Origin of the sequence: Pseudomonas sp. (genome assembly GCF_030698175.1) — a bacterium.
Taxonomy (GTDB): Bacteria; Pseudomonadota; Gammaproteobacteria; order Pseudomonadales; family Pseudomonadaceae; genus Aquipseudomonas.
Genome location: NZ_JAUYNT010000016.1, coordinates 1 through 101,708, shown reverse-complemented (window position 1 = coordinate 101,708; position 101,708 = coordinate 1). Strand labels below are relative to the sequence as shown.

At 59.3% G+C, this 101,708-nt stretch carries 87 protein-coding genes, 4 tRNA genes and 3 pseudogenes; 48 read left to right on the top strand and 46 right to left on the bottom strand.

Annotation, left to right across the window (positions count from 1 at the left end):
* Nucleotides 1-244 precede the first annotated feature (244 nt).
* A complete protein-coding gene (locus Q8R10_RS07830; RefSeq protein ID WP_305652614.1) occupies nucleotides 245-1,828 on the top strand; it encodes a peptide chain release factor 3 in 1,584 nt (527 codons plus the stop codon).
* A 73-nt stretch (nucleotides 1,829-1,901) separates the two neighbouring features.
* Here the strand turns inward: Q8R10_RS07830 and Q8R10_RS07825 are convergent, their stop codons facing one another.
* Entirely contained in the window at nucleotides 1,902-3,875 is a 1,974-nt protein-coding gene (locus Q8R10_RS07825; protein ID WP_305652612.1) for an ExeM/NucH family extracellular endonuclease, read from the bottom strand.
* 298 nt (nucleotides 3,876-4,173) lie between these two features.
* Between Q8R10_RS07825 and Q8R10_RS07820 the strand changes: the two are divergent.
* Nucleotides 4,174-4,311, top strand: a pseudogene (locus Q8R10_RS07820) (hypothetical protein); the annotation flags it as partial.
* A 111-nt stretch (nucleotides 4,312-4,422) separates the two neighbouring features.
* The gene (locus Q8R10_RS07815) at nucleotides 4,423-5,208 is read left to right on the top strand and encodes a TatD family hydrolase (protein ID WP_305652608.1); all 786 of its coding nucleotides are present in this window, start codon (nucleotides 4,423-4,425) and stop codon (nucleotides 5,206-5,208) included.
* Nucleotides 5,209-5,364: 156 nt separating this feature from the next.
* On the opposite strand, the gene Q8R10_RS20830 is transcribed toward Q8R10_RS07815, so the two are convergent.
* Nucleotides 5,365-6,081, bottom strand: coding sequence for a methyl-accepting chemotaxis protein (locus Q8R10_RS20830; RefSeq protein WP_371133302.1), 717 nt, complete (start codon nucleotides 6,079-6,081; stop codon nucleotides 5,365-5,367).
* Between the two features lie 153 nt (nucleotides 6,082-6,234).
* Nucleotides 6,235-6,525: pseudogene (locus Q8R10_RS20825) on the bottom strand (HAMP domain-containing protein); the annotation flags it as partial.
* 1,014 nt (nucleotides 6,526-7,539) lie between these two features.
* Between Q8R10_RS20825 and Q8R10_RS07805 the strand changes: the two are divergent.
* Entirely contained in the window at nucleotides 7,540-8,430 is an 891-nt protein-coding gene (locus tag Q8R10_RS07805) for an ROK family protein (protein ID WP_305652604.1), read from the top strand.
* Nucleotides 8,431-8,437: 7 nt separating this feature from the next.
* On the opposite strand, the gene ampE is transcribed toward Q8R10_RS07805, so the two are convergent.
* From ampE to Q8R10_RS07790, 3 genes are all read right to left on the bottom strand, one after another.
* Nucleotides 8,438-9,274 carry a regulatory signaling modulator protein AmpE gene (gene ampE / locus Q8R10_RS07800; RefSeq protein ID WP_305652602.1) on the bottom strand — a complete coding sequence of 279 codons (837 nt, stop codon included), beginning with the start codon at nucleotides 9,272-9,274 and terminating at the stop codon, nucleotides 8,438-8,440.
* Nucleotides 9,271-9,834, bottom strand: a complete 564-nt coding sequence (gene ampD, locus Q8R10_RS07795; RefSeq protein ID WP_305652600.1) for a 1,6-anhydro-N-acetylmuramyl-L-alanine amidase AmpD — start codon at nucleotides 9,832-9,834, stop codon at nucleotides 9,271-9,273. The genes ampE and ampD overlap by 4 nt, the downstream gene beginning before the upstream one ends.
* A gap of 381 nt (nucleotides 9,835-10,215) precedes the next feature.
* Nucleotides 10,216-12,576, bottom strand: coding sequence for a DUF1631 domain-containing protein (locus Q8R10_RS07790; protein ID WP_305652598.1), 2,361 nt, complete (start codon nucleotides 12,574-12,576; stop codon nucleotides 10,216-10,218).
* 338 nt (nucleotides 12,577-12,914) lie between these two features.
* On the opposite strand from Q8R10_RS07790, the gene nadC (Q8R10_RS07785) reads away from it, so the two are divergent.
* The 4 genes and pseudogenes from nadC (Q8R10_RS07785) to nadC (Q8R10_RS07770) form a co-directional block, all read left to right on the top strand.
* Nucleotides 12,915-13,763, top strand: a complete 849-nt coding sequence (gene nadC, locus Q8R10_RS07785) for a carboxylating nicotinate-nucleotide diphosphorylase (RefSeq protein ID WP_305652596.1) — start codon at nucleotides 12,915-12,917, stop codon at nucleotides 13,761-13,763.
* Between the two features lie 146 nt (nucleotides 13,764-13,909).
* A complete protein-coding gene (locus tag Q8R10_RS07780) occupies nucleotides 13,910-14,185 on the top strand; it encodes a BrnT family toxin (RefSeq protein WP_305652594.1) in 276 nt (91 codons plus the stop codon).
* Entirely contained in the window at nucleotides 14,163-14,450 is a 288-nt protein-coding gene (locus Q8R10_RS07775) for a BrnA antitoxin family protein (protein WP_305652592.1), read from the top strand. The genes Q8R10_RS07780 and Q8R10_RS07775 overlap by 23 nt, the downstream gene beginning before the upstream one ends.
* A 240-nt stretch (nucleotides 14,451-14,690) precedes the next feature.
* Nucleotides 14,691-15,332, top strand: a pseudogene (gene nadC / locus Q8R10_RS07770) (carboxylating nicotinate-nucleotide diphosphorylase); the annotation flags it as partial.
* Between the two features lie 95 nt (nucleotides 15,333-15,427).
* On the opposite strand, the gene Q8R10_RS07765 reads toward nadC (Q8R10_RS07770), so the two are convergent.
* Both Q8R10_RS07765 and Q8R10_RS07760 read right to left on the bottom strand, forming a co-directional pair.
* Nucleotides 15,428-16,129: a hypothetical protein gene (locus Q8R10_RS07765; protein WP_305652590.1), complete on the bottom strand. Its 702-nt coding sequence runs from the start codon at nucleotides 16,127-16,129 to the stop codon at nucleotides 15,428-15,430.
* Between the two features lie 138 nt (nucleotides 16,130-16,267).
* Nucleotides 16,268-16,795 (bottom strand): pilin, encoded by a 528-nt coding sequence (locus tag Q8R10_RS07760; RefSeq protein WP_371133300.1) that lies wholly within the window; start codon nucleotides 16,793-16,795, stop codon nucleotides 16,268-16,270.
* A gap of 289 nt (nucleotides 16,796-17,084) precedes the next feature.
* On the opposite strand from Q8R10_RS07760, the gene pilB reads away from it, so the two are divergent.
* From pilB to Q8R10_RS07715, 8 genes are all read left to right on the top strand, one after another.
* On the top strand, nucleotides 17,085-18,788 hold the full coding sequence (gene pilB, locus Q8R10_RS07750) for a type IV-A pilus assembly ATPase PilB (protein ID WP_305652588.1): 1,704 nt from the start codon (nucleotides 17,085-17,087) through the stop codon (nucleotides 18,786-18,788).
* A 3-nt stretch (nucleotides 18,789-18,791) separates the two neighbouring features.
* Entirely contained in the window at nucleotides 18,792-18,914 is a 123-nt protein-coding gene (locus Q8R10_RS07745) for a hypothetical protein (protein ID WP_305652586.1), read from the top strand.
* 3 nt (nucleotides 18,915-18,917) lie between these two features.
* A complete protein-coding gene (locus Q8R10_RS07740; protein WP_305652584.1) occupies nucleotides 18,918-20,135 on the top strand; it encodes a type II secretion system F family protein in 1,218 nt (405 codons plus the stop codon).
* A gap of 3 nt (nucleotides 20,136-20,138) precedes the next feature.
* Nucleotides 20,139-21,011, top strand: a complete 873-nt coding sequence (locus Q8R10_RS07735) for an A24 family peptidase (RefSeq protein ID WP_305652582.1) — start codon at nucleotides 20,139-20,141, stop codon at nucleotides 21,009-21,011.
* Nucleotides 21,008-21,619, top strand: a complete 612-nt coding sequence (gene coaE, locus Q8R10_RS07730; RefSeq protein WP_305652580.1) for a dephospho-CoA kinase — start codon at nucleotides 21,008-21,010, stop codon at nucleotides 21,617-21,619. The genes Q8R10_RS07735 and coaE overlap by 4 nt, the downstream gene beginning before the upstream one ends.
* A complete protein-coding gene (gene yacG / locus Q8R10_RS07725; RefSeq protein ID WP_305652578.1) occupies nucleotides 21,616-21,816 on the top strand; it encodes a DNA gyrase inhibitor YacG in 201 nt (66 codons plus the stop codon). The genes coaE and yacG overlap by 4 nt, the downstream gene beginning before the upstream one ends.
* Nucleotides 21,817-21,982: 166 nt before the next feature.
* Nucleotides 21,983-22,420, top strand: a complete 438-nt coding sequence (locus Q8R10_RS07720; protein WP_305652576.1) for a thermonuclease family protein — start codon at nucleotides 21,983-21,985, stop codon at nucleotides 22,418-22,420.
* 114 nt (nucleotides 22,421-22,534) lie between these two features.
* Nucleotides 22,535-22,708: a DUF3094 family protein gene (locus Q8R10_RS07715; protein WP_305652573.1), complete on the top strand. Its 174-nt coding sequence runs from the start codon at nucleotides 22,535-22,537 to the stop codon at nucleotides 22,706-22,708.
* Between the two features lie 73 nt (nucleotides 22,709-22,781).
* On the opposite strand, the gene Q8R10_RS07710 is transcribed toward Q8R10_RS07715, so the two are convergent.
* The 3 genes from Q8R10_RS07710 to Q8R10_RS07700 all read right to left on the bottom strand — a co-directional run bounded on the left by Q8R10_RS07710 (nucleotide 22,782) and on the right by Q8R10_RS07700 (nucleotide 23,024).
* Nucleotides 22,782-22,857 (bottom strand) — tRNA-Lys (locus Q8R10_RS07710).
* A 5-nt stretch (nucleotides 22,858-22,862) separates the two neighbouring features.
* Nucleotides 22,863-22,939 (bottom strand) — tRNA-Pro (locus tag Q8R10_RS07705).
* 9 nt (nucleotides 22,940-22,948) lie between these two features.
* Nucleotides 22,949-23,024, bottom strand: a tRNA-Asn gene (locus Q8R10_RS07700).
* A 203-nt stretch (nucleotides 23,025-23,227) separates the two neighbouring features.
* Between Q8R10_RS07700 and Q8R10_RS07695 the strand changes: the two genes are divergently transcribed.
* Together Q8R10_RS07695 and Q8R10_RS07690 are read left to right on the top strand one after the other, a co-directional pair.
* Nucleotides 23,228-25,642, top strand: coding sequence for a DUF1631 domain-containing protein (locus tag Q8R10_RS07695; RefSeq protein WP_305652571.1), 2,415 nt, complete (start codon nucleotides 23,228-23,230; stop codon nucleotides 25,640-25,642).
* Nucleotides 25,643-25,651: 9 nt separating this feature from the next.
* Nucleotides 25,652-25,984 (top strand): PilZ domain-containing protein, encoded by a 333-nt coding sequence (locus Q8R10_RS07690; RefSeq protein ID WP_305652569.1) that lies wholly within the window; start codon nucleotides 25,652-25,654, stop codon nucleotides 25,982-25,984.
* Between the two features lie 348 nt (nucleotides 25,985-26,332).
* Here Q8R10_RS07690 and clpB read toward each other — a convergent pair whose 3' ends face one another.
* The 3 genes from clpB to rluD all read right to left on the bottom strand — a co-directional run bounded on the left by clpB (nucleotide 26,333) and on the right by rluD (nucleotide 30,769).
* Entirely contained in the window at nucleotides 26,333-28,897 is a 2,565-nt protein-coding gene (clpB, locus tag Q8R10_RS07685) for an ATP-dependent chaperone ClpB (RefSeq protein WP_305652567.1), read from the bottom strand.
* 161 nt (nucleotides 28,898-29,058) lie between these two features.
* The gene (gene pgeF, locus Q8R10_RS07680) at nucleotides 29,059-29,793 is read right to left on the bottom strand and encodes a peptidoglycan editing factor PgeF (protein ID WP_305652565.1); all 735 of its coding nucleotides are present in this window, start codon (nucleotides 29,791-29,793) and stop codon (nucleotides 29,059-29,061) included.
* 13 nt (nucleotides 29,794-29,806) lie between these two features.
* Nucleotides 29,807-30,769, bottom strand: coding sequence for a 23S rRNA pseudouridine(1911/1915/1917) synthase RluD (rluD, locus tag Q8R10_RS07675; protein WP_305652563.1), 963 nt, complete (start codon nucleotides 30,767-30,769; stop codon nucleotides 29,807-29,809).
* A gap of 144 nt (nucleotides 30,770-30,913) precedes the next feature.
* Between rluD and Q8R10_RS07670 the strand changes: the two genes are divergently transcribed.
* The 4 genes from Q8R10_RS07670 (at nucleotide 30,914) to Q8R10_RS07655 (ending at nucleotide 35,272) form a co-directional block, all read left to right on the top strand.
* Nucleotides 30,914-31,939 carry an outer membrane protein assembly factor BamD gene (locus tag Q8R10_RS07670; RefSeq protein ID WP_305652561.1) on the top strand — a complete coding sequence of 342 codons (1,026 nt, stop codon included), beginning with the start codon at nucleotides 30,914-30,916 and terminating at the stop codon, nucleotides 31,937-31,939.
* Nucleotides 31,940-32,107: 168 nt separating this feature from the next.
* Complete coding sequence (locus Q8R10_RS07665; RefSeq protein ID WP_305652559.1) at nucleotides 32,108-32,350, top strand: PP0621 family protein; 243 nt, start codon at nucleotides 32,108-32,110, stop codon at nucleotides 32,348-32,350.
* Complete coding sequence (locus Q8R10_RS07660; protein ID WP_305652557.1) at nucleotides 32,340-33,932, top strand: PAS domain-containing sensor histidine kinase; 1,593 nt, start codon at nucleotides 32,340-32,342, stop codon at nucleotides 33,930-33,932. The genes Q8R10_RS07665 and Q8R10_RS07660 overlap by 11 nt, the downstream gene beginning before the upstream one ends.
* A 2-nt stretch (nucleotides 33,933-33,934) precedes the next feature.
* The gene (locus Q8R10_RS07655) at nucleotides 33,935-35,272 is read left to right on the top strand and encodes a sigma-54 dependent transcriptional regulator (RefSeq protein ID WP_305652555.1); all 1,338 of its coding nucleotides are present in this window, start codon (nucleotides 33,935-33,937) and stop codon (nucleotides 35,270-35,272) included.
* Nucleotides 35,273-35,475: 203 nt separating this feature from the next.
* Here the strand turns inward: Q8R10_RS07655 and thiO are convergent, their stop codons facing one another.
* The gene (gene thiO / locus Q8R10_RS07650) at nucleotides 35,476-36,564 is read right to left on the bottom strand and encodes a glycine oxidase ThiO (RefSeq protein ID WP_305652553.1); all 1,089 of its coding nucleotides are present in this window, start codon (nucleotides 36,562-36,564) and stop codon (nucleotides 35,476-35,478) included.
* 395 nt (nucleotides 36,565-36,959) lie between these two features.
* Between thiO and Q8R10_RS20820 the strand changes: the two genes are divergently transcribed.
* The 7 genes from Q8R10_RS20820 (at nucleotide 36,960) to Q8R10_RS07615 (ending at nucleotide 44,473) form a co-directional block, all read left to right on the top strand.
* Entirely contained in the window at nucleotides 36,960-37,469 is a 510-nt protein-coding gene (locus Q8R10_RS20820; RefSeq protein ID WP_371133299.1) for a GspH/FimT family pseudopilin, read from the top strand.
* A gap of 219 nt (nucleotides 37,470-37,688) precedes the next feature.
* Entirely contained in the window at nucleotides 37,689-38,201 is a 513-nt protein-coding gene (locus tag Q8R10_RS07640) for a GspH/FimT family pseudopilin (RefSeq protein ID WP_305652549.1), read from the top strand.
* A 12-nt stretch (nucleotides 38,202-38,213) separates the two neighbouring features.
* Nucleotides 38,214-38,789 (top strand): type IV pilus modification protein PilV, encoded by a 576-nt coding sequence (gene pilV / locus Q8R10_RS07635; RefSeq protein ID WP_305652547.1) that lies wholly within the window; start codon nucleotides 38,214-38,216, stop codon nucleotides 38,787-38,789.
* Nucleotides 38,786-39,622, top strand: a complete 837-nt coding sequence (locus Q8R10_RS07630) for a PilW family protein (protein ID WP_305652545.1) — start codon at nucleotides 38,786-38,788, stop codon at nucleotides 39,620-39,622. The genes pilV and Q8R10_RS07630 overlap by 4 nt, the downstream gene beginning before the upstream one ends.
* The gene (locus Q8R10_RS07625; RefSeq protein WP_305652543.1) at nucleotides 39,619-40,269 is read left to right on the top strand and encodes a PilX N-terminal domain-containing pilus assembly protein; all 651 of its coding nucleotides are present in this window, start codon (nucleotides 39,619-39,621) and stop codon (nucleotides 40,267-40,269) included. The genes Q8R10_RS07630 and Q8R10_RS07625 overlap by 4 nt, the downstream gene beginning before the upstream one ends.
* A gap of 2 nt (nucleotides 40,270-40,271) precedes the next feature.
* Nucleotides 40,272-44,033 carry a pilus assembly protein gene (locus Q8R10_RS07620; protein WP_305652541.1) on the top strand — a complete coding sequence of 1,254 codons (3,762 nt, stop codon included), beginning with the start codon at nucleotides 40,272-40,274 and terminating at the stop codon, nucleotides 44,031-44,033.
* A complete protein-coding gene (locus Q8R10_RS07615) occupies nucleotides 44,033-44,473 on the top strand; it encodes a type IV pilin protein (RefSeq protein ID WP_305652539.1) in 441 nt (146 codons plus the stop codon). The genes Q8R10_RS07620 and Q8R10_RS07615 overlap by 1 nt, the downstream gene beginning before the upstream one ends.
* 49 nt (nucleotides 44,474-44,522) lie before the next feature.
* Here the strand turns inward: Q8R10_RS07615 and ispH are convergent, their stop codons facing one another.
* From ispH to murJ, 6 genes are all read right to left on the bottom strand, one after another.
* The gene (ispH, locus tag Q8R10_RS07610) at nucleotides 44,523-45,467 is read right to left on the bottom strand and encodes a 4-hydroxy-3-methylbut-2-enyl diphosphate reductase (RefSeq protein WP_305652537.1); all 945 of its coding nucleotides are present in this window, start codon (nucleotides 45,465-45,467) and stop codon (nucleotides 44,523-44,525) included.
* Nucleotides 45,468-45,682: 215 nt separating this feature from the next.
* Complete coding sequence (locus Q8R10_RS07605) at nucleotides 45,683-46,135, bottom strand: peptidylprolyl isomerase (protein ID WP_305652535.1); 453 nt, start codon at nucleotides 46,133-46,135, stop codon at nucleotides 45,683-45,685.
* Nucleotides 46,128-46,652, bottom strand: coding sequence for a signal peptidase II (gene lspA / locus Q8R10_RS07600; RefSeq protein ID WP_305652533.1), 525 nt, complete (start codon nucleotides 46,650-46,652; stop codon nucleotides 46,128-46,130). The genes Q8R10_RS07605 and lspA overlap by 8 nt, the downstream gene beginning before the upstream one ends.
* Nucleotides 46,645-49,476 carry an isoleucine--tRNA ligase gene (gene ileS / locus Q8R10_RS07595; protein WP_305652531.1) on the bottom strand — a complete coding sequence of 944 codons (2,832 nt, stop codon included), beginning with the start codon at nucleotides 49,474-49,476 and terminating at the stop codon, nucleotides 46,645-46,647. The genes lspA and ileS overlap by 8 nt, the downstream gene beginning before the upstream one ends.
* Nucleotides 49,477-49,503: 27 nt before the next feature.
* A complete protein-coding gene (gene ribF, locus Q8R10_RS07590; RefSeq protein ID WP_305652530.1) occupies nucleotides 49,504-50,442 on the bottom strand; it encodes a bifunctional riboflavin kinase/FAD synthetase in 939 nt (312 codons plus the stop codon).
* A gap of 117 nt (nucleotides 50,443-50,559) precedes the next feature.
* Nucleotides 50,560-52,110, bottom strand: a complete 1,551-nt coding sequence (murJ, locus tag Q8R10_RS07585) for a murein biosynthesis integral membrane protein MurJ (protein WP_305652529.1) — start codon at nucleotides 52,108-52,110, stop codon at nucleotides 50,560-50,562.
* Between the two features lie 250 nt (nucleotides 52,111-52,360).
* On the opposite strand from murJ, the gene rpsT reads away from it, so the two are divergent.
* Nucleotides 52,361-52,633 carry a 30S ribosomal protein S20 gene (rpsT, locus tag Q8R10_RS07580; RefSeq protein WP_305652527.1) on the top strand — a complete coding sequence of 91 codons (273 nt, stop codon included), beginning with the start codon at nucleotides 52,361-52,363 and terminating at the stop codon, nucleotides 52,631-52,633.
* Between the two features lie 153 nt (nucleotides 52,634-52,786).
* On the opposite strand, the gene Q8R10_RS07575 is transcribed toward rpsT, so the two are convergent.
* From Q8R10_RS07575 to rplU, 5 genes are all read right to left on the bottom strand, one after another.
* Nucleotides 52,787-53,257, bottom strand: a complete 471-nt coding sequence (locus Q8R10_RS07575) for a CreA family protein (protein WP_305652525.1) — start codon at nucleotides 53,255-53,257, stop codon at nucleotides 52,787-52,789.
* Nucleotides 53,258-53,273: 16 nt separating this feature from the next.
* Nucleotides 53,274-54,392 (bottom strand): glutamate 5-kinase, encoded by a 1,119-nt coding sequence (gene proB / locus Q8R10_RS07570; protein ID WP_305652523.1) that lies wholly within the window; start codon nucleotides 54,390-54,392, stop codon nucleotides 53,274-53,276.
* A gap of 95 nt (nucleotides 54,393-54,487) precedes the next feature.
* Nucleotides 54,488-55,708, bottom strand: coding sequence for an Obg family GTPase CgtA (cgtA, locus tag Q8R10_RS07565; protein ID WP_305652521.1), 1,221 nt, complete (start codon nucleotides 55,706-55,708; stop codon nucleotides 54,488-54,490).
* Between the two features lie 107 nt (nucleotides 55,709-55,815).
* Entirely contained in the window at nucleotides 55,816-56,091 is a 276-nt protein-coding gene (gene rpmA / locus Q8R10_RS07560; protein ID WP_305652519.1) for a 50S ribosomal protein L27, read from the bottom strand.
* 38 nt (nucleotides 56,092-56,129) lie between these two features.
* The gene (gene rplU, locus Q8R10_RS07555) at nucleotides 56,130-56,441 is read right to left on the bottom strand and encodes a 50S ribosomal protein L21 (RefSeq protein WP_305652517.1); all 312 of its coding nucleotides are present in this window, start codon (nucleotides 56,439-56,441) and stop codon (nucleotides 56,130-56,132) included.
* Between the two features lie 242 nt (nucleotides 56,442-56,683).
* Here rplU and Q8R10_RS07550 point away from each other — a divergent pair, with 242 nt between their 5' ends.
* The gene (locus Q8R10_RS07550) at nucleotides 56,684-57,652 is read left to right on the top strand and encodes a polyprenyl synthetase family protein (protein WP_305652515.1); all 969 of its coding nucleotides are present in this window, start codon (nucleotides 56,684-56,686) and stop codon (nucleotides 57,650-57,652) included.
* A gap of 125 nt (nucleotides 57,653-57,777) precedes the next feature.
* On the top strand, nucleotides 57,778-58,038 hold the full coding sequence (locus Q8R10_RS07545) for a hypothetical protein (protein WP_305652513.1): 261 nt from the start codon (nucleotides 57,778-57,780) through the stop codon (nucleotides 58,036-58,038).
* Between the two features lie 42 nt (nucleotides 58,039-58,080).
* Here the strand turns inward: Q8R10_RS07545 and Q8R10_RS07540 are convergent, their stop codons facing one another.
* Nucleotides 58,081-58,710: an FKBP-type peptidyl-prolyl cis-trans isomerase gene (locus tag Q8R10_RS07540; RefSeq protein ID WP_305652511.1), complete on the bottom strand. Its 630-nt coding sequence runs from the start codon at nucleotides 58,708-58,710 to the stop codon at nucleotides 58,081-58,083.
* Between the two features lie 205 nt (nucleotides 58,711-58,915).
* Between Q8R10_RS07540 and Q8R10_RS07535 the strand changes: the two genes are divergently transcribed.
* The 3 genes from Q8R10_RS07535 to Q8R10_RS07525 are packed head-to-tail and all read left to right on the top strand — an operon-like array spanning nucleotide 58,916 to nucleotide 62,339.
* Nucleotides 58,916-59,548 carry a cytochrome c gene (locus Q8R10_RS07535; protein ID WP_305652509.1) on the top strand — a complete coding sequence of 211 codons (633 nt, stop codon included), beginning with the start codon at nucleotides 58,916-58,918 and terminating at the stop codon, nucleotides 59,546-59,548.
* Nucleotides 59,545-60,789 (top strand): cytochrome-c peroxidase, encoded by a 1,245-nt coding sequence (locus Q8R10_RS07530; protein WP_305652507.1) that lies wholly within the window; start codon nucleotides 59,545-59,547, stop codon nucleotides 60,787-60,789. Before Q8R10_RS07535 ends, Q8R10_RS07530 begins: the two co-directional genes overlap by 4 nt.
* A 2-nt stretch (nucleotides 60,790-60,791) precedes the next feature.
* The gene (locus tag Q8R10_RS07525) at nucleotides 60,792-62,339 is read left to right on the top strand and encodes a parallel beta-helix domain-containing protein (RefSeq protein ID WP_305652505.1); all 1,548 of its coding nucleotides are present in this window, start codon (nucleotides 60,792-60,794) and stop codon (nucleotides 62,337-62,339) included.
* 189 nt (nucleotides 62,340-62,528) lie between these two features.
* Here Q8R10_RS07525 and Q8R10_RS07520 read toward each other — a convergent pair whose 3' ends face one another.
* The 4 genes from Q8R10_RS07520 to Q8R10_RS07505 all read right to left on the bottom strand — a co-directional run bounded on the left by Q8R10_RS07520 (nucleotide 62,529) and on the right by Q8R10_RS07505 (nucleotide 66,643).
* Entirely contained in the window at nucleotides 62,529-63,017 is a 489-nt protein-coding gene (locus tag Q8R10_RS07520) for a TIGR00645 family protein (RefSeq protein ID WP_305652503.1), read from the bottom strand.
* A gap of 202 nt (nucleotides 63,018-63,219) precedes the next feature.
* On the bottom strand, nucleotides 63,220-63,561 hold the full coding sequence (locus Q8R10_RS07515) for a hypothetical protein (protein WP_305652500.1): 342 nt from the start codon (nucleotides 63,559-63,561) through the stop codon (nucleotides 63,220-63,222).
* 195 nt (nucleotides 63,562-63,756) lie between these two features.
* Nucleotides 63,757-66,234: a Lon protease family protein gene (locus tag Q8R10_RS07510; protein ID WP_305652498.1), complete on the bottom strand. Its 2,478-nt coding sequence runs from the start codon at nucleotides 66,232-66,234 to the stop codon at nucleotides 63,757-63,759.
* 82 nt (nucleotides 66,235-66,316) lie between these two features.
* Complete coding sequence (locus Q8R10_RS07505) at nucleotides 66,317-66,643, bottom strand: TraR/DksA family transcriptional regulator (protein ID WP_305652497.1); 327 nt, start codon at nucleotides 66,641-66,643, stop codon at nucleotides 66,317-66,319.
* Nucleotides 66,644-66,843: 200 nt separating this feature from the next.
* Between Q8R10_RS07505 and Q8R10_RS07500 the strand changes: the two genes are divergently transcribed.
* On the top strand, nucleotides 66,844-67,332 hold the full coding sequence (locus tag Q8R10_RS07500) for a DUF3015 domain-containing protein (protein ID WP_305652495.1): 489 nt from the start codon (nucleotides 66,844-66,846) through the stop codon (nucleotides 67,330-67,332).
* Nucleotides 67,333-67,561: 229 nt separating this feature from the next.
* Nucleotides 67,562-69,508: a DUF4105 domain-containing protein gene (locus Q8R10_RS07495; protein ID WP_305652493.1), complete on the top strand. Its 1,947-nt coding sequence runs from the start codon at nucleotides 67,562-67,564 to the stop codon at nucleotides 69,506-69,508.
* Nucleotides 69,509-69,591: 83 nt separating this feature from the next.
* Here the strand turns inward: Q8R10_RS07495 and Q8R10_RS07490 are convergent.
* From Q8R10_RS07490 to ettA, 5 genes are all read right to left on the bottom strand, one after another.
* Nucleotides 69,592-69,667, bottom strand: a tRNA-Thr gene (locus Q8R10_RS07490).
* A gap of 101 nt (nucleotides 69,668-69,768) precedes the next feature.
* The gene (locus Q8R10_RS07485; RefSeq protein WP_305652491.1) at nucleotides 69,769-70,218 is read right to left on the bottom strand and encodes a DMT family transporter; all 450 of its coding nucleotides are present in this window, start codon (nucleotides 70,216-70,218) and stop codon (nucleotides 69,769-69,771) included.
* Nucleotides 70,219-70,364: 146 nt separating this feature from the next.
* Nucleotides 70,365-70,691, bottom strand: a complete 327-nt coding sequence (locus Q8R10_RS07480) for a nucleotidyltransferase family protein (RefSeq protein WP_305652489.1) — start codon at nucleotides 70,689-70,691, stop codon at nucleotides 70,365-70,367.
* Nucleotides 70,688-71,119 carry a nucleotidyltransferase substrate binding protein gene (locus Q8R10_RS07475; RefSeq protein WP_305652487.1) on the bottom strand — a complete coding sequence of 144 codons (432 nt, stop codon included), beginning with the start codon at nucleotides 71,117-71,119 and terminating at the stop codon, nucleotides 70,688-70,690. Before Q8R10_RS07475 ends, Q8R10_RS07480 begins: the two co-directional genes overlap by 4 nt.
* 144 nt (nucleotides 71,120-71,263) lie before the next feature.
* The gene (ettA, locus tag Q8R10_RS07470; protein ID WP_305652485.1) at nucleotides 71,264-72,928 is read right to left on the bottom strand and encodes an energy-dependent translational throttle protein EttA; all 1,665 of its coding nucleotides are present in this window, start codon (nucleotides 72,926-72,928) and stop codon (nucleotides 71,264-71,266) included.
* Nucleotides 72,929-73,574: 646 nt separating this feature from the next.
* Here ettA and Q8R10_RS07465 point away from each other — a divergent pair.
* Complete coding sequence (locus Q8R10_RS07465; RefSeq protein ID WP_305652616.1) at nucleotides 73,575-77,693, top strand: EAL domain-containing protein; 4,119 nt, start codon at nucleotides 73,575-73,577, stop codon at nucleotides 77,691-77,693.
* 317 nt (nucleotides 77,694-78,010) lie between these two features.
* Complete coding sequence (gene glyA, locus Q8R10_RS07460; protein WP_305652484.1) at nucleotides 78,011-79,267, top strand: serine hydroxymethyltransferase; 1,257 nt, start codon at nucleotides 78,011-78,013, stop codon at nucleotides 79,265-79,267.
* A gap of 393 nt (nucleotides 79,268-79,660) precedes the next feature.
* Here the strand turns inward: glyA and Q8R10_RS07455 are convergent, their stop codons facing one another.
* Both Q8R10_RS07455 and Q8R10_RS07450 read right to left on the bottom strand, forming a co-directional pair.
* The gene (locus Q8R10_RS07455; RefSeq protein ID WP_305652482.1) at nucleotides 79,661-79,876 is read right to left on the bottom strand and encodes a YbdD/YjiX family protein; all 216 of its coding nucleotides are present in this window, start codon (nucleotides 79,874-79,876) and stop codon (nucleotides 79,661-79,663) included.
* The gene (locus Q8R10_RS07450; protein ID WP_305652480.1) at nucleotides 79,873-81,945 is read right to left on the bottom strand and encodes a carbon starvation CstA family protein; all 2,073 of its coding nucleotides are present in this window, start codon (nucleotides 81,943-81,945) and stop codon (nucleotides 79,873-79,875) included. Before Q8R10_RS07450 ends, Q8R10_RS07455 begins: the two co-directional genes overlap by 4 nt.
* Before the next feature lie 167 nt (nucleotides 81,946-82,112).
* On the opposite strand from Q8R10_RS07450, the gene Q8R10_RS07445 reads away from it, so the two are divergent.
* From Q8R10_RS07445 to Q8R10_RS07435, 3 genes are all read left to right on the top strand, one after another.
* On the top strand, nucleotides 82,113-83,303 hold the full coding sequence (locus Q8R10_RS07445) for a DUF3142 domain-containing protein (protein WP_305652478.1): 1,191 nt from the start codon (nucleotides 82,113-82,115) through the stop codon (nucleotides 83,301-83,303).
* Entirely contained in the window at nucleotides 83,290-85,488 is a 2,199-nt protein-coding gene (locus Q8R10_RS07440; protein ID WP_305652476.1) for a hypothetical protein, read from the top strand. The genes Q8R10_RS07445 and Q8R10_RS07440 overlap by 14 nt, the downstream gene beginning before the upstream one ends.
* A 202-nt stretch (nucleotides 85,489-85,690) precedes the next feature.
* Nucleotides 85,691-86,062: a PilZ domain-containing protein gene (locus Q8R10_RS07435; protein WP_305652475.1), complete on the top strand. Its 372-nt coding sequence runs from the start codon at nucleotides 85,691-85,693 to the stop codon at nucleotides 86,060-86,062.
* A 68-nt stretch (nucleotides 86,063-86,130) separates the two neighbouring features.
* Here Q8R10_RS07435 and radA read toward each other — a convergent pair whose 3' ends face one another.
* Entirely contained in the window at nucleotides 86,131-87,495 is a 1,365-nt protein-coding gene (radA, locus tag Q8R10_RS07430) for a DNA repair protein RadA (RefSeq protein WP_305652474.1), read from the bottom strand.
* A 108-nt stretch (nucleotides 87,496-87,603) separates the two neighbouring features.
* Here radA and Q8R10_RS07425 point away from each other — a divergent pair, with 108 nt between their 5' ends.
* Entirely contained in the window at nucleotides 87,604-88,038 is a 435-nt protein-coding gene (locus Q8R10_RS07425; protein ID WP_305652473.1) for a CopD family protein, read from the top strand.
* Nucleotides 88,039-88,305: 267 nt separating this feature from the next.
* On the opposite strand, the gene Q8R10_RS07420 is transcribed toward Q8R10_RS07425, so the two are convergent.
* Nucleotides 88,306-88,581 (bottom strand): YdcH family protein, encoded by a 276-nt coding sequence (locus Q8R10_RS07420; protein ID WP_305652471.1) that lies wholly within the window; start codon nucleotides 88,579-88,581, stop codon nucleotides 88,306-88,308.
* Between the two features lie 191 nt (nucleotides 88,582-88,772).
* Here Q8R10_RS07420 and mscL point away from each other — a divergent pair, with 191 nt between their 5' ends.
* From mscL to Q8R10_RS07400, 4 genes are all read left to right on the top strand, one after another.
* Nucleotides 88,773-89,177: a large-conductance mechanosensitive channel protein MscL gene (gene mscL, locus Q8R10_RS07415; RefSeq protein WP_305652469.1), complete on the top strand. Its 405-nt coding sequence runs from the start codon at nucleotides 88,773-88,775 to the stop codon at nucleotides 89,175-89,177.
* 378 nt (nucleotides 89,178-89,555) lie between these two features.
* A complete protein-coding gene (locus Q8R10_RS07410; RefSeq protein ID WP_305652467.1) occupies nucleotides 89,556-91,778 on the top strand; it encodes an EAL domain-containing protein in 2,223 nt (740 codons plus the stop codon).
* Between the two features lie 247 nt (nucleotides 91,779-92,025).
* Complete coding sequence (locus Q8R10_RS07405) at nucleotides 92,026-93,171, top strand: ABC transporter substrate-binding protein (RefSeq protein WP_305652465.1); 1,146 nt, start codon at nucleotides 92,026-92,028, stop codon at nucleotides 93,169-93,171.
* Nucleotides 93,161-95,629 carry an ATP-binding protein gene (locus tag Q8R10_RS07400; RefSeq protein ID WP_305652464.1) on the top strand — a complete coding sequence of 823 codons (2,469 nt, stop codon included), beginning with the start codon at nucleotides 93,161-93,163 and terminating at the stop codon, nucleotides 95,627-95,629. The genes Q8R10_RS07405 and Q8R10_RS07400 overlap by 11 nt, the downstream gene beginning before the upstream one ends.
* Here the strand turns inward: Q8R10_RS07400 and Q8R10_RS07395 are convergent.
* Complete coding sequence (locus Q8R10_RS07395; RefSeq protein ID WP_305652462.1) at nucleotides 95,559-96,335, bottom strand: ferredoxin--NADP reductase; 777 nt, start codon at nucleotides 96,333-96,335, stop codon at nucleotides 95,559-95,561. The genes Q8R10_RS07400 and Q8R10_RS07395 overlap by 71 nt on opposite strands.
* 82 nt (nucleotides 96,336-96,417) lie before the next feature.
* Between Q8R10_RS07395 and Q8R10_RS07390 the strand changes: the two genes are divergently transcribed.
* Nucleotides 96,418-97,542: a class I SAM-dependent methyltransferase gene (locus tag Q8R10_RS07390; RefSeq protein WP_305652460.1), complete on the top strand. Its 1,125-nt coding sequence runs from the start codon at nucleotides 96,418-96,420 to the stop codon at nucleotides 97,540-97,542.
* A gap of 218 nt (nucleotides 97,543-97,760) precedes the next feature.
* Here the strand turns inward: Q8R10_RS07390 and Q8R10_RS07385 are convergent, their stop codons facing one another.
* From Q8R10_RS07385 to Q8R10_RS07365, 5 genes are all read right to left on the bottom strand, one after another.
* Complete coding sequence (locus Q8R10_RS07385) at nucleotides 97,761-98,555, bottom strand: DNA adenine methylase (RefSeq protein ID WP_305652459.1); 795 nt, start codon at nucleotides 98,553-98,555, stop codon at nucleotides 97,761-97,763.
* Entirely contained in the window at nucleotides 98,525-98,716 is a 192-nt protein-coding gene (locus tag Q8R10_RS07380) for a Com family DNA-binding transcriptional regulator (protein WP_371133301.1), read from the bottom strand. Before Q8R10_RS07380 ends, Q8R10_RS07385 begins: the two co-directional genes overlap by 31 nt.
* Nucleotides 98,717-98,853: 137 nt before the next feature.
* The gene (locus Q8R10_RS07375; RefSeq protein WP_305652456.1) at nucleotides 98,854-99,312 is read right to left on the bottom strand and encodes a YiiX/YebB-like N1pC/P60 family cysteine hydrolase; all 459 of its coding nucleotides are present in this window, start codon (nucleotides 99,310-99,312) and stop codon (nucleotides 98,854-98,856) included.
* A 2-nt stretch (nucleotides 99,313-99,314) separates the two neighbouring features.
* Nucleotides 99,315-100,070, bottom strand: a complete 756-nt coding sequence (locus Q8R10_RS07370) for a hypothetical protein (protein ID WP_305652454.1) — start codon at nucleotides 100,068-100,070, stop codon at nucleotides 99,315-99,317.
* Between the two features lie 8 nt (nucleotides 100,071-100,078).
* Entirely contained in the window at nucleotides 100,079-101,599 is a 1,521-nt protein-coding gene (locus tag Q8R10_RS07365) for a tail fiber protein (RefSeq protein WP_305652452.1), read from the bottom strand.
* Nucleotides 101,600-101,708 lie beyond the last annotated feature (109 nt).

Here is a 101,708-nt window from a genome sequence, read left to right as displayed (position 1 = left end):
GAGCGACGAGAAACGCCGCCTCGCGCAAAAACAGGCCCGGCCCTTCGGGTTGCGCGAGAAATGGCCCCCGCTGTTGTTGCAGGACTTGGCAAGGGAATAACCATTACCTGCGTCCTGCGCCTAACCGGGGGCCATTTCTCGCGGCAACGCGGCTCGCGATGAAACGGGAACAGACCCTAAGGATTACCGCTATAATCGCCGCCATTTTTGACAAAGCGACTATCAGTCGACAGGTTTCCCCAGCATGAGCAACCAGGCCGCAGAAGTCGCCAAGCGCCGTACCTTCGCGATTATTTCCCACCCCGATGCGGGCAAGACCACCATCACCGAAAAGCTCTTGCTGATGGGCAAGGCGATTGCCATCGCCGGTACGGTCAAGTCGCGTAAATCCGACCGGCATGCCACCTCCGACTGGATGGAGATGGAGAAGCAGCGTGGTATTTCGATCACCACCTCGGTGATGCAGTTCCCTTACCGCGAGCAGATGATCAACCTGCTCGACACCCCGGGCCACGAAGACTTCTCGGAAGACACCTACCGCACCCTGACCGCAGTGGACTCGGCGCTGATGGTGCTCGATGGCGGTAAAGGCGTTGAGCCGCGCACCATCGCCCTGATGGAAGTCTGCCGGCTGCGCGACACGCCAATCGTCAGCTTTATCAACAAGCTCGACCGCGACATTCGCGACCCGATCGAGTTGCTGGATGAGATCGAAGCGGTCCTGAAAATCAAAGCGGCACCTATCACCTGGCCGATTGGCTGCTACCGCGACTTCAAGGGCGTGTACCACCTCAAAGACGACTACATCATCGTCTACACCGCCGGCCACGGTCACGAACGCACCGAAACCAAGATCATCCAGCACTTGGATTCGGACGAGGCCCGCGCGCATCTGGGCGATGAGTACGAGCGCTTTATCGAGCAGCTGGAACTGGTGCAAGGCGCCTGCCACGAGTTCGATCAAGAGGCCTTCTATAACGGCCAGATGACCCCGGTATTCTTCGGCACCGCCCTGGGCAACTTCGGTGTCGACCATGTGCTCGACGCCATCGTCGACTGGGCACCACGGCCGCTGGCGCGGGTCGCCAACGAGCGCACCGTAGAGCCCACCGAGGAGAAATTCAGCGGCTTCGTGTTTAAGATCCAGGCCAACATGGACCCGAAACACCGCGACCGCATTGCCTTTATGCGCATCTGTTCGGGCAAGTACGACCAGGGCATGAAGATGCGCCATGTGCGCCTGGGCAAGGACATCCGCATCGGCGATGCCCTGACCTTTTTCTCCAGCGAGCGCGAAATGCTGGTCGAGGCCTACGCCGGCGACATCATCGGCCTGCACAACCACGGCACCATCCAGATCGGCGATACCTTCACCGAAGGTGAATCCCTGGGCTTCACCGGCATTCCGCACTTCGCCCCGGAACTGTTCCGCCGCGTGCGCCTGCGCGACCCGCTGAAATCCAAGCAACTGCGCCAAGGTTTGCAGCAGTTGGCCGAAGAAGGCGCAACCCAGGTGTTCTTCCCCGAGCACAGCAACGACATCATCCTCGGCGCGGTCGGCGTGCTGCAGTTTGACGTGGTCGCCAGCCGCTTGAAGGGCGAATACAAGGTCGAGTGCGCCTACGAGCCGATCACCGTTTGGTCAGCGCGCTGGATCGACTGCGCCGACAAGAAAATGCTCGAGAACTTCAAAACCAAGGCGGTAGAAAACCTCGCCATCGACGGCGGCGGCCACCTCACCTATCTCGCGCCAACCCGCGTCAACCTCAGCCTGATGATCGAGCGCTGGCCAGAAGTGAACTTCCGCGCTACTCGCGAACACCACTAAGACATCGCCGCCAGGCGATGACCTCCGCTCGAAAGCGCTGCGTTGGCTGCAACGGAGCCAACGCAGTCGAGCATCAGCGCAAGTCGATACCGATCACCAGCGGATCATGATCCGACGCTCGATAAGGATCGGCGCGGTACAACAGCGAGCGCTGCCGCTCGGTCTTGAACTCCAGGTTGTAATCCAGCACCCGCGGCTCGTCGGCATTGATATGCCATTCGCCAGCGCTGCGTACCTGGCGCAACAGGCTGGCGCTGGCCAAGGCGTGATCGAGATAACCGGACTGGCCCGAAAAAACGTATGAATAGGCGCTATCGCTAACGAATTTCGCCAGCAGATCGGTGTAGCCGGCCGCGCGAATTAGGCTGATCGGGTCTTCCTTGGCGTAGGCGTTGAGGTCGCCGATGATCAGCACATCGGGGTCGCGCCCGCGGGTCGGGTCGCTTGCCAGCCAGTCCACCAGCGCCTGCGCCGCCAGCGCACGGGTCAGGTTGCAGTTGCCCTGACCGTCACCCGTGTCGCCATCACCTACGTCATCACAACTCGAACCTTTGGATTTCAGGTGGTTAACCGCCACCGTCAAACGCTTGCCGCTGAAGCGCTCGCGGAACGTCTGCGCCAGTGCTGGCCGATTCCGGCTGTCGTCGAAACGCGCATCGACCGAGCGGCCCAGTACGGCGGCCGCCTTGTGCGCGCGGATGCGATCCTGGCGATAGATGATGCCGACGGCAATTTCGTCGCTACCGAGCCGCTCTTGCTCGGGCTCGACGAAGGCATAGCGCTTCCAAGGTGGAGAGGCGGCATTCAGCCCAGCGACCAGATCGGCGATGGCGCTGTCTTCGCCATAGCCATCGTTTTCGATCTCCATCAGACCGATAACATGGGCATCGGTCGCCACTATGGCCGCAATAATCTTGGCCCGCTGACGCTGGAACTCTTCGAGGCTATTGGCACCGCGGGACGTGGGAAAGCCGCCGCCGCTGCCGTCACCATTGAAATAGTTCAGCACGTTGAAGCTGGCGACCCGCAAACGCCCTTCAATACCCCGCACGCTGTCCTCGCGCGGGTTGCTCGCGGCGAACTCCGGCTGAACCAGCGGATGCACCCGGTAGCGGCCGACCGCGTAATGCATCACAGCCTGGACCCGCTCAACCTGATCGCCGACCCGCACGCTGTTGTAGGCGCTCAGCTCCGGCGCCGGATAGCGCACCGGGTCCGGGTTCTGCCCGCTGCGGCCATCGTCGAGGATGATCTGGTTGAGCTCGTTCTGCGCCTGCAGTGCCTGCGCCTGCTCGCCCGGCTGCACCCGATTGGTGGGTATCCACAAACGCCCGCCCGACGACAGCAGCAACTCACCGTAGCGACCCAGGTTGTAGACCTCGCTCACGGTCAACGTCTGCGCCAGCTCTACGCGCATGCCTTCATAGCGTTCGAGCGCGTCCCTGGCGGCCAACGGCAGCCGCACCTGCTGCGCCGCAGGCAACGGCTGGCCCTGCGCGAGCACCACAACCTGCAAGTCACCGGTCAGTTCGGTCAAGCCGTGGAATTCGGTTACCAGGCCGCGTACCCGCACACGGTCGCCAGCGCGCACCTCAACGCCTACGCCGCCGCCATACACAAACAGCCCCTCGGACGTCAGCTCATCACCATCGACTTGGTTATCGGCCGACTGCACAAAGAAGCCTTTCAACTCGTCTGCGCCCTGCATGTTCGCGGTGACGATACCTTCGACCGTCACCATCTGCCCGACCAAACCGCTGCTCGCGCCAGCGCCCTGTACTTCGTGGATGCGGCGCACCCCGGCATCGCCACCGCCGGGCTCGCCTTCGCCATAACGGCCAAGTTCACTGAAGGTATTGTGCGGATAGCCCGCGAGGGATAGCGGCGTGCTGCCGGTGTTGTAAAACTCCGGCGCCCTGTTGTTGGCGCTGGCCTCGACATATTTCGAGATCAGCAACTCGGCATTAGCAGCAGGCAGCACAACAGTGCCTGCGCCGCCGAGCAGAATAGCCAGTAGCGAATGGGTGAAGCAGTGCTTAGGGGGCATGACGCACTCCAGGGAAAGCCGAGCTGCGATTCAGCTGAGACGGCTACGAATGGGTGGAACCACGAGGGCGCTCGGCCTTAAGCACTGCAGGCAAGCACAGGATCAGCGCGCAACCGCGCCGCAGACTGAGCTTAGGAGAGAAATGAACCCTGGCTGCCTTCGCGACTGTTGCGAAGCTCAGGTATAACCGCGGTATTTGACAAAAAAATGACACCCAGATCAGCGGCTAGCAGGTTGTGCGAAGCAAGTACCAGATATGCCAGGGTTTAGGGCGCAATCGGGCGCTGATGGAAACGTCAAGACCAAGGCCGTGGAAAACCTCGCCATCGACGGCGGCGGCCACCTCACCTACCTGGCGCCAACCCGCGTCAACCTCAGCCTGATGATCGAGCGCTGGCCAGAAGTAAACTTCCGCGCCACCCGCGAGCATCATTAAGGTGCTGCTGGCGGGACCTGGATGGGCAACGCCTTAGTGGTTGCCCACCATTGCATCTCGACGGTCGTTTAACGCCTTGCAGCCGAACACCTTGCGGTCAACACTGACCCCATGCACCTGATCGACACCCATACCCACCTGGATTTTCCCGACTTCGCCAACGACCGCGACGCAGTGCTGGCCAATGCTCGCGCATTGGGGGTCGAGCGCATGGTGCTGCTCGGCGTCGAGCAGGCCAACTGGCAACGACTGTGGGACTTGGTGGCAAACGAGGATGGGCTCTATGCCGCCTTCGGCCTGCACCCGGTTTTTTTAGCCCAACACCAGCCTGAACACCTGCAGGCGTTGCGGGACTGGCTTGAGCGCTTGGCGGGCCACCCCAAACTTTGCGCGGTGGGCGAAATAGGCCTCGACTACTTTCTGCCAGAACTGGATCGAACGCAGCAACAGGCATTGTTCTGCGCGCAATTAGCCCTGGCGGCAGAGTTCGAGTTGCCGGCACTGCTGCATGTGCGCCGCAGCCACGCCGATGTGATCGCCACCCTCAAGCGCTACCGACTCCAGCGCGGCGGTATCATCCACGCCTTTGCCGGCAGCCTGGAGGAAGCCCGCGAATACTTGAAATTGGGTTTTAAACTCGGCCTCGGCGGTGCCGCCACCTGGCCGCAAGCGCTGCGTTTGCGCAAAGTCATAGCCGCGCTGCCGCTGGACGCCCTGGTGCTGGAAACCGACAGCCCAGACATGGCCCCCGCCATGCACCCGCAGCAACGCAACAGCCCGGAGTTTTTGCCCGAGATTTGCGCCAACCTCGCCGAACTTAAAGGCCTTAGCCCGAGCGAGCTGGCCAGTGCCAGCAGCCAGAATGCCTGCGAATTATTCGGTTGGGCCAAGACCTAAACAACCAGGCCCAACACGCCGAAGGTCAGCCTGGAGTGACGTAGGGCGGCCGGTCGGACGTAGGTCGGACTCAGGAGCGCAGCGAACAGTCCGACACTAGTGCAGACAGACCAATGCCGTACTGCCTGCGGCGAGTACGACCTACGCTCCATCCCATCAAGCCTGCCCCCGCACCCGAAAGGCGCCGATCAGCTGCTGCAAGCGTGCGACATGGTTAGACAACTCGCGGCTGGCCTGCTCGGTTTGGCCGGCGCCCTCGGCGGTGCGCTCACCGGCTTGGTTGATGGCGACAATATTCTGATCGATGTCATGCGCCACGGCGGTTTGCTGCTCGGCAGCGGTGGCAATCTGCTGGTTTTGATCGACGATCATGCCGACCGCGCCGAGGATATTTTCCAGCGCCTGCTGCACCTTGGCCGACTGATTAACGCTGTCATCGGCCATCTGATGGCTGCCGCTCATGGCCTTCACCGTCGCCGCCACACCGCCCTGCAACTGGGAAATCATCTGCTCAATTTCACCGGCGGACTGTTGGGTACGCTTGGCCAGGTTGCGCACCTCATCGGCCACCACGGCAAAACCACGACCCTGCTCGCCGGCTCGCGCCGCTTCAATGGCGGCGTTCAGCGCCAGCAGGTTGGTCTGTTCGGCAATGCCTTTGATCACCTCCAGCACTTGACTGATAGCCGCGCTGTCGGCGGCCAGCTGATTGATGATCCCTACCGACTGATCAATGCCGCTGGCCAAGCGCTGAATGCTGCCAACTTGGGAGTCGACCAGCTCACGACCCGTCATCGTCTCATCGTTAACACTCTGGGCACTGCCAACCGCTGCGGCCGCACTGCGGGCGACCTCCTGAGCGGTGGCGGACATTTGATTCATGGCCGTGGCCACCAGCTCAATTTGGCTACGCTGGCCGGAAACCGCCTGATTGCTCTCGCCGGACACCAGCTCAACTCGATCGGCCTGCCGACCCACTTCGGTCACCGTATGGCCAACCCGCTCAATCAGATCGTGGATTTTCAGCACAGTGTCATTAAAGGCGTCGCCCAACTCACCCAGCTCATCGCGGCTCTGCACCCGGTAACTGACGGTCATATCGCCGGCGGCAACCTTGCCCATCACCTGCCCAAGGCTTTTCAGCGTGGTGCGGGTCGAGACATAAAAACCGCCGTACAGATAACCGATAAACAGCAGCACCAGCGCCAAGGCCACCACCAGCAATACGGTTTCGGCGCCTTTGCGCTGCAGCCGGGTGGCCAGTTCGGTATTCAGGAAGACCAGGGTATCGTCGTTAACCTGATAGGTTTTATCCATCTCGGCGCTGATTAGCGCAAAGAAATCCTGCCATGAGCCGCTCATCGACTCGGCCATGATCACTTTGTCCTCCAGCACCTTGCCCAGATCCTGCAAGGTCTGCTGACTGGCGCCGGTGCTGCGCCCCAAGGCTTGCTGCGCCGCCGGGCTGGCACCGAGGGTTTCCTTGATTTTCAAACCGTACTCAGCATGCAGCTTTTCCATCACCAGCAGGGTGTCTTCCATCTTCGCGCTGGCGCCCGAGTCGAGAAAACCCACGCCCATGGAGTAGGAACCAATCGCCCGGCCGGTGGCCAGCACAGCCGTGACTTGCGGCGTGGCGGTCATGATCAAGTCGGCCATCTGCCGTACATCGGCTTGATCGTCCTGGCTCAAACCCGACTGCGAGGCGATGCTTTTGATAAACAGCTGCACCTTGGCCAGCAACTCCTCGCCCTGGGCTTGCTTGCTCAGCGGCACGGCTTGGGCACTGATCTCGCGCATGGCGACCAGCAGCTCATCACGCCGCGCCGCGAACTCCTTGACCAACTGCGGATCGCTGCTAACGGCTTGCAAGGCGCCCAGCTGGCTGATTAGCGACCGCTCAAGCACAGCACTTCGATTATTGGCTTCGGCCGATTTGGCCTCGCCAAGCATCCGGCTGATTAACGCCAAGTCATTCACCGTTTCTAAATCACGACGAATCTTCAGGCTCTGGCCGAGCAGCTCAAGGCTGCCCAGTTCGCTGCTGGTGCGCAGGTATTGACCATAGGAATCGCTGACCAAAAAGTAATTGGTCACGCCCATCGGCAGGAAAAACAGCACACTAATCAGGCTGAATTTCATACCAAAATTCAGTCGATTCATCAGCGCGATGGCCGGATACAACAGGGTCTTCACTAGACGTCTCCTGCTACCATTATTGTTGTGAAGCTGCGGCTAAGCGGGTGCCCTATCGGCACGGCCAAGCAGCGCTCAAGCGGGGCGACTTATATACCCGATATCGGCCAGCAACTCTGTAACTTAAGGTTAAGCATGCATTCAAGGCTGCGTTTTGGCATAGATTTGGGCGGCAGCAAGATCGAGATTATCGCCTTGCGCGACGGTCAACAAATCCTCCGGCAGCGCTGCGCGACACCGCAAGGTGACTACGCCGCAACCCTGAACGCTATTGCCAGCCTAGTTCACCAGTGCGAGCGCGAACTGGCGGCCAACGCCAGCATTGGCATCGGCATTCCCGGCGCCCGCTCGCCCGCCACCGGCCTGATCAAAAACGCCAACTCCACCTGCCTGATTGGCCAGGACTTGGCCGGCGACCTTGAACACTTACTCGAGCGGCCCATTCGCCTGGCCAATGACGCCGACTGCTTCGCCCTTTCCGAGGCCTGTGACGGCGCAGGGGCAGGCGCCAGCACGGTGTTCGGGGTGATTCTCGGCACTGGCGTGGGCGGCGGCATAGTCATCAATGGCCAATTATTGCGCGGGCCGAACGCGATTGCCGGCGAATGGGGGCACAACCCGCTGCCCTGGCGACAACCTGCCGACGGCGCCGTGCGACGCTGCTATTGCGGCCTGGATGATTGCATCGAAACGTTTTTATCCGGCCCTGGCTGGGCGGCACGCAGTGGCCTGGGTCTTAACGCCGATGCCTTGGCACAAGCGGCGGCCAGCGGCGAAGCGCGCGCCGTGCAGGCGCTCAAATGCTACGCCGACCAGTTGGCGCGCAGCTTGGCCAGTGTGATCAACATCCTCGACCCCGAGGTGATAGTGCTCGGCGGCGGCCTGTCGAATATTGCCGCACTCTATGACTGGGTGCCGCCACTGCTAAGCCGTTACGCCTTTACCGACCAACTCAGCACGCGCCTGCTACCGGCCCAGCACGGCGACTCCAGCGGTGTACGCGGCGCCGCCTGGCTCTGGCCCTAAGCCCGAATTAAAGCAGCAAAGTCCAGAACGCAAAGCCGGCATACCACAGCAGCGCCGCGCGTACCTGCAACTGCCAAAGCCCATCGAGGCTTTGCACACCGGCCTCACCCAAGGCTTGCTCGGGGGTGTCGGCCGCCGCCCGCCCGGCACTGGCAACCACCTGCGCGGCACTAATCTGCCAGCTGAGTAACTCATGCAGCAGCACCCGGCTGACGGCGAGAAAATTGCCGACCAAGGCAAAGCTGGTGGCCAACACCCGCACCGGCAACCAATCCAGAGCATGACGCCACAGCTGCGCACGCTCGCGCACAATCGGCTGCTGGCTATGCTCGGTCATCAACGCCAGTAACCGATAAGCCAGGGCCGCCAACGGCCCAAGCAGGGCGTACCAAAAAATCACCGCAAAAAAACTCTGATAGGCCTGCCAGAGCAAATAGCTCTGCACCTGTGGCAGCAAGCTGCCCTCCTCCTCGGCCTGCACGCCCAGATCACGACAAGCGACTAAATAGGCCGCCTCCGCATCGCCACGCCGCCAGCTGTCGCGAAAAGGCCCAAGCGCCACCTGCAGATCGCCGCGGCCCAAGCTGTACACCAACACCAGTAAATGCACCGGCAGCGCCAGCCAGCCATATGCCCAGGGCTCAAGCAGCGCCAGCAACAAAGCCAGCGCAGCCAAGGGCAGCGCCACCAACAACAGAATCGCCAGCCAAGGCCCCTCGATAAAATCGGGCTGCCGCTCGGCCCACACCAGCAAGCGCAACCAAGGTCCATCCTGTTGGATTTTGCCGCGCCCGGCCGAGAACTTCTCCACCCACAACACCAGCAGCAACACCAGAAAGCTCATTGTCCGCACTCCATATTCGTTAATCCCTGCTGTAGCCGCGGCCAATCAAAAGCCGGCCCCGGATCGGTCTTACGCCCCGGTGCTATATCACTATGACCGCAAATACGTTGCAGCGTCAGCGCCGGATAAGCGGCTAGCAACTGCTGACTCAGCGCAATCAAGGCCTGATATTGCGCCTCGCTGAAAGGCAACTCATCGGTGCCCTCCAACTCGATACCGAGGGAAAAATCATTACAGTTCTCCCGCCCGGCAAAAGATGAGACTCCCGCGTGCCAGGCGCGCTGCAAACAAGAGACAAACTGAGTAATACCGCCGTCACGTTCAATCAAAAAATGCGCCGACACTCGCATAGCGGCGATCTCGGCAAAATATGGATGCTCATCGACGCACAATCCAGAGGTGAAAAACTCCTGCACCTTACCAGTGCCAAACTGCCCCGGCGGCAGGCTGATGTTGTGAATCACCAACAGCGATATTTCCCCAGTGGGGCGCTCATTGCAGTTGGCCGATGGGCAATGACGAACCCCGCCGACCCAACCACTGACTAAATCCAGTCGCATAAAAACCCTCGAGTAAGGCCTTACTCTAGAGCGGCCAAGCCACAGAAACAACAACGCCCGGCTTTGGGCCGGGCGTTGGGTGAGAGCGCAATAAAGTAGAGCCTATTCTTAGGCTATGTCCTAGTTACGTGTTGCACACAGCTTTTGTAGGGTGGGTTAGTGGCGCAGGGCAGGGTTTTGAAATCAACTGCGGAGCGTGTGCGCCACGTAACCCACCAAGCGGTGATCGGCCGGCCCCATCTGGTGGGTTACGGCGCAACTGACTAAGCATCAGCCGATAGTCCGTGGTCATGCGCCTAACCCACCCTACGAATTACCGCGCACCAGGCATCGCCTAACCGACCCGCACGCTTCAACACATAACTGGGACATAGCCTATTCTTAAGCGCCTTTCAGCCGGCGCAGATTGCCAATCACCGACTCCAAGGCCCGATCAAACAGCAGCGCATCATCGAGCAAGCGAATGGCGCTACGGCGAAACTCAACCGCAAGGCCGGTACGGGTTTTTTCCAACACCTTCATGCCGGTGCGATTGACGAAGATGAACTTGCCGGTCGGTTTGATCACCGCCGCCAGCTTGCAGCGCAGCTTGTGTTCTTCGTCTTCCTGAAACTCGACCCAGCTACCAACGCGCAAACTGTCGACTTGGTCGAAGGCTTCATCGTCATCGACCAGCTGAACTTCTGGTTGCTCGCGCACCTCGCCGGGCGCCAGCAACACAATCTCCTCCATCACCTCGACCATTGCCGCCGGCTCTGCGAGCGCCTCACCCTCAACCAACTCTGGCAAGTCCAGCGCCGACAAGGCCTGCTCAACTGCCAACTCGGTTTCGTCGCGCTCAACTGCTGGCACAGCCTGTAGTTCAGCTTCGGACTCAGCAGCAAACTCAGCGATTGGTTGCACCGGCGCCGGTATCGACCATTTGAAGCGCTGGAACGCCTGCACGTGCAAAGCTTCCAACTGGGCAAAGTATTCGCCGGTCACAAAGGGGTCGACTGCGGCGCTAGCCATGCCTTCACGCAAGGCCTTGAGCAGGCCCGGTACCAACTCGAGCAAGCGCATACGCGCCTGCGCGTCTTCGTGCGGTTCGACGCTCCAGACCAAATCATCCATGGTCGCCAACGCAGCCTGCCACTCGGCGGACTCGGCGCCATGCTTTAGGCAAGCCAGCATCAACACCTTGCTCCACGCCTCTTGCAGCAAGCGCACCACCACCTCTGGCAAGGTCTTGCCGAGCAGGCGCTGATTCAAAGCTTGCTCGACTTGCTGACGGGCCATTTCCGACTTGGCCCGGCCCTCTTCGGCATCGCGGGTGCGCTGTTCAAGCAGGTCGCTGCGGCGGCGCTCATCACCGGTAAAGGCGGTAAATTCGGTCAGCAGTTCGGAGAAAATCGCCGGATCATCGACAAAATCATTCAGCAGCCGTTGCACCACTTGCTCGATGCGCTGATAGAGACTGCCGCGCTGCTCGTCATCCTGGCCACTCCAGCCCATGGCAGCCGAAGCGATTTCATTCAACAAGCGCCGCGCCGGGTGAGTGCCGCGACTGAAGAAGGCCTTATCCAGCACCGCCACCTTCAGCATCGGGATCTGCAAACGGGCAATCAACGCTTTCAGCGAGTCCGGCAAGGTACGGTCGTCGAGAATGAACTCAAACAGCATCGAGACCAGATTAATGACATCTTCATCAACTTCGCCGACTACCCGCGCCTTACCGCTTTTCGCACTGGCACGACCGAGCAACTGCTCCAACTGGTCACGCAGACCGTTCTCATCAGCCACCGCGCCAGCCTGTTCGGGCAAGCGCTGTTGCATATGCGACAGCAAGCGTAATAGGTCATTGCTGGAGATAGGCACGGCGCCAGCAGGTAGCTCACGGGCCGGCATCCCGGAGCCGCGCACCTGGGCCAGCAACTCTTGCAAGACGCCAAAGACCTCCTGCATGCCCTCTTCGCTGTAGCTGCCAGCATCACCGCTCATGACGGCCTCAGCGCCAGCTTCACGACTGCCGCGAGTTGCCGCAGTGCGGCCCGGCGTGCGCCGAGGCGGGGCCGATTGCAGCTCAGGCAGCACACCGGCAGTAATCAGCAGCTGGTTGACCTCGGCATACAGCTGGTCGAGATCGGCCAACACATACTTCTCAAACAACTTGAAGATAATCAGCTTGACCTTGATCTCCACGCCCAAGCTGCGGCAGGCATCCAGGAACCCGGCGCACAACTCACGGGGCCCCAGTGGGTTGGTCTTGTCCTCGATCTTCTTGCTGACCAGCGCATTCAAGCGCGCGGTTAGGTGGCCCAAGGCAACGCTATCGCGGCCAAGTACCTTGGAGATCATGCCGTCCAGGGCCACGGCTTCTTCTAAATCATCTTCCTGAACCAGCGACAGGCCTTCGAAAGAAACCGCATCAAGCTGCGGCGGCTTACCGATCTCGTACTGATTCAGAACGGCAAAAGATTCAAAAATCTTCTGCAGAAAGCCGCGCTCGATATTTTTGCGTTTTAGACGCAAATCACGCATGGCTTCAAAAAAGGCATTTTGCTCAGCATTGCTCACCGCCCGATCGGCCATTTCAAATAGCGAATCGTCGGCGTTATCGAACAAGCCCTGCAGGGCTTGTTTTAGCTGTGCTGCAGCTTTGTCACGCACTTGCGTCAGTGCCACGGGCAGTCTTCCTACCGGCGAAATGGGCGGGTGCACAGGGGCAACCTTATTCAGGCGCACCACGTTAGCATCGGTCATTACGAGTCTCCCGCAGGCGGCCCCTCTCGGGCTACACGGCCTGCACTGCATTCACTGAGCGCTATCCATAACGTCAAAAGGCCCGGCATAACGTCAAAGGCCTGGCGTCAGATCTAACTAATAACACCATTATAGGGATAGGCCTGTGACTACCAAGGCGCTTTAACCCCTAGACATGACCCATGTCACAGATGCGCCCTTGCAGCCTCCCAGCGGTAACTCACGCGCGACCAACGCACCTTATCTGTCTAGCAGAAAGCCATGCAATGCACACGGCATTCGCTGCATCCAACCAGCGCAGCCCCTATAATCGGCCGATCTTGAATGCGGAGCCCGTCATGCCCAACCTGATTCTTGCTGATCTCGGCCGTGAAATCAGCGCCAACGTCGAAATTGCCCTGCGCGAAGACCTCGGCAGCGGCGACATCACCGCTCAACTGATCGCCGCCGACCGCAGCGCGGCAGCCCGCATCATCACCCGCGACGCGGCTGTCATCTGCGGCACCGCCTGGGTAGATGAAGTATTCCGCCAGCTCGACCCGCGTGTAGCTGTGCAGTGGCTGGTACGTGACGGTGAGCGCGTCAGCCCCAACCAAGTCTTGTTCACCCTCGACGGCCCGGCCCGCACCTTGCTGAGCGGCGAACGTAGCGCGCTGAATTTTCTACAAACCCTGTCCGCCGTCGCCACCCGCAGCCAGCATTACGCCGACTTAGTACAAGGCACCGCCGTCAAACTGCTCGACACCCGCAAAACCTTGCCAGGCCTGCGTCTGGCGCAAAAATACGCAGTCACTTGCGGCGGCTGCCACAACCACCGCATCGGCTTGTATGACGCCTTTTTAATCAAAGAAAACCACATCGCCGCCTGCGGCGGCATCGCCCAAGCCATAGCCGCAGCCCAGCAAATCGCCCCCGGCAAGCCGGTGGAAGTAGAAGTGGAAAGTTTGGCCGAGCTCGAACAAGCCCTGGCTGCTGGTGCCGATATCATCATGCTGGATGAGCTGAGCCTCGATGATATGCGCACCGCCGTAAAACTCACCGCCGGCCGCGCCAAACTCGAAGCCTCCGGCGGCATTAATGACAGCACATTGCGGGGCGTGGCCGAAACCGGGGTGGACTACATATCGCTTGGCACCTTGACCAAGGATATAAAGGCGGTGGATTTGTCGATGCGGTTGAGCCTGTAGCCGCACTCGTGGCAAACGGTGCAAGCGCCTACGGCGATTGCACCCTACGAATCCGTCATACCGCGATAAGCGTGCCCGACCCCACCGCCTCTCCATGTAACTACAAATTGCTTGCAGGCCGGGCGCCTTGTACCTACAATTTGCCTATGAATATCGAATTCGATGCCGCCAAGAATGACCGCAACCTGCGTGAGCGTGACTTGTCATTTACCTGCGCAGCGAGCTTCGACTTCGAGACGGCGGTATTCGCCATCGGTGATCGCAAGGATTACGGCGAAGTTCGCATTCGCGCACTGGGCTGGCTTGATGAACGCCTGCATGCGCTGGTGTTTGTGGAGGTCGCTGACGGTATCCGTGTGATTAGTTTTCGCAAGGCCAACTCACGAGAGGTCAGAGGTTATGTCGCGCAAACCCAATCCTGAATTGATCGACAACGACAACCCCGAGTGGACGGCGGACGATTTTGCCAATGCCACTCCGTTTGCACAGCTGCCCGCGTCGCTGCGCAAAACGCTCTCCAGTCGCGCGCGCGGGCCACAAAAAGCCCCAACCAAGGAAGCCTTGACCGTGCGTTACAGCCCAGAAGTACTGGCGCGCTTCAAAGCCTCCGGCCCTGGCTGGCAAACCCGAATGGACGCCGCGCTGAAAGACTGGTTGCAAACGCATGACCCGCGCGACATTGCGTAAAGGATTTAGGCCGGGGTGGGCCAGCACAAAGCATTCGCCCCTCCCGGCGCTACGGCCAGGCAACCGACGCGAAGTGTATCTTTAGCAAAAACGCAAATTAATCGTGTCTGACCCCGAGGTCCGCATACCGGCGAGCGGTTCGCGTTAAACGACGGAAGCGCCTACGGCGATTCCATCATACGAATCCGAGCAATCCGTCGTACCGCGGTTCCATCTTACGAATTTCCATCTTACGAATCCGTCGTACCGCAGTGGCAGGTGCAAGATGGCGAGCGAGTCAGCCCCAACCAAGTCCTGTTTACCCTCGACGGCCCGGCCCGTGTCCTGCTGAGCGGCGAACGTAGCGCGCTGAATTTTCTACAAACCCTGTCCGCCGTCGCCACCCGCAGCCAGCATTGCGCCGACCTGGTACAAGGCACCGCCGTCAAACTGCTCGACACCCGCAAAACCTTGCCGGGCCTGCGCCTGGCGCAAAAATACGCCGTCACCTGCGGCGGCTGCCACAACCACCGCATCGGCTTGTATGACGCCTTTTTAATCAAAGAAAACCACATCGCCGTCTGCGGTGGCATCGCCCAAGCCATAGCTGCAGCCCAGGAAATCGCTCCTGGCAAGCCGGTAGAGGTTGAAGTGGAAAGTTTGGCCGAACTAGAACAAGCCCTAGCCGCCGGTGCCGACATCATCATGCTGGATGAGCTGAGCCTTGATGACATGCGCACCGCCGTAAAATTCACCGCCAGCCACGCCAAGCTGGAAGCCTCCGGTAGCATCAACGACAGCACCCTGCGCGGGGTTGCCGAAACGGGGGTGGATTACATATCTCTTGGCACCTTGACCAAGGATATAAAGGCGGTGGATTTGTCGATGCGGTTGAGTCTTTGAACGACGCCATGCAAGCATTTAACTAACGGCTAATTTGCATATCGTGGCGGCGCGCGCAATGTGCTGCTGCGACCGCCATAGAAGCATACAAATAGCTAGCCTTTACCATCTGGAATAAAGTCCCGCACCTTGCGCGCATCCAGATCGAAACAGACTGAACCACTCCGATAAGCGCTTTCGATAGCAACCCGCACGCAGGCAATCTCTTCCTCCTTCTTGTCAGGGCTATGCAGTATTTTCTCTAGCGCCTGTCGATCGACAGGCATCTCCCGGTACAAATCCACACGCAGCTGAAGTGGCTTCTCGCCATTGAGCAAGGCTTTCGTATGCTGAGCCAGAAACTCTGCAGCACTCGACGGAACCTCGACATAAAAGAACTTCGGCGTCCACCCGCTGAAGCCTTCCAGAATCTGCGGCTCGACATCCAGCTGACGATAACTCTCACGATTGGATACATAGAAGGTATCGAACACATACACGACCGCCAGTGGCCGCGCCTGGGTCACGATATAACAACCGGCCACCAGCGCCAGGATTTGCAGCAGAACAATCAGCGACAGATCCCTGATCAACTCCAACCTTGGCTTGAGCGGGGCAATCACTATAAGGGTCAGGCATGGCCCAAGAACCAAATCGACCGCCAGGATGATTCTCAGCCCCTCCCAACCTCCGGCAGCGAAAAACAGCCCCCCAGGGAAAAACCAGAACAGCACAACCAACGCTAACAACACAAAGACTATCGAGCTGAGCAACAAATGCAGCGCAAAAGCTCTCCAACGATTTATCGACTTCGTCATATCCATTCCTGGTAAAAAACAAACGACCTAAAACTCAAGTAATTTCCGCAAAAAAAAAAGACCCCTTAGGAAAGGGGTCTTCTACTTACATCAAGAACGGCCGCTCAGGCTACAGAGCCCCGCGCAATCGCGTCCTGCTTAACGGCACTCGGATGGAACATATTTAGCGATCATGGTACCGACCGGAGCGTTAGTCAGGTTACGAGTTGTTGCAGTCGCATTAGTCGCGCTAGAGCAAGCCCAATCGATTGCACCCACAGAGGCGTCAATTGGCGCAACGTTACCGACGTTCGGGGAAAAGTTGATAGTTAGACCATCCAGCGGGGTTGGAAGACCATTATTTGCACTGGCTTCTACGAACACGCTAATAGTCCAAGGGGTGCCCTCTACAACGGTAATATTATCCACATATTTCGACTGTTTCTCAACTTGGGCCGTAATGTTGTATGCGATGGCAGCAGCAGTCATTCCAGCAATACCGTCCGACTGGAAGGCCTCACTCAGCAAGCTTTTAACCGAAGAGCCGGCGATGATTGCCTCGCTGAGTTTCGCGCGAGCGGTGTAGTCTTGATACGCAGGCAAGGCAATAGCCGCCAGAATCCCGATGATAGCCACCACTATCATCAATTCAATCAGGGTAAAACCTTTTTGCAGTTGAGCTTTCATCTAGTGTCTCCCAGAGATAGTAAGGTCAGGCGACCTGTTATAGGTACAGCAGATAGCGTGCCAATCTTTACAGCTTCCCCACCAAATTAGCAAAAACCCATTTTCTACCCGTCGCGAGGCATTAACCGATCCCGACAACGCGCTAGCGGCCCCGCTCAATGCGGCCAAGCGGCCAAGCCAAAACCAAAACCAACACAAACTGACAAAATTTGACACCTGCCGCCTAGCTATTTGGCAGCACCCCATGACTGCGCTATAAAGCAGGCATGATTCTCGTGAGCCCGACCCCATGAACGACATCGTCAACCTGACCGGCCTGGCCAAACAGCTAGTACTGGCCGAGCTGCTGGATGAGAAAAGCGCCCAGCAAGCGCATGCGCAAGCGCAGCGCAATAAAATCTCGCTGGTCACCTACCTCGTGCAGAACAAACTGGTCAAAAGCCGCCTACTGGCGGAGCTGGCCGCAGAGCAATTTGGCGTGGCCTTTTTCGACCTCAGCAGCATCGACAAAGACGGCCAACCCAAGGATTTGATCAGCGAAAAGCTCATTCGCCAACACCGCGCCCTGCCCTTGTGGCGCCGCGGCAATAAGCTGTTCGTGGCCGTATCCGACCCAACCAACCATCAAGCCGTTACCGACATACAATTCTCCACCGGCCTGACCACCGAATCCATTTTGGTTGAGGACGACAAACTCGGCGAGGCTATCGATAAGTTTTTCGATAACGCCGGCAGCGGCCTGGATGACCTTGGCGACATCGACCTCGATGGCGTCGACACCCAGGCGGTTGACGATAACAAGCAGGATGCCGGCGAGGGCAACGCCGCCGACGACGCACCAGTAGTGCGCTTCGTGCATAAAATGCTGCTGGATGCCATTAAAGGTGGCGCGTCCGACTTACATTTCGAACCTTATGAAAAGAGCTATCGGGTGCGCTTTCGCACCGACGGTATTTTGCACGAAATCGCCCGCCCCCCCGTACAACTGTCACCACGGATATCTGCACGTCTAAAGGTTATGGCCGGACTCGATATCTCCGAGCGACGCAAACCGCAGGACGGGCGCATTAAACTGCGCATCTCCAAAAGCAAATCCATCGACTTTCGCGTCAGCACCTGCCCGACCCTGTGGGGCGAGAAAATTGTAATGCGGATTCTCGACTCCTCCAGCGCGCAGATGGGCATCGACGCGCTGGGCTATGAAGAGTCGCAAAAAAATCTGTACCTCGCGGCGCTGAAGCAACCACAAGGCATGATTTTGGTTACAGGCCCCACCGGCTCGGGCAAAACCGTGTCGCTGTATACCGGCCTGAATATCCTCAATACCGTCGACGTGAATATCTCCACCGCCGAAGACCCGGTGGAAATCAACCTTGAGGGCATTAACCAGGTCAACGTCAACCCCAAACAAGGCATGGACTTCACCGCCGCCCTGCGCTCCTTCTTGCGCCAAGACCCAGACATCATCATGGTCGGCGAGATTCGCGATATAGACACCGCCTCTATCGCTATCAAAGCCGCGCAAACCGGGCATATGGTGATGTCGACCCTGCACACTAACAGTGCCGCCGAAACCTTAACGCGCCTGCGCAACATGGGCGTGCCCTCGTTTAACATTGCCACCTCGGTGAACCTGATCATCGCCCAGCGCCTGGCCCGCAAGCTTTGCAGCTATTGCAAAAAAGAGGTAAAGATCCCTAACGAGGCGCTTCTGGAAGAGGGCTTCCCAGAAGATCAGCTCGGCAAGTTTAAAATTTACGGCCCGGTCGGCTGCGAAAACTGCAACGGCGGTTACAAAGGTCGCGTCGGAATATATGAAGTAGTTAAAAACACGCCGGCCCTGCAACGGATTATCATGGAGGAAGGCAACTCCATCGATATCGGCGCGCAAATGCGCAAAGACGGCTTTAATGACTTGCGCACCTCGGCACTGCTGAAGGCCATGCAGGGCGTTACCAGCCTCGAAGAAGTAAATCGCGTGACCAAAGACTGATTTATGGCCGCTAAAGCAATAAAAACCAACACCTTTAGCTGGAACTGGGCAGACACCGACAAAAAGGGCAACAAGCTCAAAGGCGTTACCAGCCCCGAAGAAGCAAACCGCGTGACTAAGGACTAATTCATGGCCGTTAAAGCATTAAAGACCAGCACCTTTAGCTGGGAAGGCACGGATAAAAAAGGCAATAAACTGAAGGGCGAAACCGGCGGCCAAAGCCCATTATTGGTTAAGGCGCAATTGCGCAAGCAAGGCATCAATGCCACCAAGGTGCGCAAAAAATCAGTTTCTATCTTCAGCGCCGGCAAAAAAATCAAACCCATGGACATCGCCCTGTTTGCCCGGCAGATGGCCACCATGATGAAGGCCGGCGTGCCATTATTGCAGTCGTTTGAGATCATCGGCGAGGGTCTGGATAACCCCAACATGCGCAAACTGGTTGACGATATCAAGCAGCACGTGGCCGCCGGTAACAGCTTCGCCGCAGCCCTGCGCACCCGCCCGCTGTATTTCGATGACCTATTTTGCAACTTGGTGGATGCCGGCGAACAAGCCGGCGCACTGGAAAACCTGCTTGATCGGGTAGCCACCTACAAGGAAAAAACTGAAGCATTAAAAGCTAAAATAAAAAAGGCCATGAACTACCCAATTGCCGTGGTTTGCGTGGCAGTTATTGTTACAGCAATTCTTTTGATTAAAGTAGTACCGCAATTTGAAAGCGTGTTTTCAAGCTTTGGGGCTGAGTTACCCGCTTTCACCCAATTTGTAGTCGGTTTATCTAAGGGGCTACAAGAGTGGTGGTATTTATTTCTAATCGGCATATTTGCTGTGGTTTTTAGCCTTACTCAAACCCATAAACGTTCAGAGAAATTTCGTAACTGGCTAGACCGGACTGCACTAAAAGCGCCGGTGGTCGGCGATATTATTTACAAATCGTCAGTCGCGCGCTACGCGCGCACCCTGGCCACCACCTTTGCCGCCGGCGTGCCGCTGGTTGAAGCACTGGATTCCGTTGCGGGCGCGACCGGCAATATTGTGTTTAAAAATGCGGTAAACAAAGTTAAACAAGACGTGACCTCAGGTATGCAATTAAATTTTTCGATGCGTAGCACTGGGGTATTCCCCTCCATGGCGATTCAAATGACCGCTATTGGCGAGGAATCCGGCGCACTGGATATGATGCTGGATAAAGTCGCCAGTTATTACGAGGCCGAGGTCGATAACGCCGTCGATGGCTTAACCGCGTTAATGGAACCGCTAATCATGTCCGTTTTGGGCGTATTAGTGGGCGGCTTGATCATCGCCATGTATCTGCCGATTTTTCAGTTGGGCGCCGTGGTTTAACCTATGCCTTTGCTCGACTTTCTGGCCAGCCAACCACTGGCCCTGGCTTTATGCACGCTGCTACTGGGATTACTAATTGGCAGCTTCCTCAACGTGCTGATTTACCGCCTGCCGAAAATGCTCCAGCGTGACTGGCAAGCTCAGGCCCGTGAGATTCTCAACCTAACTGCCGAAGCGCGCAGCGAAACCTTCAACTTGATTCTGCCCAACTCAAGCTGCCCGCACTGCAGTCACGAGATTAAGCCCTGGGAAAACATCCCAATCATCAGCTACCTGTTTTTGCGCGGCAAATGCTCGGCCTGCAAGGCGCATATAAGCCTGCGCTACCCGCTAGTTGAACTAAGTTGCGGCCTGCTTTCAGCTTATATCGCCTGGCATTTCGGCTTTACCTGGCAAACCGGGGCGATGCTGGTGTTGACCTGGGGCTTGCTGGCGATGAGCCTGATTGATGCCGACCATCAACTACTGCCCGATGCGTTAGTGCTTCCACTGCTCTGGCTGGGCCTGATCGTTAACCAGTTCGGTCTATTTACCACGCCAGCAGATGCACTCTGGGGGGCGGTAGCGGGCTACCTGAGCCTGTGGTCGGTGTACTGGCTATTCAAGCTGGTGACTGGCAAGGAAGGCATGGGTTATGGCGACTTCAAGCTACTGGCCATGCTCGGCGCCTGGGGTGGATGGCAGATATTGCCGCTGACCATTCTGCTGTCATCGCTGGTTGGCGCAGTGCTGGGCTTAATTATGCTGAAACTGCGTAACGCCGAAACCAGCACGCCAATCCCCTTCGGCCCTTACTTGGCAATTGCCGGCTGGATTGCGCTGCTCTGGGGCGATCAGATTACCGGCACCTACCTGCAGATCGCCGGATTTAAATGAGCGCAGCCTGGACTCTGGGCCTGACCGGCGGTATCGGCAGTGGCAAAAGCGCTGCAGCCCAGCACTTTATCGACCTTGGCGTGCACGCAGTGGATGCTGATCACGCTGCGCGCTGGGTCGTAGAACCGGGCCGCCCAGCGCTTGCGCAAATTGCTGCTCATTTTGGCGCAGCCATTTTGCAGGCCGACGGCCAACTGGATCGCGCCGCGTTGCGCGCCCAGATATTCCAACACCCCGAAGAACGCCGCTGGCTGGAAGCACTGCTGCACCCGCTAATCAGGCAGGAGATCATCAGCAATCTGGCCAAGGCTGAATCCACCTATGCCATTTTGGTCTCACCGCTGCTGGTGGAATCAGGCCAACATCTGCTAACTCAGCGAGTGCTGGTGGTCGATGCTCCCGAACAATTGCAACTGCAACGCACCATGCAGCGTGATCACGCCAGTGCAGAGCAAGTACAAGCCATCCTCAAGGCGCAAGCCAGCCGCGAAGAGCGCTTAGGTCACGCCGACGATGTACTGCTCAATGACCGCGATATAAACTGGCTACAGGCCGAAGTTGAGCGCCTACACCGTTTTTATCTAACCCTGCGCACAGGCCAAGCATGAGCAAAACCACCACTGTTACCTGCCCCACTTGCGACGCTCCGGTTGAATGGGGCCCACAAAGCCCGAACCGACCCTTTTGCTCCGAACGCTGCAAGCTGATCGACCTCGGCGCCTGGGCTTCAGAAGAACACAGCATTCCCGGCGATCCTCTGGAAGATGAGCTGTTCAGCAGCGATATGCCGCCGCGCCAGCATTAATCCAGCGCCCAGCAAAACCCTCGCACACAATTCAGACCTCATAAATCCGTAATCGCGGTCGACATGGGCACCCGAACGAGTTTCCGGCACCGCAGCCCAATGCAACCGCACAAGCACAGTTTAATCAGCTAAAGTCGCCGACCTTCTTGCTAGCCGCGTAAACGCCATGCCACGTCATTTGCTGTACTGCTTCCTCCTGCTAAATCTGCTTTGCGCGCCCACGTTTGCCGCCGCCCCACGCCCCGACTATGGCAGCGTGCGCGTTGATGAGGTCACCAGCATCTATGATGGCGACACCCTTCGCGTGACCATCCGCGCCTGGCCCGCTGTGGCCGGCGAGCGCGTGCCGGTGCGCCTGTACGGCATCGACACCCCGGAGATGCGCGATAAGCGACCGCGGGTGTACGACCTGGCCAAGCGCGCCAAGCAATTTAGCGTGGCGCGCTTACGTGGCGCAAAGCGCGTCGAATTGCGGCAAATACGCCGCGACAAGTATTTTCGACTGCTTGCCGAGGTCTGGGTGGACGGTCTCAATCTGAGCGATTTGCTGCTCAAAGCCGGACTGGCCAAACCCTATTACGGCGGTAAAAAAGTTAGCTGGTAGGTGCAAGAGGGCCAAACGCCACAAACTTCCCTTTCGATGCGCTACTACAAACCTCGCACTGGGTCTTTGCCTGTAGCCGGTCTAGACTGCAAGCACAACCAATCGAGGCCCACCATGTCCAGCCGCCTAAATGAACAAGACCAACAACGGGTCGACCAGTACCTTAGCGCACCGCAGCATCAGGTCGAACGCCAAGCCTTTAAGCCTTGGCGCCTGCTGCTCGTGGTACTGACTGTCGTGATCAGCCTCGGCCTGCTCAGTCAACTACTCAGCCGACTGGTGCATTAAGCCGCAGCAAACGCCATGCAGCGATTAAATTTCAGGCAAAAAAAACCCTGATTTTTCAATCAGGGTTTTAATTTGGTGGGTCGTGTGGGATTCGAACCTACGACCAATTGGTTAAAAGCCAACTGCTCTACCAACTGAGCTAACGACCCAAAAATGGTCGGGGTAAGGGGATTCGAACTCCTGACATCCTGCTCCCAAAGCAGGCGCGCTACCGGACTGCGCTATACCCCGGCGAAAGATTGGCTCCACGACCTGGACTCGAACCAGGGACCCAGTGATTAACAGTCACTTGCTCTACCAACTGAGCTATCGCGGAACTACTTGCTTCCATCTCATTCAGTGCTTGGCGTTTCCGCTGCCCCGTCTGAGGAGCGCCATTCTATATATCTGGCGTAGGCTGTCAACATTAAAAACAAACATTCGACAATTCTTTGCAGGTGGCTGGCAGGCTGCTATATCTTTAACCAAGTGTGATCACAGCAGGATGCGCGGGCGCTAAGCCTTAAGCCAGGAAAGTCGATGAGTAACCAGCCACCGTCTAAAAACCCCATCGCTGCCGCGCAAACGCTTGCCAGCCGTGGCATTCAGCCGCGCTTTGGCGAGCTGATGCAGGGCTGTCACAAACTCGCCATGAACCGCCTGGCAGAGCACCTCAGCGGGGTTTTTGCACAAGTCGACGACACCCTGTTTGAGTGCGCCGAAAAAGCCGAGAACAACCAGATCCAGACGCTGTTCTTCGACAGCATGCGCGACATTCGCAAACAGCGGCCGCAGATTGAACGAACCTACCATCAACATATCGCGCAAAACTTTGCCGACCTCATAGAGGGCAAACTTAAAGCGCAACAAGAGCCTGGTGAGCTAAACGCCGAACAACTGTCGCTGGTGCAAAACGAAGATTACGAAGAGAGCCTGCAAGTCACTAACATGGCCAGCCGGGTTAAGGCGCGCTGCGCCCAATCTCTGTTTGCCCTCGACCAACGCCTAGCGTTGCTCAACAACGGCAAAAAACTGGACGAGGACAACAATCCGTTCGGGCCACAAGCTATCGCACAGACCTTTCGCGACGCCTTAGCCGCAACGCCATTCCCGCTGCGGATCAAGACCATCCTTTATATGTTGTTTGATCAACATATGATGCAGAACCTCGACAGCCTCTACGAAGCGCTGAATCAACGGCTCATTGACGCCGACGTGCTGCCCAACTTGAAATACAGCGCGCAGCGCGCAGCCACTCGCAACCGCCCCACAGCCAGTACAGAGCCAGCGCAGGAGCCAAGCAGCGCACCTGCTGCAGCTCCGCCAGCACATGCAACTCACGCAGCATACGAGCAACACAACGCCGGCCAGTTGCACTATTCGCCAGCTCCAAGCGGCGCATCGACGGCTCACTACGCGCCGACAGAAGCCTATCCGGCCGGCCCTGCAGACCTGAGCGGTGAGCCGCCAAGCGATCCGGCCGTGCTTTTTAGCGGGCTAGCGACCTTACTCGGCGAGCACCGCCAACGTGATATCGACGCACCACTGTTCGGCGGCACGCGCAGCATTGTCAGCTTTGCCCCGCAGGGCGCCACCCGCGTGTACAGCGCCAGCGAACTGCTCGACGCCCTCAATCGCCTACAACAACAGTCCGCCAACGACCTAAGCCATCGCCTGCATAAACCTCAGGGCGTCGAGGGACTCAAAGCCGACCTGCAGCAACAACTGGAGAGCTACAGCAGCCAGCCCGGCGAGCAAAAGCTGTCCGACCAAGAGGCTGATGTTATTGACTTGGTCGGCATGCTGTTTGACTTCATCCTTGATGACGACAACCTGCCAGACAATTGCAAAACCGCCCTCTCACACCTGCACACACCGTATCTTAAGGTCGCGCTGCAAGATAAAGCGCTGTTCACCCAGCACCAGCATCCCGCCCGCCGACTACTCAATGCCATGGCGCAAGCCGGCGTACTTTATGGCTGCGACGGCGACGAGCGCGGCTTACTGGCCAAGATGCAGTGGGTGGTTGAGCGGGTCATTCACGGCTTTGCCGGCAACCTGCAACTCTTTGAAAGCCTGCTTGAAGAGTTCAATGAGTACGCCGCAACCCTGCAGCACAAAGCTGAACTGCGCGAACGCCGCGCCGTAGAAGCCGCCAAGGGCCGTGACAAACTCCTCGGCGCCCGCCAACTGGCTGTTGAGGTAATCGCTCAAGCACTGCATGACCGCCAGCCTCCGGCAATTATTCGCAACTTTCTCGAACTCACCTGGGCCGATGTGCTGGTATTTGTCTGCCTTCGCCATGGTGAGCGCAGCGCCGAGTGGCAGCGCGCCAGCGAGGTCGCCGAGCAATTAGCCTGGAGTGGCACACCACAAGACGCCAACGGCCGCGAGCGACTGCAAGCACTGCGCGTGGCGCTCCTGGAAGACCTGCGTCAAGGCCTTGAGTTGCTGGGCGGCTACCATGACGCCGGGATTCGCCGCCTGCTACAAGACCTCGTCGCCTGCCAGCACGCCGTGCAAGCCAAACAGCCGCAGATCGCCGCCAAGCTTAATCCGGCGCTGCCAGAAAGCCCGCTGGGCGCCATGCTCGGTGAAGATGCCGCCCTAGCCACCAGCGCACCGCGCGCCGCTGGACTATCAGCCCGCGCACAAGTACTGGTTAAAGAACTCGAGCAGATCGAATTTGGCACCTGGTTTGAATTTGTTAACGGCGACGAAACCCGCGAGCTAAAACTGTCCTGGTACAGCCCGACCACGCGCAACTACATGTTTGTGGACCACAGCGGCCAACGGGTCGCGATCAAACCACTGACCCTGCTGGCCAGCGAAATGGAGCAAGGCCTCGCCCGCATCATCGCCCCCGAACGCGCAGCTCCGCTGGTGGATCGCGCCCTCAGTGCCATCTACCGAGTCTTGCAGCGCTTTAGCGGCCGCACGACTGCAGACGCTTAAGGAGTGCCCATGGATGATCGTCGTCAGCGCAGCCGTCATCATGCCGAGCTGCAGCTGGAAGTCTTCGACCTGAATAGCGGGGAAAGCCTCGGTCGCGTAGTCGACCTAACCAATGACGGCTTTATGCTGTTCAGCGAGGCCGCCGTGAGCGCCGACTCGGTGTGGGACTTGCGTCTGGTATGCGCCCACCCAGTAGACGACATCCGCGAAATTCGCCTAGGCGCCGACTGCCTATGGAGCCGCCCCGGCGCCAACGGCCAACACTGCTGGAGCGGCTTTCACATTATCGATCTAGCCGATGATCAGGCCGCAGCACTGACGATACTTTTAGAGCATATTTAAGGCGATGTCCCTGTTACGTATTGCAACGCGCAAGTCCCGTAGCCTGGTTCGTGACCCAGATGAATATGGGAAAAAGAACGGTTGTGGCCCTGCAGGATTGCCAGTGTGCTCGCGCTCGCTTCGCGGATGAATCCGCTCCTACACAAACCCAGCACCTGCAATAATTTCATCGGCTGGCCAACCTGTAGGAGCGGATTTATCCGCGATTGGCCGGTGCAGGCAGCACAGGCATCAAGGCTAATTCCCTCTCGCGACAATTTAGGTCCCTCGCAACGCATAACTGGGACAGAGTCATATCAAAACCCACAAAAAAGCCCGCACCGCGGGCCTTTTCATTTATGCCGCAACTCAATTAAAGACGATGACATCGCCCTCCACGCGCCCCACAACCTGGCTGCCCGGAGCAAACTTGCCCGCCAGGATCAGCTGCGCCAGCGGATTTTCGATCCAGCGCTGAATCGCCCGTTTTAATGGCCGCGCACCGTAAACCGGGTCGTAGCCCACGGCAATCAGCTTATCCAGCGCCTCGTCACTCAACTGCAGATTCAGCTCGCGCTCCGCCAAGCGCTGGCGCAGACGGCCAAGCTGAATTTGCGCAATACCAGCAATTTGCTCACGGGCCAGAGGCTCGAACACCACCACTTCGTCAATACGGTTGATGAACTCCGGGCGAAAATGCACGCTCACCGCATCCATTACCGCCGCGCGCTGCGCTTCGTGATCACCGACCAACTCCTGAATCTGCGCCGAACCCAAATTGGAGGTCATCACTATCACGCTATTGCGAAAATCCACCGTGCGCCCGTGACTGTCGGTTAACCGGCCATCTTCCAGCACCTGCAGCAGCACGTTAAACACATCCGGATGAGCCTTCTCCACTTCATCCAGCAACACCACCGAGTAAGGCTTGCGGCGCACTGCCTCGGTCAAATAACCACCCTCTTCATAACCGACATAACCCGGCGGTGCGCCAATCAAGCGGGCGACCGAATGCTTCTCCATAAACTCGGACATATCGATACGCACCATCGCTTCGGTGGTATCAAACAAAAACTCAGCCAGCGCTTTGCACAGCTCGGTTTTACCCACACCCGTGGGGCCGAGAAACAGGAACGAGCCACTCGGCCGATCCGGATCGGACAACCCCGCCCGCGAACGGCGTACCGCGTTAGAAACGGCCAGCACGGCTTCGTCCTGACCTATCACCCGCTGATGCAGCAGGCTTTCCATCTTCAGTAACTTGTCGCGCTCGCCTTCGAGCATTTTCGCCACCGGAATGCCGGTCCACTTGGAGACCACTTCGGCGATCTCTTCTTCGGTCACCTTGCTGCGCAACAGTTGGTTCTCGGCCTTGCCGTGCTGGTCGACCATCTGCAGGCTGCGTTCAAGGTCGGGAATGGTCTCGTACTGCAGCTTCGCCATGCGCTCCAGATCCCCCTTGCGCCGCGCGGTTTCAAACTCTTGGCGCGATTGCTCGATGCGCTGCTGGATTTGCGCCGAGCCCTGCACTTCGGCTTTTTCGGCCTTCCAGATCTCCTCCAGGTCGGCGTATTCACGCTCCAAGCGGGCGATGTCTTCCTTGAGTTTCTCTAGGCGCTTGAGCGCCGCCTCGTCATCTTCTTTGTTCAGCGCCGCGCACTCAACTTTGAGCTGAATCAAACGCCGCTCCAGGCGATCAAGCACCTCAGGCTTGGAATCGATCTCCATGCGGATGCGGCTGGCGGCCTCGTCGATCAGGTCGATGGCCTTGTCCGGCAATTGCCGATCGGTGATGTAACGATGACTGAGTTTGGCCGCAGCAATGATGGCGCCATCGGTGATCGCCACCTTGTGATGTACCTCGTAACGCTCTTTCAGGCCGCGCAAAATGGCTATGGTGTCTTCTTCGCTCGGCTCATCCACCTGCACCTTCTGGAAGCGCCGTTCCAGCGCCGCGTCCTTCTCGATGTACTGGCGATACTCATTGAGGGTGGTGGCGCCGACGCAATGCAACTCGCCGCGCGCCAGCGCCGGCTTGAGCATATTGCCGGCATCCATGGCGCCATCGGCTTTGCCGGCGCCGACCATGGTGTGCAGCTCATCAATAAACAAGATGACCCGACCTTCCTGCTTGCCCAGCTCGTTGAGCACCGCTTTTAAGCGCTCCTCGAACTCACCACGAAATTTCGCCCCGGCAATCAGCGCGCCCATGTCCAGGGACAGCACGCGCTTGTCACGCAGGCCATCCGGCACCTCGCCATTGATAATGCGCTGGGCCAAACCTTCAACGATGGCGGTCTTGCCCACGCCTGGCTCGCCGATCAACACCGGATTGTTTTTGGTCCGGCGCTGCAACACTTGAATGGTGCGGCGAATCTCATCGTCACGGCCAATCACCGGATCGAGCTTGCCCTCCTCGGCTTTTTTGGTCAGGTCGACGGTGTATTTATCCAGCGCCTGCCGCGACTCTTCGGCGTTCGGGTCATTTACCGCATCGCCACCGCGCAGGTTATTCACCGCGTTCTCCAAGGCTTTTTTCGACACGCCCTGAGCCAGCAATAACTTGCCCAGCTTGGTGCCGTCATCCAAGGCGGCCAGCAGGACCAACTCGCTGGAGATAAACTGATCGCCCTTTTGCTGCGACAGGCGATCGGCCTGATTAAGTAAACGAGCCAAATCCTGCGACAGATTCACGTCGCCAGTCGGGCTCTGGATTTTCGGCAGCTTGTCGAGCTCTTTGCTCAGCGCCTGACGCAGGCCGGCTACATCAAAACCCACTTGCATCAGCAGCGGCTTGATTGAGCCGCCTTGCTGCTCCAGCAAGGCTTGCAGTAGATGCAGCGGCTCGACCGCCCCGTGATCGAGCCCAACCGCCATGGACTGGGCATCTGACAGTGCCAGTTGCAACTTGCTGGTTAAACGATCGATGCGCATAACTATCATCCTTTGTCTGCGAGCAGGCTGGCGCGAGGCGCGCTAAAAACCTGTTGGTATAACAGTCTAGATGAGGATAATTCTGGGCGATTCAAGCCCGACGACCTTGATATAGGTCAGTTACCAGCGCGGCGAACGAAGATGGGCGCAACTCGAGCGGACTACACCAGCCAGACCAGCGAAGCAAAACGACCCGTGCGCGCGGCACGCCGGTAAGAATAAAAGCGCGGATCGCTGACCGTGCAGAAACCGCCGCCGTACACCGCCGCTACACCGCAGGCTGCCAGGCGAATGCGCGCCAAGGCGTAGATATCCGCCATAAAGCGCCCGCAATTAAGGCTAGGCACAAAGGCTGCGTCTGCCTGCGGATGCTTTGAGACAAAGGCCTCGCGCACCTCGGCGCCGACCTCAAACGCCGCTGGACCAATGGCCGGCCCCAGCCAGGCCAGCAACTGCTCAGGCTGCAGCGCCATGGCCTGCACCGTGGCTTCCAGCACCCCGCCGGCCAAGCCGCGCCAGCCCGCGTGCGCCGCTGCTACGCGAGTGCCGGCACGGTCACAGAACAGCACCGGCAAGCAGTCGGCGGTCAGCACCGCACAGGCAACGCCGACCTCGGCCGTGTAACTGGCGTCTGCCTCAAGTATTTGCCTGGGATCTGCCGCCGCCACCTGCACGCCATGCACTTGGCGCAACCAGGCAGGCGCGCAGCCAAGCGCGGCCTGCAGGCGCTGGCGATTGGCGAATACCGAGAGGGAGTCATCCTCGACATGGTCGCCGAGGTTAAAACTATCGAAGGGTGACCGACTGACACCGCCGGCGCGGGTCGTCACGCAACCCCGAACCCGCGCCGGCGCCGGCCAATCGGGCAGCAGCCAATCGGCCGGCCAGCTATTCATCAATAAACGCCGATCAGCCAATAAAGGCTTCGCGATCCTGACGCAGCAGCGTCAGCAACCAAACGAAGTCATCCGGCAACGGCGCCTGCCATTTCATCCGCACACCGGTGGTCGGATGATCAAGCTCAAGGAAGCGCGCATGCAGCGCTTGGCGCGGAAAGTCTTTGAGCGACTGCACCAGCGTCTGGCTGGCCGCCGGCGGAATGCGAAAACGACCACCGTAAGCCGGGTCACCCACCAACGGGAAGTTGATGTGCGACATGTGCACACGGATCTGGTGAGTACGGCCAGTCTCCAGTTTGACCCGCGTATGGGTGTGCAGACGAAAACGCTCCAGCACGCGGTAGTGACTGACCGCCGCTTTACCGCCCTCCATCACCGCCATGCGCTGGCGCTGCTGACCATGGCGACCGATAGGCGCGTTGATCTTGCCGCCAGCGGTAATCACGCCGATAACAATGGCCTCATAGATGCGGCTGACCGAACGTTTTTGCAGCTGATCGACCAGCTTGGTCTGCGCTTGCAGGGTCTTGGCCACCACCATCAAGCCGGTGGTGTCCTTGTCCAGACGATGAACGATGCCTGCGCGCGGCACATTGACCAGATCCGGCACATGGTGCAGCAAGGCATTCAGCAAGGTGCCATCGGCATGACCGACCGCCGGATGCACCACCAAGCCAGCCGGCTTGTTGAGCACCAGAATCTGGTCATCTTCGTAAACGATATCCAGCGCGATGTCTTGGGCAATCCACTCGCCCTGGGCTTCTTGCTCGGCGTTTAACACCAGCACCGAGCCGCCATGGACGATGTCGCGTGGACGCACCACGGCGCCGTCAACAGTCAAGTGGCCATCTTTGATCCAGACGCTCAGGCGCGAACGCGAATACTCATCGAACAGTTGCGCGGCAACTTGATCGAGACGCTGGCCGCCTAAATCGGACGGGATTTCTGCACTATGTTGAATGATTTCAGGCATGGGCTGCTGCGAAGGGCGTGTAGCTTTTGGTTTCAGCTGCGCGCTTGTGGTTAAATACGAAAACTTTGTCCCCACTTAGGGACGCCCATCATAACAGGACGACTGCGCTCAAGACAGCCAGCCGTAACAGGGACGCAAGCCGCCATGCAAGTGAAACACCTGCTGCTGATCGCCATTCTCGGACTCACCGCCGCGTGCTCATCCAGCGATACCGTGGACGAGAACCTCAGCGAGACCGAGCTCTACCAGCAAGCGCAGAACGACTTGGACAACAGTAGCTACGCCAGCGCCGTCAGCAAGCTAAAGGCGCTGGAGTCACGCTTCCCCTTCGGCCGCTACGCCGAACAGGCGCAACTGAACCTGATCTTCGCCTATTACAAGAGCATGGAGCCGGAAGCTGCCAAATCAGCCGCCGAGCGCTTTATCCGCCTGCACCCGCAAGACCCGAACGTCGACTACGCCTACTACTTGAAAGGTCTGACCTCGTTTGAGCAGGACCGCGGCATCATGGCCCGCTTCCTGCCGCTGGACGTCACCAAACGTGATCCGGGCGCGGCCCGCGACTCGTTCAACGAATTCGCCCAGCTGACCAGCCGCTACCCCAACAGCCGTTACTCGGCCGACGCCAAAGAGCGGATGATTTACCTGCGCAACCTGCTGGCGGCCTACGAGATTCACGTTGGCCACTACTACATCAAACGCCAGGCCTATGTCGCCGCCGCCACCCGCGGGCGTTACGTGATAGAAAACTTCCAAGAAACCCCAGCAGTCGCCGACGGTTTGGCGCTGATGATTGAAGCCTACCAACGCCTGGGCCTAACCGACCTTGCAGCCACCAGCCTGGAAGTGCTGAAGCTCAATTACCCCGAGTCGCCAAATCTGGTCGACGGCCAGTTTGTCTCGAGCGAAGCTGAAGCCGACAACCGCAGCTGGCTGAGCAAAGCCACCCTGGGCCTACTTGAGAACGACGCACCACTGCCACCAGGCGAAACGCGCGCCAGTCAGGACGTGATTCGCCAGTACCAAAACGCCGTCGACGAAATCCCGGAAGAACTGCAACCGCAAAACCAGGACGATGACGAGCAAGCCGAGGAAGAACACCAGCAAGCCGAAGCCAATGGCGCAAACCGCTCAACCTGGAGCTACATGACCTTTGGTGTATTCGACTAAAGCGCCAACAATTCAATAAAAAGGGAAGCCAGCGGCTTCCCTTTTTATTTACCGAGCAACAACTCGCGCACAGTCAAAAACTATCGAGGCACAGCCGGCACTTTAACCTTTGTGTTGGCGCCAGCGGCTTGGCTAAACTGAGCTACATACACTCAAGAAGACTCACTCATGTTACTGCGCCTACTGCTCACCCTAGCGCTAATTGGCGCGCTCATTTGGTTGTGGCGCCACCGTCACCGGCAAGCCTCGGCCGCACAGCCCACAAAAACCACAGAACCCAGCGGCGAGCCAATGCTGCGCTGTGCCCATTGCGGCCTGTATATCCCGCAGCACTTAGCGCTAACCTCAGGCGCCAGCAGCTACTGCAGCCAAGCCCACCTGCAACAAGGCCCCCGCCACAGTGAGCACTGAACACCCCGAGTTAAGCGACAACCAAAGCCTGCGCATACTGCGGCTCTATCACCTGTATCGCGTCATCATCGGCTTGGCATTGGTTGCCCTGACTTACGCCGAACTCGACGCGCAAGTACTCGACCTGGTTAATGCCAAACTGTTTGGCTATGTCAGCTGGACTTACCTAGGCAGCAATCTGCTATTTGCCGCACTCGCACGCAAACCGAAAAACGTGCTGCAAGTATTCAGCATCGCCCTGGTCGATGTATTACTGCTGTCGGCGCTGTTCTATTCTGCCGGTGGCAGTCCCAGCGGGCTCGGTAACTTACTGATAGTGGCGGTGGCGATTGCCAATATTTTGCTGCGCGGCCGCATCGGCCTGTTGATTGCGGCAGTTGCCGCCAGCGGCATGATCTACCTGACGTTTTACCTAAGCATCAGCCGCCCCGCCGCCAGCGGGCAATACCTGCAGGCCGGCGCACTTGGCGCCCTGTGCTTTGCCGCTGCGCTGTTTTTACAAGGCCTCACCCGTCGCCTGCAGCAAAGCGAAACCTTGGCCGCGCAACGGGCAACAGCGGTCGCTAACCTCGAAGCACTCAACAGCCTGATTTTACAGCGCATGCGCACCGGCATTTTGCTGCTCGACGACCAGCACCGCGTACTGATGGCCAACCCCGGCGCGCTCACCCTGCTTGGGCACGAGCAACTGCAAGGACGGGTGCTCGATCCGCACTGCATCGAACTGATCAAAAGCCTGCAGCAATGGCGGCATAACCCGACACTGCGCCCGCGAAGCCTGCAGCCACTGAGTAACGGCCCACTGCTGCAACCGAGCTTCGTTCCGTTGCAACGCGGCGAGCAACTGGACACCCTGGTATTTCTCGATGACATCTCGCAGATCGCCCAGCAAGCGCAGCAACTTAAGCTGGCCGCACTGGGGCGCCTGACCGCCGGCATCGCCCACGAAATCCGCAACCCGCTTGGTGCCATCAGCCATGCGGCGCAGCTGCTACAAGAGTCCGAACATCTGCCAGCGACGGATCGACGCCTGGCGCAAATTATTCAAGACCATTCCCGGCGGATGAATCAGGTGATCGAGAACGTATTGCAACTGTCGCGCCGCCGCCAAGCAGAGCCGCAATTGCTCGATCTAAAATACTGGCTGCATCGCTTTGCCAGCGAATACCGCAGCACCGCCCCAGCCAATCAAATGCTGCACCTCGAGGCCTGTAGCGGCAGCCTGCAAACCCGCATGGACCCTCATCAGCTCACGCAGGTACTGACTAATTTGGTGCAGAACGGCCTGCGCTACAGCGGCCAACGCCACAGCCAGAGCCAGGTGTGGCTAAAGCTGTTTCGCGCCACCGACAGCGACCTGCCGGTATTAGAAGTGCTCGACGACGGGCCCGGCGTGCCGGTCGAGCAACTTCAGAGTATCTTTGAGCCCTTCTTTACCACCGACAACAAAGGCACCGGCCTGGGCCTGTATATCTCGCGCGAACTCTGCGAAAGCAATCAAGCGCGACTGGACTACCAAAGACGCGACAGCGGCGGCAGTTGCTTTCGCATCACCTTCGCCCACCCCCGAAAATTGAGTTAAGCATGAGCCGGCAGAGAGCCCTGATCGTCGACGACGAGCCCGATATCCGCGAGTTATTGGAGATCACCCTGGGCCGCATGAAGCTCGACACCCGCAGCGCCCGCGACGTCAAAGAGGCGCGCGAGTGGCTGGCCCGCGAGCCCTTCGACCTGTGCCTGACCGATATGCGCCTGCCCGACGGCACTGGCCTAGAGCTGGTGCAGCATATCCAGCAACGCCACCCCCATGTACCGGTCGCGATGATCACCGCCTACGGCAGCCTCGACACCGCAATCAACGCACTGAAAGCTGGCGCCTTCGATTACCTGACCAAGCCGGTGGATCTCACCCGCCTGCGCGAACTGGTCAACAGCGCCCTGCGCCTTGGCACTACCGGCAGCGATGAACGCAGTGTCGATGACCGCCTGCTCGGCGACACGCCACCGATGCGCACCCTACGCAGCCAGATCAGCAAGCTCGCCCGCAGCCAGGCACCGGTGTATATCAGCGGCGAATCCGGTAGCGGCAAAGAGCTGGTCGCCCGGCTAATCCACGAACAAGGCCCGCGACTGGAAAAACCCTTTGTGCCGGTCAACTGCGGCGCCATCCCCTCCGAGCTGATGGAGAGCGAGTTTTTCGGCCATAAAAAAGGCAGCTTCACCGGCGCCATTGAGGACAAGCAGGGCTTATTTCAGGCAGCGAATGGCGGCACCTTATTTCTCGACGAAGTCGCCGACCTGCCGCTGCCCATGCAGGTCAAATTGCTGCGCGCCATTCAAGAAAAAGCCGTGCGCGCCGTCGGCGGCCAGCAAGAGTTGATCGTCGATGTGCGCGTGCTCTGTGCCACTCATAAAGACCTGGCCGCCGAAGTGGCCGCCGGACGCTTTCGCCAAGACCTTTACTACCGCCTGAACGTTATCGAGCTGTGCGTCCCCTCACTGCGCGAACGCCGCGAAGACATTCCACTACTGGCGGCACGCATGCTTGCCCGCCTCGCCCAAGGCAGTGGTTTGGCCAGCGCCACACTGAGCGATGACGCTCTCGCCAAACTGAAAAGTTATCGCTTCCCCGGCAACGTCCGCGAGCTGGAGAACATGCTCGAACGCGCCTACACCCTCTGCGAAAACGAGCAAATCCAAGCCAGCGACTTGCGCCTCGCCGAGACTCAAACCAGCAGCGAATCTGGTGAAATCAGCCTGGCCGGAATAAACAACCTTGAGGACTACCTCGAGAGCATCGAACGCAAGCTGATAGAACAAGCCCTGGAGGAAACCCGCTGGAACCGCACCGCCGCCGCCGAACGCCTGGGCATGACCTTCCGCTCGCTGCGCTATCGACTAAAAAAGCTCGGTATCGACTAAGGCCAGAATTCGCTAAGCGAGACTATCTACCCGCTAACTGTTGCAGACCGATTTTGTAGGGAGGGCTTCAGCCAACTAAGGCTTTTGCAAAGTCAGCCCACACCACATAGCTCCGGCAGCGCCGCCGGGTTAGCGGCGCGGCTGCCGACTTGAGTCAGTCCCCTCCGACCACCGCGCAACCAACAAGCTACCTACGCAGCGCCCTACCGCCCACTTGGCGCATAGGGCGCCGGATCGACAATCGGCTCGCGCCCGAGCATTAGATCAACCAGCAACTGACAACTGGCCGGCGCCAACACCAAGCCATTGCGATAATGCCCGCAGTTAAGCCACAACCCCGCATGCCCAGGCACCGGCCCAATAAAGGGAATCCCCTCCGGCGAACCTGGCCGCAGCCCAGCCCAATGACCGACCACCTCAGCATCGGCCAAAGCCGGCAGCAACTCCTCGGCCGAAGCCCTAAGGCTTGCCAGAGCAGAATCGGTCGGGGTTTTATCAAAGCCCTCAAACTCCAACGTGCTGCCCACCAAAATATGCCCATCGCGACGTGGAATGGCATAACGGCCCTTGGCCAACACCATGCTCGGCAGAAAAGCCTCAGCGCATTTATAAAGAATCATCTGCCCTTTAACCGGCTCAACCGGCAACTCAACCCCAAGAGCGCCCAGCAACTGCGCACTCCAAGCCCCGGCCGCCACCACTACTTGATCGGCAAGTAGCTCACCCTGCGCAGTCTGCACGCCACAAACCCGCTCACCATCACGAACAAAACCCGTCACCGGACAATGTTCATGCAGGGTGATATTCGGCATCTGCAATAAAGCTTGCCGCAACGCCCGAACCAACCGTGGATTGCGCACATTGGCCACCCCTGGCATCTGCAAGGCCCGGGTAAACCCCGGCGCCAACATCGGCAGCGCCCGATACACATCGGCAATATCCACCTCAGCCAGCGGCCGTCCCTCACGCACCGCCCAAGCCAGCGCCTCGTCCTGATCCTCCAGATCAAACCAATACAAGCCCGTCACATGCACCTCAGGATCAACCCCGGTATCGGCCAACAACCGCTGCGCCAACCCCGGATAAAAATCCTGCGACCAATGCGCCAACGCCGTCACCGCTGGGCTGTAACGCCAGGGATAAAGCGGCGAAACAATCCCCCCTCCAGCCCAAGAAGCTTCTTTACCGACACCACCTATATCCAGCAATGATACATCGCGACCAGCTAACGCCAGCTGATAGCTAGAGAGCAACCCAATAACACCAGCGCCCACAACAATGACATCACTCATACCTGACTCACCCGTAAATTACAGACCTAAACACCACGAATTAAAACAACGCGCTCGCAACGTGATCAAACTCAGGCCGCAAACTAAAAGTGCACTGTGCAGCACTGATTACCAGAAGCTCAAAAGACTGCAAAAGAATACAGCGACTAAAGGTTGCTCGGGCCAAGCACTGAGTACCATTTCAGAGATAACCACCGAGCAGAGCCACATTACCGGCGAACCTGCAGCAGCATTTCAATCGAACGCTGCTCCGCACAGGCGGCACCTGCCAGCCCACAACAACAATCAAATCGCTCACAAAAATTCGCTTTGCAAGCTTTGAACAGCCCAAAACGAGCTATACCAATAGCACGAACGGAGTTCGAGCCTTCACCCATGCAAACACGGACGACATCATGCATACCAGCATAAGGCAACACGCCTTTACCCTCGCAGAACTACTCATAACCGCAGCGCTCATCTCGCTACTTGCCACACTTGCTGCACCCGCCATCGCGCGCCTGTTAGAGCACAATAGAAACCAAGCAGTCATGCACACAATTCACGCCCAGTTGCAGCAGGCGCGCAGTCAAGCTGTACTTAGAAAACAAGGCGTTGAGCTATGCCCAAGTAAAAACGGACGCAAATGCACGACAGACTGGCAAGACCCTTGGCTTATTCGGCTACGCAGCAATCGACAAGCGCTCCATCACGCAGCCGCTTTTGCGGGCGTAACGAACCTACGCTGGTCAGGCTTTAGCGGCAGTATTCGTTTTCACAGCAACGGCACCAGCCCCATAAGCAACGGCCGATTTTTCACCTGCGAACAGCAAGCCGTAGCGATGCAGATACTCATAAACAGACAGGGGCGCATACGCTGGGCAAGCCCACAGGAAAACCAACAAGAAAGTGCACGCTGCCAGTAGCCCCAGCCGGCCAAAGCAGATCAGTCCTGGCTTCGTTTTGGGTAAAAGCAAAATCATATCCATAACGCTGTGGCCGCCTGCCAGCCACAAGCCGTCAAAAACGCACAGCTAAGCGGCGCGCCCCAGTTATCCAGCCAAAATGGCCGACTATCTCAACGAGCAAGACAAGCACACAGCAAAACCAGATGATCTCGCTCACAAGACCTATTGGAGCGCAGCATGCCTCGCCTAGACAACACGCAAGGCTTTACCCTCGTAGAGCTGATGATCACCCTCGCATTGCTCGCGATTGTGGCAACCATAGCAGTACCTAGCTTCACTCAGTTCATACGCAACAATCAGGTAAAAGCAGCAGCAGAGGAGCTAAAGACCTTTTTAATGTTTGCGCGCGACCACGCCATTAACAACAGAGCGCAGGTTAAATTGATTTTCAAAGACAGCACTGCATGGGAAATTCAACGTCCAAGCAAGCAGGACGAAGTCATCCGCACATTAGAACATAGCGCCACTCAAGCCAAAATCGTTGCACTGAACAGCAACCGCACCGCAGCAATCAGCGAACTGCTGTATCGCCCGAGTGGCGTGGTCAGTGCCGGCGCCAGCTTTACAATCTGCCGCGATAATAAACCCGCTGACGGCTACCTGATTACGGTCGAACCCAGTGGCAGCATCGAACTGCACCCAAAGGGCAAAAAAGAAAATAACACCACCAACTTAGCGGCTTGTGAATAAGGGAATATACCTTTGAAAACGCAAACGGGCTTTAGTTTAATTGAAGTACTGGTTACTTTAATCCTGGTCACCACTGGCGTACTCGGCATGCTTGCCATGCAAAGCCGCAGCATTCACTACACCCAAGAATCAATCCAACGCAACGCCGCCGTTGATTTAACCAATCAACTCATAGAAATCATGCGCGCTAATCCACAACTTATTTTCGATACCTTACCGCCAATCCAGCCAGTCAGCAGCGACCTTAAAACAACCTCAATCTTCTACAAAGCCAAAGGTAAAGATTTTGCCCCGGCGCCTAAAATACCCGTTGCCGGCGCGTGTATTGCACCCGGCACGGCACGATTACAACGTGACTGCTGGGTAGAACAAGTCAAACGCAGGCTGCCTAATGCCACGGCACTGTTTAATGCCAACGTCTATATCTGCCGCAGCTCAACACCGACTGCCACCAGCAACCCAATCTGCGATGCCACAGGCTCGGCGCTGGAAATTCAATTAGCCTGGCGAGTAAAAAGCGGCGAATGCCCCGATGATCGCGCCCCCAATGAAACCACCTGTATTTATCGCACACGGGTTGAGCTATGAACAAAATATATAAACGTCTGCTTGCCAGCCAGCAAACTGGTATTTCCATGATTGAACTACTGATTTCGCTCGCCATCAGCAGTTTTTTAATACTAGGTATAACCCAAGTATACCTAGACAATAAACGCAACTATATATTCCAGCAGAGCCAGGCCGGCAACCAAGAAAGCAGTAAATTCCTGGTCATGCTGGTAGACAGCTACCTAAACAAAGCCGGCTATCGCCGAGCACCTGAGGCAACTAAAGAATTTGCCTTTAAAAGCCTTCCCGCCTCCGCCGACTGCGAAGTCTTTAAGACGGAAGCCTCGATAACCAAAGCCAAAATTGGCACAGGCATATGTATCCGTTACCAACCACTGACCAGTCAAGAACTTGACTGCACAGGCCAGCAAACACCCGCCTTTGATGACAGCAAGGCATTTAGCGACAAGAATAATGCAGTAATTATGGTGCTGCGCTACAGACAGGACCCCGACGCAACCAAACTGAATGGCACCCTTGAGTGCAAGGTGGGCAATCAGAGCGCAGACCTGCTAACCGGCATCGCCGATTTTCGCCTGCAGTTTGCGCTAGACACCAATAGCGACAAGACGATTGAAAGCATCATCAGTGCAGATAACTGGACCAGCAGCAGCGGCGATATATTACAAGTACGCTATGCAGCCCTCATGGCCAGCGAGCAAAACCAGCGCACCTCAACTAACTCAAGCATATTAGATACCTGGAACAGAGATGCCAGCAATGCCAGCAAGAGCAGGCTCGCCGCAGCAGACAAACAACATCTATATCAACTAGCCAATAGCGCCGTGTCGATGAGGAACCTGATGCCATGAGACAGCTCCAGAAAAAACAACAAGGCGGCGCCGTGCTGTTAGTGGCCTTGATTATGCTGTTGGTGCTCACGGTGCTAACCGTTACCAATATGCGCGAAGTCACCCTCGAAGGGCGCATGACGGCCAATAAAATGGAAAATCAACAACTGTTTAACGCCAGTGAATCCGCCCTGCGCGAGGCGGAGAACCGTTTTTACGGCCGCGGCCAAAGACCCCGCAAGCTTGAGCCCAATACAGAAAACTGCAAAAAAATAAATACCTACAAAAGACTCGGCAACAAGCCCTGCATTATCGAAGTAGCCAGTCAAGATCCCAAAGAAGCCTATGCGGCGGCTATAAACGACTTCCTCCGCGACCCACTGATTTTTATAAAAGAACAGCATAATTGGACCGGAGCCGAAACAACTGCAGCCAGCAACAGCACCTACATCCCCTGGATGCCTTATCGCGGCACATCCGCCGGCACAATAACCACGCTGTCCGTAAACGCCTTTTGGAACAGCGTAGAGATCCCTGTTGAGGGTATCAACGTCGAGTATGGGGACGCCGGTGCGGGCAAGGGCACCTACTACTACCTGATAACAGGCCAAGCCAATGATCAGTTCGCCGTACAATCAACCATCGCCAGGTTCCACTCAGGGGAATAACAATGAATAAAAAATCAACCTCAGTGCCCTTGCGCGCGCTAATAAACACACTGACCGTCGGCAGCCTCTTAGTGGCCGCGCTCAACGCGCAAGCCTCAGTATCACAAAGCCCGCTGAGCTTAACCGTTGGCGTACCGCCAAACCTGGTTCTTTCCCTAGATGACTCCGGCAGTATGAATAGCTCGTATGTGCCCGACAATGCGGGGGGAATTTCAAATCAAGCGAGACTACGCTCAGCCCATTTCAATCCACTGCATTATAATCCAGCCACAACATATAAGGCGCCACCAAGATTCAATGATGATGGCAGCCCAGCAACCACACCTTATTCGTCAAGCTTTACCGCCGCCCCCCTTTATGGTTTCATGCCCAGCCAAGGCATTGTCAACTTAAGCAACAGTTACATAATGAGCCTCTCGTACTCGAACCATACTGCGAGCAATAATCCCGCCCAAAACCCACACCCCGATTTTTACCTAGACATAGTGCAAAGCGCACCCCTCAGCAACGGCCAAACCTCAGCACCAATAACTGTAAACAATGTAACCTTTACCATCAAACGGATATCTAACTCAAGTTGCGAAGCAACCATAACATCCGCTAACGACTACACAACAATCACCTGCAATCGCAACAGCAGCGGCAACTACGTTATAAGGAGTAATGATCGCCGCTCAACCAACGTCGCCGCCTATTACTATGTTTTTGACACGACAAGACCCAGCTGCCCAGCACTAGCCACAGCCCAACGCAACAACGATAACTGTTATCGCCGCGTATATGTTTCCGGTGCTACCGAACAACAGAACTTTGCCAACTGGTATTCATTTTATCGAACACGCGCCCTCGCCACGGTGAGTGCCGCCAGCATTGTTTTCGCAGAGCTACCGAGCTCTACGCGCATAACCTGGCAGGGACTAACTACTTGCACAGAACTTAATAGCGCAGCAAGCTGCCTCGGCCGCGACAACCGATTCCGTGAATTTACTCAAGCACAACGCGGCAGATTGTTTACCTGGCTGCATCATATAACCTTCCCAAACGGCACCCCTCTACGCTTAGCCCTGGATCGCGCCGGTAAATTTTTGATGACCGATGCCGCCTGGGAAAAATTCCCTAATGAGCTTGGCAACACCCCCGCAAACACCTACTCATGCAGACCCAGCTATCACATATTAATGACTGACGGGGTATGGAATGGCGCAGACGGCACACCTGCCGGCACCGTACTGCGTGACCACGCAAACTTTAACCTGCCGGACGGAACCAACTATAACGGCACACGCACTCCCTATGCCGACCCGACGAGCAATACCCTCGCCGACCTCGCCATGCATTACTGGGCAACCGATTTACGCCCAGGCACGGGCGGCGCAGCCAACCAGTTAAAGCCTTATTATGCGGATAAGACTGGTACCGACAGTCAAAACTATTGGAATGCGCGCAATAACCCCGCCACATGGCAAAACATGGTGAACTTTACTGTCGGCCTTGGCCTGACTGATAGCCTTACCCAAGCAGGGCTTGAGTGGGACGCAAATGGAACCTTTGGCAGCCCAGGCTATATAAGCCTCGTAAATGGCACTCGCACATGGCCCGCGGCAGCGTCCAACTCTACAAATAACGTTTATGACCTCTGGCACGCCGCGATCAATTCACGCGGAGAGTTCTTCAGTGCCGAGAGCACGGAATCGGTAGTTCAGGCATTTGCCGATATCATGTCACGGATTGCCGATCGCAAATCGGTAGCGGCTAAACCTGCCATTAACTCGGGGCAAATAATTGAGGATGCTATTAAGGGCACTACAGTCACTACCGTATCCTATCAAACCTCTTATGCCAGCGATGATAATTGGGCCGGTGATTTGAAGCGTTCGGAAAAAGAGCTCTTTTTTAACTCAGTGACTAATAAATACGAAGAGACATTCACTGAAAAGTGGAGCGCAAAAGATCAACTGCCCGCAGCCGGCTCTCGCAATATCAAAATTAAAAGCACCACAGGTTCCAATCTACAAGACTTTACCTGGGCAAACGCGGGCGGCGTCAACACTGCCGGCAGCCTGGCCAACCTGCTGAGTCGCGACCCCGAAAACGGCAATACTCCAGACACTAAAGGCGCGGCGCGCCTGGACTATCTACGCGGCGTTCGCTCCGGCGAAGGGGCAACAGGTTTTCGCACCCGCACGACGGTACTTGGCGACCTCTACTCGTCCAGCCCCGCGTCTGTTTTGCAAGAGCGTTACCTGGCCAGCATCGCCAATAGCATCGAGGGCAATACCGCCTACACCACCTTCAAGGAATCGGTCAAAACCCGTAGCCCCCGCGTGTATGTGGGTGGCAACGACGGCATGCTGCATGGCTTTAACGCCAATACAGGCGTAGAAGAGTTTGCCTTTGTTCCCACCGCCGTGTTCGCCAAGCTAAACAAGCTGACCGGCAAAAACTACAGCCATGAATTTTATGTCGATGGCTCCCCCATGGTTGCCGATGCCTATAACGGCAGCGAATGGCGCACGATATTAGTGGGTACATTGCGGGCAGGTGGAAAAGGTCTATTTGCCCTGGACATCACCACTCCCGGCAGTGAAAAACTGCTCTGGGAGTTTGATGATGCCTCTATCCCCCTACCTAGCACCGTGAAAATGGGCCATAGCTTTGCGCAACCGACCATCGCCCGCCTGCACACGGGTAAGTGGGCCGTGGTTTTTGGCAATGGTTATGAGGCCACCAACAGCGCCAATGGCAAAGCCGCACTCTTTATCGTCGATGCCTTTAACGGCAGCTTACTAAAAAGCCTTGAAGTTGCGGGCCTTGCCGGCACCAGCAATGGTCTTTCCACGCCTAAACTTGCCGACTACAACGGCGACGGCGTGGCCGATTACGCCTATGCCGGCGACCTGCAAGGTAACCTTTGGCGCTTTGACTTACTTAAAAGTGGCCGCGACAGCAGCAAGCCTTATACCACTGAGGATGACAGTAGCAGCGCCATCGATGACTTCGACGCTGGCTATGGCGCCTCCCCACTGTTTAAGGCCGTGGCGGCGAACGCCGCTGTGCGCCAACCTATTACCTCAGCCCCCTCACTTATTCGGCATCCCAGCGGCAAAGGCCACCTGGTGGTTTTTGGTACCGGCAAATACTTTGAAGACGGCGACAAAGATGGCAACAAGAACATCGCCCAAAGCGTTTATGGTATCTGGGACACTAAAACGCGTGGCGAGTCAACCAGCGCGATAAGCATCACGCGCAGCAATCTTGTTACCCAAACAATCGAGACTCAAGTCACCGGCAAAAATTCAAAAAACGAGAGCATCATCGGCAGAACCATTTCCGACAACGCCATTGCCTGGACTGACGCTAGTGGCAATATCAGCAAATATGGCTGGCTTCTCGATTTAACCGTGGGCGGGCTAGATGGCGAAATGGTTATTGAAAACATGGTCATTTTTGGCCGCACGGTGTTATTCCAAACACTTGTCCCCAACAGCGACCCCTGTACCGATGGCGCCAGCAACTGGATTTATGCCATCAACCCATTTCGCGGCGGTAGAACCGCGCACCATACCTTTGACTATAAAGACATGGGCGACCCAAGTAAGCCCAAGGTTCTCGCTGCAATTAAACAAGACGGCGAAGGCGGGATCACCTTGTCACAAACGCCTGATGGATCCTATGAGATATCCAGCAGCAAAGGTGGTTTGAAGATATACCTGGGGCCTGATAGTACTGGTCGACAAAGCTGGCGCCAAGTGGAGGAGCTTTAATGAGTTTGGCAAAAAAGAACGCTCAGGGATTTACCCTAATCGAGTTAATGATCGCGGTGGCGATCATTGGGATTCTCTCGGCAATTGCCTACCCGAGTTACACCGAATACGTTCAGCGCGGCAACAGGACCGAAGGACAGGCCTTACTCAATGAGGCCGCGGCGGCCCAAGAACGTTATAACGCGCAAAACTTTGCCTATATTTTTATTCAGGGAGAACTCGGAAAGCTCAATGTGCGCTCACCTACAAACAATGGTGCAGTAACATCTGCAACAGGTAAATACACCCTGAGCGTCAGTAACAACGCAGGTGACGGTGGCTACACCCTGACAGCTACTCAGCAGTTCAATGATGTCAAGTGTGGCAACTTAACACTAACCGCGCTGGGCACTAAAGGCGTCATCAACGGCAGCAAAACTGCCGCTGAGTGCTGGCGCTAAGCAGCAATAAAAACGCCCAATCATCTGATTGGGCGTTTTTTTATCGAAACTATAACTGCTTTACTCGCAACTCCTTCGGCATCGAAAAAGTTACATTCTCAGCCCTACCCTGCAACTCATCCGCCCCGCTCGCACCCCATTCACACAGCAACTCAATCACCCCACGCACCAGCACCTCCGGTGCCGATGCGCCGGCGGTAATGCCGATCTGGGTGGCATCTGCAAACCATTCCCGCCGCAAGTCTTCGGCGCCATCGATCAGATAGGCAGGTGTACCTAGGCGCTCGGACAATTCGCGCAACCGGTTGGAATTGGAGCTGTTGGGGCTGCCGACCACCAAGACCACGTCACATTCACTCGCAAGCTGCTTGACCGCGTCTTGGCGGTTCTGGGTGGCGTAGCAGATGTCGTCTTTGCGTGGCCCGCCGATGCTCGGGTACTTGGCGCGCAGGGCGTCGATGACGCGGCTGGTGTCGTCCATCGACAGGGTGGTTTGGGTGACGAAGGCCAGCGCTTTGGGGTTGCGCACTTCGAGCTTGGCGACGTCGGCTTCGTCTTCGACCAGGTAGATTTCGCCGCCATTGCTGCGGTCGTACTGGCCCATGGTGCCTTCGACTTCTGGATGGCCGGCATGCCCGATAAGGATGCACTCGCGGCCGTCGAGGCTGTAGCGCGCCACCTCGATATGCACCTTGGTCACCAGTGGGCAGGTGGCATCGAAGACCTTGAGACCACGACTAGCGGCCTCTTGGCGCACTGCTTGAGAGACGCCATGGGCGCTGAAGATGACGATGACGTTGTCGGGGACCTGATCGAGCTCTTCGACGAATATCGCGCCGCGAGAGCGTAAGTCTTCAACCACGAATTTGTTATGCACCACTTCGTGGCGCACATAGATAGGCGCGCCGAAGACTTCCAGAGCCCGATTGACGATCTCGATGGCGCGGTCGACGCCGGCGCAAAAGCCGCGAGGATTGGCGAGTTTAATCTGCATGGCGCGAGCCTCTGGATGGTGATGGTGCTTTGCATACAGCGAAAAAAGAACACAGGCGTAGGGTGGATTCAGGAGCGCAGCGAACAATCCGCCATCAGGGGCCACCACTCAACCCCTGCGAGCATGACACCGCTGGTGGGTTACGCCGCTGCGCGGCTAACCCACCCTACGAGAAGCCAACAGCAGCGCCCACCCGACGAAAATCAACAACAGCGCTACAGCGCCTGCACCGCAACAATCTCCACCTCAAAGCCCAGTGTCTTGCCAGCCAGGGGGTGATTGAAATCAACACTTACTTGGTTATCGTCAAAGCTCTGCACCATGCCCGGCAACTCGGCATTGGCGGCGTCATTGAAGATCACCAGCAAGCCTTCGGCCAGCTCCATGTCTTTGAACTGACTGCGCGGCATCACCTGTACGTTCTGCGGGTTCGGTTGACCGAAGCCCTGCTCCGGCAGGATCGGCAAGTTGCGCTTATCGCCAGCTTTGAGGCCATACAGCGCCTGCTCAAAACCTGGCAGCAGATTACCGTCGCCGACCTTGAAGGTGGCCGGTTGTTTGTCGAAGGTGCTGTCGACCACATCGCCATTGTCGAGCTTGATGGCGAAATGCAAGGTCACCTGGGTGGCAGCACCGATACGCTGCTCAGTTGCAAAGGATTCAGTCATGGCTAAGCTCCGCGCTCTTTTGCGGTTTAAACATATCCAGCGCCAGCAAGATTGCGCCGAGGGTAATGGCGCTGTCGGCTAAATTGAACGCAGGAAAGTACCAACGGTTCTGCCAGTGCACCAAGATAAAATCGATCACATGACCGTAAGCCACCCGATCAAACAAATTGCCAATGGCGCCGCCCAGCACCAGCGCCAGCGCCACGGCCAACCAGGTTTCATGGGCCTTCAGGCGCTTGAGCCAAACCACCAGCACCACGCTGACCACCAAGGCGATGGCGGCGAAGAACCAGCGCTGCCAACCGGCGGCATCGGCCAAAAAGCTAAAAGCTGCGCCGGTGTTGTAGGCCAAGGTCCAGCTGAAGTAATCCGGGATCACCACTATCTGCTGATAGAGACTCAAGGCGCCCTCGAAATACACCTTGCTGAGCTGGTCGAGCAGCAACACCACGACGCTCAGCCACAGCCAAGCCAACCGGCCAAAGCGCTTTTGATTAAGCCCATTGCTCTTATGCATAGTGGCGCACCTCGCCCGCGCCTTCGATGTTCTCGATACAGCGACCGCACAGTTCTGGATGGGCGGCGTGCTGGCCGACGTCCTCACGGTGATGCCAGCAACGACCGCACTTGCTGTGGGCCGACTTCAGCACCCGTAACTTCAAGCCTGGCACCTCGGTAGCCACGGCGTCAGCCGGCGCACTGGCCAAGGTTGCCACGGTGGCGGTTGAGGTAATCAGCACAAAGCGCAGCTCATTGCTGAGTTTGGCCAGGTCGGCCGCCAAGGCGTCTTCGGCATACAGGGTAACTTCCGCCTGCAAGTTGCCGCCGATGGCTTTGGCCGCCCGCAGGTTTTCCAGCTCTTTGTTGACCGCCGTCTTGACCGCCATGGCCCGCTCCCAGAAGGCGCGATCCAGCTCTAAGTCCGCCGGCATTTCACTCAGGCCGCTGTACCAGCCATTGAGCATCACCGACTCGTTACGCTCGCCCGGCAGGTACTGCCACAACTCGTCGGCGGTGAAGGCCAGAATCGGTGCAATCCAGCGCACCAGCGCCTCGCTGATATGAAACAGCGCGGTTTGGCAGGAGCGCCGCGCCGTACTGTCGGCGGCGGTGGTGTACTGGCGATCCTTGATGATGTCGAGGTAGAAGCCGCCCAACTCCTGCACGCAGAAGTTGTGCACTTTTTGGTAGACGTTCCAGAAGCGGTATTCGCCGTAGGCCTCTTCCAGCTCACGCTGCAGCAACAAGGCCCGATCCACCGCCCAACGATCCAGCGCCAGCATGTCGCCGGGTGCCAGCAGATGTTCGGCCGGATTAAAGCCGCTGAGGTTGGAGAGCAAGAAGCGCGCGGTGTTGCGGATGCGCCGGTAGGCATCGGCGCTGCGCTGCAGAATCACCTTGGACACCGCCATTTCGCCGGAGTAGTCGGTGGACGACACCCACAGGCGCAGAATGTCGGCACCCAGGCTGTCGTTTACCTCTTGCGGCGCGACCACGTTACCCAGCGACTTGGACATTTTGCGGCCGTTCTCATCGACCACAAAACCGTGGGTGAGCAGCTCGCGGTACGGCGCTTGGTTATCGATGGCGCAACCGGTCAGCAACGACGAATGGAACCAACCGCGGTGCTGATCGGAGCCTTCCAGATACAGGTCGGCGCGCGGGCCGCTGTCGTGGCCGAGCGGGTGCGAACCGCGCAGCACGTGCCAGTGGGTGGTGCCGGAGTCGAACCAGACATCCAGGGTGTCGCTGATTTTGTCGTAGTCGGCCGCTTCATCGCCGAGCAGCTCGGCAGCGTCCAGCTTGAACCAGGCTTCGATACCTTGTTGCTCAACCCGCAACGCGACTTCCTCGATCAGCTCGACGGTGCGCGGGTGCAGTTCGCCGCTTTCTTTGTGCAAGAAAAACGGGATCGGCACGCCCCAGGTGCGCTGACGCGAGATGCACCAGTCAGGCCGACCGGCAATCATGCTGTGCAGGCGCGCCTGGCCCCACGTCGGCACGAAGGCGGTTTGTTCGATGGCGGCAATCGCCCGCTTGCGCAAGGTTTCGCCGGTGACTGGCTGACGGTCCATGCCGACGAACCACTGCGCGGTGGCGCGGTAGATCAACGGGGTCTTATGCCGCCAGCAATGCATGTAGCTGTGCATGATCTTGTCGCTGGCCAGCAGGCAACCGACTTCGGCGAGCTTCTCGACTATCAGCGGATTGGCCTTCCAGACGAACTGACCGCCGAAGAATGGCAGCGACTCGACATAGACGCCGTTGCTCTGCACCGGACTGATGATCTCGTCGTTGCTCATGCCGTAGCCTTTGCAGGAACGGAAATCTTCCTCACCATAGGCCGGCGCCGAATGGACCACGCCGGTGCCCGCGCCCAGCTCAACGTAGTCGGCCAGATAGACCGGCGAGAAGCGCTCGTAGAACGGATGACGGAAGCGAACCAGCTCAAGCGCCGCGCCCTTTGCAGTCGATATGGCTGCGCCTTGCAGGCTGTAACGGGCCAGACAGCTTTCCACCAGCTCCTCGGCCAGCAGCAACAGCTTGTCGCCGACATCCACCAGCACATAGTCAAATTCTGGATGAACGTTCAGCGCCTGGTTGGCCGGAATGGTCCAGGGCGTGGTGGTCCAGATCACCGCATAAGCAGGTTTCGGCAAGCTGGCCAAACCGAAGGCGGCGGCCAGTTTCTCGGCATCTTCAACCAGAAAGGCCACATCGATGGTTGGCGATTGCTTGTCGGCGTATTCAACTTCAGCTTCGGCCAAGGCCGAGCCGCAATCGAAGCACCAGTTCACCGGCTTCAAGCCTTTGAACACAAAGCCTTGTTTGACCATCTCGGCCAGCGCGCGGATTTCACCGGCCTCGTTGGCAAAGTCCATGGTCTTGTACGGGTTAGCCCAATCGCCCAGCACGCCCAGGCGAATGAAGTCGGCCTTCTGCCCTTCCACCTGTTCGGCGGCATAGGTGCGGCACAGCTCGCGGGTTTTGTCGGCGGGCAAGTGCTTGCCGTGGGTGACCTCGACCTTGTGCTCGATCGGCAGACCGTGACAGTCCCAGCCCGGCACATAGGGCGCATCGAAGCCCGCCAAAGTCTTGGAGCGGGTGATGATGTCTTTGAGGATTTTATTGACCGCATGACCGATATGAATGCTGCCGTTAGCGTACGGAGGGCCGTCGTGCAGCACAAACTTTGGCCGGCCTTGGCCCTGCTCGCGCAGCTTCTGGTAAAGCCCAAGGCTATTCCAGCGCTCGAGGATTTGCGGTTCGCGCTGGGGCAGACCGGCCTTCATGGGGAACGCCGTGTCGGGCAGGTTCAGGGTCGCTTTGTAATCGGTCATGTCAGTCGAGGCTCATCATTCAAGAGGCTAGTCAGCAAGAGGCTGGTGCCAGTAGGCGCGGGCGGCAGCGACATCCGCAGCAATCGCTGTCTTCAGCGCGTCCAGCGAGGCAAACCGCTGTTCATCACGCAATTTGTGTTTAAAGGTCACGCTCAAATGCTGGCCGTAAAGATCACCGGCAAAATCGAGCAAAAACACCTCTAGATGGGCTTGCCCATCGCTTTTTACCGATGGTCGCACACCAATATTGGCGACCCCCGGTTGCTGCACCCCAGCCAACTCGATGCTGACCAGATACACACCGGTCAGCGGCACGCGGCAACGCTTGAGCTGGATATTGGCGGTTGGCGTCCCGAGCTGGCGTCCGAGCTTCTGTCCGTGCAAAACCCGCCCGGCAATCTGAAACGGCCGCCCGAGCAAGGACTCAACTCGCGCAAAGTCTGCAGCAGTGAGAGCATCGCGCACCCCGGTGCTGCTCACGCGCACGCCATCCACCTCAACGGTGGAAGCCTCTTCAACAGTAAAACCGTGCGCTTGCCCAGCTTGCTGCAAAAAGGCGAAATCACCGGCGCGATCACAGCCAAAACGAAAGTCGTCACCGACTTCTAGATGCTGCACACCAAGACCATCGAGCAATACCCGCTGGACAAATTCGGCGGCGCTTAATTCGCGCAAGCGCCGGTTAAAGGCCAGGCACAACACCCGATCAACCCCGGCTGCCGCCAGCAACTCAAGCTTGTCACGCAGGCGACTAAGGCGCACAGGCGCGGTTTGCGGAGCAAAAAATTCGCGCGGCTGCGGCTCGAAGATCACCACGCAGCTGGGCACGCCTAACTCGGCGGCGCGCTCACGCAAACGGGCCAAAATGGCCTGATGACCACGGTGCACGCCGTCGAAGTTGCCGATAGTGGCAACGCAGCCCCGATGCTCGGGACGCAAATTGTGTAGGCCTCGGACCAGCTGCATAGCACGCTTCTTGCCTAAAAAGTGCACGATTATACGCACACCCGGCAGCAGACAACAGGCGCACAGCCGTACAACAGTGATTGAGCGTACCGCGTACGACTCAATCGACAGACGGCATCAACTCAGCGCTTGCCGCGAAAAGTGCCGCAGGCGAAACCCCAGCAACGCCAGGACAGCGAAATAACTCAGCGCCCCGGCCGCCACCAGCAGCATTAGCCGCAGCAGACGCTCAAGCATGCCACCATCCGACCACGCGGGCATGTAGTGCATCAACCCCAGCAATACGGCCGCCATCGCCAACACAGCCGCCAGTAGCTTAAGCAAAAACCCGCCCCAACCCGCCAATGGTGTGTACATCGCCTGCTTGCGTGACTGCCAAAACAGCAAGCTCGCATTCAGGCAGGCGCCAAGGCCAATCGCCAGCGCCAAACCGGCGTGCTTAGTGCCCTCGGGGAAAACGTAGAAAAACAGCAGGTTGAATAGTTGCGTGACGGCAATGCTCAGCAGCGCGATGCGCACCGGGGTGCGGATGTTGCGCTGAGCATAAAAGCCCGGCGCCAGCACCTTGATCAGCAAGATGCCGGTCAAACCAAACGCATAGGCGATCAGCGCCAACTGGGTCATCTGCGCATCATGGGCGGTAAATTTACCGTACTGAAACAGCGCCACCGTCAACGGCTCGGCCAGAATCGCCAATGCCAACGCACAGGGCAGCACCAACAACAGGCACAGGCGCAGCCCCCAATCCAGCACCCGGGAAAACTCGGCAGGGTCTTTGCCGGCGAAGGATTTCGACAACACCGGCAACAAAATCGTCCCCAGTGCCACGCCCAACACACCCGAGGGCAGCTCCATCAGACGATCAGCGTAATACATCCACGACACCGAACCCGCCGCCAGAAACGAGGCGAAGATGGTGTTGATGATCAGCGAAAACTGACTTGCCGAGACCCCGACTATTGCCGGCCCCATCTGCCGTAGCACGCGCCAAACGCCAGCGTCGCGCAGATTCAGCCGGGGCAACACCAGCATGCCGATCTTCTTCAGGTGCGGCAGCTGATAGAGCAACTGCAACAAACCACCGACCAGTACCGCCCAGGCCAGCGCCATGATCGGCGGATCAAAATACGGGGTCAGAAACAAGGCAAACACAATCATGCTCAGATTGAGCAGGGTCGGCACAAAAGCCGGCACCGAGAAGCGGTTCCAGGTGTTGAGAATCGCCCCGGCCAAGGAGGCCAGGGAAATCAGCAAGATATAGGGAAAGGTCACCCGCAATAGCGAGGTGGTCAGCGCGTACTTCTCGGCGCTATCGACAAAACCCGGCGCCGTCAGCCAGATCACCCAAGGCGCCGCCAGCATGCCCAGCAGAGTCACCAGCGCCAATACCAAGGTCAGCAGGCCGCTGATGTAAGCGATAAAGGTGCGAGCAGCCTCCTCGCCTTGCTGGGTTTTGTACTCGGCCAAAATCGGCACAAAGGCCTGTGAAAATGCTCCCTCGGCAAAGATTCGGCGCAGTAAATTAGGCAACTTAAAGGCGACAAAAAAGGCATCGGTCGCCATCCCGGCACCGAAAATCCGCGCCACCAGGGTATCGCGCACAAAGCCAAGCACCCGCGACAGCAGGGTCATCGAGCTAACCGCAGCCAGCGACTTGAGTAAATTCATAGCATGGGCTTCTGTTTTTTGAAGATAAGCATGGGGCAACGCCTGCCCAAGTTTTGCCGTGCACGCCGCAGCCTGCCTGCAAAGCCGCCGAGTGTAGGGCTCTGCGGCAAATAAATCACCCGCCCAGCGCCGGCAACTCACTCAGCAACCAAGCTTGCTAGGCTAATCACCCTTGACAACAGCACAAGGCGCCGGCATTATTCGCGGCCTTATTTGTTTGTAATCACCCATTTTATCGAGGAGCTTGTCGGTGGCCAATTCACCTTCTGCCAAAAAACGCGCCAAACAGGCCCTGAAGCGTAATAGCCATAACGCCAGTCAGCGCTCGATGGTTCGCACCTACATCAAGAACGTGGTTAAGGCTGTTGCTGCCAAAGACCTGGAAAAAGCTCAAGCAGCTTACGTTCTGGCCGTGCCAGTAATCGACCGTATGGCCGACAAAGGCATCATCCACAAGAACAAAGCAGCACGTCATAAGAGCCGCCTGAACGCACACGTTAAGGCACTCAGCATCGCAGCCTAAAACTGCGAACGCTTAAAAAACCGGCTTCGGCCGGTTTTTTATTGCCCCACGAAAACCAAGCCAAGGCTGCACGCACATTTTGCGCGACAATAAAAAACCGCCGGTGCGCGAGCACACCGACGGCTTAGCCAAGCATTAACGCCTAGCGCAAAATCACTTCTGCCAAGGCAAAATCGGGATAGCCGTTACCGCATTCTGCGGGCTGCCCTCGATGATCCGATCGCTGTACACCAGATACACCAGCGTATTGCGCTTGCGGTCGAAGAAGCGCACCACCTGCATGGTCTTGAATACCAGCGAGGTGCGCTCTTTAAAGACCTCCTCACCCTCTTTCAGCTCAGCCCTGAACTCAATAGGCCCGACCTGCCGACATGCCAGGGAAGCCTCGGCGCGATCCTCCGCCAAGCCGACACCGCCTTTGATCCCACCGGTTTTGGCTCGCGACAGGTAACAGGTCACCCCCGCCACTTTCGGATCATCAAAGGCCTCGACGACTATCTTGTCATTCGGCCCGACCCACTTAAATACCGTGGAGACCTCGCCAATTTCTTCGGCGCCCAGCGGCAGCGACCAACTCAACGGCAAAACCAGCAATAGACCCAGCAAGCTATTTGCGACACGCATCAGCAGCCTCCAGCACTCAGACCAAAATTAGATTGTCGCGATGGACCAATTCCGATTCATCGACATAACCCAGCAAGGCCTCGATAGCATCAGAACCCTGACCAATAATTTTTTGCGCCTCAAGCGCACTGTAATTGGCCAAGCCACGCGCCACCTCACGACCATCGGGAGCCAGACAAACCACCATCTCGCCACGGCGGAAAGCACCCGAAACGGCAGTTACACCCACAGGCAGCAAGCTCTTATGCCCGCACTGCAAGGCCTGCACCGCCCCCGCATCCAAGGTCAAGCTGCCGCGAGTCTGCAAGTGCCCGGCCAGCCACTGCTTACGCGCCGCCAACAAGCCACGCTCAGGCGTCAGCAGAGTGCCTAGATTCTCGCCCGCCTTGAGCCGATCCAGCACCCGCTCGATCATCCCGCCGACAATCACCGTATGCGCCCCAGAGCGCGCCGCCAAGCGCGCCGCGCGCAACTTGGTCTGCATGCCGCCACGACCGAGCGCACCACCGACGCCGCCCGCCACCGCATCCAGGGCCGGATCATCGGCCCGCGCCTCACTGATGAGCTGCGCAGCGGGATTGTGCCGCGGATCAGCATCAAACATGCCATCGCGGTCGGTGAGAATAACCAGCAAGTCAGCCTCGACCAGATTGGCCACCAGCGCCGCCAGCGTATCGTTGTCACCAAAGCGAATCTCGTCGGTGACCACCGTGTCATTTTCGTTGATCACCGGGATTGCGCCCAGCTCAACCAGGGTGCGCAACGTGCTGCGGGCATTCAGGTAACGCTTGCGATCCGACAGATCGTCGTGGGTCAGCAAAATCTGCGCAGCATGGGTGCCATGCACGGCAAAACTCGACTCCCAGGCCTGCACCAAGCCCATCTGGCCCACCGCAGCAGCGGCCTGCAGCTCATGAATCGCACTCGGTCGCGTCGTCCAGCCCAGTCGACTCATGCCCGCCGCCACAGCGCCAGACGACACCAACACCAACTCCACGCCAGCGGCGCGCAACGCGACCATCTGCTCAACCCAGACCGCCATGGCCGCCCGATCCAAGCCACGACCATCGGCCGTCAGCAGCGCACTACCAATCTTCACCACCCAGCGCCGCGCACCCGTCACCTTGTCCCGCATCTTTATCCAACCTTGCTCAAAGGGCGACGCACTGCGCGGCGACGCCCAACAGTTAGTTAGCACAACGCCGCTGATGAGCGGCGTTGTGGAGGCAATCAATCGCGGACGTAGATAATCTCTGGCCCGTCCTCGTCATCCTCTTCATCCCAGAAGCTGTCATCTTCCTCGGCGCCCACCGGCTTGACACCGGTACGCCGCAGCGCACGCTGATCATCCAGCGCTTGCAACTGAGCACGCGCCTCATCTTCGATATGACGGTCCAGCTCAGCCAAATCCTTGGCATATTGCGGCTCTTCAGCCAGACGCACGGCGCGCTCTTCGAGATAGCGCATGATGTCCTGACAGAGCTTCTCGGTGCCTTCGCGACCAATCGCTGAAATCACATAGACCGGGCCGGTCCATTCCAGCCGATCGGTGATTTCCTTGATCCGCGCCTCTTGCTCCTCCTCCATGATCTGGTCGGACTTATTCAGCACCAACCAGCGATCACGCAGCGCCAAGGACGGGCTGAACTTGGTCAGCTCATTGACGATGGTTTCCGCCGAGTCGGCCGCATCGGTCAGATCCAGCGGCGCCATGTCGACCAGGTGCAGCAGCAAACGCGTGCGCGCCAAGTGCTTAAGGAAGCGAATCCCCAAGCCCGCGCCATCGGAGGCGCCCTCGATCAAACCGGGAATATCGGCAACCACAAAGCTCTTGTAGCGATCGACACTGACCACGCCCAGATTTGGCACCAGCGTGGTGAACGGATAATCCGCCACTTTTGGCTTAGCTGCCGAGATCGAGCGAATCAGCGTGCTCTTGCCGGCGTTCGGCAAGCCGAGCAAGCCCACATCAGCCAAGACTTTCAGCTCTAACTTAAGGTCGCGGGACTCACCCGGCTTACCCAGCGAGGTCTGACGCGGCGCGCGGTTGGTGCTCGATTTGAACCGCGTGTTACCCAAACCATGCCAACCGCCATGGGCGACCAGCAAGCGCTGGCCGGCCTTAGTCAGGTCACCAATAACCTCTTGAGTGCCGGCATCGATGACCGTAGTGCCGACCGGCACCCGCAACACCGACTCTTCACCTTTGCGACCCGTGCAATCGGCACTGCCGCCATTGGAGCCACGCTCAGCATCGAAGCGGCGGGTATAGCGGTAGTCGACCAGGGTGTTGAGGTTCTCGTCGGCGAGCATATACACCGAACCACCATCACCACCGTCGCCACCGTTAGGGCCACCGTTTTCAATGAACTTCTCGCGACGGAAGCTCATGCAGCCGTTGCCGCCGTCACCGGCTTTTACAAAAATCGATACTTCATCGACGAATTTCATGGGCTACGCCTCCCGCCACAAGAGCAGGCAAAATGAAACAAGGAACACAGGAATACAGAAACAAAAAAGCCCCGTCGCAAGACAGGGCTTTTGCAGCAACTACGAGATTACGCCGCGACGACTTCAGTCTTCGGAACGATGCTCACGTAGCGACGACCGAAGGCGCCCTTAACTTGGAACTTGATCACGCCTTCCACTTTCGCGAACAGGGTGTGATCTTTACCCATGCCAACGCCATAACCGGCGTGGAACTGGGTGCCGCGCTGACGCACGATGATGTTGCCTGGGATAATAGCCTGGCCGCCATACATCTTAACGCCAAGGCGTTTCGATTCTGAGTCGCGACCGTTGCGGGTACTACCGCCAGCTTTTTTGTGTGCCATGAGTTCAATACTCCAAATTGTGGATCAAGCTAAAAAGATTAAGCCTGAATACCGGTGATTTTGATCTCGGTGTACCACTGACGGTGACCTTGACGCTTCATGTGGTGCTTACGGCGACGGAACTTGATGATGGTGATCTTATCGTGACGGCCTTGGGCAATCACTTCAGCCACAACCTTAGCGCCTTCAACAACTGGGGCACCGATGTTCACGTCGTCGCCATTGGCAACCAACAGAACGCGGTCGAAAGTCACGGCCTCGCCAACGGCGATTTCGAGCTTTTCAATTTTCAGGTATTCGCCTTGGGCAACCTTGTATTGCTTGCCACCGGTAACAATTACAGCGTACATAATTTTGCTCCGTTAAATCCTGCTCACCCAGCGCTTTATAGGAATAGTCTTCGGCTGGCATGGCTGCATGGCGCCGGATGGACGCCCTTGCAATTGCGTAAGGCAGGTAATGCCCAGGAAGTTCAGGGGCCGCGATTGTACGCAAGCCACAGATTCAGCGCAAGCACCCAAAGCGCTTGCCTTGACAGCTTAGACCCCGCCACCTAGCATGCCGCGCAACCTTGATGGAGCCACCCAAAACGATGCAACCCCAAGCCTTTTATCGCGTAGTAGCCGACGACTTCAGCGCCGTTGATGAGATCATCCGTCGCCAACTGGTGTCGCGCGTGCCGCTGGTAGAAAAGATTGGTGATTACATCATCTCCGCCGGCGGCAAACGCCTGCGCCCGCTGCTGGTGCTGCTGTGTGGCAAAGCGCTGGGCCAGCAAGGCGATCAGTTGCGCTTATTGGCGGCCACCATCGAATTTTTGCACACCGCCACCTTGCTGCATGATGACGTCGTCGACATGTCCGACATGCGCCGTGGCCGCTCCACCGCCAATGCACAGTGGGGCAATGCGCCCAGCGTCTTGGTCGGCGACTTCCTCTATTCGCGCTCCTTCGAGATGATGGTGGAGCTGGGCTCGATGGACGTTATGCGCATCCTGTCCAAGGCCACCCGGGTGATTGCCGAAGGTGAGGTGCTGCAACTGTCGAAAATTCGCGACGCCAGCACCAGTGAAGAAACCTATATGGAAGTGATTCGCGGCAAAACCGCCATGCTGTTTGAGGCCTCGACCCACAGCGCGGCCGTGCTAGCCGCCGCAGATACCGCACAAACCGAAGCCCTGCGCACCTTTGGCGACCATCTCGGAGTGGCCTTCCAGCTAGTTGATGACCTGCTCGACTACCGTGGCGATGCGGCTACCCTAGGCAAAAACGTCGGCGACGACTTGGCCGAAGGCAAGCCGACCCTGCCGCTGATCTACTGCATGCGCGAAGGCACCCCAGAGCAAGCGGCCCTGGTGCGCCAAGCCATCCAAAAAGGCGGACTGGATGATTTAGAAAGCATCCGCGCCGCCGTTGAAGCCTGCGGCGCCCTGGACTACACCGCCCAGCAGGCCCGCGACTATGCCGAGCGCGCCATCAAATGCCTCGACACCCTGCCCGCCAGCGAATACCGCGATGCGCTAATCGAACTCAGCCGCTTTGCCGTGGCGCGCACCCACTAAGCTCGCCCAGCGACAAGGAGCCCGTCCACGTGACGGGCTTTTTCATGCCCACGACAAGCGTTAGGTCTTGCTATTATCTGAATGCGAAGTATTCTCATCTAAACCTCAAGCACAGGAGATGAGTCATGACCTATTTAATTGACGCTTGGTTGGATCGCCCACAGCCGTACTTACGCATCCTGCATCGGGAAACCGGTCAGGTGTGTTTAGTCCTGGAAGAACAGGCTTTGGATGAGTTACGTGAGCTAGGAGATCTGGATATGGCCAGCCTTAACTCCAGCGAGCCGCTGGTGCTTAAAGAGCTGTTGCGCAACTTGTTTCTGTTTTGCTTTGCCCGGGCATTGCGCCCCGCCAACAGCACCGACTTGCCACTCTTGCCCGGCTAGCCTGTATCGCCTTGGCGCACCTAAGTGCGCCAAGGCCGAGCATTACAAGATCGCCAACAACTCAACATCAAATACCAGCACGCTGTGCGGCGGAATGCTGCCTGCAGCTTGGCCGCCGTAGGCCAATTCGCTCGGTACAGTCAGGCGCCATTTGCTGCCGGTCGCCATCAACTGCAAGGCCTCAACCCAACCGGCAATTACGCCACCGACTGGAAACTCAGCCGGCTCGCCACGCTCGTAAGAGCTGTCGAACACAGTGCCGTCGATCAGGGTGCCGTGATAGTGAGTGCGCACGGTGTCGTTGGCCGACGGCTTGGCGCCGCTACCTTCGATCAGCACTTCGTACTGCAAGCCCGACTCCAGCAGAGTAACCCCGGCTTTCTTGGCGTTTTCCGCCAGGAAGGCGATCCCGGCACCGGCCGCCGCTTCAGCTTTGGCCTGAGCCTCGGCCTGCATGATTTCGCGAATCACTTTAAAGCTGGCCGACAACTCCTCTTGGCCTACGCGGCTGGCCACGCCCCCAAAAGCGTCGGTCAGGCCGGCGACTATGGCATTCAGATCGGCGCCAGGTGGTGGATTGTCACGCAGCTGATCGCCCAGCTGACGACCAATGCCATAGCTAACACGACCCGCGTCGGTGGACAGATCGGGGGACAGATTGAGTTCGGACATAGCTCGGCTCCGGATGCGCTGAAAAAAGGGCCGCCAGACTAGCACAGATGCCCTGCACGCCCCAGCCGCCCGCCACCCCAGAAAAATAGGCATGCTGATACAATTTACTTGTCTGGCACGATAGTACCAATTAATATTCAACCAACGCCCATTGACCTGATTCTACTCAGACGCCGCGCCAGCCAGCGCCGCCGCAGGATGCCCCATGATTGCAGCTCGCCCATCGCACCTCCTCTTGATCGCCTTGCTGAGCTGTGGGCTGCCGGCACTGGCGGCCGATCTTGGCCACGGCAAAGCCTTGTTTAGCGCTTGCAGCAGTTGCCATGGCGAGCAGGCGCAAGGCAATCCAGCCCTGGCCGCGCCGGTGCTGGCGGGGCAACAGCAGAGCTACCTGATTCGGCAATTGAGCAACTTCAAGAGTGGCCTGCGTGGCAGCAACCCCGGCGACAGCGCCGGAGCGCAAATGCAGGCCATGGCCGCGACGCTTCCCGACGATCAAGCTATCGCCGACCTAACCGCCTACCTGACCAGCCTGCCACCACCGGCAATCAAGCCAAGCCTGAGCGGCAACGCCGCCCTCGGCAGCCGCCTGTACCAAGCCAAATGCGGCGCCTGTCACGGCGGCCAAGCCGAAGGCAATCTGGCCATGCACAGCCCGCGCCTGCGCCAGCAACTCGACAGCTATCTACTGCTGCAAGTTAACCACTTCAAACAGGGCATCCGCGGCAGCGCGCCGGGCGACCGCTACGGCAAGCAAATGAAGATGATGGCCGCCACCGTCAATGACCAAGAGCTGCTCGACGTGATCGCCCATATCAGCAGCCTGCAACAACCATGAGCCGTTCCAGTCGTGGTTCTCGGGCGTGGCTGCTGGCGCTGAGTCTGCTGATCGGCGGCGCCCAGGCCGAGACCACTCCTGCGCCCATCCAACTGGCCAGCCACTGCCCACCAGGCTTTGAACTGACCGCAGGCAATAGCTGCGCCCTGCACAGCCTCTATGACCAGTACAACTCGCTGTACAACCAAGGGGTTGGCGGTCTGAAGACTGCATTGCCGGCGCGCCGCGATGGCTTCTCTCCGCAGCAGATCGACCTCGGTCGCCAGCTGTTCTTCGACCCACTGCTGTCCGGCGACCAAACCCTGTCCTGCGCCAGCTGTCATCACCCCAAGCTAGGCTTTGCCGACGGCCAGGCCAAGAGCACCGGCATTCACGGCCGCAGCGCCAGCCGCGGGGCGCCGAGCCTGTGGAATATGGCATTCCTGACCAGTTTCTTCTGGGATGCGCGGGCCAAATCACTGGAAGAACAGATGACCGGGCCGCTGTACGCCGCCAACGAAATGGGTAACACCCCGACTCAGCTGCTCAGCTCAATCAACGCCAACAGCACCTACCAGCGGCTGTTCGCCACTGTCTATCCGGGCGAGCCGACGCAGCCCATCACCTTGACGCAGATCTACGCCGCCATCGCCGCCTTCGAGACCTCGCTGATCTCACTGAACAGCCGCTACGACCACTACGCCCACGGCTATGCCGAAGCCCTGAATGCGGATGAGCTGGAAGGCATGAATGTGTTTCGCTCGTTCGTCGCCCGCTGCGCCGAGTGCCACACGCCGCCACTGTTCACCAACCAGCAGATTGCCGTGATCGGCGTGCCCGAGCCCCCCGGCCAGCCCTTCGATGCCGGCGCCGAAAGCCAGTCTCACAACCCCACCTGGCGCGGCGGTTTCAAGGTGCCATCGCTGCGCAACATCGCCCAGACCGCGCCCTATATGCACAACGGCGCGTTCGGCAATCTGCGCGACGCCAGCGAGTTCTACACCAAGGGCCGCGGCCACGCGCTGCCCGAAGCAGAGCAGGCGCGCATGACTCTGCACTGGCATATCTGGGAACCCAAGCTGGCCGAGCTGGAACTGGATCGCCTGGTGGATTTCATGCAAACCCTCAGCGACGACAGCTTCACCCCCGCCACACCCACCCAGGTGCCGTCCGGCTTAACCCCCGGCGGGCGCCTACCTGCTGCCCTGCAGGGCGCCACGAACACCACCGCAGCCGCACGTCTTGTGTCACAAGGAGAATAATAATGGGCAAGAAGATCATCAGCGCCATCGCCGCCGTCGGCCTGCTCGCCGCCGGCGTCTACCTCGGTAATCAGCTCGGCAGCGACAACAGCGCCACCATCGTCGGTGGCAGCGATCGCTATGCGCAAAAGTCCGGGGCGACCAGCGCCGCCGTCGGCAGCCTGGCCAAATCGGTCGGCGCCAGCGGCAAGGGCCAGGTGCATGCGGTGCGCGATGGGGAATCGATCCAGACCGCTGTGCAAAAGGCTCAGCCGGGCGATGTGATCCAGGTGTATCCCGGCACCTACAAAGAAACCGTGTACATCGACAAGGACGACATCCTGCTCAGCGGCGTGATAGTCGACGGTCAGTGGCCGACCATGGAAGGCGGGCAAACACTCAACGATGCGGTGCTCTACTCGGGCAATAACATCACCGTCGAGAACCTGCACATCACCCATTACAAGGGCAATGCGATCATGGGTCAGGCCGGCAACAACTTCCTGATCCGCAATAACCGGGTGATCGACACCGGCGTCTACGGGATCTTCCCGCAACTGGGCAAAAATGGCCTGGTCAGCAACAACGTGCTCAGCGGCATCGAGGACGCGGCCATCTACATCGGCATGTGCGACAACGTGCACGTCAACAACAACGAGGTGTTCGCCAACGTCGCCGGTATCGAGATCGAAAACTCGCGGCATTCCATCGTCGAGAACAACAAGGTCTATAACAACACCGGCGGCATCCTCGCGTTTATCACCCCGGGGCTGCCGATCAAGACCACCTTCGACGTGATCATTCGCAACAACTTCATCACCGACAACAACCACCCCAACTTCGGCGCGCCGGGCTCCATCGTCTCCGGCGTACCGGCAGGCACCGGCATCATCGTCATGGCCGCCGACGAGGTGACCATCGAGAACAACATCATCAGCGGCAACCAGAACGTCGGCATCGTCATCACCGACCACGACAGCTTTGCCAACATCACCAAGGACCCAGACTCCGACCCGCACTCGGACAAGGTCTCGATCCTCAACAACCTGATGTTCAACAACGGCGCCGAGCCCATCGACGATATCAAAGCCCTTAAGGTTGCCAGCCTGACCAGCGGCACCGTCGACATCATCAGCGTCGGCACCAGCCGCGACAGCTGCCTGCTAAACCCGCGCCAGTATCCGACCCTGGGCCTCAAGAGCTTCGGCACCTGCGGTTTCTCCACCACCGCCGACACCCACAGCTACCTGCTGGCAGAACCGGTGGCACCCCGTGAGTTCAAGCTCGAAGAGAAAGGCAAGATGGTCTACTACGGCGTCTGCGCCGGCTGCCACGCCTACAACATGCGCATGATCGGCCCACCGGTAGAAGTCATTCAGGCGTTGTATATGGACAACCCGCAAGGCATCGTCGACTACATCACCAACCCAACCAAGAAGCGCGACGACTACCCGGCCATGCCCAAGCAGGATTACCTGAGCCCGGAAATCCGCCGCGCCGCCGCCGAGTTCATGCTTAACACCGACAGCAAGGGCGTATTCCACGACCCGGCCCTGAACCAGCAGCCGTAACCGCGCCAAGGTTCATCGCCAACTGTAGGAGCGGCTTCAGCCGCGATGCTTTCAAGACAAAGGGCATCGCGGATAAATCCGCTCCTACAGAAGCCATATCGCACCTTCAGCGCAACCTGATTCGCACCCACAAAAAAGGAGCACCGCAGTGCTCCTTTTTCATTGCAGGCAGTATTGCCCCGGACGACCTCAGTGCTTGGTCAGCTTGTCCAGGTAACCCATGGCAAACGCCGAGACCACGAAGGTCATGTGGATGATCACATACCACATCAGGTATTCGGTCGGGGTGTTCTTGGCATCCATAAACACCTTGAGCAGATGAATCGACGAGATTGCCACGATCGACGCCGCGACTTTCATCTTCAGCGAGCTGGAGTCCATCTTACCCAGCCAGCTGAGCTTCTCTTTGCCATCATCAATATCGAGGGCCGATACGAAGTTTTCGTAGCCCGACAACATCACCATCACCAACAAGCCACCCACCAGCGCCATGTCGATCAACGACAACAGCACCAGAATCAGATCCGCCTCGGCCATGGCAAATACGCTGGGGATAATATGAAAAATTTCTTGGAAAAACTTTAAGCACAGCGCCAGCAAACCCAGCGACAAACCAAAGTAAATCGGCGCCAACAACCAACGGGAGGCGTACATCGTGTTTTCAATCAAGCGTTCCATACTGCCTCGCAGAAAGATAAAAACCGGCGCTGAGTATACCCACACCGCAGCGACCGACAAGGCGCAGCGCTGCCCGCGCAATGCGCAGTAACACTGCCAATGCGGCCCAGGCCAATTGTGGATAAGGTTTTTGCCGCCGACTCACCCTGCGCCACTAACAGCATGGCCAGCATCGCCCATGCAGCAGGCTTACCGCCTGATTTCAGCGCTCGGGATGGGATTGGAAATCGACTGATGCGTGACCGCGCAGGCCATTTAGCTGGCGCATTTTGGCCTGCATATGCAGGCTCCAGATAGGCACATCAAACGCCTGCCGATAGCCCTGCATTTGCAGACTGACGGTTATTCCGGCGAGTATCTCCTCTGCCGCGAAAGGCCCGCAGAATGGGCCCTGAGCATTAACCACCGAGGGTTGCTGGCCGTCCATACCGGCCACACAGAGCACCACCCAGTGGCCCTGATTGCCGACCAACGGGCGCACCGCACACTCGATCCGAGTAACCACTCCAAGATACTGGCGGGTAAGACAGAGGGTAGGCGACATGGCCGTGACTCCGAGCAGGGCTTAGCTTCAGCCTACACCCGCAACGCGGCCCAATAAAGGCCGAAAGTTACCCCCAAAAACTGTGGATAACTCTGTGGATGAACACTGGAAAAGCGTCTCGCGCCCGGCGAACTCGTGGCGGGCGGCCAACGTTCAGTGACTGACCAACCACCCGAGCCTTGAACCGACTTGGAGTTAAGCGGTTGGGCCGGCCGCCGCCGGTTTCTTCACGGGCTTCTTGCGCGCAGGTTTGGCGGCCGGCTCGGCCGCTTTAGCCGCTGGCACGTCATCCTCTTCATCGTCCGGGCCCAACTCGGCAATCTCGCGCAGGCGCTCGACCACCCGCGCATTGACGCTGCCCTCGGCAAACGCACCCTTGGCATCCACCGCGCCGGCCGGCGCACCGACCAACAAGCCCAAGGCCTCATCGACCTGGCGCACCGCATAGACATGAAACTTGCCGGCGCGCACCGCCTGCAGCACCCGCTCATCAAGCATCAGGGTGGAGACATTGGAGTACGGGATGATCGCCCCCTGCTCGCCGGTCAAGCCACGGGCCTCGCACAGGCGGAAGAAACCTTCGATCTTCTCATTGACCCCGCCGACCGCCTGCACCTCACCAAACTGGTTGATCGAGCCGGTAATGGCGAAGCACTGCTTTAGCGGTGTGCGCGACAGGGCCGAGATCAGCGTACAGACCTCTCCGAGTGAAGCGCTGTCGCCATCGACATAACCGTAGGATTGCTCCAGGGCGATACTGGCGGAAATATCCAGCGGATACTCCTGGGCGTAGCGGCTGCCCAGGTAACCGGTGAGAATCATCACGCCCTTGGAGTGAATCGGCTGGCCGAGATTGACCTCGCGCTCGATATCGACAATTCCCGAGTTGCCCGGATAGACAGTGGCGGAAATCCGCGCTGGCACACCGAAGGCCGAGTCGCCCACCTCCAGCACGGTCAACCCGTTGCACTTACCGACCGCCGCGCCGCTGGTGTCGATCAGGATGATGCCGGCCAGCATGTCGTCCAAAATCCGCGCCGACACCCGCCCGGTGCGGTCGGCCTTGGCCTTCAGCGCCCGCTCGATATGACCGACATCGGTGTGCTCCTCATGGGCCAGCTGACGAATAAAGTCGGCCTCACTGACCAGCTGGAAAATATCGCCAATCAACGCCGACAACCGGCCCTGATGCTCGGCCAGCCGCGCGCTGTAGGTGGCCAAGCGCGCCACCGCCGCCGCGGTCAAAGGCGCCATGCCCTCCTCAGTGGTGCGGGTTTTCAGCAATTGGGCAAATTGTTCGAGGCTGTCTTCGAGCAGCGGAATGTCCTCGTCAAAATCGACCAGCACCCGGAACATCTCCTGAAAGTCCGGGTCCAGGTCCTGCAGGGTGTAATACAGCTCGCGCGAGCCGATGATCACCACCTTGACCTGCAGCGGTATCACCTGCGGATTGAGGGTGACTGTGGCGATACGGCCCAGCTCACCGAGCGGCGATTCCATCTTCAATTGCCGCGAATGCAGGGCGCGCTTGAGGGCATCCCAGACAAAGGGCTCACTCAGCAGCTTCTCTGCCTCCAGCACCAAGAAACCGCCATTGGCGCGGTGCAAGGCGCCCGGCCGCAGCTGCCGGTAGCTGGTGTAGAGCGCGCCTTGATCGGTGTTGTACTCGATGCGGCCAAACAGATTGTCGTAAGTCGGGTGCGACTCAAACACCACCGGCGCACCGCCATGCTGATGATGGCCGACCACCAAACTGGGAGCGTATTGCTCCTCCAGCAGTTTGCGGGTTTGTGCGGCGGCCCGGTCGACATCGACCAATTGCTCGACCACGGTCTTGAGCAAATTAACCTGCAGCGCTTGCAGGTAAGCGCAGACCCCAGCGTTCTCCGCATAGCGCATCGACAGCGGCGCCAGCAAGGGTTGCAAGGCCAGGCTGATGGTTTCCTCATCGAGCTGACGCAACTGATTGCTCGACTCGCGCTTCCACTGTTGCAGGCTGGCCAGCTCCTCATTGAGGCGCTCCTCCAGGGCGGCAATATCGACATGAAAACGCTCGCGCTCGGCCTCTGGCAGCTGAGCGAACTCGGCTTCATCCAGGGCTTTGTTGTCCTTCATCGGGGTGAAGGCGATATTGCTGTTGTCGCGGTACAGCGCCACGTCCTTCTCCAGCGCCAAGCGCTCGACCACATCCAGGGCACGGTCATAGCGTTGATTGAAGATGCGGTCGATGGCGCTTTTTTTCTGCTGATAAGACGGCAGCTCGAACACCGCCGGAAAGCTGGTCAGCAGGTTGTCGATCAGCTGGCTAATGTCGGCGATAAAGGCACTGGCGCTGCCAGCCGGCAACTCCAGGGCACGCGGCTCGCGGGGCTCATCGAAGTGATTGACGTAGAGCCGATCCGCCGGGGTGGCCAAGCGCTTGGCCTCGGCCTTGAGGTAACGCTGCACAAAGGAAAAACGCCCGGTACCCGGCTCGCCCATCACATAGACGTTGTAACCGGGGCGCGGCATGGCCACGCCAAACTGCATGGCCTCCACCGCGCGCTCCTGGCCAAGCACGCCGCGAAACGACTCCAACTCATCGGTGGTGGTGAAATTGAACTGCGCAGGCGCAAAGGGGCGGGTCAAAGCATCAGGTGGCACACGCAGGGCAGCAGCAATCGAATCGGCCATGGGTAATCCTTAAAGATGGGGAAGTGGAGAGTGGGGAGCCGGAAGTCGCGCCCACTTTCCACTATCCACTTCCCATTCTCCACTAGCGTTCCGGAAAATCGGCGCAGGCCAGACAAAACTCGGCAGCCGGCATGGCCTGCAAACGCGCCGGAGCAATCGGCTGGCCACAGCGCAGGCATTGCCCATAGCTGCCCTCGGCTAAACGCACCAGGGCGTGGGCCACTTGCCGCTGAGCCGCGCCGGCCTCGGTTAGCAGCGCTTCGAGCACTTCATCGTTCTGCCGCTGCTGCGCCTGCTCGGCAAAATCGGGGGAATGGGCGCGCGCCAAGTCGCGCCGAATCGCCTCGGCGCGGGCGGCATACTCGGCGGCCAAAGTAGCCAGGCGGCTATGGGGATCGAAGCTGGTCATGCAGCACACTCCAGAGATGGGTCTATGGTTAGTGTGGCTGCTGATCGACAACTTGCACTGATCTAAATCATGCGCCGCTGCCGACTCAGCCACAGCTACAACAGCCTGGCCTTGACAGGCCGCCGACAAGTCGAAAAGCTGCAACCCGGCGTTGCACCTTTTTGACGCCACTTACCAAGGACTGCATTGAGAGTAAAACTATGAAAAAACTCCTGCTAGGTACGCTACTCACCGCTCTTTCCGTTAACGCCTTCGCCGAAGCACCCGGCGGCCCAAGCTGTGGCTGGGGCAATATGTTGTTCAAAGGCGATAAAGGCATGGGCTCACACTTCCTCGCCTCGACTACCAACGGCACCTCGGGCAACGCCACCTTTGGCATGACCTCCGGCACCAACGGCTGCTCGACCAAAGGCATGCTGACTTACGGCGGCAAGTCGATGCTGGCGCTGAACGGCATGATGGACGAACTGTCCGAAGACATGGCCAAAGGCGACGGCGAAGCCCTGACCACCTACGCCGTGGTATTGGGTGTACAGCCGCAAGATCGCGCCCACTTCGCCGCGGTAACCCACGCACATTTCAGTGAAATCTTCAGCAGCGCCAGCGTTACTGCTGAGCAAGTGCAAGCGGCTACCTTGGCCGTGATGCAAAACGATGCACGCCTGGCTCAGTACAGCCACGAAGCATAAGCGTACGGCGCTAGCACTTAGCGCCGCGAGCTTGCATCTTCTCGCCCAGACAGACCGTTGAAAAATGTAGCGAGCGACGGCTAGGCAAGGCGAAATCAGCCGAAAAAGCGCAGTGTACGAGCTGTACATGAGCATTTTGAGGCTGAGTTCAACGCCGCATAGCCGAGCGCAGTAGTTTTTCGACGGTCTGTTAAGGGGCGGGTTTATTCACCTCATTAGTTGCCCCCGCATGTTCAAACGCCTGATTCCTCTGTTGGCGCTGTACGTCTGCGCGTCTGCGCTGGCCCAACCGCAGCTAAGCGATGCCCGCCTGCAGCAGCTCGCCAACGACGCTTACTGGTTATCCCTGGGCCACTATGAAACCGGCAAACTCAGCGGTTGGCGCAGCCATGTCGACGATCCAAAATTCTTTCTGGCCGCCGCTGGCCCGAACCAGCCGGCTGCCGAACTGAGCGCCACCCTGGCCGCGCTGTACGCCCCAGCCAACCTTGGCGACCGGCACGCCCAATGCGTATTCCCGGCCCGCACCCGTTGGCTGCGCGCCCAGCTGCAACTGCAAGACTTGCCGCAGCCAGCCTGTGGGGAATTTGCCACCTGGTACCAGGACATCGCCCCGCACAGCGCGGTGCTGATTTACCCGGCGGCCTACCTCAACAGCCCGTCGTCGATGTTTGGCCACACCTTGCTGCGCATCGATCAAGCCGACAGCGACAGCAACAACACCGCCTTACTGAGTTATGCACTGAACTTTGGCGCCTTTATCGAGGGCTCCGACAACAGCATGCTGTATGCCTGGAAAGGCCTGATGGGCGGCTACCCCGGCCTGTTTGCGCTGGTGCCCTACCGGGAGAAGCTGGCCGAATACACCCGCCTGGAAAACCGCGACCTGTGGGAGTACCGGCTGAATCTGACCCCCGAAGAAACCGGACGGATGATCGAGCATGTCTGGGAGCTGAAGCAGATCCGCTTCGACTACTTCTTCTTCGATGAAAACTGCTCATACCGCCTGCTGGAACTGCTGCAAGTGGCGCGCCCCGGCTTGCAACTGACCGAAGACTTCCAACTCACCGCCATCCCCACCGATACCGTTAAAGCCGTTAATAACGTCGGCATGCAATTGACCGGGCCGCTTCAGCTGACCGGCACCCAATCAGCCACCACCGACACCGTCAAGGCCGTCAACGACGCCGGGCTGGTCGAGCGAATCGACTACCGCCCCTCCCGCGAGCGCGAGCTGCAGAGCCGCGCCAAGCCCCTGAGCGTCGTCGAGCAAGAGCAGCTGTTGCAACTGGCCGCTGGGAGCGAGCAACTCGATCAGGCCGCCTTTAAAGCCCTGCCCCGCGAGCGCCAAGCGCTGGTGCAGGACGGCGCCTTTCGTCTGCTGCGCTATCAGGCCAATGGCCAAGAACGCGACGGCGCCACCGCCCAGCGCAGCTTTGAGCTACTGCAAGCCATCAGCCGCAACCCGCCACCTCCGCTGCAGATCGAACGGCCTGGCCGCCCGGAAGACGGCCACGATTCGCGCACCTGGCAACTGGGCGCCGGCAGCCGGGGTGACCGCGCCTTCGGCGAATACGGCCTGCGCATGGCCTATCACGACCTGGAGGACAACCTGTATGGCTTCCCGCTCGGTGCGCAGATCGAAATCCTTAATCTTAAGCTGCGCCAATACCAGGGCAACGACTGGCAACTGCAGCAACTCGACCTCGCCAGCATCCGCTCGCTGACCCCTCGCAACCAGTTGCTGCAACCGCTCTCGTGGCAAGTGCGCGGCGGTTTTGAGCGGGTGCCAGGCACAAGCGACCAAGATGGCGAGGAAACCCTGGTCAGCCATATCAGTGGCGGCGCCGGCGGTACTTGGCAACTGAGCGATGAGCTGCTGGCCTTCAGCCTGGGCACCGGCCGCCTCGAGCACAATAACGACTTCGCCCCGGCCGTGGCCCCGGCGCTGGGTTTTGATACCGGCCTGCTGTGGCGCAACCCGCTCGGCAACCTGCGCCTGGAGGCCGCCGGCGACTACTTCGCCAACGGCGAAATCCGCCGGCGCCTGAGCCTCAATCAACAATGGGAAGTCAGCCAAAACCTCGGTCTACGCCTAAGCGCCGAACGCCAGTTCAGCCACCTGAGCGCGCCGGAAAACGAAGTGATGCTGGAGTTGAAGTGGTATCAGTATTGAGTGGGGAGTGGGGAGTTAGTCCGGTGTTAGCCCGCCCAACAAACAAAAAAGGCCCGCATCGCTGCGGGCCTTTTGGTTTTGACTGGTGCCGGAGATAGGAATCGAACCTACGACCTTCGCGTTACGAGTGCGCTGCTCTACCGACTGAGCTACACCGGCACATCTGCGAGATAGTTTTAACAAGTGCCACAGGCCTTAGGCAAGCTGAAAACCGCGCCCATCGGCAAAACACCGCCCAAACAGACAATCGAGTACCGCACTCAGCCGCGGCGAATCAACCAGATGCCCGCCACTATCAACAGCAAACCAGCAACCTTGCCCACGCTGACTGGCGCCTCACGAAAACCGGCCCAGCCGAAGTGATCCAGCGCCAGCGCCATGCCCAGCTGCCCGGCCAACACCAGGCTCATAAACAGCAAAGCGCCAATTCTCGGCCCGGCGAAGGCGGCGGTGGTGATAAAGAACGCCCCCAACAGGCCGCCACTCCAATGCCACCAGGTCAGGCCTTTCAGGGCATTCAGGCTAGGCGCCTCGCGCTGGGCAAGCACCAGCAACAACAAGGCCAGCGAGCCGACCAAAAAAGAAATCAGCGCCGCCGCCAGCACGCTGGAGACCTGCTTGGCCAACTGACCATTGATCCCTGCCTGCAACGGCAAAAACGCCCCGGCGATAAAGGGTAAACACAACAGCCACCAGACGGGTGCGGGCATGACGATCTCCGTAAACAATTAAGGTGCGTTCTAGGCTGGGCCTACCGACCGCACTGGCTGCGCAACGCCAATCTGGCCGGCAACGCTCATGTTCGAAACTTTCTTGATGTGCTCAGAGGTGTGCACGCGATTAAGCTTGGTGCGGTTTATTTCGGGGCTTGACGCACATAAAAAGGTACCCCCACCCGTGCGATGTGCTCCAGCAGCGCGGGATTTTCGATGTGTTCAAGCACGGATAAATCGACCATCCACGGCAGCAGTAAATCGTCGATCTGGTTCTCGATGGCTAACAACTGCGCAAGCGACAACGCATCCGCCTCGACGGTCAAATCGATGTCCGAGCCCGGACGGTAAGTGCCCTTGGCGCGCGAGCCATAGAGCAGCACCCGGCTGATGGCCGGCCAGCCAGCGAACACCGCGCACAACTGCGCAATCGCCGCTGCGGGCAGACCAAACACAAGTTCAGCGCTCATAGCGCATCCGGGTCAGCATCCGCCAACGCCTGCATGTATTGCTGAAATTCCACGAACAGCGCCTGGTACTGCGCACTGATGCTGCCGGCAATCGCATTGGCCACCGACTCGTTATAGGTGTGCGCCGTTTGCTTGCGACTTTTGATCATCTCCATCCAGCCCTCGCCGTCGGCGATCAAGCCCTGCTTGAAGGCGGTGCGGATGGCATCCCGCGAGCCGCTGATAGCCGGGTTACCTTGATAAAGGAAATAGTCCTTCATCAGGTTCCAGGCCAGCTCGAAGACGAACTCGAAAGTCTGGATCAAGCCCTGCTTTTCCAGCTCGCTAAGCGCTCGTGTCTGCGCAAGCTCTACGGCACGGGTCAGCTGCGCGAGCGCCCGATTGTAGTTGGCCAGCCGTTGCTGCCAGCGGATGTCTTGATCGCTCAATGCAAACCTCACTTAAGACTGATGGATCTCGCGCCCAATTTAACCTGTGCGCTGCGCTCAAGCACAGCCTACGAACTGACGGCTATCCGCACCATAAAATCAAACGGAGCCCGAGGGCTCCGTTTGATCTTGCGCAGGCGCGTGTTACGCCAGTTTTTTGTGCCGTACCCGGTGTGGCTGGGAGGCGGCATCGCCGAGGCGTTTTTTGCGGTCGGCTTCGTACTCGGTGTAGTTGCCTTCGAAGAACACCGCTTGCGAATCATCTTCATAGGCGAGGATGTGGGTCGCCACGCGGTCGAGGAACCAACGATCGTGAGAGATCACAATGGCGGCGCCGGGGAAGTCCAGCAGCGCTTCTTCCAGGGAACGCAGGGTTTCCACGTCGAGGTCGTTGGACGGTTCGTCCAGCAGCAGCACGTTGGCGCCCTCTTTCAGGGTCAGCGCCAGGTGCAAGCGGCCACGCTCACCACCGGAGAGGTCCTTGACGAATTTTTGCTGGTCGCCGCCCTTGAAGTTGAAACGGCCCACGTAGGTGCGCGAGGGAATTTCGTAGTTGCCGATGCGAATCTGGTCGGAGCCGTCGGATACCATTTCCCACACGGTCTTCTTGCCGTCGAGGTCTTCGCGGCTCTGATCGACGCAGGCCAGCTGCACGGTTTCGCCGACTTCGATGCTGCCCGAATCCGGAGTTTCCTTGCCCATCAGCATGCGGAACAGGGTCGATTTACCCGCACCGTTACCGCCGATCACGCCGACGATGGCGCCCTTGGGCATGCTGAACGACAGGTTGTCGATCAGCATGCGGTCGCCGTAACCCTTGCAGACGTTTTTGAATTCGATGACCTTGTCGCCCAAGCGCGGGCCAGCCGGGATATAGATCTCGTTGGTTTCGCTGCGTTTCTGGAACTCTTGCGACTGCATCTCTTCGAAGCGCTGCAGGCGGGCCTTGGATTTCGACTGGCGGGCCTTGGCGCCTTGGCGCACCCACTCCAGCTCGTCCTTCATGGCTTTTTCGTGGGCCGACTGCTGCTTGGACTCTTGGGCCAAACGCGCCGATTTGGCTTCTAGCCAACCGGAATAGTTACCCTCGTAAGGAATGCCGGCGCCGCGGTCGAGTTCCAGAATCCAACCGGCAACGTTGTCGAGGAAGTAACGGTCGTGGGTGATGGCCACCACTGTGCCGGGGAAGTCGTGCAGGAAGTGCTCCAGCCAGGCCACCGAGTCGGCGTCCAAGTGGTTGGTTGGCTCGTCCAGCAGCAGCATGTCGGGGGCCGACAGCAGCAGGCGGCACAAGGCTACCCGGCGTTTTTCACCACCGGAGAGCACGCCGATCTTGGCCTCCCAGGCTGGCAGACGCAGGGCATCGGCGGCCACTTCCAGCTGACGGTCGAGGTTGTGGCCATCGCCCGCTTGCAGAATCGCTTCCAGCTTGCCTTGCTCGGCGGCCAGCGCATCAAAGTCGGCATCCGGTTCGGCGTAGGCGGCGTACACCTGATCGAGGCGCGCCTGGGCGTTCTTGATCACGCTGACGGCTTCTTCGACCACTTCACGGACGGTTTTTTCCGGGTCGAGCTGCGGCTCTTGCGGCAGGTAACCGATGTTGAGGTCGGGCATCGGCCGCGCCTCACCGTTGAACTCGGTGTCGACCCCGGCCATGATTTTCAGCAGGGTCGACTTACCCGAGCCGTTGAGGCCGAGCACGCCGATTTTGGCGCCGGGGAAGAACGACAAAGAGATGTTTTTCAGGATTTCCCGCTTCGGCGGCACAACTTTGCCCAGCCGATGCATGGTGTAGACGTATTGAGCCATGGATAAATACTTGCCCGTGACGAGAGAAATAGGAACGCGCCAAACCCTATAAGCCGGTGCGCGCAGCTGCCAAAATTACCGCAATGCTCTGTCTAGGGCAAACCGCCGGAGGTGGGTCATGCCTTTGCAGGGCAAACCGCCGCAGGTGAGTCATGCCATTTGCAGGGCAAACCGCCGAAGGCGGGTCATGCCATTTGCAAAGCAAACCACCGAAGGCGGTTCATGCCAGTGACAGGGCAAACCACCGTAGGTGGGTCATGCCATTTGCAAAGCAAACCACCGCAGGCGGGTCATGCCTTTTGCGGGGCAAACCGCCGCAGGCGGATTAGGCTTTTTCTGAACAAACTGTCGGCGGCTGGGCATACCATCGACATAGGCAAATCTTGGGCAGCGCCCACGTCGTTACTGACCAACGCGCAACAACAGCACTAGTTGGCACTCAGCCACACATCAAGGCATGCTTGGCAGCGCCGCGTTAAGCCGACTATGGTCATTTGTACGCCACCGGCCCATTTCGCCGTTATCGCAGGATCACCGCTCAGTGTTCAAACCCGCTACCCCTCAAATCTCCCGACTCACCGGCGACTGGCACGCTGAGCCGGCGCGCGGTAAATTTAAAAGCCTGTTGCTGGCCTTACTGTTATTGATGCTGGCGCTGATGTTCTGGCAGCTGCGGGCGGAATATCAGCAGCAGCTTGAGCATCAAAAACAACGCAGCTATGCCTACGGCGCGCAAATCACCAGTCAATTGGCGCTGGAGCTGGAGCTAAAGGCTCAAGGCGCGCTTGAGCTACTGCGCCAGCATGCCCTGCGTCCGGCCCCCGGCGAGCAGAGCACGGCCTTGCTGGCGCAATTGCGCGAGGTCTACCCGAACTTATTGAGCCTGGTGTGGCTCAATCGCCAAGGTGGAGTCATGGCTGACAGCGCCACCGACAGCAAGGATGCCGAGCACCTGACCCTGCTGGTCAGCAAGAGCGCCGAGCAGCCGTATTTTCTTAGCCATGGCCCTCAGGCCGACGGCCCGCTGTATTTATTGCTGCGCCAACCCTGGGAAGTGCGCCCCGGCGGCTTTTGGGTGGCGCGCATAGCGCCTGCGAGCCTGCAACATTTTATCCATGAGCATCAGCGCTCCGATCAACTCTGGCAGCTCGAAGAGGCCGACAATCAACGGCTGCTGGCGCGCAACCCGGCCCAGGCCGATGACGCCAGCGTGGCTGCCGCCGAAAGCATTCACCTGCGGCCCCTGCCGCGCAGTGACTGGCAAGTACGCAGCCTGTTTGAAGCCGACAAAGTCCGCGCGCAAATACTGCCAAGCCTGCTGGGCAAATTTTTGCTGTTTGTTTTTTGTGCCCTGCTGACGCTCTTCAGCCTGTATATGTTGCAGCGCGAACTGCGCCGTTTACGCGACCTCAACAACGCCTCGCAGCAACAGCTGAGGCAAGCCGCCACCGCCCTGCAGGCGATTGAAGAGCGGGTGATTCTGACCGACCACAGCGGCCTGATCAGCTACCTCAACCCGCAAGCCGAGCAACTGCTTGAACAAACCGCCAAACAAGCCCGCGGCCGTCATCTCTACGAACTACTGCCCGGTATCGACCCGTTCCTACGGCATGTTGCAGCCTTCGGCGATGCGCCGGCAGAGCATGTGCTTGAACTGCACAGTCAAGGCCAACCGCGCCTGTTCAGCGTCACCCGCAGCGAGCTGAACGGGCCGCACAACACCCGAGGTTTTGTCTGGGTGATGCGCGATGTCACCACCGAACAGCAAGCACGGCGCAGTCTGGAACTGACCCAACGGCGTTATCAGGATATTTTTGAAGGCACCGGCACCGGCCTTTGCGTGCTTGACCTCGCCGACCTGCATGCTTACCTGCTCGCCCTCGGCCTGCGCGACCTCGAAGACCTACAGCAGTGGCTCGAGACTCATCCACGCAACCACGACGCCTTGTTGCAACGGCTGCGCATCAGTGAAATCAACCAGGTCACCCAGCGGCTGCTCGGCGTTAGCGATACCCAAGAAGCCTGGCAACTGTTGGTGGGTAACAAACCGCTCAGCGAGCATGGCGTGCGCCGGCAAATTATCAGTTGCCTGCTCACCGGCCAGCGCCAACTGGAAGCTGAAAGCCGTATCACCACCGCCCAAGGCCATGTGCGCCACCTCTGGGTGCTGATGCAGCTGCCGGAGCTGATCGAGGACTACCACGCCGTCACCCTCAGCATTAACGACATCACCAGCCGCAAGCGCATCGAGCTGTCCTTGCTGGAGCGCGAGAACTTTTGGTCGGACGTGGTCAACGCCCTGCCCGACACCCTCTATGTGCACGACATTCCCGGCAAGCGGGTGATGTTCAGCAACAATCACCTCGGCCCGCAACTGGGCTACAGCAAGGAGGAACTGCGTCAGCTGGGCAGCAAGCTCTGGGAAAAAATCCTCCATCCCGATGACGAAGAACTCTACGGCCGCATGCGCAACCTGCAACAGGTGATCGGCGACGGCGTGCTGCTGGAGTGCCAATTACGCTGGCGCCATCGCGATGGCAGCTGGCACTGGTTCGAGATTCGTGAGCAAGCCCTGAGCCGCGACGCCAATGGCTGGGTCAGCCGGCTGATCGGCATCGCCAAAGATGTCACCGCGCAAATCGAGGCCAGTGAAACCCTGCGCGAAAGCGAGCGGCGTTATCGCTTGCTGGCGGAAAGCACCAGCGACGTGATTTTCTCCACCGACCCACAGCTAAACCTCAACTACGTCAGCCCCTCGGTCGACAGCGTGCTGGGTTACGACAGCGACTGGGTGATGGCCAATACCTTCTTTGCCGCCGCCGCCAGCCGCAGCCAGATGAATGGCATCTACAGCCTGCTCAAACGGCTGCGTCAGGCGCTGGGCGAGCCGCGCCTGATGGCCGAGTTGCGCGGCGAGTTGCCGCCCCAACGCTTCTTGTTCGACGCCTTGCGCGCCGACGGGCGCAAGATCCCGATGGAGCTGTACCTGTCGCTGATGTGGGATGAAAACGGTCATTTCGAAGGCCTGCTCGGCGTCGGTCGCGACATCAGCGAGCAGCGCCAGGCGACCAAAGAGCTGCGCATGGCGGCTACAGTGTTCGAGCACTCCACCGCCGCCATCCTGGTCTCCGACCCGGCCGGCTACATCGTCCAGGTCAATGAAGCCTTCAGCCAGATCAGCGGCTACAGCGCCGCCGAGGTGCTCGACCAACTGCCCAACCGCCTGACCAGCGAGCCGACCAACAGCGAGCGGTTCATCTTTATCCGCGAGCAACTGCAACATCAGCACAGCTGGGAAGGCGAGGTGCGGCTCAAACGCAAAGACGGCGATGATTATCCGGCCTGGGTCGGCATCACCGCGGTGATGGATGATGAAGGCGACCTGGTCAGCTATGTGGCGTTTTTCAGCGACATCAGCGAGCGCAAAGCCAGCGAACAACGGATTCACCGCCTGGCCTATTACGACGGCCTGACCCTGCTGTCCAACCGCACCCTGTTCCAGGACCGGCTCTACAACGCCCTGCTGCATGCCGAGCGCAATCAGCAGTGGGTGGTGCTGATGTTCCTCGACCTCGACCGCTTCAAGCCGATCAACGACTCCCTCGGGCATGCCGCCGGCGATCGCATGCTCAAAGAGGTGGCGCAGCGCCTGCTCGGCTGCGTCAGCGAAGACAACACCGTGGCGCGCATGGGCGGCGACGAGTTCACCTTGCTGCTGCAAGCGCGCAGCAGCCGCGAAGGCGCGTTGAACCAAGCCATTCATGTGGCCGAACAGATTCTCACCAGCCTCGCCCAGCCCTTCACACTGGAGGGTCGCGAGTTTTTCATCAGCGCCAGTATTGGTATCGCCCTCAGCCCGCAAGACGGCCAAGAGCTGAGCCAGCTGATGAAAAACGCCGACACCGCCATGTACCACGCCAAAGAGCGCGGCAAGAACAACTTCAAGTTCTACCAGGCCGAGATGAACGCCACCGCCCTGCAGCGTCTGGAGCTGGAAAGCGACCTGCGCCACGCCCTGGAGCAAGGCCAGTTCTGCCTGTACTACCAGCCGCAATTCAGTGGTGATGGCAAGCGCCTGACCGGTGCCGAAGCCCTGCTGCGCTGGCAACACCCGCAACGCGGGCTGGTGGCTCCGGGCGAATTTATTGCGGTGCTGGAAGAACTCGGCCTAGTGGTCGAGGTCGGCGACTGGGTGCTGGCCGAGGCCTGCCGGCAGTTCGTGGTTTGGCAGCGGGCGGAAATGCGCCTGCCGAAAATCTCGGTCAACCTCTCGGCCCGGCAATTTAGCGCCGGCCAACTCGACCAACGGATCGCCCAAACCATTCGCGACAGCGGCATTGCCCCGGCGGCGCTGGAGCTGGAAATGACCGAAAGCATTCTGATGGAAGACATTGAGCAGGCGCTGCAAACCCTCAGCCGCCTCAAACGCCTGGGCGTCGGCATTGCCATTGATGACTTCGGCACCGGCTATTCGTCGCTGAACTACCTCAAGCAGTTCCCCATCGATGTACTGAAGATCGACCGCAGCTTCGTCGACGGCCTGCCCGACGGCGAACAAGATGCGCAGATCGCCAGCGCCATCATCGCCATGGCCCACAGCCTGAAACTGGCGGTGATTGCCGAAGGGGTAGAAACCCAGGCGCAGCTGGACTTTTTGCGTGATCACGGCTGCGACGAAATCCAGGGTTACCTGCTCGGCAAACCGATGCCCCCCGAGCAATTTGCCGCGCAATTTAGCGGCGCCGCGCTGTTTATGTTGAGCTGAGCGCAAGACCTCGATTACCAAGGCAAAACGTAGGACAGATGTAGGGTGTACTCGCCGCAGGCAGTACGCCACCGGCACACCGGAGATGACGCCTGTGCTGGCGGACTGTTCGCTGCGCTCCTGAGTCCACCCTACGTGAGTCGGCCCTACGAGTTGGGAGACCGAACACTGGCCAGCGCAAAACCGCACCCGGCCAACAGCTGAGATGAATTCCGCTCGTCCAGCGCATGACTGCGGCGCATATGCCCGGCGCGGCCTTTTGGGTTAGAATCTGCGCCCAATTTAAACCTCTCAACTGATTTTCTCAGGGGATTGCCATGTTCAGCCGTGATTTGACGCTCGCCAACTACGACGCCGACCTGTTTGCCGCCATGGAGCAAGAAGCTCAGCGCCAGGAAGAGCACATTGAGCTGATCGCCTCAGAAAACTACTGCAGCCCAGCGGTGATGGAAGCCCAAGGCTCGGTGCTGACCAACAAGTACGCCGAAGGCTATCCAGGCAAGCGTTACTACGGCGGTTGCGAATACGTCGACATCGTCGAGCAGCTGGCCATCGACCGCGCCAAGCAACTGTTCGGCGCCGATTACGCCAACGTCCAGCCGCACTCCGGCAGCCAAGCCAACAGCGCAGTCTACATGGCGCTGCTGAATCCGGGCGACACCGTGCTGGGCATGAGCCTGGCCCACGGCGGTCACCTGACCCACGGCGCCAGCGTCAGCTTCTCCGGCAAGATCTACAACGCCGTGCAGTACGGTATCGACAACGTTACCGGGCTGATCGACTACGACGAAGTCGAGCGCCTGGCCGTTGAGCACCAGCCAAAAATGATCATCGCCGGTTTCTCGGCTTACTCGCAGGTGCTGGACTTCCCGCGCTTCCGCGCCATAGCCGACAAAGTAGGCGCCTACCTGTTCGTCGACATGGCCCACGTGGCCGGCCTGGTTGCCGCCGGTGTGTACCCGAACCCGGTGCCGTTTGCCGACGTGGTCACCACCACCACCCACAAGACCCTGCGCGGCCCACGCGGCGGCCTGATTCTGGCCCGCGCCAACGAAGCGCTGGAGAAGAAGTTCAACTCGGCAGTCTTCCCCGGCGGCCAAGGTGGCCCGCTGGAGCACGTGATCGCGGCCAAAGCGGTGTGCTTCAAAGAAGCCCTGCAGCCAGAGTTCAAGACCTACCAGCAGCAAGTGATCAAGAACGCCCAGGCCATGGCCAGCGTGTTTATCGAGAACGGCTATGACGTGGTGTCTGGCGGTACCGAGAACCACCTGTTCCTGCTCAGCCTGATCAAGCAAGACATCACCGGCAAAGACGCCGACGCCGCCCTGGGTCGCGCCTTTATCACCGTCAACAAGAACTCGGTACCCAACGATCCGCGTTCGCCGTTTGTCACTTCCGGTCTGCGTATCGGCACCCCAGCAGTGACCACCCGTGGTTTCCAGGAAGCCGAGTGCCGCGCACTGGCTGGCTGGATCTGCGAGATCCTGGCCAACATGGGCGACGAAAGCGTGATTGATCGCGTTCGCGAGCAAGTCAAAGCGGTCTGCGCCAAGTTCCCGGTTTACGGCAACTAAGCTCAAACCCCGCGCACAAAAAACCCGGCCTGGCCGGGTTTTTTGTTTATGGCTCTGTATTCGTTATGCGCTGGAGAGCGATTTTGTAGGGTGGGTTAGTGGCGCAGAGCAGGGTCAGGGCATCAACTGCGGAATATGCGCGCCACGTAACCCTCCATGGCGCTCGACCGGCAAACCGCATGGTGGGTTACGCGGCGCCCGGCTTGCGCGGCGATGCAAACAACCACCGTCCGCGCAATCCCCATGGATGGGGTGAATGCCGCAAGCCCGCCGGGAGCGGGCGCGGTCCAACCCACCTTACGAATTACCGCGCTCCAGGCATCGCCTAACCGACCCACACACCTCAACACATAACGGGTACAGAGCCTTTTAATTGCCCCTCTACTGGTCTTCTTAGCAGCAGCGTGGCTTGCTACCACCGTAGCGCGCCTCTTGGCGCTCGCGAAAGAACTCCGGATAGCTCATCAGCGGCTGCTCCGGGTGTTTGCTCTGCATATGTGCGACGTACGTGTCGTAGTCCGGCATGCCGACCATCAACCGCGCCGCCTGACCGAGGCTTTTGCCGACGCCGCGCAGGCGGATAAACAGCGGCGCCCCTGGCAGGCTCATTGTGCGGCCTCGGCAATCGACACGAAGGGGGTTTCCTGGTCGCTGCGCGCAGGCTTGGCCCAGGCGGCGATCCCGACCTTCAGCGAATAAAACAGGATGCTGTAAACCACCAGCAGAAACAGCACACTCAAGGTGGCGTTGGTGTAGGCATTGAAAATCACGCTGTGCATCTGGCCGATGTCCTTGGCCGGTGCCAGCACCAGCCCGGCATCCAGGGCCGTGCGGTATTTATCCGCCAGGGCCAAGAAGCCCAGCGCCGGATCGGCCGCAAACAACTTGATCAAACTGGCGTAGGTGGTGCAAATCAGCAGCCACACGGCCGGCAGTATGCTGACCAGAATATAGCGCTGGCGCTTCATCTTGATCAGCACCACGGTCACCAGCATCAAGGCGATCCCGGCGAGCATCTGGTTGGAGATGCCAAACAGCGGCCACAAGGTATTGATCCCGCCGAGCGGATCTATCACCCCTTGATAGAGCAGATAGCCCCACAGCGTCACGCAGCCGCCGGTGGCAATCAGGTTGGCGGTCCACGACTCGGTGCGCTTGAGCGCCGGAATAAAACTGCCGAGCAGATCCTGCAGCATAAAGCGCCCGGCACGGGTGCCGGCGTCGACGGCGGTGAGGATAAACAGCGCCTCAAACAAAATCGCGAAGTGGTACCAGAACGCCATGCTATTGGCCCCCGGCAACACCGTATGGAGAATCTGCGCGATGCCCACCGCCAATGTTGGTGCGCCACCGGCACGGGCCAGGATGGTGGTTTCGCCGATATCCCGGGCGACCGCTTCCAGCGCATCAGGCGTAATGGCAAAACCCCAACTGCTGACCGTCGCGGCCACGCTCACCACATCGCCACCGACCAAGGCGGCCGGGCTGTTCATGGCGAAATACACCCCAGGCTCAATCACCGAGGCGGCCACCAAGGCCATGATCGCCACGAACGACTCCATCAACATGCCGCCGTAGCCGATATAGCGGGCATTCATTTCGTTATCCAACAATTTTGGGGTGGTGCCAGAGGCGATCAACGCATGGAAACCCGAGACCGCGCCGCAGGCGATGGTGATAAACAAGAAGGGAAACAGCGCGCCCTTCCAGACCGGGCCACTGCCATCAATAAACTGGGTCAAGGGCGGCATTTTCAAATCTGGCGCGGTAAACAAAATGCCGATGGCCAAGGCGACTATGGTGCCGATTTTCAGGAAGGTCGACAGGTAATCGCGCGGCGCCAACAGTAGCCAAACTGGCAAGACCGCAGCGACAAAACCGTAGCCCACCAGCATCCAGGTGATCTCCACCCCGGTGAAGGTGAATGCCTGAGACCAGCTAGGATCGGCCGCCACCTGACCGCCAAACCAGATGGAGGCCAGCAACAAGGCAATCCCGATCACGGAAATTTCGCCAATCCGACCGGGGCGGATATAGCGCATATAAATGCCCATAAACATCGCCAGCGGAATGGTCGCCATCACCGTAAACATGCCCCAAGGGCTGTTCGCCAGCGCCTTGACCACGATCAGGGCGAGCACGGCGAGGATGATGATCATGATCAGAAAACACCCGAACAGGGCGATGGCGCCCGGCACCGGGCCCATTTCCTCGCGCACCATATCGCCCAGGGAGCGCCCGTTACGGCGGGTGGAAATAAACAGCACCATAAAGTCCTGCACGGCACCGGCCAGCACCACCCCGGCGATCAGCCACAGGGTGCCCGGCAGATAGCCCATCTGCGCCGCCAGTACCGGGCCGACCAGGGGGCCGGCGCCGGCGATGGCGGCAAAGTGATGGCCGAAAAGAATGTGTTTGTTGGTCGGCACATAGTCCAGACCATCGTTGTTACGCACCGCCGGCGTCGCCCGCAGCGGGTCGAGTTGCATCACCCGCGTGGCCAGAAACAGGCTGTAGTAACGGTAAGCCACCAGATACAGGGCCACTGCGGCCACCACTATCCACAAGGCATTAATCGCCTCGCCACGGCGTAACGCCACCACCCCAAGGGCGCAGGCGCCGACCACGGCCAACACTGCCCAGGGCAGGTGGCGCAGCAGATTATTATTGTTCGACATGAATTCCCCCTAACGGATTTAGCCCAGCTGCGAACAGGCTGCTGGCCGAGGCTATCGGCTCAGCTTGCCAGTCTTAGACCAAGCGTCGCGGCAAAACCGCCAGTCACAAGCGCTACACTGCGCACAGTTTTTCACCTGGAGTGGTCATGTTTGTATGCGCGCTTGCCATGCGCTGTCGTTACACGCTCGGCCTGCTGCTGTTATTGAGCCTGAGCGGCTGCGAGCCGGCGCCGCCGAAGGTATTCGACCAGCAACTGTATATCTGGCAACGCCAATGGCGGCCCGCCCATGCCGAGGCGTTGGCGCAGACTCGGGCGCAGTTTTCCACCTTGCGGGTCTTGGCGCTGCAAGCGCAGCCGAAAGAGGGCTGGACTCGTGCGCGGATTGACCCGGCCATGCTCAAGGCCGATGGCCGACCGATCATCGCCGTGGTGCGCCTCGACGGGCAGCTGCCGCAACTGGACAGCGCCGCCATCCACGGGAAAATCCAGCAATTGCTGAGTGATTGGCAGGCGGCAGGCTTAAGTGTGGTGGGTCTGGAGATCGATCACGACTGCGCCAGCGCGCGACTGCCGGCCTATGCCGAGTTACTGACAACGCTGCGCCAAGCATTACCGCCCCAACTCAAGCTCAGCATCACCGCCCTGCCCGCCTGGCTGGAAAGCCCGCAACTGGAAAGCCTGCTGACCCGCGTCGACAGCTCGGTGCTGCAAGTGCATGCCGTGAGCCGGCCGACGCAGGGGCTGTTCGCGCCGCAAAGCGCCCTGCGCTGGGCCCACGCCTATGCCGCGCGCAGCCCCAAACCCTTCTACCTGGCCCTGCCGGCCTATGGCGTGGGACTGATCGAAAGCACAGCTGGCGCGCCGCTGGTGGAGAGCGAGGCAGCTTTGAATACCCGCGCGCCACGGCGCGAGTTGCAGGCCGATCCCGAGCAGGTCGCCAGCCTGATTCAGGTCTTACAAACAGACCCGCCCGAAAATCTGGCCGGGCTGATCTGGTTTCGCCTGCCGCTGGCCGGTGACCGCCGCGCTTGGCCACTGCGCACCCTGCAAGCCGTCGCCAGTGGCCAGCCGCTGAGCGCCGACTTGAGGCTGGCCATCAACCGCACGGGGGCACTGAGCGAGCTGGTGCTGCACAACCACGGCAACCTCAGCGGCGCACTGCCGGCGCGGATTGAACTCAGCACACAACACTGTGACAGCGCTGACGCCCTTGGCGGCTATCGCTTGCAACGCAGCGCCAACCGCTTAGTCTGGCTGCGCCAAAGCCCCGGCCAATTGGCCGCCGGCCAACAGTTGGCCCTCGGCTGGGCGCGCTGCCAAATCATCGAACAAGGAGAAGTTGGTGTTAAACCCTGATTGGCAGCGTCCGCTGCTCGGCCTGAGCCTATGTTTAGCGTTATTGCCCGCCCAAGCCTGCGGGCCAGAGTTCCCCCTGCGCTTATTGAACGACCGCGCGCAGACCTTAAGCGAATTGCCCGAGAGCAATTTTGCCTTCGAACTGAGCCGCATCGCGCCCGCCAACTCGGCCACGCCGCCGATGCCGAAAGTCGACGGCGGCTATTGGGCCGATGGCTTTCACGACAACCTAGAAGTGCGCGAGCACACCGAACAAAGCCAATTGCCGGCGGCGCAAGCGCAACTGATCGCCCAGTTACGGCAACTAACCGATGCCCGCCAAGCCTATCAACAAGGCGCCACGCTGCCGGCCGAGCTGCGCCTGTATAGCGCAGGCGCCGTGGCCTTTGCCCAAGGCGATGACGCGCTGGCCGCCGAATACTTTCAGCGCCTGCTGGCCCTGCCCGCCGCCGAGCGGCCGCTGCGCAGCACCTGGGCCGCTTACTCGCTGGCGCGCGTGCACAGCTACGCCAGCTTCCCGGCACAAAGCGACTATGCCGAGCCCCCTGTCGAGGCCGCGCCATTAGCGCCCGAGGCCGCAACCGCCGCACGGACCAACTTGCAACTGGTACGCGAGCTGGCGGCCGCCGGCTTCGACGATCCGCTCGGTTTGAGCCTGGCCAGCCTCGGCGAACAGGCCCGAATAGATAAGCGCCAGGGCCACTGGGCCAGTGCCATCGAGCTGTATGCCAGCCAGCTGCAACAGGGTTCGATGAGCGGCTACAGCTCGCTAAAAATGCTCGCCGGTGAGTTGGCACGGATGCCCGAACCGCAACTGCTGGGCCTGCTGCACGAGCTGCCCGTGCAGCAATTGCTCACCGCTTATTTAATCAGCCATGCCGGCTGGTCCTATGGCGAGCAACCGGTGGACGAGCAGCGCCTGGCGCTACTGCTGCAGCGCAGTGACATTGCCAACCTGGCCAATGCCGACCGCCTCGCCGCGCTGAGTTATCAAAGCGGCCATTACGACAGCGCCGCCAACTTTCTTAAGCAGGCCGGCGACAGCGGCCTGGCCTGGTGGTTGCGGGCCAAGCTGGCGCTGCGGGCCGGCGACCAGGTTGCGGCCAGCGCCGCCTATGCCAAGGCCGCCCAAGCCTTCCCTAAAGAAGAAGACTGGGGCTCGCGGCGCAATGCCGACGGCGACCATGAGCAACTCAAACCGCAGTGTCGGGTCGAGGGCGAAAGTGCGCTGTTGGCGCTTAATAGTGGCGACTATCTCGAGGCCTTTACCCAGCTGTATCGCAGCGGCGAGATCTACTGGCTCGACAGCGCCGTGGTGGCCGAACGGGTACTGAGCCTGGATGAGCTAAAGGCCTATGTAGACGCCGAAGTGGTCGCGCCGCCAGCGGTCACCCAAGAAGAACTCGACAATTACCAGCCGCGCCCGGTGGCCGCGCGTCTGCGCGAACTGCTCGGCCGGCGCCTGCTGCGCGCCGAGCGCTACAACGAGGCACCGGCCTACTTCGACAGCCCGGCCCTGCAACAAGCCGCCCGCGATTACGGCGCCGTGCGCACCGCCGGTGCCGACAGCTGGTTTGCCAGCGACCAGGCGCAAGCCTTGTATGCCGCCGCCGTGCTGGCGCGCCGGCAAGGTATGCAACTGCTCGGCTATGAGATGTCACCGGACTTTGCCTTCACCGATGGCGGTTACTCCCTCGATAACAACTACTACGAGCCCTTCGGCCCGCCGCCGGCCGCCAACTGGCCGAGCGATGCCGAAGCGCGCCGGCAAACCGCCAGCCAGGCGCGACCCAATCAGCGTTTTCACTACCGCTACGTGGCTGCCGACCTGGCCAGCCAAGCCGCCGAACGGTTGCCAGCGCGCAGCCAGGCCTTCGCGGCCAGCCTGTGCAACGCCAGCAGCTGGTTGATCGACAGCGACTACGCCAGCGCGCGCAGTTACTACCGGCGCTACACCGAAAAAGGCGCCTTAGTGCCATGGGCGACACATTTTGCCCGCAACTGCCCCGAGCCTGACTTTGCCGGTGCCCGTGAACACCTTTGGCAGTACCGCGCCAACGCCGCACGCGAGGCGCTCAGCGACTACCGCTGGCCACTGCTGGCGACATTGTTAACGCTGAGCGCGACAGTCGCAGGCGTGCTGTACCGGCGCCGGCAGTTAAAGCAAAAGCTATCTCAGCGTTAGTGGTTGCTCGATCCGGTTGCTCTTTGTAGGAGAGGCTTCAGCCGCGACCCGCACCCACAGCGCTTGCTGACACACCGCAAGGCATCGCGGCTAAAGCCCCTCCCACGAGGTTTGCGGCGCTCAACAGTTCACGTAATCAAAGCTAAAACCCTTCGCCGCCCAGCCTTAGCTATAGTGGTTAACACCACAGAGGAGTCCGTTCATGAGTGATATCGCCAACAACCGCCGGCGCTTTCAGCGCATCGCCTTCGACGCCGCCACCGAGCTGGTGCAGGGCGAACAGCGCTGGGACGTCGAACTGCATGACCTGTCGCTCAAAGGCTTGCTGATCAAAGCCCCGGCAAACTGGCACGGCGACCCAGAGCGACCGTTCTTCGCCAGCATCACCCTGGCCCCGGACACCCTGGTGCAAATGGAAGTGCTACAGGCGCGCAACAACAACGGCCTGCTCGGCTTTGTCTGCGAGCATATCGACCTGGACTCCATCAGCCATCTGCGGCGCCTGGTCGAGCTCAACCTGGGCGACGGCAGCCTGCTGGAGCGCGAACTGGCGGCGCTCGGCGAAGAGGAGTAATGGCCTGCATGTAGGGTGGAAAACTGCGCAGCATTTTCCAGCGCAGAGTCCGCCCCCGTGCAATCGCCTTACTCGAACAAGGCATCCAGCGCCTGCTCCAGGCGCGTCACGGCAATCACCGTCAGCCCCGGCGGCGACTCTTTCGGGGCATTGCCCTTGGGCACTATGGCGCGCTTGAAGCCGTGCTTGGCCGCCTCTTTCAAACGCTCCTGACCGCTCGGCACCGGGCGAATCTCACCGGACAAACCGACCTCGCCAAACACCAGCAAGTCATGGGGCAGCGGTTTATTGCGCAGGCTCGACATCACCGCCGCCAGCAAGGCCAAATCCGAGGCCGTTTCCAGCACCTTGACCCCACCGACCACGTTAAGAAACACATCCTGGTCGTAGGTGGGAATGGTGCCGTGGCGATGCAGCACCGCCAGCAGCATGGCCAGGCGGTTCTGATCCAGGCCGACAGTTACGCGGCGGGGGTTGGCCATATGGCTGGTGTCGACCAAGGCCTGCACCTCCACCAGCATCGGCCGGGTGCCCTCCCAAGTGGCCATCACCACACTGCCGGGGACTTCCTCCTGGGCGCGGGTGAGGAAGATCGCCGAGGGGTTGGAGACCTCCTTTAAACCCTTATCGGTCATGCCGAACACGCCCAACTCGTTGATCGCGCCGAAGCGGTTTTTCACCGCCCGCAGCAGGCGCAAGCGGCCATCGGACTCACCCTCGAAATACAGCACGGTATCGACCATATGCTCGAGCACCCGCGGACCAGCCAGCGCGCCTTCCTTGGTGACGTGGCCAACCAGGAAGATCGCCGTGCCGCTCTGCTTGGCGTAACGCACCAGCAGCGCCGCGCTCTCGCGCACCTGGGAGACGCCACCGGGGGCCGATTGCAGCTGCTCGGTGAAAATGGTCTGGATCGAGTCGATCACCATCACCTTGGGCTTTTCGCGCTTGGCGGTTTCGATGATCAGCTCGATGCAGGTTTCGGTCATCACCTTTAACTGATCCTGCGGCAAGTCCAGGCGGCGGGCGCGCATGGCCACCTGCTGCTGCGACTCCTCGCCGGTAACGTACAACGCCGGCATCCGCGCGGCGATGTTGCACAGGGTTTGCAGCAGGATGGTCGACTTACCAATGCCCGGATCACCGCCAATCAACACCACCGAGCCATCGACCAAACCGCCGCCAAGCACCCGATCCAACTCGGCCGAGCCGGTGGAAAAACGCGGTACCTCAGAAATACTCACCTCGGCCAGGGTTTTGATATTGGCCTGCTCGCCGGCCCAACTGGCGCGGGTGCTCGGCGCGCCCGTATGGGCCTCGATCATGGTTTCGGTCAGGGTGTTCCAGGTGCCGCACTCGCCACACTGCCCGGCCCACTTGGGGAAGGTCGCGCCACATTCGGTGCAGCCATACATGCGCTTGGCCTTGGCCATGAAAACTCCGGGTCGAAAGACAGGCGCCGATAATAGCCGCTGGCTTGACCGTGATCAGCTCTTTTACTCGGCGAACCCGCCAAGCTCAGATCACTCAAGGAGAAACCCATGCGCATTCTGCTGTTCTTACACCTGATCGGCGCCAGCATCTGGCTGGGCGGCCACCTGATTCTGGCGCTGAAAATTCTGCCGCCGGCCTGGCGCGCCCGCGATCCGGCGCCGATCCGCGCCTTCGAAGAGCGCTACGAAGCCCTCGGCCTGCCAGCCCTGTTGCTGCAAGTGATCACCGGCATCTGGCTGGCAACTTTATGGCTGCCCGCCAACGCCTGGCTGAGCGACAACCCGCTGGCCAGCCTGATTCGCCTTAAGTTGGGCTTGCTGGCGCTGACCCTGATGCTCGGCGCCCATGCGCGGCTGCGGTTGATTCCACGCTTGTCCGGCGCCAACCTCGGCGGCCTGGCCGTGCATATTTACGCCATCACCTTAACGGCCCTGGCCCTGGCTTGGGTCGGCGTCAGCTTTCGTTTTGGCGGGGTGTTGTAGGCGATGCCTGGTGCACGGTAATTCGTAGGGTGGGTTAGCGGCGCGGGAGGTGGTTGTTTGCACCACCGCGCAAGCCGGGCGCCGCGTAACCCACCATGCGGTTTGCCGGTCGAGCGCCATGGTGGGTTACGGCGCGGTCGGGTTTTGCGTTGTTGGCAGGCCGTGGCTCGCGCCTAACCCACCCTACAAAAGCTGTGTGCACACATAACTGGGACGCAGCAAAAAAAGGCGCAGCCAACGCCACGCCTTAGCTCACAGCAGCGCGCTCTAGCAGCTGCACTTACCGCAGCAGCCTTGCGGTTCAGCGGCTTTTTTCAATTGCCGGGCCAACTCATCTTTAAGCGCTAGACGCTCAACTTTGAGGGTCGCCAAGGCCGCGTCATCCAGCGTATCCACGCCATCTTCGACGCGGCAGACGCGCTTATCCAAGACTTCGTACTCATCGGCCAAACGGGCAAAATGCGGGTCTTGCTGGCGCAGGCTGTGCAGTTGTTCGCGCGACTCAGGAAAGTCGGCGAGCAATGAATGCGGTTCTACATGCATGGGGCGGCTCCTTGGATGACGGGTTTCAGGTTAGCCCTTGGCGCGGCGCCAGCCGTTGATCAGGATCAACTCCAGCCACCTTAGGCGCCAAACCTGTGCGGCAAAGAATCCCCAGCAACCGCCCGGCCGCTGGCGAGAGCGGCGCTGGGCGTTTTAAACTGCCGGCACTCTCACCCATCAGGACAGCGCACATGAGCGTACTCAGCGAATTCAAAGCCTTCGCCGTCAAAGGCAACGTGGTCGACATGGCGGTCGGCATTATCATTGGCGCGGCGTTCGGCAAGATCGTCTCATCCTTTGTCGGTGACGTGATCATGCCGCCCATTGGCCTATTGATCGGCGGCGTCGACTTCAGCGACCTGGCCGTGACCCTCAAGGCCGCCGAAGGTACGGCGCCGGCGGTGATGCTCAGCTACGGCAAGTTCTTGCAGACCGTGCTGGATTTTCTGATCGTCGCCTTCGCCATCTTCATCGGGGTCAAGGCCATCAATAAACTCAAAACCGCCGAAGCCGTGGCCGTCGCACCGCCCAGCAAAGAGCAAGAACTGCTCGGCGAAATCCGCGATCTATTGAAAGCCCAACAACGCCAGCCTTAACAGGCAGTGTGAAAACTACTGCGCTCGGTTATGCGGCGTTAAAAACAGGCTCGGACTGCTCATTTACAACTCGTAAACTCCGCGTCCTCGCCTGTTTCTGCCTTGCCTAACCTTCGCTCGTTACGTTTTCACACGGCCTGCTTAAGCTCTTTATTGGCGCTGCAGAGCCGTCACGCGGGGCTCTGCAGCGCTACATAAAACCTTCTGAGACCCCGTCCCAAGCAGTTCAAATTCCGCCCTGTCGCTTTAGCTTTTTCTGCCTAGACTGATAAGCAGACTTACTAACTGTTGTAACGCTACCCCGTAGTGATTACGCCCATAGAGGCCCAGCCATAGCGCGCCATTTAGTCGAGCGGTGGTTGCAGACAAGGGTTACCCATGAGCACTGAACATATCGAGCCTGCAGAAGAGCTGTTTTCCTTCGATGACGAAGCGCACCCGCGCGACGACTACGATGAGGCCAACGTTTGGCGGGTGCTGATCGTTGATGATGATATCGACGTACACCAGTCCACCGGCTTTGCCATGGCCAACACCGAGGTGTTCGGCCGGCAGCTGGAGTTCTTGCATGCTTACTCCGCCGCCCAAGCGATCGAGGTACTGCGCGAACAAAAACACATTGCGGTGATTCTGCTCGACGTGGTGATGGAGGCCGATGACTCCGGCCTGCAGCTGGTGCACATCATCCGCAAAGAACTGGCCAACACTGAAGTGCGAATCATTTTGCGCACCGGCCAGCCCGGCTACGCCCCCGAGATGGAGGCCATCCGTGATTACGACATCAACGACTACAAAACCAAATCCGAACTCTCGCGCAATCGCCTCTACACCGCCCTCACCTCGGCGGTGCGTTCCTATGACCAAATCAGTGCGTTAAATGCCAGCCGCCGCGGCCTGAGTATGGTCATTCGCGCCAGCAGCCAGCTGATGGCACGGCAAGGTGTGAGCGAGTTCGCCGCTGGCATCATCACGCAAATCTGCGGATTGTTTGGTCTGCCGCCGGAAGGCGTGGTCTGTGCCTACGATCAAACCCACTCACCTGATCACGCGCTGATCATTGCCGCCGCCGGCAGCCTGACCAACTGCATTAATAAGCAGCTCGACGCCCTGCCCAACCATGCGATTGCCACGGCGCTCAGTCGCTGCCTGCGCGAGCGCAGCAATAACTACGGCACCCACTGCACCACCTTGTTTTTCCCAGGGCAAGCGCACAATGACATGGCCGCTTATCTGCAAACCGAGAAACCCCTGAACGAGCTTGATCGGCAATTGCTCGAGGTGTTCTGCAGCAACATCACCATCACCCTAGACAACGTGCAGTTGCTCACTCAACTCAAAGATCACGCCTATAACGATCAACTGCTGCACATCCCCAATCGCCTGGCCTTTGTACACGCCCTTGATCGCGCCTTGTGCGAGGACAACCTCAGCGCCACCACCCTGGCGTTGATCGACATCGATGGCTTTTCCGAACTCAACGACGCCCTCGGCCATCAACATGGCGACGCACTGTTACGCGCCGTGGCCGAGCGGCTGCAGCACCAGCTGCCCACAGGCACTCTACTGGCACGGGTGGCCGGCGATGTGTTTGGCATTTTGGCCGCCACCTCGGTGGTTAACCCGGCGCACTTGAGCGAGCTGTTTCGCCACCCCCTGCAACTGGAGCAACTCAGCCAAAACCTCACCGCCACCATAGGTTTAACCTGCCTCGATCAAATTGACGGCAACGGCGCTGACGCCCTGAAAGCCGCCAATATCGCCCTCAAACACGGCAAGCAACACCAGCGCGGCAAGATCTGTCATTTCACTCGCGACATGGAGTTCGAAACCCGCGCCCGCGTACGCCTGCTGCAAGAGCTGCGCAGCGCCTTTGAGCGTGAGCGCTTGTTCGTCGTCTATCAGCCCCAGGTATTGTTGGCCAACCGCCAACTGATCGGGGTCGAAGCCTTGCTGCGCTGGCGCAATGACGACGGCAGTTTTGTGTCGCCGAGCGACTTTATTCCACTGGCCGAAAGCTCAGGCCTGATCATCAGCCTCGGCGAATGGGTGCTGCGCAGCGCCTGCCACGACCTGCAAAAACTGATCGCCAGCAGCGGCCAAGCGCTGCGCATGGCGGTCAACGTTTCAGTCATACAGTTTCGCCAGCCGAATTTTATTGATGTGCTCGACCGCGTACTGGCCGAGAGCGGTATTGACCCACGACTGCTGGAGCTGGAGATCACCGAATCGGTGGCGGTACTGGATCCGGGTTTTATGATCGAGCTGTTAAACCAGATCAAATCCCGCGGTATCTGCATCGCCATCGACGACTTTGGCACGGGCTTCTCATCACTCAGCTACCTGGAGCAGCTGAACATCGACCGGTTAAAAATCGACATCAGCTTTGTTCAGCACATGGAACACAGCGACGGCAGCCGGCGAATTGTCGAAACCATTATCCAGCTCGGCAAAAGCCTGCAACTGGAGCTGATCGCCGAGGGCATCGAGCAAGACAGCCAAGCGCTGCTACTGACCGAGCTTGGCTGCCATGAAGGCCAGGGCTATTTGTTTTCCAAGCCCCTGGAACTGCAGGCGTTACTGGCGTTTATGCAAACGCCGTAACCCCTGCGCAGTGGCGGCGCACGCTCCAGCGCGGCGCCCCAACCATGCAATGGGCTGCCCAAGCGTGCCCATTCCTGGCCCGGTCGGGGGCTGCCCGCGCAGCACGCCCAGTAATTCGTAGGGTGGGTTAGCGGCGCGGACGGTGGTTGTTTGCATCACCGCGCAAGCCGGGCGCCGCGTAACCCACCATGCGGTTTGCCGGTCGAGCGCCATGGTGGCATGCACGTCTTACTCAAGGTAATTGGCGATGGCCTACTCCTCATTTAAGCGACTTAAACCCGCGACCCGCACCGTCATCATGAGTCTGCTGGCCATGCTTTTACTGGGTTGCGAGCAAGCGCCGGCGCCGGCAAAAATCCTCCATATCGGCGTGCTGGTGGACGCCACGGGCCCCACCTCGAGCCTGGGGATTGCCGGACGTAATGGCATGCAGCTGGCAGTTGAACAAGCCAACGCCAGCGCCGCGGCCAACGCTGCGAAAGTTGAACTGCACTTCCAGGATGATGCCTTCAATGCCGACAGCGCCAAACAAGCCGTACAGCAATTACTCAACGAGCGGGTGGAGGCGATTCTCGGCCCGATGACCAGCATGATCGCCATGCAGGTGCTGCCCCAGCTTAACCAGACCGGCGTAGTGCTGATGGGCGGCAGCGTGCTTACCCCGCTACTGGCCGGCCGTGATGACCAATTTTTTCGCACCGTCAGTCACCATAATCCCGACGCCAAGAGCGTTGCCCACTACCTGCAACAGCGCCTTGGCATACAACGCGTCAACGTCATTATCGAGCTGAGCAACAGCCAATTTACCCAACCCTGGCTCAACGACTTTGCCAGCCACTACCGCGCCACAGGCGCCAGCATCGAGCAAAGCTTAAGTTTTACCCGCAACGCGCAAACCAACTATGCCAGCCTGGCCAAGCAGGCCTTGCTCAATCAACCGCAGGCAGTGGTGCTGGTTTGCGGTGCACTGGATGCGGCGATGCTGGCCACCCAGCTACGCATCATCCGCCCCGAGCTGCCGCTGGCGGCCTCCTCTGGCGCGGCGGTGGATGCCCTGCTGGAAATGGGCGGGCGGGCCGTCGAGGGCCTGGTCTCGGCGCAGGGCTACAACGCCGATGACCAGTCGCCGGCATTTTTGGCCTTTCGTCGCGACTATGCAGCACGCTTTAAAACCCCTATCGATAGCGCCGCAGTGATTGGCTTTAATGCCGCTAGTGTTTTGCTGCAGGCCTTGCACGCCCGCCAACCGCAGGAGTCGGTCAAACAAGCGCTGCTGCGGCTGCGCAGCTTTCAGGGCCTGCAGCAAACGATCAGCTTTGACGCGTTTGGTGATGTCGACGGCCCGGCCTTCCTGAAGGTTATTCAGCAGGGTCACTTCGTTAATGCCAACTAGCCCACCAACATCGGTCGCAGACCCGCGCACCTGGCCATTGCTGGCGATTCTGGTCAGCAGTTTTAGTCTGGTGGCGACTATCCCGGTGCTGGCCATCGGGCTGTTATTCAGCCTGTATTACGAACCCTTGATGCGCCGCGACGTCGAGGCTAAACAGCTGAATGCGGCGCAAGCCACGGCGCAGCAAATCGAATACCACTTCGGCGTAGTTAATCGCGAACTGGGCTCGCTGGCGCAACTCTTTATCAATGCACAACTGTTAAGCCAGGACGAGATCGAAGCACTGCTGGACGCCTACGCAGAGTCTTCAAACTTCTACGAGGCCCTGTACCTGACCGATGAATTCGGCCAGATCAGCGCCACCGGTTTACCGGCCAGCAAACGCAGCCTGCGACAAAATCTGCTAGGTCTGGATATTTCCGCCCGCGACTTTGTCTTGCAAGCGCACCGGCGTAACCAGGTGTCCTGGTCCAACAGCTACCTGTCCACGGTCAGCTCCCGCTTGACCGTGGCCCTGGCACAACCGGTGGGGCGGCGCACCCTGGTCGGCGAGGTGGCCATTGAGCAACTGCCCGAACTGGCCCGCCAACTCAGCCAAAATGGCGCGCTGCAAATTCGTCTGCTCGACCGGCAAAATCAGCTGGTGGCCAACTCGGCCAACAGCCAAGACGGACAGCAACCTAATCTGGGCAACCTGGCGGTACTGCAAAAAAACCAAGGCAGCTCCAGCCACTTTCAACTCGACGGTCAGGCCTTGGTCGGCGTTGCGTTCAAGATCAATGGCCCGGACTGGCAGGTGCTGGTCGCCCAACCCACAGCCCAGGCCTATGCAAACATTGATATTGCCTGGCAACGCATCCGGTTCACCCTGGGCTTAGCCTTGCTGGTGGCGCTGTTAATCGCCGGGCTGACCAGCTGGGCGCTGGCCAAAAAAATCTCGCTGTTTACCGCCCATGTCGAGGCCATCGCCCAGGGCCGCTATGACCTGCCGCTGATTCCCAGCGGCATCAAAGAGCTGGGCCGCCTGCAAAACAGCTTGCAGCAAATGGTCATGGCCATTTGCGAACGCGAACAGGCCATGCGTGACAGCGAACAGCACCTGCGCGACAGCGAGGACCGCCTGCTCGCGACCCTGGAAAACGCCCCCAACGTGGCCGTGCAGTGGTTCGACCTACAGGGCCGCGTGCTGCTCTGGAACCACGCCAGCGAAAGCCTCTACGCCATCGAACGGCAAGACGCCCTGGGCAAAACCCTCGACCAGCTGATTTTCAGCCCCGAACAGCAGCATCTGTTTCTCGCCAACCTGCGCGAAGCGGCCAACGGCATTGCGCTCGGCCCTTATTTATTGAAGCTGCAAGGGCTCGACGGGCAGCCCCTGTATTTGCTCACCACCACCTTCAGCATTCCGGCGCCGGGGGGCGGCCAGCACTTTGTCTGCATGAGCATTGATGTCAGCGAGCAGAAAAAAGCCGAGCAGGCCTACCGCGAATTAAACAACAGCCTTGAACAGCGGGTCAGCCAACGCACCCAGGCCCTGAGCCAAAGCAACCAGGAACTCAACGGCGCCCTGGCCAACTTGCAGCAAGCCCAGCACGGACTGGTGCAGAGCGAAAAACTCGCCGCTTTGGGCTCGCTGGTGGCCGGCATTGCCCACGAACTGAACACCCCCATTGGCAATAGCGTAATGGCCGCCAGCACCCTGCAAGACCACACCAAGGCCATGCTCAGCGCCGTGACTGAGGGGGCCTTGCGCCGCTCAATGCTCGATCAGTTTGTCGCCGACAGCCAAACCACCTGCGACATCCTCAACCGCAACCTGCGCCGCGCCAGCGAGCTGATCAGCAGCTTCAAGCAGGTGGCGGTCGATCAAACCGGCGCCCAGCGGCGCAGCTTTCAGCTCACCGAGGTGGTTAACGAGATCATCATCACCCTTGGCCCCAGTCTGAAGAAAACTCCGTTTTTACTGGAGAGCCACATCGACGGCAGTCTGTGGCTGGACAGCTACCCAGGCGCCCTCGGGCAGATCCTGGTCAACCTGATTAACAATGCGGTGCTGCATGCCTTCGCTGACCGCGACCATGGATTGATTGTCCTGCGCGCCTACGCCTCCCAGCCGGGCTGGCTCGAACTGACGGTTACCGACAATGGTAGCGGCATCAGCGCCGAGCACCTGCCGAGGATTTACGACCCGTTTTTCACCACCAAACTCGGCCAGGGGGGCAGCGGTTTAGGCCTGAATATCGTGCATAACTTGGCCACCGGTACACTCGGTGGGCGCCTGGAGGTGGCTAGCCAAGTCAACTGGGGCACCCGCTTCACCCTGGCGCTGCCGCTGTGCGCCCCCACGGCCACGACGTCTATCGACAAGCAACTGGCGCAGAGCGCAGCTACCAATAATTCTCCACCGCCACCTGCGCCGGCCGCCGATTCAGGCTCAGCTGCAGGTCCCGTTGTTTAAGCAAACCGCGGCAGTCGGCGATCATCTGCGGGTTGCCGCAAATCATCACCCGTCCGGCCTGGGGCTCCAGGGCAAAACCGGCCGCCTGCTCCAACTCACCGCTTTGCAGCAACGTGGTGATGCGCCCATGCAAGCAGCCGGGCTGCTCGTCACGGGTCAGCAAGGGCAGATAGGTCAGGCGCTCGGCAAACTCCTGCAAATAGTCGCGCTGCATCAAGCTGCTGATTAACTCCTGGTAGGCCAACTCGCTCTGACTGCGGGCGCTGTAGACCAAGACGATACGGGCAAAGCGCTGCCACACCTCCTGCCCCTGCAAGATCGACAGAAACGGTGCCAGCCCGGTGCCGCTGGCCAGCAGCCACAGATCCTGGCCATCGACGAAGCGATCCAGGGTCAGAAAACCAAAGGCCTGACGCTCAACCAACAGCTCGTCGCCCACCGCCAAGCGGCTCAGCTCACTGGTGAACTCACCGCCGGGCACCACGATGGAGAAGAACTCGAGAAACTCATCATGGGCCGCCGAGACCATCGAATAGGCCCGCCACACCGTCGAGCCATCGGCCTTGCGCACCCCCAGACGGGCGAACTGTCCGGCCACAAAACGAAAGCCCGGATCACGGGTGCAACGCAAACTAAACAAACTCGGCGACCAGGCTTGCACGCTAAGCAGCTGCTGACGGGTGAACTTCTCGACACTGGCGGTCATACTGCGGCCCTTTGGTTTAACTCGTGTTCATTAGTCTCTGCAGTGTCGCGCAAAGCTCACCGCACAAACACCGGCGGTTCATATGCCTATATTCACTACGCCCTTTGCCGCACTGGAACTGATCCGTCAGCCCGAGCAAGCCGAGGAGCCGTTACAAGCCTTCGATGCCGCCGACGAGTACCTGCTCAACCATCTGCATAGCCTGGCCTTGCCCAGCAGCGCGCGGTTGTTAGTGCTCAACGATAACTTCGGCGCCCTGGCGGTCAGTTTGGCCGGGTATTATCAAGTCACCAGCTCCAGCGATTCGTACCTGGGCTGGCAGGCCTTGCAGCACAACCTGGCCCGCAACGGACTGACCGGCGACAGCCTGCGCTTTGTGCCGGCCAGCGAGAAGGCCGGCGGCCCCTTCGACTGCGTACTGCTGCGCGTGCCCAAGACCTTGGCCCTGCTGGAGGAGCAACTGATTCGTCTGCAGGGGGAGATTACGCCCGGCACCCTGGTGCTGGCCGCCGCCATGCTCAAGCACCTGCCACGCGCCGCCGGCGAATTGCTCACGCGCTACATCGGCCCGATGCAGGCGCTGCTGGCGGTAAAAAAAGCCCGGGTGCTCAGCGCCAGCGCCGTGAGCAAGGCAACCGTCAGTTCGCCCTACCCGAGCAGCTACGTGCTGGAGCAACCGGCCCTGACACTGCTTAACCACGCCAACCTGTTTTGCCGGGAAGGCCTGGACATTGGCACCCGCGCCTTTCTGCCGCACCTGCCCCGCAGCCTGACGCCGTTGCGGGTCGCGGACCTCGGTTGTGGCAATGGCGTGCTGGGGATCAGCTATGCGCTGAGCAACCCAGGGGCCGAGCTGACGCTGGTGGATGAATCCTTTATGGCGGTGCAGTCGGCCGCAGAAAACTGGCGCGCCGCCCTGGGTGAGCGGCCAGTGACTATTCGCGCCGGCGACGGTCTGGCCGAGCAAGCAGAGGATTCGTTGGATCTGGTGCTGTGCAATCCGCCGTTTCACCAGCAGCAAGTGGTCGGCGACTTTCTCGCCTGGCGCATGTTCGTCCAGGCCAAGGCGGCCCTGGTGCGCGGCGGCGAACTGTGGATAGTCGGCAACCGCCATCTGGGCTATCACGGCAAGTTGAAAAAACTCTTTCGCGGCGTCGAGCAAGTCGCGACCACGCCCAAGTTCGTGATTCTTAAAGCCACCAAGTAAGCTCCCCGCGGCGGCTCTCGCCGCCCATGCAGACTGTGTGAAAACGTAGCGAGCGAAGGTTAGGCAAGGCAAAAACAGGCGAAAAAGCGCAGTTTACGAGCTGTAAATGAGCATTTTGAGCCTGTTTTTAACGCCGCATTGACGCCGCGCGCGAAAAATTGTGGGGCTGACGTGAGATAACTCACTTCAGCCCCTTTTGCATAGTATGCAAGAGAATCTTAGAAAAGGCCTGCCGGTTCGGCCTGGATGTCCCAGCTGAAGATCAGCACCTCCTTCGCTTCACTCCCCTTGCCGCCACCCACCGTGTATTTAATGTCAGTCGTTTCCATGTGATAGCCGGCGAACGCCTCACGGATCGCCGGGTGATCGTTCAGGCTGATGATGGCCTTGCCCTTGATCTCGCCAATCATCTTGGCCATCTCCAGATACTGGCTGTACTCGAACGGCACGCCATAGCCCTCTGTCTCCCAGTACGGCGGATCGCAGTAGAACAGCGTGTGCTCGCGGTCGTATTTCTTAATCACCGCCTGCCAGCTCAGGTGCTCGATGTAAGTGCTGCTCAAGCGCAGGTGGGCCGCCGACAAAGTTTCTTCCAGTCGCAGCAAGTTGAGCCCTGGCGGCGTGGTCGTGGCGGTGCCATAGCTCTGGCCCGCTACACGGCCACCGAAAGCGGACTGCTGTAAATAGTAGAAACGTGCGGCCCGCTGGATATCGGTCAGGGTTTCGGGGTTCGTCATCTGCAACCACTTAAACACCTGTCGGCTGCTCAGCGCCCATTTGAACTGCCTGACGAACTCTTCTAGGTGGACTTGCACCACCCGGTAGAGGTTGATCAGATCGCCGTTCACGTCATTCAGCACTTCAATCTCGGCCGGTACTGGCCGCAGGAAGAACAGCGCCGCGCCGCCCGCAAAAGGTTCGACGTAGCAACTGTGGGCTGGAAACAGCGGAAAGATGCGGTCGGCGAGACGGCGTTTGCCGCCTATCCAGGGGATGATCGGTTGTGCGGACATGGTGCCTCCTGATGGCTAGTGGCGCTCGATGGCGGTGTCAGGAGGCTCTCGGCCTTCAGGTGGTTCAGTGTCCGGCAGCGCGGGCACTTGATCTGCAATTCGGTGAAACCACTGGCGGTTGCCAGCTTGCGACCACAATGGCCGCATCTTATTTCTTGCATCATCTACAAACCCTTTGCGCTTCTGGTAGGCTCCCCGCCGCTCGCGCGTGAGCAGGGGGCCTTGGCTGGTTTGCAGGCTAGATCTGCTACTGGTGGTCAGCTTGGGTGTTAGCGCACTCAAGCTGATCGCCCTCTCTTTATATGGCTGCCTGGCACATCTCCTGATACGGCGGCAGCATCCACAAGTGTTGTGGTGTCACCCGACGCAACGCATCGGGGCGAAACCAGATCTCACCAGCTTGAGCTGCAGCCCAAGCCACCAACTCCGAACAGAACCACGAATCATCTTCCTGCCAGTCCCGGTGCAGGCTTAGGCCCGCTATGGCTGTCCAGTCGTAGGGTTTACCGATTTGGCTACGCGCGGCGTCGATGATGGCTTGCGGGTCGCGGGCTGGCAGATCGACCAGGCAATAGTCGTGTGCATGGCTGATGGCGTAGCTCTTGGATATTTGCCGAACACCCTCCAGCGCCGAGGCCTCTATCACATGAGGCCCAGCCACCAGCGCAACGTGGCTCCAACGCGACCAGGTGGCCGCACGGATCAGGGTGCTGAACGGATAGCGGCTGGTACTGAATAGAAGCTGAATACTGCCCATGCTCAACCCCTTACGTTGCCGATGCCGGAGATTGCCGACTCGATGGAGGCAATGGTTTCGGCAGCGATGTCCTGCGCCTGGTCCATCTCACCAGCGGCCATGGCCTGGCGCACCATCTCCTTAGCCCCCAACCGCGCCTCGCGGATCTGGTACAGCGCCTCGGTGTAGGCGGCAGACTCGACCAAGATGCTGTCGGCGGCTTGCCGGGCGGTGCGGCCACCGATAGCCCAAGCCGAGACGGTGCGGGGGACTGCGTTGGCTGGGTAGCCGGCGGATTTGAAGGCTTGGGCTTCGGCGGCAGAACGCTCGTATTCAACGGCACGCAGTGGGTCACCTGCTACGGCACGCCGAGCGGTGTCTGCGGCTGAGTCGATTTGCTGACAAAGCCCTGTGGTGAGTGCCAAGCGGTTAGCTGTTTTTAGATTTGCATCAAGCACCCAGCCAGTGCTATCCCAGCGGTAATCCTGTGTTGGGCGCGGCTCTGTGGTCAGCCCCTGCGGCAACTCGCCGAGCTGATCGTGCATCACGGCCTCTCCAGTATCGGTTCGATAGACTTGGCCACGACGGTCTGGCCGCAAGCTCCAGCCTCGCCCGGTCCAAACCGCAGCCTCACCCTGCACTATGAGTGGTGGGGCATCGCGGTAGGCATGGCCGGGGACTAGCCAATTACCGGAGTCCAACGGGTCGGGGTCGGCATAGCCGCTACCGAGGTATTCACCAGTGAGCGGATGAGCAATATAGATGATCGGGGCTGTCATGGGAGACCTCAGTATTTAATGCAAGTAAGCAATGCGACGTTGCGTGGACGGGTTTCGCTGCCACCACCACCGTTGTTGAATGGGGCATTGGGTGCCCAAGAACTACCAGCAGCCCCGCCCATGGTGCCGCCCGTACCCACGTCAGCTATGTACTGGAAGTTGCCAAACTGGTTATTTGCCACAGTGGAGTGGAAGTGAGCTTTGAAAGCATCAGCCTGGAATGAAGCGAAACCCCGCCCTGCATCTATCCCTCGCCCATCATCCCAGCCCCGCACAAACTCTCCGCGCAGATCTGGCACATTGAAGGTTGTAGAGCCGTCGCCTGCGCCGAAGGTGGTACCAATGGCCGCAAACAGAGCTGCATAGGTCGCGCGGTTGACTTGTGCGCCATTGGCTTTGAGCCAACCAGCTGGAGGCACGGACATTGCGAACGAGCAAACTTTCCCCGGAGGCGCAAGCACAGCCGCTTGGCTCGTGGGGAGCGCATCTGTGATGCCATATCCACCCAAGGTGGTTGGTTTACCGCTGCTGATTTTGCTCCAGTCAAGAGCTGGGATATCAGCAGCCACCAGCGCTGCACCGCCGGTGACAATGCCCTTAGCGTTGATGGCGACCTTGGGGTAGGTGCCGGCCACCGCGCCGCTGTCCGCCAGGGTCAGGGCGATGTTGGCGTTGGCGCCACCATCGAAGGAAGCACTACCACTGGCGGCCCCGCTCACCGACAGCGTGCGGGCGGTGGCTAGTTTGGCGGCCGCCACGGCAGTGCCGCTTACCGCCAGGGCATCGGTGATGCCATATCCACCCAAGGTGGTTGGTTTACCGCTGCCGATTTTGCTCCAGTCAAGAGCTGGGATATCAGCAGCCACCAACGCTGCACCGCCGGTGACAATGCCCTTAGCGTTGATGGCGACCTTGGGGTAGGTGCCGGCCACCGCGCCGCTGTCCGCCAGGGTCAGGGCGATGTTGGCGTTGGCGCCACCATCGAAGGAAGCACTACCACTGGCGGCGCCGCTCACCGACAGCGTGCGGGCGGTGGCTAGTTTGTCGGCCGCCACGGCAGTGCCGCTTGCCGCCAGGGCATCGGTGATCCCATAACCGGCCAAGGTGGTGGGCTTTCCGCTGCCGATTTTGCTCCAGTCAAGAGCTGGGATATCAGCAGCCACCAAGGCTGTACCGCCGGTGACAATGCCCTTAGCGTTGATGGTGACCTTGGGGTAAGTGCCCGCAACAGCACCACTGTCTGCCAGGGCAACCGCAATGGATGCATTGGCACTGCCATCGAAGGAGGCACTACCAGAGGCTGCTCCAGTGATTGAGAGCGTCCTGGCGGTGGCCAGCCTGGTCGCTTTAAGCACCGCCACGGTGCCGTCGATGAATGCATCGATCTTGGCCTTGAGCCAGGCTGTGCGATTGCCCAGCTGCTCGGCTTGCCGGTTGGCAATGCCTCCAGGCCCTCCCAGTACCGGGTCGGATGTTTCGAGTTGATAGACGCCTGCGGGGTAATCGGGCGTTTCCGACAAGTTAGCCATTAGCTGCTCCCATGGTTGTATTGGCCGTCGAACGCGGCGATCTGGTTGTAACGGATGGCCACCGCCGAGTACTCCAGCGAGGCCAGGCGGCAGCGAGCCGGCGCCGTGG

Bases quoted from the DNA above. Each gene is read 5' to 3' on its own strand.
- pgeF (WP_305652565.1), bottom strand. From the start codon at position 29,793: ATGAATAGCTGGCCGGCCGATTGGCTGCTGCCCGATTGGCCGGCGCCG.
- ribF (WP_305652530.1), bottom strand. From the start codon at position 50,442: ATGCAGCTGGTCCGAGGCCTACACAATTTGCGTCCCGAGCATCGGGGC.
- Q8R10_RS07735 (WP_305652582.1), top strand. From the start codon at position 20,139: ATGCCTTTGCTCGACTTTCTGGCCAGCCAACCACTGGCCCTGGCTTTA.
- cgtA (WP_305652521.1), bottom strand. From the start codon at position 55,708: ATGAAATTCGTCGATGAAGTATCGATTTTTGTAAAAGCCGGTGACGGC.
- Q8R10_RS07400 (WP_305652464.1), top strand. From the start codon at position 93,161: ATGCCAACTAGCCCACCAACATCGGTCGCAGACCCGCGCACCTGGCCA.
- Q8R10_RS07690 (WP_305652569.1), top strand. From the start codon at position 25,652: ATGGATGATCGTCGTCAGCGCAGCCGTCATCATGCCGAGCTGCAGCTG.
- Q8R10_RS07765 (WP_305652590.1), bottom strand. From the start codon at position 16,129: ATGACGAAGTCGATAAATCGTTGGAGAGCTTTTGCGCTGCATTTGTTG.
- Q8R10_RS07760 (WP_371133300.1), bottom strand. From the start codon at position 16,795: ATGAAAGCTCAACTGCAAAAAGGTTTTACCCTGATTGAATTGATGATA.
- Q8R10_RS07715 (WP_305652573.1), top strand. From the start codon at position 22,535: ATGTCCAGCCGCCTAAATGAACAAGACCAACAACGGGTCGACCAGTAC.
- Q8R10_RS07455 (WP_305652482.1), bottom strand. From the start codon at position 79,876: ATGAGCCTGCCAGGGGCGCCGCTGTTTATCCGCCTGCGCGGCGTCGGC.
- thiO (WP_305652553.1), bottom strand. From the start codon at position 36,564: ATGAGTGATGTCATTGTTGTGGGCGCTGGTGTTATTGGGTTGCTCTCT.
- Q8R10_RS07815 (WP_305652608.1), top strand. From the start codon at position 4,423: ATGCACCTGATCGACACCCATACCCACCTGGATTTTCCCGACTTCGCC.
- Q8R10_RS07535 (WP_305652509.1), top strand. From the start codon at position 58,916: ATGATTGCAGCTCGCCCATCGCACCTCCTCTTGATCGCCTTGCTGAGC.
- Q8R10_RS07505 (WP_305652497.1), bottom strand. From the start codon at position 66,643: ATGACCAGCTTCGATCCCCATAGCCGCCTGGCTACTTTGGCCGCCGAG.
- ampE (WP_305652602.1), bottom strand. From the start codon at position 9,274: ATGAGCTTTCTGGTGTTGCTGCTGGTGTTGTGGGTGGAGAAGTTCTCG.
- Q8R10_RS07605 (WP_305652535.1), bottom strand. From the start codon at position 46,135: ATGACTGAATCCTTTGCAACTGAGCAGCGTATCGGTGCTGCCACCCAG.
- Q8R10_RS07485 (WP_305652491.1), bottom strand. From the start codon at position 70,218: ATGCCCGCACCCGTCTGGTGGCTGTTGTGTTTACCCTTTATCGCCGGG.
- Q8R10_RS07380 (WP_371133301.1), bottom strand. From the start codon at position 98,716: ATGCAAGAAATAAGATGCGGCCATTGTGGTCGCAAGCTGGCAACCGCC.
- Q8R10_RS07790 (WP_305652598.1), bottom strand. From the start codon at position 12,576: ATGACCGATGCTAACGTGGTGCGCCTGAATAAGGTTGCCCCTGTGCAC.
- Q8R10_RS07435 (WP_305652475.1), top strand. From the start codon at position 85,691: ATGAGTGATATCGCCAACAACCGCCGGCGCTTTCAGCGCATCGCCTTC.
- Q8R10_RS07365 (WP_305652452.1), bottom strand. From the start codon at position 101,599: ATGGCTAACTTGTCGGAAACGCCCGATTACCCCGCAGGCGTCTATCAA.
- Q8R10_RS07805 (WP_305652604.1), top strand. From the start codon at position 7,540: ATGCATTCAAGGCTGCGTTTTGGCATAGATTTGGGCGGCAGCAAGATC.
- Q8R10_RS07825 (WP_305652612.1), bottom strand. From the start codon at position 3,875: ATGCCCCCTAAGCACTGCTTCACCCATTCGCTACTGGCTATTCTGCTC.
- Q8R10_RS07370 (WP_305652454.1), bottom strand. From the start codon at position 100,070: ATGACAGCCCCGATCATCTATATTGCTCATCCGCTCACTGGTGAATAC.
- Q8R10_RS07390 (WP_305652460.1), top strand. From the start codon at position 96,418: ATGCCTATATTCACTACGCCCTTTGCCGCACTGGAACTGATCCGTCAG.
- Q8R10_RS07775 (WP_305652592.1), top strand. From the start codon at position 14,163: ATGTCGCGCAAACCCAATCCTGAATTGATCGACAACGACAACCCCGAG.
- Q8R10_RS07385 (WP_305652459.1), bottom strand. From the start codon at position 98,555: ATGTCCGCACAACCGATCATCCCCTGGATAGGCGGCAAACGCCGTCTC.
- Q8R10_RS07740 (WP_305652584.1), top strand. From the start codon at position 18,918: ATGGCCGTTAAAGCATTAAAGACCAGCACCTTTAGCTGGGAAGGCACG.
- Q8R10_RS07625 (WP_305652543.1), top strand. From the start codon at position 39,619: ATGAGACAGCTCCAGAAAAAACAACAAGGCGGCGCCGTGCTGTTAGTG.
- Q8R10_RS07720 (WP_305652576.1), top strand. From the start codon at position 21,983: ATGCCACGTCATTTGCTGTACTGCTTCCTCCTGCTAAATCTGCTTTGC.
- Q8R10_RS07640 (WP_305652549.1), top strand. From the start codon at position 37,689: ATGCCTCGCCTAGACAACACGCAAGGCTTTACCCTCGTAGAGCTGATG.
- Q8R10_RS07515 (WP_305652500.1), bottom strand. From the start codon at position 63,561: ATGTCGCCTACCCTCTGTCTTACCCGCCAGTATCTTGGAGTGGTTACT.
- Q8R10_RS07405 (WP_305652465.1), top strand. From the start codon at position 92,026: ATGGCCTACTCCTCATTTAAGCGACTTAAACCCGCGACCCGCACCGTC.
- Q8R10_RS07575 (WP_305652525.1), bottom strand. From the start codon at position 53,257: ATGCGTGTCGCAAATAGCTTGCTGGGTCTATTGCTGGTTTTGCCGTTG.
- lspA (WP_305652533.1), bottom strand. From the start codon at position 46,652: ATGCATAAGAGCAATGGGCTTAATCAAAAGCGCTTTGGCCGGTTGGCT.
- Q8R10_RS20830 (WP_371133302.1), bottom strand. From the start codon at position 6,081: ATGTCCGCCACCGCTCAGGAGGTCGCCCGCAGTGCGGCCGCAGCGGTT.
- ampD (WP_305652600.1), bottom strand. From the start codon at position 9,834: ATGCGACTGGATTTAGTCAGTGGTTGGGTCGGCGGGGTTCGTCATTGC.
- Q8R10_RS07670 (WP_305652561.1), top strand. From the start codon at position 30,914: ATGCAAGTGAAACACCTGCTGCTGATCGCCATTCTCGGACTCACCGCC.
- Q8R10_RS07550 (WP_305652515.1), top strand. From the start codon at position 56,684: ATGCAACCCCAAGCCTTTTATCGCGTAGTAGCCGACGACTTCAGCGCC.
- Q8R10_RS07695 (WP_305652571.1), top strand. From the start codon at position 23,228: ATGAGTAACCAGCCACCGTCTAAAAACCCCATCGCTGCCGCGCAAACG.
- Q8R10_RS07480 (WP_305652489.1), bottom strand. From the start codon at position 70,691: ATGAGCGCTGAACTTGTGTTTGGTCTGCCCGCAGCGGCGATTGCGCAG.
- clpB (WP_305652567.1), bottom strand. From the start codon at position 28,897: ATGCGCATCGATCGTTTAACCAGCAAGTTGCAACTGGCACTGTCAGAT.
- Q8R10_RS07665 (WP_305652559.1), top strand. From the start codon at position 32,108: ATGTTACTGCGCCTACTGCTCACCCTAGCGCTAATTGGCGCGCTCATT.
- yacG (WP_305652578.1), top strand. From the start codon at position 21,616: ATGAGCAAAACCACCACTGTTACCTGCCCCACTTGCGACGCTCCGGTT.
- Q8R10_RS20820 (WP_371133299.1), top strand. From the start codon at position 36,960: ATGCATACCAGCATAAGGCAACACGCCTTTACCCTCGCAGAACTACTC.
- Q8R10_RS07450 (WP_305652480.1), bottom strand. From the start codon at position 81,945: ATGTCGAACAATAATAATCTGCTGCGCCACCTGCCCTGGGCAGTGTTG.
- Q8R10_RS07620 (WP_305652541.1), top strand. From the start codon at position 40,272: ATGAATAAAAAATCAACCTCAGTGCCCTTGCGCGCGCTAATAAACACA.
- Q8R10_RS07465 (WP_305652616.1), top strand. From the start codon at position 73,575: ATGCTGGCGCTGATGTTCTGGCAGCTGCGGGCGGAATATCAGCAGCAG.
- murJ (WP_305652529.1), bottom strand. From the start codon at position 52,110: ATGAATTTACTCAAGTCGCTGGCTGCGGTTAGCTCGATGACCCTGCTG.
- mscL (WP_305652469.1), top strand. From the start codon at position 88,773: ATGAGCGTACTCAGCGAATTCAAAGCCTTCGCCGTCAAAGGCAACGTG.
- Q8R10_RS07525 (WP_305652505.1), top strand. From the start codon at position 60,792: ATGGGCAAGAAGATCATCAGCGCCATCGCCGCCGTCGGCCTGCTCGCC.
- nadC (WP_305652596.1), top strand. From the start codon at position 12,915: ATGCCCAACCTGATTCTTGCTGATCTCGGCCGTGAAATCAGCGCCAAC.
- Q8R10_RS07395 (WP_305652462.1), bottom strand. From the start codon at position 96,335: ATGACCGCCAGTGTCGAGAAGTTCACCCGTCAGCAGCTGCTTAGCGTG.
- Q8R10_RS07530 (WP_305652507.1), top strand. From the start codon at position 59,545: ATGAGCCGTTCCAGTCGTGGTTCTCGGGCGTGGCTGCTGGCGCTGAGT.
- Q8R10_RS07520 (WP_305652503.1), bottom strand. From the start codon at position 63,017: ATGGAACGCTTGATTGAAAACACGATGTACGCCTCCCGTTGGTTGTTG.
- Q8R10_RS07545 (WP_305652513.1), top strand. From the start codon at position 57,778: ATGACCTATTTAATTGACGCTTGGTTGGATCGCCCACAGCCGTACTTA.
- ettA (WP_305652485.1), bottom strand. From the start codon at position 72,928: ATGGCTCAATACGTCTACACCATGCATCGGCTGGGCAAAGTTGTGCCG.
- rpmA (WP_305652519.1), bottom strand. From the start codon at position 56,091: ATGGCACACAAAAAAGCTGGCGGTAGTACCCGCAACGGTCGCGACTCA.
- Q8R10_RS07540 (WP_305652511.1), bottom strand. From the start codon at position 58,710: ATGTCCGAACTCAATCTGTCCCCCGATCTGTCCACCGACGCGGGTCGT.
- Q8R10_RS07445 (WP_305652478.1), top strand. From the start codon at position 82,113: ATGCGCTGTCGTTACACGCTCGGCCTGCTGCTGTTATTGAGCCTGAGC.
- rplU (WP_305652517.1), bottom strand. From the start codon at position 56,441: ATGTACGCTGTAATTGTTACCGGTGGCAAGCAATACAAGGTTGCCCAA.
- Q8R10_RS07375 (WP_305652456.1), bottom strand. From the start codon at position 99,312: ATGGGCAGTATTCAGCTTCTATTCAGTACCAGCCGCTATCCGTTCAGC.
- Q8R10_RS07615 (WP_305652539.1), top strand. From the start codon at position 44,033: ATGAGTTTGGCAAAAAAGAACGCTCAGGGATTTACCCTAATCGAGTTA.
- Q8R10_RS07420 (WP_305652471.1), bottom strand. From the start codon at position 88,581: ATGCATGTAGAACCGCATTCATTGCTCGCCGACTTTCCTGAGTCGCGC.
- glyA (WP_305652484.1), top strand. From the start codon at position 78,011: ATGTTCAGCCGTGATTTGACGCTCGCCAACTACGACGCCGACCTGTTT.
- Q8R10_RS07425 (WP_305652473.1), top strand. From the start codon at position 87,604: ATGCGCATTCTGCTGTTCTTACACCTGATCGGCGCCAGCATCTGGCTG.
- radA (WP_305652474.1), bottom strand. From the start codon at position 87,495: ATGGCCAAGGCCAAGCGCATGTATGGCTGCACCGAATGTGGCGCGACC.
- Q8R10_RS07655 (WP_305652555.1), top strand. From the start codon at position 33,935: ATGAGCCGGCAGAGAGCCCTGATCGTCGACGACGAGCCCGATATCCGC.
- Q8R10_RS07500 (WP_305652495.1), top strand. From the start codon at position 66,844: ATGAAAAAACTCCTGCTAGGTACGCTACTCACCGCTCTTTCCGTTAAC.
- Q8R10_RS07510 (WP_305652498.1), bottom strand. From the start codon at position 66,234: ATGGCCGATTCGATTGCTGCTGCCCTGCGTGTGCCACCTGATGCTTTG.
- Q8R10_RS07745 (WP_305652586.1), top strand. From the start codon at position 18,792: ATGGCCGCTAAAGCAATAAAAACCAACACCTTTAGCTGGAACTGGGCA.
- Q8R10_RS07830 (WP_305652614.1), top strand. From the start codon at position 245: ATGAGCAACCAGGCCGCAGAAGTCGCCAAGCGCCGTACCTTCGCGATT.
- Q8R10_RS07410 (WP_305652467.1), top strand. From the start codon at position 89,556: ATGAGCACTGAACATATCGAGCCTGCAGAAGAGCTGTTTTCCTTCGAT.
- ispH (WP_305652537.1), bottom strand. From the start codon at position 45,467: ATGCAGATTAAACTCGCCAATCCTCGCGGCTTTTGCGCCGGCGTCGAC.
- coaE (WP_305652580.1), top strand. From the start codon at position 21,008: ATGAGCGCAGCCTGGACTCTGGGCCTGACCGGCGGTATCGGCAGTGGC.
- Q8R10_RS07495 (WP_305652493.1), top strand. From the start codon at position 67,562: ATGTTCAAACGCCTGATTCCTCTGTTGGCGCTGTACGTCTGCGCGTCT.
- rluD (WP_305652563.1), bottom strand. From the start codon at position 30,769: ATGCCTGAAATCATTCAACATAGTGCAGAAATCCCGTCCGATTTAGGC.
- proB (WP_305652523.1), bottom strand. From the start codon at position 54,392: ATGCGGGACAAGGTGACGGGTGCGCGGCGCTGGGTGGTGAAGATTGGT.
- Q8R10_RS07630 (WP_305652545.1), top strand. From the start codon at position 38,786: ATGAACAAAATATATAAACGTCTGCTTGCCAGCCAGCAAACTGGTATT.
- pilB (WP_305652588.1), top strand. From the start codon at position 17,085: ATGAACGACATCGTCAACCTGACCGGCCTGGCCAAACAGCTAGTACTG.
- Q8R10_RS07780 (WP_305652594.1), top strand. From the start codon at position 13,910: ATGAATATCGAATTCGATGCCGCCAAGAATGACCGCAACCTGCGTGAG.
- ileS (WP_305652531.1), bottom strand. From the start codon at position 49,476: ATGACCGATTACAAAGCGACCCTGAACCTGCCCGACACGGCGTTCCCC.